This is a genomic window from Pseudomonas sp. B35(2017) (assembly GCF_002113645.1).
Lineage (GTDB): Bacteria > Pseudomonadota > Gammaproteobacteria > Pseudomonadales > Pseudomonadaceae > Aquipseudomonas > Aquipseudomonas ekonensis.
The window spans coordinates 336,810-450,135 of sequence record NZ_NEIZ01000004.1 but is presented as its reverse complement, the minus strand read 5'-3'; the positions used below and the strand labels follow the sequence as shown (position 1 = coordinate 450,135).

The window sequence follows — 113,326 nt, the reverse complement described above, 5'->3', positions numbered from 1 at the left end:
TCAAGCTGCCGATGAAGCAGCGCTACGCCGAAGTCAAACGCCTGCTCGAACGCATCGCCGACGGTTTCAAGGCCCGGGGCGTCAAGGTCGACATCGGCTGCAAGCAGCTGTACCACGACCGCGAGGAAGTCACCTGCCACTTGCGCCGGCACGACACGAAAAAGCCCAAATCCCGTGGATGACGGAAATGAACACGGTGGCGAGGGGCCTTTGCCGCCCGGCGGGGGGCCGCTCGCTCGCCACGCGCCCGGCAATGCGCGACAATGCCGGCCTGCTTCAGGAGTGAACCATGAGTGAAATGATCGATACCCCGGTGGACGGCACCCTCGACGCCACCGGCCTCAATTGCCCGGAACCGGTGATGATGCTGCACCAGCACATCCGCGACCTGGTGCCCGGCGGCCTGCTCAAGGTGATCGCCACGGATCCCTCGACCCGCCGCGACATCCCCAAGTTCTGCACGTTCCTCGACCACGAACTGGTGGCCCAGCACGAAGAGGCCGGCACCTACCTGTACTGGATCCGCAAGAAGCAAGGCTGAACCCGGTAAGGGCTCAAAACCCACTGTGGGAGCCAGCCTGCTGGCGATGAGGCAGTCGGTTCAACATCAAGTTGACTGACTTGCCGCCATCGCCGGCAGGCGGGCTCCCACAGTTTTTTGTTTCGGCTGAACGGGCCTCAGCCCGCCGGATGGCCGGTGCGAATGCGCTTGCGGGCGCTGCGGATCAGCCGCACCGACAGCATCAGCGCCGCGCAGCTCAGGCCGACGATCAGGCCCTGCCACAGGCCGCTCGGGCCACGGGGCTCGCCGAGCCAGTCGGTCAGGCCCAGGGCGTAACCCACCGGCAGGCCGATGCCCCAGTAGGCGAACAGGGTCAGGATCATCGTCACCCGGGTGTCCTGGTAGCCGCGCAGCGCCCCGGCGGCGGTGACCTGGATCGCGTCGGAGAACTGGAACAGCGCCGAATACACGATCAGCATCGCCGCGATGTGGATCACCGTCGGGTCGGCGGTGTAGATCGCCGCGATCGGCTCGCGCAGCAACAGCATCATGCTCGCCGAGAGGCACGCGTAGGCCAGCGCGCTGCCCATGCCGACCCCGGCGGCGAAGCGCGCCTCACGCGGCTCCCCGCGCCCCAGGGCCTGACCGACCCGCACGGTCACGGCCATCCCCAGCGAATACGGGATCATGAACACCAGCGAGCTGACGTTGAGCGCGATCTGGTGCCCGGCCACCACCGTGGCACCCAGGCTGCCGATCAGCAGGGCGATCACGGCGAAGATGCTCGACTCGGCGAACACGGCGATGCCGATCGGCAGGCCGATGGCCAGCAGGCGCTTGATTACGGCCCATTGCGGCCAGTCGAAACGGCTGAACAGTTCGCTGGATTTGTAGGCGGGCGCCCAGCGCTCGTAACCGGCCAGGCCCAGCGCCATCACCCACATCACGATCGCCGTGGCCCAACCGCAGCCGACGCCGCCCATGGCCGGCATGCCGAAATGGCCGTAGATGAACACGTAGTTCAGCGGAATGTTCAGCGCCAGGCCGCACAGGCCCAGCACCATCGCCGGGCGGGTGCGGCCCAGGCCGTCGCTGAAGCAGCGCAGCACATGGTAGAGCGCCACCGCCGGCAGGCCGCTGGCGATGCCGTGCAGGTATTGCATGCAGGGGCCGATCAGCTCCGGATCGACCTTCATCAGGTGCAGGATCGGCTCGGCGCAGACCAGCATCGCGGTCGCCATCAGCCCCACCGCCAGCGCCAGCCACAGCGCCTGGCGCACCAGCGGACCGATTTCGCCGTGGGTGCCGGCGCCGAAGCGCTGGGCGACTTTCGGGGTGGTCGCCAGCAAGGTGCCGGTCATCAGCAGGAACACCGGCACCCAGATCGAGTTGCCCAGGGCCACGGCCGCCAGGTCCCGGGGCCCGACGCGGCCGGCCATCACCGCATCGACGAAGCCCATGGCGGTGGTCGCCAGTTGCGCGATGATGATCGGCAGGGCCAGGCCGAGCAGGCTCTTGAGCTCCAGACGGATCCGGGCGGGGCGGTCGGGGGAAACGGCGGCGGGGCGTTGGGTCACGGAGTTCACAGGCAAAGCGTCCAAGGGTTGATGCGCAGGGCGGCGCATTCTACGCCGCTGACGCATCGGTCAGGAAAAATCCCGTGTTGGGGATTTGTAATTGCGGCATGGGGCGGGAGGGCTCAGGGCGCGCAATGTCCGCTGGCTCATCGCAGTGTCAGCGCCTACACTGCCGATCCGCCCAAGGAGCCCCTGCCATGCTGATTGTCGCCGACGAAAACATCCCGCTGCTCGATGCCTTCTTTGCCGGTTTCGGCGAGATCCGCCGGGTGCCGGGCCGGGCCATCGACCGCGCCACGGTCGAACAGGCCGATGTCCTGCTGGTGCGTTCGGTGACGAACGTCGACCGGGCCCTGCTCGAAGGCAGCCACGTGCGCTTTGTCGGCACGTGCACCATCGGCACCGATCATCTGGATCTCGACTACTTCGCCGAAGCCGGCATCGCCTGGTCCAGCGCCCCCGGCTGCAACGCCCGGGGCGTGGTCGACTACGTGCTCGGCAGCCTGCTGACCCTCGCCGATATCGAAGGCGCGGACCTGAGCCGGCGCACCTATGGCGTGGTGGGCGCCGGCCAAGTCGGCGGGCGTCTGGTCAAGGTGCTCAAGGGCCTGGGCTGGAACGTGAAGGTCTGTGACCCGCCGCGCCAGGCTGCCGAGGGCGGCGACTATGCAAGCCTCGACGAGATCATCGAGCAGTGCGACGTGATCAGCCTGCACACCCCGTTGACCCGCACCGGCGACGGCGCGACCTGGCACCTGTTCGACCGCGGGCGTCTGCAGCGGCTCAAGCCCGGCGCCTGGCTGATCAACGCGGCCCGCGGCCCGGTGATCGACAACGCCGCACTGCGCGAGGTGCTGCTGGCCCGCGAAGACCTTCAAGCGGTGCTCGACGTCTGGGAGGCCGAGCCCGAGGTGGACTTGGCGCTGGCCGACCTCTGCGTGCTGGCGACGCCGCACATCGCCGGCTACAGCCTCGACGGCAAGCAGCGCGGCACCGCGCAGATCTACCAGGCCTACTGCGACGTCATCGGTCATCCGGCCAGCATCCGTCTCGAAGACTTGCTGCCGGCGCCGTGGCTGGCCCAGATGACCCTGCATGCCGACACCGACCCGGCCTGGGCCTTGGCGGCGCTGTGCCGCGGCGTGTACGACCCGCGCCGGGACGATGCGGACTTCCGGCGCAGCCTGGTGGACGATGTCGGCGCGCAGCGGGCGGCGTTCGATGCGTTGCGCAAGGGGTATCCGGTGCGGCGCGAGATCGAAGGGCTCAAGGTCAGGATCGAGGGGGAGTCCCCGGCCCTGCGGCAGATCGTGGCGGCGCTGGGGGCTGTGGCGGTCTGATGAACCGGGGCGGCTTCATCGCCAGCAGGCTGGCTCCCACCGTGTCGGTCTGCGCCGCAACCGATGTGGGAGCCAGGCCGCTGGCGATGGCGTCAGTGAGTGCGTCGCGGCCCTTGGCCGGCAGGCATAAAAAACCCGGCCATCAGGGCCGGGTCAGGAAGACGGTGGCGACATCACTTTTGTTCGGCAGGCTTGACCAATCGCTGATCCAGTTCGCGGCAGGCCTTCTGGATCATCTCTTCGGTGATCGGCACTTCGCGGCCGTCCTCATCGATGATCGAGCAACCCAGAGCTTGACCGGGCTTGGTGCGGATCACTTGAATCTTGTCGTCGCTGCTGTTTTGCAAGGACATGGCCTGTCTCCTCATCAGGTTGTGTGCCTAGGGTAAAACCGTCAGGTGACCAGGCTGTGACAACTCCCTGCGGTCTGTCCGGGACGGCATCTCCACTCAAACAGAAATGGCGGTGTGTCTCAACCGTGAGATTAGACCAATAGCGTCTAGCCTCTAGTCGTGGCGGTCATAATTAACCTGACTCGTTGTGATTCGCACAGTTCCACCCCATTTCAGCGTGTAGGCTGATCCCATTCACCTGCACAAGACGTGAACCCGAATGATCCCGATGCTTTCCCCGCGACACCGCCGGGCCCTGCGCCTGGCCAACCGGTTCCTGGCGCCGTACCGCTGGCAGGCGTTCGGCGCCTTGCTGGCGCTGATCGTCACCGCCGGCATCACCCTGTCGATGGGGCAGGGCATCCGCCTGCTGGTCGATCAAGGGTTCATGACCCAGTCGCCGCACCTGCTCAACCAGTCCATCGGCCTGTTCATGCTGCTGGTGCTCGGGCTGGCCGTGGGCACTTTCGCCCGGTTCTACCTGGTGTCGTGGATCGGCGAGCGCTGCGTGGCCGACATCCGCCGGCAGGTGTTCAACCATCTGGTCTACCTGCACCCGGGCTTCTACGAAAACAACCGCAGCTCGGAGATCCAGTCCCGGCTGACCGCCGACACCACGCTGCTGCAATCGGTGATCGGCTCGTCGCTGTCGCTGTTCCTGCGCAATCTGCTGATGGTGCTGGGCGGGATCGTGCTGTTGTTCATCACCAACCCCAAGCTCACCAGCATCGTGGTGATCGCCTTGCCGCTGGTGATTGCGCCGATCCTGATCTTCGGCCGACGGGTGCGCAACCTGTCGCGCCTGAGCCAGGACCGGATCGCCGACATCGGCAGCTACGTGTCCGAGACCCTGGGCCAGATCAAGACCGTGCAGGCCTACAACCACCAGGTGCAGGACGAACAGCGCTTCGCCGCCACCGTCGAGCAGGCGTTCGACACGGCGCGCAAGCGGATCTTCCAGCGGGCGTGGCTGATCACCCTGGTGATCGTGCTGGTGCTGGGGGCCGTGGCGGTGATGCTGTGGGTGGGCGGCATGGACGTGATCGCCGGGCGCATCTCCGCCGGCGAGCTGGCGGCGTTCGTGTTCTACAGCCTGATCGTCGGCAGCGCCTTCGGCACATTGAGCGAGGTGATCGGTGAGTTGCAGCGGGCGGCCGGTGCCGCCGAGCGCATCGCCGAGCTGCTGCGCTCGGAGAACATCATCCAGCCGCCGGCCAACGGCCTGGTGACGTTGCCGGAGCGGGTCAAGGGTGAACTGGCCTTGCAGGATGTGCGGTTTTCCTACCCCTCGCGTCCCGACAGCTTCGCCGTCGACGGCTTGAGCCTGACGGTCAGGGCGGGGGAGACCTTGGCGCTGGTGGGGCCGTCAGGCGCCGGCAAGTCCACGGTGTATGACCTGCTGCTGCGTTTCTACGACCCTGACGCTGGCCGGATCCTGATCGATGGCGTGCCGCTCACAAGTCTGGATCCCTTGGACCTGCGCCGCTGCTTCGCGCTGGTGTCGCAGAGCCCGGCGCTGTTCTTCGGCAGCGTCGAGGACAACATCCGCTACGGCTGTCCCGACGCGACACCGGAGCAAGTCAGGGAGGCCGCCCGGATCGCCCACGCCCACGACTTCATCGAGCGGATGCCCGAGGGCTACCGCACGCACCTGGGCGACGGCGGGCTGGGCCTGTCCGGTGGCCAGCGCCAACGGCTGGCCATCGCCCGTGCATTGCTGGTGGATGCGCCGATCCTGCTGCTGGATGAAGCTACCAGCGCCCTCGACGCCCAGAGCGAACACCTGATCCAGCAGGCGCTGCCGAGCCTGATGCGCAACCGCACCACACTGGTGATCGCCCACCGGCTGGCCACAGTGAAAAACGCCGACCGGATCGCCGTGCTGGATCAGGGCAAATTGGTCGCGATCGGCACGCACCAGGAACTGATCGCCGGCAATCCGCTGTATGCGCGGTTGGCGGCGCTGCAGTTCAGCGATGGTGTTCTTGATTCGACTGCCCCGGTAACCGACTGACCCAACGGCTCGGTAGGACGCCATGAAAAATGCCCGCATCGGATGCGGGCATTTTCATTTCACGGGATTGCAGCTTCGGCTCACAGATCGTCGAAGTAGCGCTCGTGCCAATCCACCAGCGGTTGCGGCGAATTGAGCTTCTGGCCGTAGATCACCGAATAAGACAGCACGTTCTGCACATACTGACGGGTTTCGTCGAACGGGATGCTTTCGACCCAGACATCGAAGCTCAGGTGGTCGGCACCGCGCAGCCATTGGCGTACGCGGCCGGGGCCGGCGTTGTAGGCGGCGGAGGCGAGCACGCGGTTGCCGTTGAACTGGCTGTGCACCTGGCTGAGGTAGGCGGCGCCGAGCTGGATGTTCTTGTCCGGGTCAAGCACCTGCTGCGGCGAGGCCAGCGGGATGCTGAACTTGCGTGCGGTTTCCTTGGCGGTGCCGGGCATCAGTTGCATCAGGCCGCTGGCGCCGACGCTCGAGCGGGCGTCGTCCATGAAGGCGCTTTCCTGGCGGGTGATGGCGAACACCCAGCTCGAATGCAGGCCGCGCACCTTGGCTTCGCGCACCAGCGTGTTGCGGTGGGCCATCGGGAAACGGATGTCCAGGTCGTCCCAGTATTGGGCCTGGCTGATGGTGCGGATCGCCGGGAAGTACCATTTCAGGTCGTAGGCCAGCTTGGCCTGGGCGACCATTTCGTCGCGGCTGAAATGGCGGCTGACGTGATACCACTCGCGCCGTCCGTCGACGATCTGCCCGCGGGCGTGGAATTCCAGTGCCCGGCGCACGCCCGGGGTATTGCGCACTTTGTTGATGGTCGCCTGGCTCAGCACCAGCGGCTTGTTGACCAGCGAGTAGGGCGACTGGGAACGGTCGGCGGCGAGGAAACCGTAGAAGTCCCGCTCGCGGGCCAGGTTCTTGTACAGGGTCTGGGCTTCCGGGTTCTGCGGTTGCGCCAGTTCCAGGCTACGGGCCTGCCAGTAGCGCCAGCGGTTGGTGGTGGCCAGGTCCTGCGGCAGGCGGCGGGTCAGCTGGTAGGCGTCGTTCCAGCGGGCCAGGCGCAGCAGCAGGCGCAGGCGCCACTCCGACACGGTGTTGTCGCGCAGTTCCGGATCGTACTGGGTCATCACGTCCAGGGCGCGGCTGTCGAAGCGGCGGGCGAGGGTCAGGCCGATTTCCCGGGCGATCGCGACCTTTTCGTCGCGGGAGAAATGCATGCTGCTGGCGTAGCCGTCGAGCAGGGCCATGGCCTTGTCCGGATCCTGGCGGGCGAGGCGGCGCAGGCCGAGGCTGACCACGTCGGACATCGGCTCATCGGCAGGAATGAAGCGCGAAGGCTGGTTGAGCAATTCGGGCTTCTGCGCCACGTCCACCAGCAGGCGGCCGCGCGGGGCGAGGGTGGTCAGGCCGTTGACCAGGCTGTTGGCCAGCGGGTAATTGCGGTGCTGGGCGGCGAGTTTCGCCCGTTCCCAGCGCTTCTGCTCGGTCAACTGGCCTTCGGCGGCCCACATGCCGAACAGCGCGTCGCAGGCGGCGGGCTGGGACTTGCCGGTCAGCCACAGTTTCTCGGCGTTGGCATAGCCCTCGGCCTTCTTGTTGTGGCTGATCTGGTACTGCGCGTTCAGGCAGTCCAGTTCGGTGAAATTGAGTTTCGGGTCGTAGTACTTGACGAAGGTCGCCCAGTCATCGCGTTCGGCCAGCCAGCGCAACCAGCGCAGCTTCATCCAGTTGGCCTGGGGCAGGTCGCCGTGCTCGGCGAGGAATTTCTCGATCTCGGCGTTGCTCGCGGTCTTCAGCCGGGCGGTGAGTTCGTCGTAGGCCAGGTAGGGTTCCAGCGGATAATCGGCCAGGGCCTGGCTGTAGCGGAAGTACGGGCCGGTATCGCCCTTGGCCAAGGCGCGCTTGGCCTCATCGTAGTACTGGCGTTGGGTGGACAGATCCACCGCCTGGGCGGACTGGGCGGCAGCGGCGGAAAGCAGCAAGCAGGACAAGACACTGAAAAGGCGACTGCGCATGAGACATCCGGGCACATGAAAACAGGACAAGCGCCGGCAAGGACCGACGCTGAATTGTCTGTAGCTTAGCCTTTTGCCAGCAGGCGGCGAAAGCTTTGCCGGGCTTGAGCCGCAAGATCGCAACAAATGTTATGCAGAGTGCTTCGACGGTGAAATTGCCGGCCTGCTGGAGCCCCGATTCAGGTAGAATGCGCGCCCGGTTTTTGGAGAAGCTCATGACCCTGCTCAAATTCAGCGATGTGTCCCTTGCGTTCGGCGCCATGCCGTTGTTGGACAAGGTGTCCTGGCAGATCGCCCGTGGTGAGCGGGTCTGCATCATCGGCCGCAACGGCACCGGCAAGTCCAGCATGATGAAACTGGTCAAGGGCGACCAGAAGCCTGACGACGGCGCGGTATGGCGTGCACCCGGTCTGAAGATCGGCGAATTGCCGCAGGAATTGCCGGTGGCCGACGAACGGACGGTGTTCGACGTGGTTGCCGAAGGCCTCGACGGCGTCGGCGCGCTGCTGGCCGAGTATCACCATCTGAGCCAGAACATCGTCACCGACGCCGATCTGGAAAAGCTGATGCACGTTCAGCACGACCTCGAAGCCCGTGACGGCTGGCGCCTGCAGACCCTGGTCGACAGCACCCTGAGCCGTCTGCAGCTGCCGGCTGACAAGACCCTCGCCGAGCTGTCCGGCGGCTGGCGTCGCCGTGTGCTGCTGGCGCAGGCGCTGGTGTCCGAGCCGGACCTGCTGCTGCTCGACGAACCGACCAACCACCTGGACATCGGCGCGATCGCCTGGCTCGAAGAGGCGCTGAAGGACTTCCAGGGCGCGGTGCTGTTCATCACCCACGACCGTTCCTTCCTGCAGAACCTCGCCACCCGCATCCTTGAGCTGGACCGCGGCGGGCTGATCGACTGGAACGGCGACTACGCCAGCTTCCTCGTTCACAAGGAAGCCGTGCTGGCGGCGGAAGAGACCGCCAACGCCTTGTTCGACAAGCGCCTGGCCCAGGAAGAAGTCTGGATCCGCCAAGGCATCAAGGCCCGCCGCACCCGCAACGAAGGCCGCGTACGTGCCCTGAAGGCCTTGCGGGTGGAGCGCAGCGAGCGCCGCGAACGCACCGGCAAGGCCAACATCCAGCTGGAGACCGCCGAGAAGTCCGGCAAGCAGGTGATGGTGCTGGAGAACGTCAGCTTCGCCCACCCGGGCGGCCCGTTCCTGGTCCGCGACTTCTCGATGGTGCTGCAGCGCGGCGACCGCATCGGCCTGCTGGGCGCCAACGGCACCGGCAAGACCACCTTGCTCAAACTGATGCTCGGCGGCCTGCAGCCGAGCAGCGGCACGGTCGAGGAGGGCACCAAGATCGACGTGGCCTATTTCGACCAACTGCGCCATCAGCTGGATCTGGAAAAGACCGTCATCGACAACGTCGCCGAAGGCCGCGACTTCATTGAGATCGACGGCCAGAGCCGCCATGTGCTGAGCTACCTCGGCGACTTCCTGTTCAGCCCGCAGCGTGCGCGCACGCCGGTCAAGGCCTTGTCCGGCGGTGAGCGGGCGCGCCTGCTGCTGGCCAAGCTGTTCAGCAAGCCGGCCAACCTGCTGGTGCTCGACGAACCGACCAACGACCTCGACGTGGAAACCCTCGAACTGCTCGAAGAGGTGCTGCTGACCTTCAGCGGCACCGTGCTGATGGTCAGCCACGACCGGGCGTTCCTCGACAACGTCGTCACCAGCACCCTGGTGTTCGAAGGTGAGGGCAAGGTGCGCGAGTACGTCGGCGGTTACCAGGACTGGATTCGCCAGGGCGGCTCGCCGCGCCTGCTGGGCGTGACCGAGAGCAAGTCGGGCAAGGCCGACCTGAACTCGGCGGTGGTCAAGGCCGAGCCTGCGCCGGTGGCGGCCCCGGTGGCCGAGGCACCGGCCGCGAAGAAGAAACTGAGCTACAAGCTGCAGCGCGAGTTGGAAGCGCTGCCGGGCGACATCGACGCCAAGGAGCAGCAGATCGCCGCCGTGGAGGCCGAAATGGCCGAAGCCGGCTTCTACCAGCGTCCGCCGGCGGAGACAGCTGAAGTGCTGGCGTCGCTGGAGCGCCTGCAGGCGGAGCTGGACGCCCTGGTGGAGCGTTGGGCCGAACTGGAGGCCTGACCGCCCCGCAGACGGAAAAGCCCGGCGTCCAGTGATGGGCGCCGGGCTTTTCGCATCCGGGTTGGACGCTGGAGAGAAACTCAGCGCTTGATCAGGTGCACCGCCAGCACATCGCACGGCGCGCCGTGCAGCACATCGTTGGCGGTCGAACCCAACAGCAGCGCCAGGCCGTGCCGGCCATGGCTGCCGACCACGATCAGGTCGCATTCCTGCTCTTTGGCGAAATGGTGGATTTCCTGGCGCGGCTGGCCGTAGGTCAGGTGGCAGTTGGCGCTTTCCAGCTCGCTGTACTTGTGCTTGAGGCGCTCCAGGCGCTCCTTGGCCTGGTCGAACTGCTGCTGTTGCAGTTGTGACAGATCCATCGGCACGTCACCGCCGAAGGCCATAGCCATCGGCTCGACGATATGCACCAGCGACAGCTTGGCGCCGTTGCTCACCGACAGCTCGCGGGCGCGGTGGATCACGGGGTCGCATTCTTCGGTCAGGTCGACGGCGACCAGGATGTGGTGGTAGGGCATGGTGGCGCCTCCAGAGGATTCGATAGTGTTAAGTATGGCTGGTTTCAAGCGCATTGGTTCCGAACTGAAGCAATGGGCTCATCCAAAAACGGGAGTAGAGATATGACGGTCTGGCTGGTGGTGTCAATCCTGCTGGTGGTGTTGAGTCCGCTGGCATGGTTGCGCCCGTCACGTGTGCAGAGCGGTCGCATGGCCCTGCGCATGGAGGCGCGGCGCCTGGGCCTGGCCATGCAATTGGCGCCCCAGGAATGGCCGCACTGGCTGTCGCAGGAGCCGCCGAGCCCGTGCGCGCAGTACCACCGGCCGCGGCGCGGCAGCCGGCCTGCGTGCTGGGCCTACTGGCAGAAGTCTGCCGGGGTCTGGGTCAATCAGTGGCAGGAGGCCTGCGAAGACCCGGCGCTGCTCGATCATTTCCTGAAGTTGCCGGCCAATGTCTTCAAGGTCGAGGCAGATAAGCAGATGATCGCCCTGTATTGGGGCGAGAAAGGCGAGGCCAGCGTCTTGCAGGACATAGACGCCACGCTGAAAGCGCTGGCGTGATCCAGGGACGTTTCGTGCCGCAACGGTGCGAAACGTCCGGCAGACGCGCAATAAAAAGCCCGACATGATTCATCGGGCGGGGTTGGCCAGGCAGGCCGGAAAATCTTCTGGGGCGTAGCGCGATCCTGTTCGTTCGCCTGGATGCGGCTGTTTTCCTGCGTCCTCCCGAGAGCGTAGCCCGTTGTGCGGGGCTCGCCGGGAATTAGGGCGACTTTTCTAATGATTGATCTTATGAATGTACTCACATGCAACCGTGAGCGGTGGCCTGTGTCCTACGGAAATGACCGTAAGGTCGCGTTTGAACCGGTATTTCGGGCGATTGACAATTGTCGGAAATTCCGTGAATGTGGCGTACCCAAATCAAACGGGCGTATGAATTGAGCGTTTGTATTGCAGACTGCTCCTACAGATTCCCGACTATCGCGTTGGCGGGTGTGCCGGGTGGATTGGCGTCAGCATCGACGAAAAAAACGTCCTGCGAGCCGGTTGCCTGCGTCCGACGTGTACTGTTCAGCTTCCATATCGTGGAGATCAGTTGATGATTTACGAAGGTAAAGCCATCACGGTTAAAGCTCTTGAAAGTGGCATCGTCGAATTGAATTTCGACCTCAAGGGTGAGTCCGTCAACAAGTTCAACCGTCTTACCCTGAACGAACTGCGTCAGGCCGTGGACACCATCAAGGCAGATGCTTCGATCAAGGGCGTGATCGTCAGCAGTGGCAAGGACGTCTTCATCGTCGGCGCCGACATCACCGAATTTGTCGACAACTTCAAGCTGCCGGATGCCGAGCTGGTTGCTGGCAATCTCGAAGCCAACAAGATCTTCAGCGATTTCGAAGACCTCAACGTGCCGACCGTGGCCGCGATCAACGGCATCGCCTTGGGCGGCGGTCTGGAAATGTGCCTGGCGGCCGATTACCGCGTCATGTCCACCAAGGCCAAGATCGGTCTGCCGGAAGTCAAGCTGGGCATTTACCCGGGCTTCGGCGGCACCGTGCGCCTGCCGCGCCTGATCGGTGCCGACAACGCCATCGAGTGGATCGCCGCCGGCAAGGAAAACCGTCCTGAAGACGCGCTGAAGGTCGGCGCCGTCGACGCGGTGGTCGCTCCCGAGAAGCTGCACGACGCCGCTGTGCAACTGATCAAGCGCGCCATCTCCGGCGAGTTCGACTTCAAGGCCAAGCGTCAGCCGAAGCTGGACAAGCTCAAGCTCAACGCCATCGAGCAGATGATGGCTTTCGAAACCGCCAAGGGTTTCGTGGCCGGTCAGGCCGGTCCGAACTACCCGGCCCCGGTCGAAGCGATCAAGACCATCCAGAAAGCCGCGAACTTCGGTCGCGACAAGGCCCTGGAAGTCGAAGCCGCCGGCTTCGTCAAACTGGCCAAGACCTCCGCTGCGCAGAGCCTGATCGGCCTGTTCCTGAACGATCAGGAACTGAAGAAAAAGGCCAAGGCCTACGATGAGATCGCCCAGGACGTGAAGCAGGCCGCCGTATTGGGCGCCGGCATCATGGGTGGCGGCATCGCCTATCAGTCGGCCTCCAAAGGCACGCCGATCCTGATGAAGGACATCAACGAGCACGGCATCGAGCAAGGCCTGGCCGAAGCGGCCAAGCTGCTGGTGAGCCGCGTCGACAAGGGTCGCATGACCGCAGCGAAGATGGCTGAAGTGCTCAACGGCATCCGTCCTACGCTGTCCTACGGCGATTTCGGCCACGTCGATCTGGTGGTCGAAGCGGTCGTCGAGAACCCGAAGGTCAAGCAAGCCGTGCTGGCCGAAGTGGAAGACCAGGTCAAGGAGGACACCATCCTGGCGTCCAACACCTCGACCATTTCCATCAGCCTGCTGGCCAAGGCCCTCAAGCGTCCGGAAAACTTCGTCGGCATGCACTTCTTCAACCCGGTGCACATGATGCCGCTGGTGGAAGTGATCCGTGGCGAGAAGTCCAGTGAGCTGGCCGTCGCCACCACCGTTGCCTACGCCAAGAAAATGGGCAAGAACCCGATCGTCGTCAACGACTGCCCGGGCTTCCTGGTCAACCGCGTGCTGTTCCCGTACTTCGGCGGTTTCGCGAAGCTGGTCAGCGCCGGCGTGGACTTCGTGCGCATCGACAAGGTCATGGAAAAGTTCGGCTGGCCGATGGGCCCGGCCTACCTGATGGACGTGGTCGGCATCGACACCGGCCACCACGGCCGTGACGTGATGGCTGACGGCTTCCCTGACCGCATGAAGGACGACCGTCGTTCGGCCGTGGACGTGCTGTACGAAGCCAAGCGCCTGGGCCAGAAGAACGGCAAGGGCTTCTACGCCTACGAGGCCGACAAGAAAGGCAAGCAGAAGAAGGTCGCCGACCCGTCGGTGCTCGAAGTGCTCAAGCCGATCGTCTACGAGCAGCGCGAAGTCACCGACGAAGACATCATCAACTGGATGATGATCCCGCTGTGCCTGGAAACCGTTCGTTGCCTGGAAGACGGCATCGTCGAAACCGCCGCCGAAGCCGATATGGGCCTGGTCTACGGCATCGGTTTCCCTCCATTCCGTGGCGGTGCGCTGCGCTACATCGATTCGATCGGTGTTGCCGAGTTCGTTGCCCTGGCCGACCAGTACGCTGACTTGGGCGCGCTGTACCACCCGACCGCGAAGCTGCGCGAAATGGCCAAGAACGGCCAGAGCTTCTTCGGTTAAGCGCCCCCAAACTAGAGTGAGAGTGAACGTATGAGCTTGAATCCTAGAGACGTCGTGATCGTCGACTTCGGTCGTACTCCGATGGGCCGCTCCAAGGGCGGCATGCACCGCAACACCCGCGCCGAAGACATGTCGGCGCACCTGATCAGCAAACTGCTGGAACGCAACACCAAGGTCGACCCGGCGGAAGTCGAGGACGTGATCTGGGGCTGCGTGAACCAGACCCTGGAGCAAGGCTGGAACATCGCGCGCATGGCGTCGCTGATGACCCAGATCCCGCACACCTCGGCCGGCCAGACCGTCAGCCGCCTGTGCGGTTCGTCGATGAGCGCCCTGCACACCGCAGCGCAAGCGATCATGACCGGCAACGGTGACGTGTTCGTGGTGGGCGGCGTCGAGCATATGGGTCACGTGAGCATGATGCACGGCGTCGATCCGAACCCGCACATGTCGCTGTACGCGGCCAAGGCTTCGGGCATGATGGGCCTGACGGCCGAAATGCTCGGCAAGATGCACGGCATCACCCGTGAACAGCAGGACGCCTTCGGCCTGCGCTCCCACCAGCTCGCCCACAAGGCGACCGTTGAGGGCAAGTTCAAGGATGAGATCATCCCGATGCAGGGCTACGACGAGAACGGTTTCCTGAAAACCTTCGACTACGACGAAACCATTCGTCCGGAAACCACCCTGGAAAGCCTGGCGACCCTGAAGCCGGCCTTCAACCCGAAGGGCGGCACCGTGACGGCGGGCACTTCGTCGCAGATCACCGACGGTGCCTCGTGCATGATCGTGATGTCGGCGCAGCGCGCACAGGATCTGGGCATCCAGCCGATGGCGGTGATCCGTTCGATGGCGGTGGCGGGCGTGGACCCGGCGATCATGGGCTACGGCCCGGTGCCGGCCACGCAGAAAGCCCTGAAGCGTGCGGGCCTGGGCATCAATGACATCGACTTCTTCGAGCTCAACGAAGCGTTCGCGGCACAGGCCCTGCCAGTGCTCAAAGACCTGAAAGTGCTCGACAAGATGAACGAGAAGGTTAACCTGCACGGCGGCGCGATCGCCCTGGGTCACCCGTTCGGTTGCTCCGGTGCACGGATTTCCGGCACCTTGCTCAACGTGATGAAGCAGAATGGCGGCACCTTCGGGGTGGCCACCATGTGCATTGGTCTTGGCCAAGGCATCTCCACCGTCTTCGAACGCGTTTAAGCGACTCGTCGACGGAAGCCGGGGCCCAGTGCCCCGGTTTTTGTTTTTGCGGTTTTTTTGTTTTTATTTTGAAAAGATTTGAGTGAGGGCCGAAGCATGCCGATACAACCTGGGCTGTACCAGCATTACAAAGGTCCGCAGTACCGCGTATTCAGTGTCGCGCGGCATTCCGAGACCGAAGAGGAAGTGGTCTTTTACCAAGCCCTGTATGGCGATTACGGCTTCTGGGTACGTCCCTTGAGCATGTTTCTGGAGTCCGTCGAGGTTGACGGCGAGCAGGTGCCACGCTTTGCTTTGGTGCAGGCCGAACCGAGCATTTTTACCGGGCCGTGAGGCGAGTGCGCGCAGAACCCTGCGCTTGACCTCACCTTGTAGCCACTATATATAGCGGTGCCGCGTCAGGCGCCAACCGCCTTTCACTTCTAGAATTCAGGAATTTTCCGATCCATGGGCAAATCGCTGGTCATTGTGGAATCCCCGGCTAAGGCCAAGACCATCAACAAGTATCTGGGCAACCAATACGTGGTGAAGTCGAGTATCGGCCATATCCGAGACCTGCCCACCAGCGGTTCGGCTAGCGCCACCAAGGAGCCTGCCGCCAAGCGCGGCAAGGCCGCCGCCGGCGAGGCCCCCGCGCTGTCGCCGAAGGAAAAGGCGCGCAAGCAGCTGGTTTCGCGCATGGGTGTGGATCCCGACCACGGCTGGAAAGCCAAGTACGAGATCCTTCCGGGCAAGGAAAAGGTCATCGAAGAGCTGCGCCGCCTCGCCAAGGACGCCGACACCATCTATCTGGCGACGGACTTGGACCGCGAAGGGGAAGCCATTGCCTGGCACCTGCGCGAAGCCATCGGCGGTGACGACAGCCGCTACAAGCGCGTGGTGTTCAACGAAATCACCAAGAAGGCGATCCAGGACGCCTTCTCGGAGCCGGGCGAGCTCGACATCGACCGCGTCAATGCCCAGCAGGCCCGCCGTTTCCTCGACCGCGTCGTCGGCTACATGGTTTCGCCGCTGCTGTGGGCCAAGATCGCCCGTGGCCTGTCCGCCGGCCGCGTGCAGTCGGTGGCGGTGAAGCTGGTGGTCGAGCGCGAGCGTGAGATCCGTGCCTTCAACCCGGAAGAGTACTGGGAGGTGCACGCTGACCTCGGCACCGCCAAGGGCTCCACCGTGCGCTTCGAAGTGGCCCGCGAAAAGGGTGAAGCCTTCAAGCCGCTGAACGAGGCCCAGACCCTGGCCGCGCTGGAGAAGCTCAAGGCGTCCAGCTACAGCATCGTCAAGCGCGAAGACAAGCCGACCAGCAGCAAGCCGTCGGCGCCGTTCATCACCTCCACCCTGCAGCAGGCCGCGAGCAACCGCCTGGGCTTCGGCGTGAAGAAGACCATGATGATGGCTCAGCGCTTGTATGAGGCCGGCTACATCACCTATATGCGTACCGACTCCACCAACCTGTCGGCCGATGCCGTGGCGATGGCGCGCACCTACATCGAAAGCGAGTTCGGCAAGAAGTACCTGCCGGAGTCGCCGAACGTCTACAGCAGCAAGGAAGGCGCCCAGGAGGCTCACGAAGCGATCCGTCCGTCCGATGCCAACACCGTACCGAGCAAGCTGTCGGGCATGGAGCGCGACGCCGAGCGCCTCTACGAGCTGATCTGGCGCCAGTTCCTGGCCTGCCAGATGCTTCCGGCGCAGTACCTGTCGACCACCGTCAGCGTGGCGGCCGGCGACTTCGAGCTGCGCGCCAAGGGCCGCATCCTCAAGTTCGACGGCTACACCCGGGTCCTGCCGCAGATCGCCAAGCCCGGCGATGACGACGTGCTGCCGGACATGGCTCAAGGCGACGCGATGAAGCTGATCAAGCTCGATCCGTCCCAGCACTTCACCAAGCCGCCGGCCCGCTATTCGGAAGCCAGCCTGGTCAAGGAAATGGAAAAGCGCGGCATCGGCCGTCCGTCGACTTATGCGGCGATCATTTCGACCATTCAGGATCGCGGTTACGTGACCCTGCATAACCGTCGTTTCTATTCGGAAAAGATGGGCGACATCGTCACCGAACGTCTCTCGGAGAGCTTCTCGAACCTCATGGACTACGGTTTCACCGCCGGCATGGAAGAGAACCTCGACGACGTGGCCGAAGGTGAGCGCGACTGGAAGAACGTGCTGGACGAGTTCTACGGCGACTTCAAGAAGAAGCTTGAGGTGGCAGAGAACCCGGACAGCGGCATGCGCGCCAACCAGCCCGTGATGACCGACATTCCGTGCCAGACCTGCGGCCGTCCGATGCAGATCCGTACTGCGTCCACGGGTGTGTTCCTCGGCTGCTCGGGCTACAGCCTGCCGCCGAAGGAACGCTGCAAGGCCACCGTCAACCTGGTGCCGGGCGACGAAATCGCGGCGGACGACGAGGGCGAATCGGAGTCCCTGGTGCTGCGCGGCAAGCATCGCTGCCCGATCTGCAGCACAGCGATGGACGCCTACCTGCTCGACGAGAAGCGCAAGCTGCACATCTGCGGCAACAACCCGGATTGCGCCGGCTACGAGATCGAAGAGGGCAGCTACCGCATCAAGGGCTATGAAGGCCCGAGCCTGGAATGCGACAAGTGCGGCAGCGAGATGCAGCTCAAGACCGGTCGTTTCGGCAAGTTCTTCGGTTGCACCAATGCGACCTGCAAGAACACCCGCAAGCTGCTCAAGAGCGGTGACGCGGCGCCGCCGAAGATGGACCCGGTGAAGATGCCTGAGCTCAAGTGCGAAAAGGTCGATGATACCTACATCCTGCGCGACGGTGCTTCCGGTCTGTTCCTGGCCGCCAGCCAGTTCCCGAAGAACCGCGAGACGCGCGCGCCGCTGGTGCTTGAGATCCTGCCGCACAAGGACGAGATCGATCCGAAGTACCACTTCCTGTGCGAAGCGCCGCAGAAAGACCCTGACGGCCTGCCGACGGTGATCCGTTACAGCCGCAAGACCAAGGAGCAGTACGTGCAGTCCGAAGTGGACAGCAAGCCGACCGGCTGGAAGGCGTACTACGACGGCGGCAAGTGGACGGTCGAAGACAAGCGCCCGGCGAAAGCCAAGGCTTGATCGGGCAATAGCCCGGCATTGTCGCGATCTGAACGCGAAGGCCGGATGGAACCCAAGGTTTCATCCGGCCTTTCTGTTTTGTGCTTGCGGACGCATCGGATGATCCATGACACTGTCCGACCTGTGTGACGCAATCATTTCGATGTGGGGACTGCCGGCATGGCACATGAGCTCTATACCCGTACCAACCAGAAAATCTATTTTGCCGGTTTGTCGCTGGAGGCCTTGGCCAGGGCCGAAGAAGGGCGGGCCATGAACGCGTTGGCGTTGATCCAGGCCGGGCGCGAGTCGGCGCTGTTTCACCTGTACGGTGCGTTGCTGGGGCTCTGCCATGAGATCGCCGGTTTCTACCGGCTGCCGCAGGCAGGTGCGTCACGGGCGGAAGCGTTGCTGAACCGCGATGTGCTGGAGTCGATCGCGATTCCGGAACTGGCCGAGATGATCGAGCTGGCGGGCAATCCGGAAACCTGGCTGGCGAAGCTGCTGGCTGCGCATTCGGCCATGTTCCAGCCGCCTCGGGTGCCGCACAAGCCCAAGGGGGATGTGACGCAGCCGTTGATTCAGGCGGTTAACCTGGATGAGGAAGAGGCGCCTGCAGAGCTGGGCCGGGAAGAGTTGGAAGCCTGGCGGCAGAATCTCAAGGAATTGGCGATTCGCTTCCGCGAAGGACTGAACGAGTGCTGACGGGCTGCGGGGCACGGGTGGCAGCCAACATGCTGCTGGTCAAGATCCCGAGCGAAGCCTTGACGATCTCTATATAATCGCTGCCTTTCGTGGAGAACAGACCCATATGCCAACGTCCTTTCTAGAGATTGTCGAGTTACCAGACGGCCGAATCGAACTGCGCAGGGCCGAAGATGAAGGCTCCCTGGTGACTCTGGATTTCTCCGAGGATGCCAAGGCGTTCCTTCAGGGTCAGCACGTGGAAATCGCCAAGGCGATGCTCAGCGTCGGTGTCCAGATGGCAGGTCGCATGGTCGAAGGCGAGTTCGACAAAGAGGAAGGGCCACGGGTTCTGCATTGATCCCGTCGGTCGGGCTTCTCTGTCCCTGGAGAGGCCCGGAGCTTGAAACAGAGCGTTCCTCGCTCAGTCAACCCAATCGAATGTTCAGGCTTTGAGCGTCCCCGGCACGGGCGGCGCCGATAAGCTGTTGTCGTGAGCCAGGGCTGAGAGGGTTGAGCCAGGTGACCACGGTGTGGCTGCGCCCCAGGCGCAATGCCTCACAGGCCAGTTGCTGAGCGCTTTGGGCGCCGCGTGGTTGCAGCAGCAGGATCCGTTCGCGGTTCAGGCCGGCATCCCGCAGCCAGGCCTGGGTCAGGCTTGCGGGTGGCGCGATCAAGGTCAGCCAGCGGGCGTCCTGCTCTTCGCTCAGGTCACGAAGAATGGGGGCCAGCAGGTTCAGGCAGTTCCCGGCAGCGCCTCGCAGTGACAGTTCGCTGAAGGCTTCGGGGGCGGCATTCCAGGGACGCTCGACGATGTCCTTCAGGACTGGCGCCATCGGTTGCGCCAAAAAAGCTTCGAACAATGGCAGTTGGGTTTGCTGAGGTGTGTGAGGGAACTGCATACAGCCTCCTTTAGCGGCGGATCACGCCGACACTCAAACCTTCGATGACCAGTTCCTGGTCCTGGAGGTTGACTTCGATAGGGGCGAACTCAGGGTTTTCGGCGATCAGCCAGACCTTGCTGCCGTCGCGCTTGAAACGCTTGACGGTCACTTCGTCACCGATCCGGGCCACGACGATCTGGCCGTTGCGGGCCTCCCGGGTGGTGTGAACCGCCAGCAGGTCACCGTCGAAAATGCCGATGTCCTTCATGCTCATGCCGTGCACGCGCAGCAGATAGTCGGCGCGCGGATGGAAGAAGGCAGGATTGATGTTGCAGGACTCTTCGATATGTTGCTGGGCCAGGATGGGGGCGCCGGCAGCCACGCGGCCGATGATCGGCAGTGTGGATTCGTCGACCTTGGCTTCGAAATCGGGAATGCGGATGCCGCGGGAAGCGCCGGGCGTCATCTCGATCGCGCCCTTGCGGGCCAGGGCCTTGAGGTGTTCCTCGGCGGCGTTGGGGGACTTGAAGCCCAGTTCCTGAGCGATTTCCGCGCGGGTCGGCGGGTAGCCGTTGTCTTCGAGGCAGCGTTTGATAAAGGCCAGAATCTCGGCTTGGCGTGGCGTCAGCTTAAGCATATTGATCGCTCTGTCTTTTTATACAGTGACTGGGATTATATACAGTGGGAGAGGCTTGGCAATGCTCGTTTTTCGGCAGCCCGCCGGACGGTCGGCGACGGCGCCCGTCAAAGGCGCGGCCTTGTGTGGTTAAATACCTGACCGACCGTTCTCAAAACGAACCGGCAGGCTTGACAAGGCATGGGCTGAAACGTATGTTTCAAACAAGTGTTTGTCAGGCGGAGTAGCCATGGCCCAGTCGGAAACCGTTGAACGCATTCTCGATGCTGCCGAGCAATTGTTCGCGGAGAAAGGTTTCGCCGAAACCTCGTTGCGTTTGATCACCAGCAAGGCCGGGGTCAACCTGGCGGCGGTGAATTACCATTTCGGTTCCAAGAAGGCGCTCATCCAGGCGGTCTTCTCCCGGTTCCTCGGGCCGTTCTGCATCAGCCTCGACAAGGAGCTGGAGCGCCGCCAGGCCAAGCCGGAGCACAAGGCATCCCTTGAGGAACTGCTGGAGATCCTGGTCGAGCAGGCCCTGGTGGTCCAGCCCCGCAGCGGCAACGACCTGTCGATCTTCATGCGCTTGCTGGGCCTGGCCTTCAGCCAGAGCCAGGGGCACCTGCGCCGTTACCTCGAAGACATGTACGGCAAGGTGTTCCGCCGCTACATGCTGCTGGTCAACGAGGCCGCTCCGCGCATTCCGCCCATCGAGCTGTTCTGGCGCGTGCATTTCATGCTCGGTGCCGCCGCGTTCAGCATGTCCGGGATCAAGGCGTTGCGCGCCATCGCCGAAACCGATTTCGGCATCAACACGTCCATCGAGCAGGTGATGCGTCTGATGGTGCCGTTCCTCGCCGCCGGCATGCGCGCCGAAAGCGGCGTCACCGATGACGCCATGGCCGCCGCGCAACTGCGCCCCCGCAGCAAAACCGCCCCGGTGGCCGCCAAGGCCTGACCAAACGGGTGGGCGCGGCGGCGGACATCCGCTAAGCTAGCCGCCCATGCCGACTCTCGTTCTGAACCCGTTCCCCGATGAAATCGCCGACCCGCCGGGCAATGCCCCGGGCGGCGGTTGTCCGTGGAGCGAGTTTTTCGTTATCAAGGAATTCCTATGACTGCTGGCCTGCAAGGCTCGTTGATGGTGGACGTCGCCGGTACCTGGCTGACGGCCGAAGATCGCCAACTGTTGCGTCAGCCCGAAGTGGGCGGCCTGATCATTTTCGCCCGCAACATCGAACACCCGCGTCAGGTGCGGGAGCTGAGCGCGGCGATCCGCGCGGTGCGTCCCGACCTGTTGCTGGCGGTGGACCAGGAGGGCGGCCGGGTGCAGCGTCTGCGTCAGGGCTTCGTGCGGCTGCCGGCCATGCGGGCGATCGCCGATAACCCGAACGCCGAATACCTGGCCGAACAGTGCGGCTGGGTCATGGCCACCGAAGTGCTGGCGGTGGGGCTCGACCTGAGCTTCGCGCCGGTGCTCGACCTGGATCACCAGCGTAGCGCCGTGGTGGGCACCCGTTCCTTCGAAGGGGATCCCGAGCGTGCCGCGCTGCTGGCCGGCGCCTTCATCCGCGGCATGAACAGCGCCGGGATGGCGGCCACCGGCAAGCACTTTCCCGGCCATGGCTGGGCTGAGGCGGACTCCCACGTGGCGATTCCGAACGATGAGCGCAGCCTCGACGAGATCCGCGCCAAGGATCTGGTGCCTTTCGCCAAGCTGATCAAACAGTTGGCCGCCGTAATGCCGGCCCACGTCATTTACCCACAGGTCGACGCGCAGCCGGCCGGGTTCTCCCGTCGCTGGCTGCAGGACATCCTGCGCGGCGAGCTGCAGTTCGACGGCGTGATCTTCAGCGACGACCTGTCAATGGCCGGCGCCCATGTGGTGGGCGATGCCGCCAGCCGAATCGAGGCGGCGCTCAGCGCGGGTTGCGACATGGGCCTGGTGTGCAACGACCGCGCCGCCGCCGAGCTCGCCCTGAGCGCGGCGCAGCGCCTGAAGGTCAAGCCGTCCGCACGCATTGCCAGGATGCGCGGGCAGGCGTTCGCCAGCACCGACTACCGTCAGGATCCGCGCTGGCTCACCGCCCTCGGCGCGCTCAAAGACGCTCAACTGATTGATTAAGGATTCTTCGCTATGACGGTTTACGCGATTATCGGCGGCACCGGGCTGACCCAGCTGGAAGGCTTGAGCATCCGCCGCTCGCTGGCGCTGGACACGCCCTATGGAGCGCCCTCGGCCGAGGTGCAGATCGGTGAGTACGCCGGCAAGGAAGTGCTGTTCCTGGCCCGCCACGGCCACCCGCACCGTTTCCCGCCGCACAAGGTCAACTACCGCGCCAACCTGTGGGCGCTGAAGCAGGCCGGCGCCGAAGCGATCATCGCGGTCAACGCCGTGGGCGGGATCCATCCGGCAATGGGCACCGGGCATTTCTGCGTGCCGCACCAGATCGTGGATTACACCAGCGGCCGGGAGCACACCTTCTTCGCCGATGACCTGGAGCATGTCACCCACATCGACTTCAGCTTTCCCTACAGCGAGCCGCTGCGCCAGCAGTTGATTGCCGCGCTGGCGGCCGAGGGCTGCGAATACAGCGACCAAGGCGTCTATGCCTGCACGCAGGGCCCGCGCCTGGAAACCGTGGCGGAAATCGTGCGCCTGGAGCGTGACGGCTGCGACATCGTCGGCATGACCGGCATGCCGGAAGCCGCGCTGGCCCGTGAGCTGGAACTGGACTACGCCTGTCTGTCGCTGGTGGTGAACCCGGCGGCGGGCAAGACCACGGCGGTCATCACCATGGCCGAGATCGAGCAGGCGCTGCACGACGGCATGGGCAAGGTGAAATCGACACTGGCGCGGGTGCTCAAGGGCTGAATCCGGCCCTGCGCCGCGTTGCAGTTCATGGATCCCGTGGGCAGCCGAAATCCCTGTGGGAGCCAGCCTGCTGGCGATGGCGTCAGTGAGGACACCGCCGGTGCCGGCCTCATCGCTTGCAGGCAAACGCCCACAGGGGTTGCCCGCAAGCGTTCAAGGCCCTAGCGCTTGTCGAACTTGTCCGGCAACGGCGCAAACAACGCTTCGATGTCATCGTTCTGCAGCTTCCAGTCTCCGGCCTTGCGCCCATCCAGCACGCCGGCCGCCAGGTCGGACTTTTCTTTCTGCAGGTGCTGAATCTTCTCTTCGACGGTGCCCCGGGCAATCATCTTGTAGACGAACACCGGCTTTTCCTGGCCGATCCGGTAGGCGCGGTCGGTGGCCTGGTTTTCCGTTGCCGGGTTCCACCACGGGTCGTAGTGAATCACCGTGTCCGCTTCGGTCAGGTTCAACCCGACGCCCCCAGCCTTCAGGCTGATCAGAAAGATCTGACGCTTGCCGCTCTGGAATTCCTTCACCGGCGTGCGCCGGTCCCGGGTCTGGCCGGTCAGCAGCGCGTAATCCACCTTGCGTTTCTTCAGTTCGTCTTCGATCAGCGACAGCATCGAGGTGAACTGCGAGAACAGCAGGATCCGCCGGCCCTCGTCGAGCAGTTCCTCCAGCATCTCCATCAGGCTGTCCAGCTTGCCCGACGTGCTGCCTCGGGCGGGCGGGGCGGCGTCGCTGACCAGGCGCAGGTCGCAGCAGACCTGACGCAGCTTGAGCAGGGCTTCGAGGATGATGATCTGGCTGCGCGCCACGCCTTTGCGGGTGATCTCGTCGCGGACTTTCTTGTCCATCGCCAGGCGCATGGTTTCGTACACGTCGCGCTGGGCTTCGTTGAGTTCGACCCAGTGGATGATCTCGGTCTTGGGCGGCAGCTCGGTCGCCACCTGTTCTTTGGTGCGGCGCAGCAGGAACGGCTTTATCCGACCGTTGAGGTGCGAAAGCCTGACTTCGCTGGCGCGCTTTTCGATCGGCACCCGGTAATCGGCATTGAAGCTTTTGACGTCGCCGAGCCAGCCGGGCAGCAGGAAGTGGAACAGCGACCACAGTTCGCCCAGATGGTTTTCCAGCGGCGTGCCGCTCAGGCACAGGCGCTGGCGGGCGTTCAGCTCACGGGCGGCCTGGGCAGCCTTGCTGCCGGGGTTCTTGATGTATTGCGCCTCGTCCAGCACCAGCACATGCAGCGGTTGCCGGACGAGGTGCTCGATGTCCTTGGGCAGCAGCGCGTAGGTGGTGAGGATCAGATCGTAATCCTCCAGGTGCCCGAAGTGCTTTTTGCGGCCGGCGCCGTACAGCGCGAGCACCTTGAGCTGCGGAGTGAAGTGCGCCGCCTCGTCGAGCCAGTTCGGGATCAGGCTGGTGGGCATCACCACCATGCTCGGGCGATCCAGGCGTCCGGCGTTCTTTTCGCAGAGGATGTGCGCCAGTGTCTGCAGGGTCTTGCCCAGGCCCATGTCGTCCGCGAGGATCCCGCCGACCTCCAACTGACGCAGCGACTGCATCCAGCTCAGGCCTTCGAGCTGATAGGGACGCAGCGTCGCGTTCAGGCCTTTGGGCGCCTTGGCGGAGTAGTCGCGGATGTCGCGCAGGCGCTGGGCGAAACTGCGGATCTGCTCGCCGCCTTCCCACAGCAGCGGCAGGCCTTCCAGCGAATTGAGCCGGGTGGCGTCGGCCTTGCTCAGGCGCAGGGCGGTTTCGCCCGGTTCCTGCAGATAGAACTCGCCGAGCGTCGCCAGCACCGGTTTCAGTCGGCCCAGGGGCAGGGCCACTTGCAGGGGGCCATGCTCGCTGTTGCGCTGGGGGATGTTCACCAGGATCAATTCGTCGTCGCGCCGGCGGGCGAGACGTTCCGGGTTGAGAATCTCCGTGTGCGAGCGCATCAGGTTGAGCAGGATCGGCAGCAGGCTCAGGCGTTCGCCGTTGACGATGATCCCCAGTTCCAGGTCGAACCAGTCGCGCTCGGGCGTCTGTTCGACGGTGGCGTACCAATCGTCGACGGCGGTGAGGTCGAAGCCGAATTCGTCGTCGATCTGCAGCTCCCAGCCTTGGGTGCGCAGTTTCGGCAGGTCGTTGAGGGTGAAGGTCAGCCAGGCGCTGTCGTTGACCATCTCGTAGAGTTCGCCGGCGCTTTCGGGCAGGGCCTTGCTCTGCCGGGTGGCGATGCGGAACCCGAGGATGCGCAGTTGCTCGCGGTAGGTCTGCTCGATGTCCGGGTGGCGTTTGATCCGCAGCGTCTGCGCTTCCTGGCGGATCAGGATGTCGCTGTTCTTCTGCCCGCTGACGTACTCGTCCAGATAGCTGAACGACAGCGCCGCGCGGTGCTGAATGTAGCGCTGCATCTTGCCGTTGCGCGGCTCGAACGCGCTGAACTCGACGCTGGCCAGCCACAGGCGCGGCACCGGCTGGACATTGTCCACCAGCACTTGGGGCGGTGCCTTGGGGCTGCGGCTTTCGAGGACGGCCTGGAGTTTTTCCAGCAGTTCGGCGTCCTTCGCCGCCGCCGGGTACTCAAGGGTTTCCTGCACCTGCAAAAGGACCGCCGCGCAGTGTTTGCAGTTGCTGTGGACCGGGCAGGTGCACGTGGCGTCGACCATCAGCAGCGTGCCCTTTGCCGACTCGCGCAGGCGAATGATCTGACGGTAGACGTTGCCGCCGGAGCCTTCGCAGCTGGCGGTGATGGTGGCGTCGCCGGCCTCGACGATCCGCACCCGGTTTTCCAGCGCGTAGCGGCGGCCGCGTTCCAGGCTCTGTTCCTTGAACCGGCCGACCCAGGAGGGTGCCAGCGGTTTGCTCAGGGGCGATGGCATGACGACGTCGATCAGTCCGGCACGACTTCAGGCGCTTCGCGAGGCGCAGGCGCCGTCAGTGAAGTGATCTTGATCAGCAGGGCCAGGTGGCCGTTGTCGAGGTAGTTGAGCTGGCCGTTCTTGGTGTGGCTGTCCTGCTTCAGCCGTTCGCTGGCCGTGACCATGCCGTTGCCGTCGATCTGGTTGACCCAGAAATCGGCATTCACGTCGGTGAAGCGCCCCAGTTTCATTTCCAGCGTCCCTTCGATGGGGAACTGGCCGAACTGCTCCTGGCCTTCGCTGACCGCCACTTTCGCCGGCGCTTCGCCCAGGGTCTGCTGCCAGGCCTTGTGCATCAGCACGCTGTACTCGCCGCTGGCGGTGAGCTTGGCGGCGACGTCGCCCAGGGCCGGGGTGCGCCGGCTGTCGTCGCCCAGGCGCTGGGCGCCGGCGGCCCAGTCTTCCGGTGCGGCGCGGCTGACGATCGCCGGCACGGCGTTCTGGCGCACCAGGATCATTTCGACCTGATACAGGTCATCGGCAAACGCGGTGGGGGCGACCAGGGTCATCAACAAGGTCAGTGAGCGGAACAGGCGCATGCGGCGTCCTTCAAGCAGTTGTCGGGATGAGGCGCTCGAACAGCGCCTCCACAGTATTGAAGCGCTCTTCCGGGCGCTCCATCGGCACCATGAACTTGAACATCGTGGCGCCTTCGAATTTGTAGCGTTTGGGCTGGCCCTGGATCAGTTTGATCAGGGTCAGCGGGTCGACCGGCGTCTGGGCGGCGAACTCGATGCGCCCGCCCTGCGGGCCGCCGTCGACTTTCTTGATGCCCAGCTGTTCGGCCTTAAGCTTCAGCGCGGTGAGGCGCATCAGGTTCTTGGTCGGCTCCGGCAGCAGGCCGAAGCGGTCGATCATCTCCACCTGCAGGTCCTTCAGGCCTTCCTCGTCGGTGGCCGACGCGATGCGCTTGTACAGGATCAGGCGGGCGTGGACGTCCGGCAGATAGTCCTCGGGAATCAGCGCAGGCACCCGCAGGTTCACTTCCGGGCCGCCGCCGAGCGGCTGCTCCAGGTTCGGTTGCTCGCCCTTGCGGATCGATTTCACCGCGCGTTCGAGCATCTCCATGTACAGGGTGAAGCCCACGGCCTGGATCTGCCCGCTCTGGCCGTCGCCGAGCAATTCGCCGGCGCCGCGGATCTCCAGGTCGTTGGTGGCCAGCACGAAACCGGCGCCCAGGTCCTGGGTGTTGGCGATCGCCTCCAGGCGCTTCTCCGCGTCGGCGGTGATCTGCTGGCGCGGCGGCGTCAGCAGGTAGGCGTAGGCCTGGTGGTGGCTGCGTCCGACTCGGCCGCGCAGTTGGTGCAGTTGGGCCAGGCCGAACTTGTCGGCGCGCTCGATGATGATCGTGTTGGCGCTCGGCACGTCGATGCCGGTCTCGATGATGGTCGAGGCGATCAGCACGTTGAAGCGCTTGTGGTAGAAGTCGCTCATCACCTGTTCGAGCTCGCGCTCGCGCATCTGTCCGTGGCCGATGCCGATCCGCGCTTCCGGCACCAGTTCGGCCAGGTCGGCGGCGCACTTCTCGATGGTTTTCACGTCGTTGTGCAGGTAATAGACTTGGCCGCCGCGCAGTAGCTCACGCAGCAGCGCCTCTTTGACCGTGCTCTTGTTCTGCTCCATGACGAAGGTGCGCACCGACAGGCGCCGGGCCGGCGGCGTGGCGATGATCGACAGGTCGCGCATGCCCGACACCGCCATGTTCAGCGTGCGCGGGATCGGCGTGGCGGTCAGGGTCAGGATGTCGACTTCGCTGCGCAGGGCCTTGAGCTGTTCCTTTTGGCGGACGCCGAAGCGGTGCTCTTCGTCGATGATCACCAGCCCCAGGTTCTTGATCTTGACGTCGTCCTGCAGCAGCTTGTGGGTGCCGATGACGATGTCGATCTTGCCTTCGGCCAGGTCGGCCACGGCGGCGTTGACTTCCTTGGCCGACTTGAAGCGGCTCATCACTTCCACGGTCACCGGCCAGTCGGCGAAGCGGTCGCGGAAACTGTTGTAGTGCTGCTGGGCGAGCAGGGTGGTCGGCACCAGGATCGCCACCTGCCGGCCGCCGTGCACCGCGATGAACGCGGCGCGCATCGCCACTTCGGTCTTGCCGAAGCCGACGTCGCCGCAGACCAGACGATCCATCGGCTTGGGCGCGAGCATGTCCTCGCGCACGGCTTCGATGGTGGCCTGTTGGTCCGGGGTTTCCTCGAACGGGAAGCCGGCGCTGAACGTGGCGTAGTCGGCCTTCGGGTCGGCGAAGGCATAGCCTTCGCGGGCGGCGCGGCGGGCATAGATGTCGAGCAGTTCGGCGGCGACGTCGCGCACCTGTTCGGCGGCCTTGCGCTTGGCTTTCTGCCAGGTCTCGGAGCCGAGGCGGTGCAGCGGCGCGAGTTCGTCGTCGCTGCCGGTGTAGCGGGCGATCAGGTGCAGGTTCGCCACCGGCACGTACAGCTTGGCGCCCTCGGCGTATTCCAGGGTGAGGAACTCGGCGGCCTGGTTGTCGATCTCCAGGATCGACAGGCCCAGGTAACGGCCGACGCCGTGGTCGATGTGCACCACCGGCGCGCCTTCGCGCAGTTCCGTGAGGTTCTTGATCACCGCGTCGTTGTTGGCGTCGGCGCGTTTTTCGCGGCGCCGGCGCTGCATCACCCGTTGACCGAACAGCGGGCTTTCGGCGATCAGCGCCAGCGACGGCTCGTCCAGCATCAGGCCTTCGTCGAGCGGGGCGATGGTGATCGCCAGGCGCTCCTTGCCGGCGACGAAGTCCGGCCAGCTGTCGACGGTCTTGGGGCGCAGCTTCAGGCGTTCGAGCAGTTCCAGCAGCACTTCGCGGCGGCCTGCGGATTCGGCGGTGAACAGCACGCGCCCGGGGAACGCGTCGAGGAAGGCGGAGAGGGCCGCCAGCGGCTGGCTGGCCTTGGCTTCGATGGCCAGGTTCGGCAATGCCTGAGCGGGGAAACGTTCGCGGCCGACGCCGGTGTCCGTCTCCTGCTGGCTGGCGGTGACGCGGGGCCAGCTCTTGAGGCGGGCGAAGCAGTCTTCCACCGGCAGGAACAGTTCGGCCGGCGGCAACAGAGGACGTGACGGATCGACGCGGCGTTCCTCATAGCGGTTGCGCACGTCGTTCCAGAAGTTTTCCGCCGCCTGCTCGATGCCCGGCAACGAGAACACCTGGGTGTCCTGGGGCAGGTAGTCGAACAGGGTCGAGGTCTCTTCGAAGAACAGAGGCAGGTAGTACTCGATGCCGGCCGGGGTGATGCCGCTGCTCAGGTCCTGGAAGATCGGGCAGCGACGGAAATCGACATCGAAACGTTCACGGAAGCGCGCCTTGAAGCGGGTCACCGCTTCCTTCTGCAGCGGGAATTCCTTGGCCGGCAGCAGCTTGACCGAGTCGACCTTGTCGATAGAGCGCTGGTTCTCCGGGTCGAAGGTGCGCAGGGTCTCGATTTCGTCGTCGAACAGGTCGATGCGGTAGGGCAGTTTGCTGCCCATCGGGAACAGGTCGATCAGCGCGCCGCGCACGGTGAATTCGCCATGCTCGTAGACCGTGTCCACATAACGGTAGCCGCTGGCTTCGAGCCGGGTGCGCATGAGTTCGACGTCGAGCTTCTGGCCGACGTCCAGCACCAGGCTGCTGCCGAGCAGGAACTGGGTCGGCGCCAGGCGGTGCAGGGCGGTGGTGATCGGCACCACCAGCACGCCGTGCGCAAGTTCCGGCAGGCGGTACAGGCTGGCGATGCGCTGGGAAATGATGTCCTGGTGCGGCGAGAACAGGTCGTAAGGCAGGGTTTCCCAGTCCGGGAAATGCAGCACGGGCAGATCCGGGGCGAAGAAGCTCAGCTCCTGCTCCAGCCGCTCGGCGCTTTGGCTGTCGGCGGTCAGCAGCAGCGTAAAGCGCTTGGCTGCGCTGGCAGCCTCGGCGATCACCAGGCTCAGGGCGGCACCGGGCAGGTTGCCCCAATGCTGTTTACCTGCCGCGGCAGGGAGTGGCGGTAGACGCAGAACGGGCACGGAAGGTCGGGCTCCAGGCGGTGCGACAAAGTCGGTAATTGTAGCGGCGTCGGGTGCCGCCTGTCAGTTGCAGACTGCGTCTATCTGCGCGGTTTGGGCAAAATGTAGTGGTAAAGACAAAAACGGGCGGTTTTTTGGTGGAAATGTAGTGCCGAAAACCAGGGGTGTTACGGAGGGTTACAGACATGGCTGTTTGGGTGTCGAAAAATTGACAGCGCTGGAGGCCCCGGTTTTGCTGGGCTGGCGAGGGGCGCATTTTTTTCGGCCGGTCATTTGTTACCGATTGCGCGACAGGCGCGCATTGCTACGCGAGGGACTCGGCGGCATAATGTAGCCCCTTTTTTCTGCCCCTACATGTGGAAGGTTCCCGTGACTCAGAAGCCCGACCAGTGTCTTGGTGAATGGATCGACCGTGAAGCACTCGCAGAAGCGATGATTCCGCTTATCGGTCAGCTCTACCGCAACAACAACGTGGTGAGCTCGATCTATGGCCGCAGCCTGATCAACCAGTCTGTCATCGCGATTCTCAAAGCCCACCGCTTTGCCCGCCATCGCGCTGCCGACGACAGCGAACTCTCCGTCCACGAAACATTCCCGCTGCTCAAGGCCATGAGCGAGCTCAAGCTCGGCGCGGCTTCGGTAGACCTGGGCAAGCTGGCGTTCAAGTTCCGCAACGAAGCCAACGGCCGCACCGCCGAGCAATTCGTGCGTGAAGAGATGGCCGAAGTGGTCGGTCAGCAGAACGCTTCGGCCCGCAAGGGCACCGACGTCGTCCTGTACGGTTTCGGCCGCATCGGCCGTCTGCTGGCGCGCATCCTGATCGAGAAGACCGGTGGCGGCGACGGCCTGCGCCTGCGGGCCATCGTGGTGCGCAAGGGCGCCGAGAACGACCTGACCAAGCGCGCCAGCCTGCTGCGCCGCGACTCGGTGCACGGTTCGTTCAACGGCACCATCACCATCGATGAAGCCAACAACACCATCACCGCCAACGGCAACCTGATCCAGGTGATCTACGCGAAGAACCCGACCGAGGTGGACTACACCCAGTACGGCATCAAAGACGCGCTGCTGGTGGACAACACCGGTGTGTGGCGCGACGCCGACGGCCTGGGTCAGCACCTGCAGTGCCCGGGCATCGACCGTGTCGTTCTGACCGCGCCTGGCAAGGGCAAGCTGAAGAACATCGTTCACGGCATCAACCACAACGAAATCACCGCTGACGACAAGATCGTCTCCGCCGCTTCCTGCACCACCAACGCCATCGTGCCGGTGCTGAAGGCTGTGAACGACAAGTTCGGCATCGTCAACGGCCACGTCGAGACCGTTCACTCGTACACCAACGACCAGAACCTGATCGACAACTTCCACAAGGGCGACCGCCGTGGCCGCAGCGCTGCGCTGAACATGGTGATCACCGAGACCGGCGCCGCCACCGCTGCCGCCAAGGCCCTGCCTGAGCTGGCCGGCAAGCTGACCGGCAACGCGATCCGCGTTCCGACGCCGAACGTGTCCATGGCCATCCTCAACCTGAACCTTGAGAAGGCCGCCACCCGCGAAGAGATGAACGAGTACCTGCGCTACATGGCGCTGCACTCGGACCTGCACAAGCAGATCGACTTCGTCAATTCGCAGGAAGTGGTTTCCACCGACTTCGTGGGCTCGCGCCACGCAGGCGTGGTGGACGCCGAGGCGACCATCACCCAGGACAACCGCGTCGTTCTGTACGTCTGGTACGACAACGAGTTCGGCTACAGCTGCCAGGTGATCCGCGTGATGGAAGACATGGCCGGCGTGAACCCGCCAGCGTTCCCGCGCTAAGCCTTAGCGGTACATGAAAACGCCCCGACCTTGGTCGGGGCGTTTTTGTTTGTGTGCCTGTCGCAATTGGGCTGGCCCCATCGCTAGCGGCGCGGGCTCCCACAGGGGCTGTGGCGATGCAAAATCCCTGTGGGAGCCAGCCCTGCTGGCGATGGCGGCCGGTCAGGCACCGCCGCCCACGGCCGCCTGCGCCGCGCGCTGTTCGTGCCGGTTGCCGCGGAACAGCACCAGCGTGGCAATCAGCCCCAGCACCGCCGCGCCGCTGAGCCAGATGCCCGGCGCCGCCTTGTTGTCCAGCACATGGATCAGGTAAGTGCACGCCGCCGGGGTGAAGCCGCCGAACGTGGCGGTCGCCAGGCTGTAGGCCAGCGAGAAGCCGGTCGTGCGCACCTCCACCGGCATGATCTCGGTCAGCGCCACCACCATGGCGCCGTTGTACGAGCCGTACAGGAACGACAGCCACAACTCGACGATCAGCAGATGGCTGAAGCTCGGGTTCGCCACCAGCCACGACAGTGCCGGGTAGGCCGTGACGATGGCCAGGATCGTCGCCGCCAGCAGCAGCGGTTTGCGTCCGATCCGGTCCGACACCGACCCCATCACCGGCAGCCAGAAAAAGTTCGACAGGCCGATGCACACCGTCACCAGCAAGGCATCGAAGTCAGACAGATGCAGCTCGGCCTTGCCGAAGGTCGGCGTGTAGGCGGTGATCAGATAGAACGACACGGTGGTCATCACCACCAGCGCCATGCCGGCGATGACGATGCCGAAGTTCTGGCTGATGGAGCGGACAATGTCCGACAGGGTAGGGCGATGCTTGCGCGCCTGGAACTCCGGGGTTTCCTCCAGCGAGCGGCGGATGATGAAGATCGCCGGGACGATCATGCAGCCGACCAGGAACGGCGCGCGCCATCCCCAGTCGCCCATTTGCTCGGGGCTCAGCCAGTGGTTGAGGCCGACGCCGAGCAGGCCGGCGAAGACCACGGCCGCCTGTTGGCTGGCGGACTGCCAACTGACGAAAAAGCCCTTGCGCCCCGGCGTGGAGATTTCCGCCAGGTACACCGAAACCCCGCCCAGCTCGACACCGGCGGAGAAGCCTTGCAGCAGGCGTCCGAGCAGCACCAGCAGCGGTGCGGCGACGCCGAGGGTCGCGTAGCCGGGCACGCAGGCGATCAGCACGGTGCCGGCGGCCATCAGGGCCAGTGTGATGATCAGGCCCTGGCGGCGGCCGTGGCGGTCGATGTAGGCGCCGAGGAAGATCGCCCCCAGAGGGCGCATCAGGAAGCCGGCGCCGAAGGTCGCCAGCGAAAGCATCAGGGAGGCGAAGGCGCTGTCGGCCGGAAAGAAGGCTTTGGCGATGGCCGTGGCATAGAAGCCGTAGACCATGAAGTCGAACATTTCGAGGAAGTTGCCGCTGACAACGCGAAAGATCGCCTTGCCTTTGCCCGGGGAGGAGGACATATCCAGATACTCGCTGTTGGATTTTGTATGAGGGCGTTGCGTACGTGCGGAGCGCGCGGGCGCTTTGATTCATAATGGCCGGCGGGGTTTTGCGGGGAGATGAAGAATTGTTAACTGGACGGTGGCTTGGGCTTGTGATCCTGGCGGGTGCGCTGTGCGCCTGTGGCGCCGGCGACACCCTGGAAACCCTGGGCGGGCCGACCATGGGCAGCACCTGGTCGGTCAAGTACGTGCGGCACCCGGGGCTGCCCGATCCTGCGCAGGTGCGCGGCGAAGTCGAGGGCATCCTGGCCGGCGTCGACCGGCAGATGTCCACCTACCGCAGCGACTCCGACATCTCGCGCTTCAACGGCTTGCCCGCCGGTGGCTGTCAGGCCATGCCGGCGCCGGTGCTTGAGTTGGTTCGGGTCGGCGAGCGTCTGTCGCAGCAGAGCGAAGGTTCCTACGACCTGACGGTGGAACCGCTGATGAACCTGTGGGGCTTCGGTCCGCAAGGCCGTGAGGAAAAGGTGCCGGATGACGCGGCGCTGGCGCAGGCCCGGCAGCGTGTCGGCCATCAGCATCTGCGCATCGAGGGCGAGCGCCTGTGCAAGGACGCCGCCGTCGAAGTCGACTTCGACAGCATCGCGGCCGGTTACGCGGTCGATGCGATCGCCGCCAGGCTCGAAGCCCTGGGCATCCACGATTACCTCGCCGAGGCCACCGGCGAACTCAAGGCCAGCGGCAAGAAGCCTGACGGGGCTGCGTGGCGCATCGCCCTGGAGGAGCCCCGTGACGACCGACAGGTGACGGAACGCGTCATCGAGGTCGACGGCTACGGCGTTTCCACCTCCGGCGACTACCGCAACTATTTCCGGCAGGACGGCCAGCGTTATTCCCACACGTTCGATGCCCGCACCGGCAGGCCCGTCCTGCACGATCTGGCGTCCGTGACGGTGATTGATCCTTCGGCGCTGATGGCCGACGGGCTCTCGACGCTGTTGCTGATCCTCGGCCCAGAGCGGGGTTGGGACTATGCCGAACGTCACGGCGTCGGTGCATTCTTCGTGATTCGTGCCGATACAGGTTTCGTCACGCGCGCAAGCCCTGCTTTCGAGCGGCTCAGTCGCGGGAAACCTGACTGAGGACAATGCGAAAACTGGCGTTGTAGTGCAGGCAGAAGTAGCCTACGACGCGACCAAGGGTTAATGTGCGCGGCGTTGACGCTTCTATAGACTGTGTCCGGGTTTTTTCACTGGCCCCCAATTGTTCCTTCGCGCCGCCATCCGGCGTGATTTAGCCGCCGGTGCCGTTGGCGCCGCGGCCTGTTCTGAGGAGTACGCATGGCTGTCTACAACTACGACGTGGTGGTGCTGGGTTCCGGCCCGGCGGGAGAAGGCGCGGCAATGAACGCCGCCAAGGCGGGGCGCAAGGTGGCGATGGTCGACAGCCGCCGTCAGGTCGGCGGCAACTGCACCCACCTGGGCACCATCCCGTCCAAGGCCTTGCGTCACTCCGTGCGGCAGATCATGCAGTTCAACACCAACCCGATGTTCCGGGCCATCGGCGAGCCGCGCTGGTTCTCCTTCCCGGACGTGCTGAAAAGCGCCGAGAAGGTCATCTCCAAGCAAGTCGCCTCGCGCACCGGCTATTACGCCCGCAACCGCGTCGATGTGTTCTTCGGCACCGGCAGCTTCGCCGACGAGCAGACCATCGAAGTGGTCTGCGCCAACGGCGTGGTCGAGAAGCTGGTGGCCAAGCACATCATCATCGCCACCGGTTCGCGTCCGTACCGTCCGGCGGATATCGACTTCCACCACCCGCGCATCTACGACAGCGACACCATCCTCAGCCTCGGCCACACCCCGCGCAAACTGATCGTCTACGGCGCCGGCGTGATCGGCTGCGAATACGCCTCGATCTTCAGCGGCCTGGGCGTGCTGGTGGAGCTGGTGGACAACCGCGGCCAACTGCTGAGCTTCCTCGACTCGGAAATCTCCCAGGCGCTGAGCTACCACTTCAGCAACAACAACATCACCGTGCGCCACAACGAAGACTACGACCGGGTCGAAGGCGTGGACAACGGCGTGATCCTGCACCTGAAGTCCGGCAAGAAGATCAAGGCCGACGCCTTGCTCTGGTGCAACGGACGCACCGGCAACACCGACCAGTTGGGTCTGGAGAACATCGGGATCAAGGTCAACAGCCGCGGCCAGATCGAAGTCGACGAAAACTACCGCACCTGCGTGCAGAACATCTATGGCGCCGGTGACGTGATCGGCTGGCCGAGCCTGGCCAGTGCCGCCCACGACCAGGGCCGTTCGGCCGCCGGCAGCATCGTCGACAACGGCAGCTGGCGTTTCGTGAATGACGTGCCGACCGGCATCTACACCATTCCGGAGATCAGTTCGATCGGCAAGAACGAGCAGGAGCTGACCCAGGCCAAGGTGCCGTACGAAGTGGGCAAGGCGTTCTTCAAGAGCATGGCGCGGGCGCAGATCGCCGGCGAGCCTCAAGGCATGCTGAAGATCCTGTTCCACCGCGAGACGCTGGAAGTGCTGGGCGTTCACTGCTTCGGCTATCAGGCCTCGGAGATCGTGCACATCGGCCAGGCGATCATGAACCAGCCGGGCGAGCTCAACACCCTGAAGTACTTCGTCAACACCACGTTCAACTACCCGACCATGGCCGAAGCCTATCGGGTAGCGGCGTACGACGGCCTCAACCGGCTTTTTTGAGCGGCTCCGGCCGGTGGCCTGAGCCGGCCGGGGAGACCGATTTCAGCAATTCTCGAGGGTGGCAGTGGCCAAACCGGGAAAGTCTGTAATCAGGCTGTCAACGCCGAAGTCGGCGAGCCTGCGCATCAGCGCGGGCTCGTTGACGGTCCACACCGAGACGTGCAGCCCTTGGCGCTGCGCCTTCTGCAGGCGCTCCGGCGTGCACAGCGTCCAGTTCAGGGCCAGGATCTCGCAACCGTAGTTCTGCGCGACCTTCAGCGGGTCCAGCCAGGCGTACTCGGCCACCAGGCCGCGGGACACGTCCGGCACCAGGTCCTGCGCTGCCTTCAACACTTCCCGTGAGCTCGAGGTGATCGTCACCTTGTCGAGCAGGCCATGCCTGACCGCCATTTCGCGGATCGCCAGCACCGTGGTCGCGGCGCGGGTGCGCGAGGCGCTCTTGACCTCCAGTTGCCAGTGCTCGAAGTCGCATTTCTCGAACAGCTCTTCCAGCGTCGGGATCGGGCAGGGCTTGATCCAGCCCGGGCCGCCCTTGCGCGCATCGTAGGTCACCAGTTCGGCGGCCGTGTGCTCGACGACCTTGCCGCGCCGCTCGGTGGTGCGCTTGAGGGTCGGGTCGTGGATGACCATCAGTTCGCCGTCCTTGGACAGGTGCAGGTCCAGTTCGCAGCGGCGCACGCCGTGCTTGAGGCATTCCTGAAAGCTGGTCAGGGTGTTTTCCGGTGCTTCGCCCTTGGCGCCGCGGTGGCCGTAGATGAGGGTCACGGTTCTTCCTTAATTCAAATGCCTGATTCGTTCTGTTCGCGGGCCAGGCGTCGTTCCTGGGCCTGCTTCTGCAGGATGTAGCGGGCGAGCAATTGGCGCTGGGCGTCGGTCAGGTGCTCGAACTCGGTGCCGACGTCATAGCCGTCGCCCTTGCGGTCGCAATGGGTCACGCGGGCGCGCAGCAGCAGGCCGAGGGCCTGGGGCATCAGCACCAGCTTGACCGACAGCCGCGCGCCGACGGCCACGGGCGTCGGGTGCTGGAAGTCGATGCCGCCTTCGGAGATGATCACCGGCTGCGGCTCGCCGATGTGGCCGAGCACGGTCAGGGCGACCACCTGGCTGAGCAGGTCGATGCGTTTGTTCTGGGTCTTCAGGAACGCGGCGATGGCGCGGTCGCGCTCGCTGATCTGGCGCAGCAGGTGCTGCGACTCGAATTCGCTCAGGTGCAGTTCGCTGAGCAGGTTGAAGAGGGGGGAAGCATCCTGCAACACTTCCTCGCCCGCCGCTTCGGGAGCGGACAGGGGCCTAATTTCCAGTGCGATCATGTCCTCGATACGGTAGTATTCGCGGCGATCTTCTTCATCTAATGTCGACATGGCGAACCCATGGTAGCGGCGGTGGTCTGAGTGTAAAGCTGGTTATCGACCCCCGCCACAAGGACGTTCCTTTTCCCTCCGAACAAGCCCCGACATGTTCAGACCTCTCTTCGTATTCATCGGCACGCGTTACACCCGTGCAAAGCGTCGCAATCATTTTGTCTCCTTCATTTCCCTGACTTCGATGATCGGGCTCGCCCTTGGCGTGGTCGTGATGATCGTGGTGCTGTCGGTGATGAACGGCTTCGACCATGAGATGCGCACCCGCGTGCTGGGCATGGTGCCCCACGCCACCGTCGAGTCCGGCGAAGCCATCAGCGACTGGCAGGGCCTGGCCGACAAGGTCAGGCAGAACCCTCAGGTGACGGCCGTCGCGCCGTTCACCCAGATGCAGGGGCTGCTGACCAACAACGGTCAGGTGTCCAAGGTGCTGCTCAACGCCATCGACCCGGCGCTGGAGCGCAACGTGTCGATCATCGACAACTTCATGCGGCAGGGCAAACTCGACGACCTGACCCCGGGCAGCTTCGGCATCGTCATCGGCGACAAGGCCGCGGCCAAGCTCGGCGTGGGCCTGGGCGACAAGATCACGTTCGTGGCGCCGGAGGTCAGCGTGACCCCGGCCGGCATGTTCCCGCGCATGAAACGCTTCACGGTGGTCGGCATCTTCCACGTCGGCGCCGGCGAGATCGACGGCTACCTGGGCGTCACCAACCTGCAGGACCTGGCGAAGCTGCACCGCTGGAAGCCGGATCAGGTGCAGGGTTTGCGCCTGAAGTTCGACGACCTGTTCCAGGCCCCGCGCGAGGCGTGGAACATCGCCCGGCAGCTGGGCGAAGACCGTTACTACGCCCGCGACTGGACCCGCACCCACGGCAACCTGTACCAGGCGATCCGCATGGAGAAAGCCATGATCGGCCTGCTGTTGCTGCTGATCGTCGCCGTGGCGGCCTTCAACATCATTTCCACGCTGGTGATGGTGGTCAACGACAAGAAGGGCGACATCGCGATCCTGCGCACCCTGGGCGCCACGCCCGGGACGATCATGCGCATCTTCATGGTGCAGGGCACTGTGATCGGCGTGGTCGGCACCGCCATCGGCGCGGTGGTCGGGATCTTCGCCGCGCTCAACGTCAGCGCCGCGATCTCGGCCCTCGAAGGCCTGATCGGTCACAAGTTCCTCAACGCGGACGTGTACTTCATCGATTACCTGCCGTCGCAGGTGCAGAGCCAGGATGTGGTGATGGTCTGCTCCGCCGCGTTGGTCCTGAGTTTCCTCGCCACCCTGTATCCCGCCTGGCGTGCCGCACGCACCCAGCCGGCGGAGGCGCTACGTTATGAGTGAGTCGGGCATGAGTCAAAAAGCGATCTTGAGCTGCCGCAGCCTGGGCAAATCCTACGAGGAAGGCCCGGAGTCGGTGGAAGTGTTGGCCAATCTGCAGCTGGAGTTGTTCCCCGGCGAGCGGGTGGCCATCGTCGGTACGTCGGGTTCGGGCAAGAGTACCTTGCTCAACCTGCTGGGCGGCCTCGACACGCCGACCAAGGGCAGCGTCTGGCTCGCCGGCGAAGAGCTCTCGGCACTGAGCGAGAAGGGCCGCGGCCAGCTGCGCAACCGCGCGCTGGGTTTCGTGTACCAGTTCCACCACCTGCTGCCGGAGTTCACCGCGCTGGAGAACGTCTGCATGCCGCTGCTGATCGGCAAGACGCCGATCCCGGAAGCCCGTCAGCGTGCGACGGCGCTGCTGGAGCGGGTCGGCCTGGCCCATCGTCTGGAGCACAAGCCGGCCGAGCTGTCCGGCGGTGAGCGTCAGCGTGTGGCGATCGCCCGCGCGCTGGTGAACAAGCCAGGGCTGGTGATGCTCGACGAGCCGACCGGCAACCTCGACTCCCACACCGCCCAGGGCATTCAGGACCTGATGCTCGAACTCAGCACTTCGATGCGCACGGCGTTCCTGGTGGTGACCCACGACATGAACCTGGCCCGCCAGATGGATCGCGTCCTGCACCTGCAGGAAGGTTGCCTGACCCCCATCTGACGCCCGCAGCCCGATGCCGGTGAAGGCGTCGGGCCTTTTATTCCCAAACGGTGCCCCAGCGAATGTTCAGACCGTTATCGATCTTCATCGGCGCGCGCTACACCCGCGCCAAGCGCCGCAACCGCTTTGTTTCGTTCATCTCGATGACTTCGATGATCGGGCTCGCCCTCGGCGTGCTGGCGATGATCGTGGTGCTGTCGGTGATGAACGGCTTCCAGCGCGAAATGAGCTCGCGCATCCTCGGCATGGTGCCCCATGCGACCATCGTCGGCGTCAACCCCATCGACGACTGGCAACCGGTGGCCGCCGCCGCGCTGAAGAACCCTGAAGTCACCGCCGCCGTGCCGTTCACCGAAATGGAAGGCATGCTCTCCTACAAGGGGATGATGCAGCCGATCCAGATCAGCGGCGTCGACCCGGCCCAGGAAGGCAAGGTGTCGATCGTCGCGCAGCACATCGTGCAGGGCCGTCTCGATGCCTTGAAGCCGGGCGAATACGGCGTGGTGCTCGGCGAGATCACCGCGCGGCGCTTCCGCCTGAACGTGGGCGACAAGATCACCCTGATCGTGCCTGAAGTCAGCACCGCACCCGGTGGCATCACCCCGAGGATGCAGCGCCTGAACGTGGTGGGCGTGTTCAAGGTCGGCGCCGAGCTCGACGGCTCCATGGGCCTGATCCATGTGGCCGACGCCGCGCAGATGCAGCACTGGGAACCGAACCAGGTGCAGAGCGTGCGCCTGGCGGTGAAGGACCTGTACGCCGCGCCGAAGGTTTCCTCCGACATCGCGACGGGCCTGGGCGCCGGCTACAAGGCCGACGACTGGACCCACACCCAGGGCAGCCTGTTCAGCGCGATGAAAATGGAAAAGACCATGATTGGCCTGCTGTTGCTGATGATCGTCGCGGTGGCGGCGTTCAACATCATCGCGACCCTGATCATGGTGGTGAACGACAAGGGTGCGGACATCGCGATCCTGCGCACCATCGGCGCCACGCCCCGGCAGATCATGGCGATCTTCATGGTGCAGGGCACGGTGATCGGGATCGTCGGCACGCTGATCGGCGGCGTGCTCGGCGTGATCGCCGCGCTGAACGTCAGCGAGATGGTGGGCTGGATCGAACGGGTCACCGGGCAGCACATCTTCAGTTCGGACGTGTATTTCGTCAGCAACCTGCCGTCGGAGCTGCAAGGCGGCGACGTGCTGCTGATCTGCTCGGCGGGCTTCATCATGAGCTTCCTGGCCACCGTGTACCCGGCGTGGCGGGCGGCGAAGGTCGAGCCGGCGCAGGCCTTGAGATACTCCTGAGCCTCAGGATCGCCATCACCAGCAGGCTGGCTGGTTCCCACAGGGATGGATGACACAGATCCCATGTGGGAGCCAGCCTGCTGGCGATGAGGCCGCAACGGCCGGCCTCAATCCCCCTTCGGCAACTCGATCACAAACCGCGTCCACCCTTGGGCCGATTCGCAATGAATCTGCCCGCCATGGGCGCGGACGATGGATTGGGTGATCGCCAACCCCAGCCCGGCGTGTTCCTGGCTGCCTTCCTGGCGGGCCGGATCGGCCCGGTAGAAACGGTCGAACAGGCGCGGCAGCAGCTGCGCCGAAATCCCCTCGCCGGTGTTTTCCACGCTCACCCTCAATGACGTCGGCTGCTCGGCGATCAGCAAGCGCACCTGGCCCTCGGCCGGGGTGAAGCGCAACGCGTTGTCCAGCAGGTTCGACAAGGCCCGGCGCAGCATGCCGCGGTCGCCGTCCAGGCGCCCGTGGCCTTCGCGGCTGAGCGTCACGCCGGCGTCTTCGGCCAGCGGCGCGAAGAATTCCAGCAGCGTGTCGGTCTCGTCGGCCAGTTCCAGCGGCTCGCGCGTGGGCATCAGCAAACCGTGGTCGGCCTTGGCCAGGTACAGCATGTCGTTGACCAGTTGCGCCATCCATTGCAGCTCTTCGAGGTTGCTGTGCAGGGCTTCGCGGTAGTCCTCCATGGAGCGCGGTCGGGTGAGGGTGACCTGGGTGTGGGTCAGCAGGTTCGACAGCGGTGTGCGCAGTTCATGGGCGATGTCGGCGGAGAACGCCGAGAGCCGCTGAAAGGCGTCGTCCAGGCGGCCGAGCATGGCGTTGAAGCTTTGCGCCAGTTCCGAAAGTTCCGGCGGCATCTGCTCCTGGGGCAGCCGTGCGTTGAGTGATTGCGCCGAGACGCCGCGCGCCACCGCACTCATGCGCCGCAGCGGACGCAGGCCGCTGCGCGCGGCCCAGGCGCCGAGCAGCGCGGTGGCCAGCGCCGACAGACCGACGGTCAGCCAGATCAGGTGCTGCATGCGTTGCAGGAAGTGTTGGTGATGGGTGATGTCCAGCAGCAAGGTCAGCTGTGGTGAGTCGGCCTTGTCCGGATAGAGTGCCGCGTTCAGCACCCGGTAATCGGTGCCGTCGTCGCTGACCGTGGCCAGGCCGCTCGCCCGGGGCAGCGTTTCGGGCAACCGGTCCGAACTGTCGTACCAACGCTGGCCATCGCTGCCGCTGATGCGCAGCGACAGGTCGGCCTGTCGGCTCAGTTCGTCGGCCAGCCGCGCCTGGCGCTGATGGTCCGGCACGTCCTGCAGGGCCCGGCGCAGGCCGATGAGCTTGCTGTCGAGCAACTGCTGATCCAGTTCAATGAAATGCGCCTCGCTGGCGCGGCTGAACAGCACCCCGGCCACCAGCGACACAGCGGCGGTGCAGGCGGCGAACAGCAAGGCCAAGCGCCCGCTCAAGGAAAGCCTGCGCATCAGTCGGCCCGCTCTTCGAGGACGTAACCCATGCCGCGCACGGTGTGGATCAGCTTGTTGGGGAAATCGTCGTCGATCTTCAGGCGCAGCCGCCGGATCGCCACTTCGATCACGTTGGTGTCGCTGTCGAAGTTCATGTCCCAGACCTGCGAGGCGATCAGGGATTTGGGCAGCACTTCGCCCTGGCGGCGCAGGAGCATTTCCAGCAGGGCGAATTCCTTGGCCGTGAGGTCGATGCGCTGGCCGCTGCGCTCGACCCGGCGGCGGATCAGGTCCAGGCGCAGGTCCGCCAGTTGCAGGCTGGTCTCCTGGGGCGTGGCGCTGCCGCGCCGCAGCAGGCTGCGCACCCGGGCCAGCAGTTCGGAGAAGGCGAACGGCTTGACGAGGTAGTCGTCGGCGCCCAGCTCCAGGCCGTGCACCCGGTCTTCCACCGCATCCTTGGCGGTCAGGAACAGCACCGGCGTATCCAGGCCGGCGCCGCGCACGGCCTGCAGGATCTGCCAGCCGTCCCGGCCGGGCAGCATCACGTCGAGGATCAGCAAGGCATAGTCGCCGCTCAGCGCCAGTTGCTGGCCGCTGTTGCCGTCGGCCACAAGTTCGGTGTTGAACCCCGCTTCGGTCAGGCCCTGGCGCAGGTAATGACCGGTTTTCGGTTGGTCTTCGACGATCAGCAGTTTCATGGGCGGCTCGGGTGAGGTTTCGGGGCGTTATACCGTGGACGGTCGCCACGCAGGCCAACCTGACAAAGTTGTAATCTGCCTGTCAGGTTCGCGCCAGCGCAGACGGGCTAGAGTTTCCCACAGGCTGAACCTTTCTTTGTTGGAGTACGACCATGTTTTTGCGCAACCGTCTGACCGTCGCCGCCTGTCTGCTGGCGCTGAGTTCGCCTGTGTGGGCGGCCGGGGCGCACACCTACGATTTCGGCCAGCCGGCCCCGGCGGCCAAGGCCAGCCGCAGCATCGAAGTGGTGATGGGCGACATGTCGTTCGATCCCAAGGCCATCGAGGTCAAGGCCGGTGAGACCGTTCGTTTCGTGCTGGTGAACAAGGGGCAACTGCTGCACGAATTCAACCTGGGCGATGCGGCGATGCATGCCAGCCATCAGCAGGAAATGCTCAAGATGCAGCAAAGCGGCATGCTCACGCCTACGGGCATGAAAGAAATGTCCCACGACATGGCCGGCATGGACCACAGCGCGATGGGCCACGACGCCATGGCGATGGGCGCGATGAAGCAGGGCATGAAGCACGACGACCCCAACAGCGTGCTGGTGGAGCCCGGCAAAACCGCCGAGTTGACCTGGACGTTCAGCAAGGCCGTCAATCTTGAGTTTGCCTGCAACATCCCCGGCCATTATCAGGCCGGCATGGTCGGCAAACTGACGGTCAGTCAGTAAGCACTCAAAGGCGGGGGCAAAGGCTGGTAGAATCCGCTGATTCTTCAGTCAGGTTTCCGCCATGCATCCCGCAGCCGAACATTCGCCGCTGGGCAAATCCAGCGAATACATCGCCACCTACACGCCGTCCCTGCTGTTTCCGATCCCGCGTACCGCCAAATGGGCGGAGCTGGGGCTGACCGCAGACACCCTGCCGTACAAGGGCGTGGATTTCTGGAACTGCTTCGAGCTGTCGTGGCTGCTGCCGTCGGGCAAGCCGGTGGTGGCGATCGGCGAGTTCAGCATCCCGGCGGATTCACCGAACATCATCGAGTCCAAGTCGTTCAAGCTGTACCTGAACTCGCTGAACCAGACGCCGTTCGCCGACACCGCCAGCCTGGAGGCGACGCTGGTCAAGGACCTGTCCGCCGCCGCCGGCAAGCCGGTGGGCGTGCGGATCCGCAGCCTGAAGGACGTCGAGGCCGAAGGCGTCACCGCGCTGCCGGGCGTGTGCATCGACGACCTGGACATCCGTGTCAGCAACTATGAGCATCCGCGCCCCGAACTGCTGCGTTGCGACGATTCGCGAGTGGTGGAGGAGAGCGTGCACAGCCACCTGCTCAAGTCCAACTGCCCGGTGACCAGCCAGCCGGACTGGGGCAGCGTGGTGGTGGAGTACCGCGGCGCGGCGCTGGACCATGCCAGCCTGCTGGAGTACATCGTCAGCTTCCGCCAGCATTCGGACTTCCACGAGCAGTGCGTGGAGCGGATCTTCCTCGACCTGCAACGGTTGCTCAAGCCAGAGAAACTGACCGTCTATGCCCGCTACGTGCGCCGCGGCGGCCTGGACATCAACCCGTACCGCAGCACCGAAAGCACGCAGTTTCCGAACCTGCGTCTGGTTCGCCAGTAAAGACTTTCGCCACAGGCGGTGTTCGCGCGGGCCTCATCGCCAGCAGGCTGGCTCCCACAGGGTTCTGCGGTGAATCCAGAATCTGTGTTCACCGCCAAACAGGGTGGGAGCCAGCCTGCTGACGAAGGCGCCCGTGAAGGCACCGCACATGAAAAAGCCCTGCCGGCGACGGCAGGGCTTTTTTTGTGCTGGGGCTCAGATGCCCATGCTGACCAGTGAGTTCATGATGTTGCGCAAGGTGCCGGCGATGGCAGGGTGTTCGACCTCGAAGCGTTCGACCGCCAGGTTCACGCCATCGGCAATGTTGGTGTCCTGAGTGGATTTCTCCAGATCGAGCTTGGATTTGATCTGCTCCATGAGCTGGTGCAGATGTTCGCGCTCGGCATCGGACAGCGGCGGATTCTGTTCCAGTTGCTCGCGCAGGGTGTTGAGCTGTTCTTGCAGTTCGCGGGCGGGCATGGCGGTTTCCTTTTGTCGAGAGGCACTGGCATAGACAGCAGCCGGGCGCCAAAGGTCTATGGCTCCCCTTAAGACTAATCCACTCTCGAGGCGCGTGCATGATCCCGGTCAGGGCTTCTCGCCTTTGAGCCTGCGCAGGCTGATGTCGGCCAGGCACGTGTCGAGCTCGCCCAGATGGTCGATCACCGAGTGCACGCCCAAGCCGTACAGCTGCAGGGTCGCCTTGCCGCGCAACTGTTCGCGTTCCTTCTGCTCCAGGGCGTGCCATTGCTCCGGCGACAGGCCGCAGAGCGGGCCGCAGGAAGCCAGCCCGATGGTCCACAGCCCGGCGTTCAGGCCCGATTGCAGCAGGCGCGGTTCGCCGCTGACCAGCACGCAGCCGTCGAGACGTTCGACGTTCAGGGACATCAGCGCTTGCCAGCAGGCGCCCGGGGCCGGCCATGGATTGATTGTTGCCGAATATTGCGACGGCTGGATCCACGACGGCAACGCGGCGGTCAGGGGGTGGGCGAGGGCGGGCGGCAGTTCGTCGAGCCAGGCGCAGGGAATCCGCTGGCGCTGCAGGCTGTCGAGGCTGTCCAGGGCGCCGGGGGTGGCCTGGGTGTGTTCCTGCAGGACTTCGCCGTGGCGGGCGCGGGCGCCGAAATCCACCAGGCAGCCGCTGAGCCCGAACAGCACGGCGGTCAGGTTGGAGGCGCAGTGGGGCAAGGTTTCGGCGTGCGGCATGAAAACGTCCCTGAAATAGCCAAAGGCTAGGGGAGGCCGGTGACAGTTGGATGACACATTGGTGAAAGCGGCCGTAGGAGATGTCGCACGTTGTCAGCGCGACGGCCTGCCCAAAGCGGCTTTTGCGCTTATACTAGCGCCCATATCGCCGGGGCGGATTCGTCCTGCGCCATCCCCATCCAAGGAGTTTCCTTTTATGCGCTGGAGCAATCCTCTCGCTCAGATCTGTGTATGTGCCGGTGTGTTGCTGGCCCCGTTCGCCGCCCAGGCCGCGACGGAAGAAGACCCTTGGGAAAGCGTCAACCGTCCGATCTTCCAGTTCAACGATTTCGTCGACACCTACGCGCTGAAGCCGCTGGCGCAGGGCTATGAATATGTGACGCCGCAATTCCTCGAAGACGGCATCCACAACATGTTCCGCAACGTCGGCGACGTCACCAACTTCGCCAACAACGTCCTGCAGGCCAAGCCGGCCGCCGCCGGCGTCGATGCGGCGCGCCTGATCTTCAACACCACCTTCGGCCTGCTCGGTTTCTTCGACGTCGGCACCAAGATGGGCCTGCAGCGCAGCGACGAAGACTTCGGCCAGACCCTCGGCTACTGGGGCGTGGGCAGCGGCCCCTACGTGATGCTGCCGCTGCTGGGCCCGAGCACCCTGCGCGATGCGCCGTCGAAGTACGTCGACAGCTACACCGGCCCTTACCGCTACATCAACGACGTGCCGGTGCGTAACTCGATCTTCGGCCTGAACATCGTCGACACCCGCGCCAGCCTGCTCTCCAGCGAGAAGCTGATCAGCGGCGACAAGTACACCTTCATCCGCAACGCCTACCTGCAGAACCGCGAGTTCAAGGTCAAGGACGGCCAGGTCGAAGACGATTTCTGATCGTCTGCGTCGATCGCCGGACATCGAAGGCGGCCGTCAGGCCGCCTTTTTTCATGGCGACGACCTTCCAACGGGTTACGGATGGATGGGTTCTTATAACTCTCTGTGATTTGACAAACAAAGTCGTCAGGTGGCGATCGGCGCATGCTTGAAACGCCCCGCGGATGGGAGTACCGTCTGCGCCTTAGAAGGGCACCTCTGGTGTGATCGCGTTCGGGACCGTTGTCCGAAAGCGCTGCAACAGAGAGGCTAGAAAGCGAATCCAGTAGTCTGCGCCGGGCCTGTCGCCCTGCCTGCTACGCCAACCCCATTCTGGCGCCGTTTGCCCACATGCCAAAAACCAGTGCCACGCTGCTGATAATCGATGATGACGAAGTAGTGCGCGCGAGCCTCGCGGCCTATTTGGAAGACAGTGGTTTCAGCGTCCTGCAGGCCGGCAACGGTCAGCAGGGACTTCAGGTATTCGAGCAAGACAAGCCCGATCTGGTCATCTGCGATCTGCGCATGCCGCAGATGGGCGGTCTCGAACTCATCCGTCAAGTCACCGAACGCTCGCCGCAGACGCCGGTGATCGTGGTATCGGGTGCCGGCGTGATGAACGATGCGGTGGAGGCCCTGCGCCTGGGCGCCGCCGATTACCTGATCAAGCCCCTCGAAGACCTGGCCGTGCTCGAGCACTCCGTGCGCCGGGCCTTGGATCGTGCGCGGCTGCTGCTGGAGAACCAGCGCTACCGCGAGAAGCTCGAAAAGGCCAACCGTGAGCTCGAAGCCAGCCTGAACCTGCTGCAGGAAGACCAGAACGCCGGGCGCCAGGTGCAGATGAACATGCTCCCGGTCAGTCCCTGGAGCGTCGACGGACTGCGCTTCGAACACCAGATCATCCCGTCCCTGTACCTGTCCGGCGATTTCGTCGACTATTTCCGGGTCGATGACCATCGGGTGGCGTTCTACCTGGCGGACGTCTCGGGCCACGGCGCGTCCTCCGCGTTCGTGACCGTGCTGCTGAAGTTCATGACCACGCGGCTGCTGTTCGAGTCCAAGCGCAACGGCACGCTGCCGGAGTTCAAGCCGTCGGAAGTCCTTGGCCATATCAACCGGGGACTGATCAGCTGTAAGCTGGGCAAGCATGTCACGATGGTCGGTGGCGTCATCGACGAGGAGACCGGTTTGTTGACCTATAGCATCGGCGGCCATCTGCCGTTGCCTGTGCTGTACACGCCTGACGGCGTGCGCTACCTCGAGGGCCGCGGGCTGCCCGTGGGGCTCTTCAACGAGGCCACCTACGAGGATCACGTGCTGGAGCTGCCGCCGACGTTCAGCCTGACGCTGATGTCTGATGGCATTCTGGATCTTTTGCCAGAGCCCACACTCAAAGAAAAAGAAGCCGCCTTGCCCCAACGGGTCAAGACGGCGGGCGGCAGCCTGGATGGTCTGCGCCAGGTGTTTGGATTGGCCACGCTCGGGGAGATGCCGGATGATATCGCCCTGTTGGTGTTGAGCAGGAACCTTCAATGAGTACCGGTAGAATCCAGTTCGCCGAGCAGGACGGCACCTTTGTCCTGAAGTTCGTCGGTGAAGTACGCCTGACCCTGTGTTCGGCGTTGGATGCGACTATTGAGAAAATCTTCACCGCGTTGAACTTCAACGCGATCGTGATCGATTTGACCGAAACCCGCAGTATCGACAGCACCACCCTGGGCCTGTTGGCCAAGCTGTCCATCCTGTCGCGGCAGAAGGTCGGCCTGTTGCCGACCGTCGTCACCACCCACGATGACATCACCCGTCTGCTGCAGTCGATGGGCTTCGAGCAGGTGTTCAACATCGTCAACCACCCTGTGCCGTGTCCGGAGTGTCTCGACGACCTGCCGGATCAGGACCAGTCAGAGGAGGTGGTGCGGATCAAGGTGCTAGAGGCGCACAAGATCCTCATGGGGCTGAACGAGTCCAACCGTGAGGCGTTCCATGACCTGGTGAACGCGCTCGAGCGGCATTGACCGTCCCGGCGGCGGGAGCAAGCTTCCTTGCCACACGAATGAAAAAGGGCGAACCCGTGAGGGTTCGCCCTTTTTGCGTTGGCCGTCAGCCGGTCACAGCTTGGCTTTGAGCAGCGCTTCGAGCTTTTCCTGGTCGCGGGCGAACTGGCGGATGCCTTCGGCCAGTTTCTCGGTGGCCATCGCGTCTTCGTTGGACAGCCAGCGGAACTGCGCTTCGTTCAGCGGCAGACGGGCTTCGCCGGTGTGGCCCGGCGCCAGTTTACGCTCCAGCTTGCCGGTGTCCGCGGCCAGCTTGTCGATCAGGTCGGGGCTGATGGTCAGGCGGTCGCAGCCGGCCAGCTGTTCGATCTGGCTCAGGTTGCGGAAGCTGGCGCCCATGACCACGGTCTTGTAGCCGTTGGCCTTGTAGTAGTTGTAGATGCGGGTCACCGACTGCACGCCCGGATCGTCGGCACCGGTGTACTCGTTGCCGTTGGCCTTCTTGTACCAGTCGTAGATGCGGCCCACGAACGGCGAGATCAGGAACACGCCGGCATCGGCGCAGGCGGCGGCCTGGGCGAAGGAGAACAGCAGGGTCAGGTTGGTCTGGATGCCTTCTTTCTCCAGGATCTCGGCGGCGCGGATGCCTTCCCAGGTAGAGGCGATCTTGATCAGCACGCGGTCGCGGCCGATGCCGGCCTTGTCGTACAGCTCGATCAGGCGGTGCGCACGCTTGAGCATGGCGTCCTGGTCGAACGACAGTCGCGCATCCACTTCGGTGGAGATGCGCCCGGGGATCACTTTCAGGATTTCCTGGCCCACCGCGACGCCGAAGCGGTCGCTGGCCAGGCCCACGTCGCCCTTGCAGTCGCTGACGCTGGCGTTCAGCAGCTCGGCGTAGGCCGGAATGGCGGCCGCCTTGAGCAGCAGGGAAGGGTTGGTGGTCGCATCGACCGGCTTGACCCGGGCGATGGCTTCGAAGTCGCCGGTGTCGGCAACGACGGTGGTGAATTGTTTCAGTTGTTCCAGCTTGGAAGTCATGAGCGTGCTCTGTCCTAGGGGTCTGATGACATTACCCGAGCGCTGACAGCCGCTCAAGGGCATGAACGCGGATCGGCGGCCCCCGGGGCAACAACCTGAAAACGGCTGTTTGAAAGGCGGGGGCGCGGTGTCGATGGATTCGATGGCGAAACCGCCCGCAGGTTCAAAGCGACAGATGGGTGGAGGGCGGCTATTGCGCGTTCAGTTGCGTGCGGGCCGTCAGTTGCGCCGGTTTCGGCTGGCCGTCGGAGGTCAGCAGGCCGAAGTTGCGTTCCCGGTCGTTGCTGCCCGAATCGCTGTTTTTCCATTCATAGATCGAGGTCAACGGGATGTTGAGCCGTTTAACGTCGCCGATGAACGCCCCGATCTTGCTGGCCTGGCCTTCGGGGCCGCCGTTGGAGCCGAGCGCCGAGATGCCCCATTCGCTGATGACCCCCGGCAGGTGGAAGTTCTGCTGGATGAACGCCTGGGCATTGCCGATCTGCGCGGCGGTCATGCCGTAGGGGTGATAGGACACCGCGTCCAGGCAGTCGGGGTAGGCGCTGACGATGCTGTTCAGCGCAACGGTCGAGGCCGACCCTGCGCTCGGCGGTCGGGCGAAGCCGAAGCCGATCACGGGTGTGGATGTGATTTTGCCTTGCAGCGACTGGCACATGGCTTTCATGAACGGCGCGAACGTCGTGTCGAAGTTGCCGGTCGGCCAGTACGTGGCCAGATCCGGTTCGTTCCAGATCTCGATCGCCACCAATTGCGTGCGGTAGGACGCTTCCAGGCTCGTCACCGCGCCGGCGAACGCGCCGCCCGCCGCTGCGGGCTCTGCGCTCAGGGGGCGGGTGGCGCGCACGGTCATCAGCACTGGCAACCCGGCTGCCCGGGCGACGGCGAAGGCGTCGCCGATCTGCCGCTGATAGGCCGGATCACCCAGGCTGTCGCTCCAGACGCCCAAGCGCACGAAGCTGAAGCCCGCCGCCTTGATCTGGGCGGCGTCGGCGGAAGAGAAGTTCTGGATCTTGACCTGGACGCCGATGGTGCGGGTGCCGGTCAGGGCCGGAAACAGTTCGCTGGCGTGGGCCTGGGCGCTGGCGCCGAGCAGCAAGAAGGCGAGGGCGCCGAGCCGTTTGAGATGTGCTGAATACATGTCTGCTCTCCTGATGAGAAATGACACTAGCAATCGTTGTTTGCGTTATCTGATTCGATAGGCGCAAGTGCGCGAAGTGCACGAATGTTATTTTTTGTCAGGAATCAACTTGTGAAAATCACAGTTATTTTTGGTCCGGCAATTCTGGTTGGGGGACTTTCCGGCGGCATGGTACTTAATGCACTCAATTAACAGGGCGAATCTATTTCTGAACGCAGAAATGTCTCGTGGGTTCATTAAGACCGCGAGCAGTATTGGCAGAATGATATTACACAGGAAAGTAAACCTTGTTCAAAAAGATCCTTGTCGTCTGCGTGGGCAACATCTGCCGAAGTCCGACAGCCGAACTGTTGTTGCGTGATGCACTGGCGCCGGCCGGCGTCACGGTCGCGTCCGCCGGGCTGTCCGCCCGGGTCGGCGAAGCCATGGAAGCGTCCGCGCGCCAGGTGGTGGAAGAACACGGCCACAGCGCCGAAGGTTTCCGGGCGCGGCAGATCACGTCGGACATCGTCAATGACGCCGACTTGGTCCTGGTCATGGAAAAAGAACATGTAAAACAAGTATTGAAGATCGCGTCCCACGCCAGGGGCAAAGTGTTTCTGCTCGGCAAGTGGCAAAGCGAGCGGGAAATACCGGATCCGTACCGTCAGGGAAAGGCCGCTTTTATTCATGCGCATGCATTGATTGAAGATGCTGTTTGCTCTTGGGCGCAACGCCTCGGGCGTTGATGAATATTCTTCAGTTCAGTGAATGGTAAGAACAGACTTATGCAGTTACCGTCAGTAGTCGGCACCCGGGACAATGATCAAGACAGCATTGATATCCTCGGCATCTTTGGTTCGTTGATCGACCGCAAATGGTTGATCGGCGCCTTCACCGGCGCCTTCATGATGACCGGCGTGGCCTACGCCGTGCTGTCGACGCCGGTGTACCTGGCGAACGCGCTGGTCCAGGTCGAACCGAAAAAGAACGATATGCTCGGGTTCTCCGACCTGAGCAGCATGCTGGGCGGGCAGTCGCCGTCGGTGACCGAGATCGGCATCATCAAGTCCCGGGCAGTGATCGGCCGCACCGTCGACGACCTGCGCCTGGACATCGACGTCACGCCCAACACCTTCCCGGTGATCGGCGGCTTCCTGGCCCGGCGCTATCGGGGCGACAGCGAAGACAGCGTCTCGCGCCCGCGCTTCGGCCTCAACAGCTACGCCTGGGGCGGCGAGCGCCTGGACATCGAGCGCCTTGACCTGCCCAAGGAACTGCTGGGCAAGAAACTCACCCTGATCGCGGGCGAGCAGCACCGCTTCCAGCTGTTGGACGACAACGACAACCTGCTGGCCGAAGGCGTGGCCGGCAGCGCCTTCGACCAGGACGGCGTCGCCGGGCTGATCGGACGGCTGCAAGCCAACCCCGGCACCCGTTTCGAGGTGGTGCGCAACCCACGCATCGTCACGATCCAGAGCTACCAGGACGCCCTGGACATCGCCGAGCAAGGCAAGGAATCGGGGATCATCCGCCTGGCCCTGGCCAGCAGCGATGCGCCCGAGGCGGTGCGGATCCTCAACAAGATCTCGGCGCTGTACGTGCAGCAGAACGTGCAGCGCACCTCGGCCGAAGCGGCGCAGAGCCTGAACTTCCTCCAGGGCCAACTGCCCCAGGTCAAGCGCGACCTGGCCAAGGCCAGCGAAGCGCTCAACGCCTACCAGACCCGCGGCAAGACCGTGAACATCTCCCTGGAGACCCAGTCGGTGCTGGGCCAGGCCGTCGGCCTGGACACCAAGCTCTCCGAGCTGAAGATGCAGCAGGCGGAGATGGACCGCAAGTTCACCAAGCAGCACCCGGCCTACCGCGCCCTGATGACCCAGATCGGTGAGCTGACCCAGCAGCAGCGCTCGCTGGAGAGCAAGGTGCAGGACCTGCCGGCCACCCAGCAGGAACTGCTGAACCTGACCCGCGACGTGGAAGTGGCCTCGCAGATCTACACCCAATTGCTGAACAAGGCCCAGGAGCTGGACATCGTCCGCGCCGGAGCGGTGGGCAACGTGCGGCTGGTGGATCCGGCGGATGTGGACATGACCAACCCGATCAAGCCGCGCAAGGCCTTGATCGTGCTGATCGCGACGTTCTTCGGTGCCTTTGTCGGCGTGGCGCTGGTGCTGGTGCGCAAGTCGATGAGCCGCGGGCTGGAAGGCCCGGAGGCCATCGAGCAGCTCGGCCTGCCGGTGTACGCGTCGATTCCCTACAGTGCCCTGCAGAAGGAAGAGGACAGCAAGAAGGTCCGGGCCAAGCAGGCCGAGACCCAACCCGCTTACCTGCTGGCCCTGCGCAACCCGACGGACCTGTCCATCGAATCGATCCGCAGCCTGCGCACCTGTCTGCATTTCGCCGGGCTGGACTCGACCAACAACCGGATCATGATCTCCGGCCCCAGCCCGCAGGTCGGCAAGACGTTCGTGTCTTCGAACCTGGCGGCGGTCATGGCGCAAAGCGGCCAGCGGGTGGTGCTGATCGACGCGGACATGCGCAAGGGGCATCTGCACAAGACGCTGAACACGCCCATCGCCAATGGCCTGTCGGACCTTTTGGTCAAGCGCTGCAGCCTTGAGCAGGCGATCCACAAGGTCGAGGTCGACAACCTGCACTTCATCAGCCGCGGGCAGGTGCCGCCCAATCCGTCGGAACTGCTGATGCACGCCAACTTCCGCGATCTTCTGGCCGAGCTCAGCGAGCGCTACGACGTGGTGATCATCGATACGCCGCCGCTGCTGGCCGTGACGGACGCGGCCATCGTCGGCCGCGAAGCGGGGATCAGCCTGATCGTCACCCGGTTCGCGGTGAACCCCGCCAAGGAAATCGAACTGACGATCCGCCGGTTCGCCCAGAACGGCATCGAACTCAAAGGCGCGGTGTTCAACGGCGTCGAGAAGCGCGCGGCCAGTTACTACGGCAACGGCGGCTACGGTTACTACAGCTACGAATACGCGTCCGACAAGTCCTGAGTCGGGCGACGGTTCCATTTGGCAAGGAAGTGGGTGGGTTGTGAAAAAAATTCTGCACGTGGCTGAAACGATAAAAGGCGGCGTCGCGACGGTGATCCGCACGATATCGGCGTCGCCCGACGACGAAACCTCGAACTACGAACTGATCTATCTGGTGCCCAAGGATCAGAAACAGGAGCTGCATGGCATCGACGGAGGGCAGATCCGCACCTTCGAAAGGAGTGGGCGCAATGCGCTGTCGATGCTGCGCTTCGCCTGGCGGCTGATGCAGGTAATGCTCAAGGAAAAGCCCGATGTGGTGCACCTGCACAGTACTTTTTCCGGGGTGATCGGTCGTTGCGTGTGCCTGCTTCTGCGGCCCTGGCGGTCGCCGAAGATCGTCTATTGCCCCCATGCCTTTTCGTTCCTGATGGAAGGCTCGCCGGCCAAGCGCAAGCTCTATTCGCTGATCGAGCGGCTGCTGCAGAACGTCACCGACACAATCATCTGCGTCAGCCGCTACGAGCTGGACAAAGCCGCCGCGTTCGGCATCGACCGCAAGCGCATGACCCTGATCTACAACGGCATACCGCCCAAGGACGAGGTGCCCAAGGCCGCCGGCGCGGAGCCGATCCGCCTGTTGTTCGTGGGCCGTCTCGACTACCAGAAGGGCTTCGATGTGCTGCTCAAGGCCTTTGCCGAAGTGCGCCGCACCGACCTCAAGCTCACGGTGGTGGGCAGCGCGGTCAACGAAGACGCGGTCGCGCCCCCGCCGATGGACGGGGTCGAGTACCTGCCGTGGGTGACCCCGGCCGAAGTCCACGCCTTGTACCGCCAGGCCGATGCGCTGATCGTGCCCAGCCGCTGGGAAGGGTTCGCGATGGTGCCGCTGGAGGGCATGTCCATGGGCGTGCCGGTGATCGCCAGCGACTGCACGTCCCTGCCGGAACTGGTCACCCACGGGGTGTCCGGCTACATCTTCCCCGCCGGCGACCACCAGGCGCTGGCCGACCGCCTGATGCGGATCCACAAGCCGGGGCTGACCGCCCTGGGCCTTGAAAGCCGCCGGATCGTGCGCGAGCGCTTCAGCGCCGAGCTGATGATCCGCCAGACCTATGACGTGTATTGCGCCCCCACTTGTTAAGTAGAAATCAGCTTATGAACGTAACGATCTTGCATGGCTACAGTGCGTCCAACTCCGGTGACGGCCTCTTGGTGGACCTGGCCATCGCCCTGGTGCAGCGAAACTTCGGCGCCGACACGTCGATCAACGTTGTGGCGTCCGACCCGCAGTCCTTCAGCTACCTGCCGTACAAACGCTTCGATGCGCCGGTGATGGCGGCCAAGGGCCTGGGGCGGGTCAAGGAGGCGGTGTTCCTCAACCGCTCCTACGCCGCGCTGGCGGACCTTTTGAAGAACACGGATCTGATCGTCGGCGTCGGCGGCGGCTACATGCGTTCCAAGAGCGCCTTCGAACACATCAAGCTGAAGCTGGGGCACGCCAAGCAACTGGAAACGGCGATCCTCAGCAAGGTGCCGTCGGTGTACCTGCCGCAGAGCATCGGGCCGTTCCACGGCGAAAGCAGCAAGATCGTCGAGCACTACGCCAGCGCCGATGCGGTGTTCGTGCGCGACAACCGCTCTTCGGCGATGTTCGAAGCCTGCGAGAACGTCTACCGGGCACCGGACCTGGCGGTGCAGGCCCTGGCCGGCAAGATCCTCATGCAGCCCAAGTTCACCCGCTGCGCGTCGACGCCGGCCACGGTGTGCGTGGTGCTGCGCAAGCCGCCGGCGTGGAGCCCGGAAAAGAAGGCCGCCTACGTCGCCAACCTCAAGGTGCTGCTGCAACGCCTGAAGGACAAGAGCAAGGTGGTGTGCGCGGTGCAGAGCGCCGTGCGCGGCAACGACGACGGTGCGTTCTACCGCGAGCTGGGCATCACCGAAGACCTGCTGCCGCTGAAGGCGACCCTGGCCAAGCACCAGCCGGACCTGGTGATCTCCGTGCGTTTGCACGGCGCCATCGAGTCGCTGCTGTCGGGCGTTCCGGCCTACCACATCAGCTACGAGCGCAAGGGCTTCGGCGCCTACCAGGACATGGGCGTGGAGGACTGGGTGATCAACGGCGGCGACATCGACGTCGACACCATCATCGACACGGTCTACGCGCCGGACGCCCTGAGCCGCTTCGGCAAGCGCCTGACCGACACCTGCCGCGAGATCGAAGCCAAGACGGTGATGATGGACGAGATCATCAAAGGCGTCGTTCGATGATCTTCAGGCTCCTGCTGCGGGGCGGATCGCTGGGCGCCAAGTTCCTGCTGGTGCTGGCCGTCACCCATTACCTGGGCTATGAAGCCTTGGGCTTCTACGGGGTGGTGGTCGCGGCGTCGCTGATTGCGTCGAAGTTCTACAGCGCGGGCTTCAGCTCCGAGATCAACCGGCTGATCAGCGTCGGCGGCAGTTCGCGCCGGGTCATCGACAAGGTGCTGTGGCTGTACCTGGCCGTGGGCCTGGTGCTGTCGCTGGCGACGGTGGCGGTCTACTCGCTGTTCCAGTCGATGCCGGCGACGCCCGCGCTGATCGCCTGCGTGACCCTGGTGCTGCTCACCGAACACCTGTCCTTCGAGATCAACTCTTTTGTGTTTTCCGCCCAGAAGGCCACGTGGGGGGCGCTGCTGTTCTTCATCAAGACCGGCCTCTGGGCGCTGCTGGCGGTGGCCGGGCTGATGCTCGGCCAGGTCGCGGACATCACGAGCGTCCTATGGCTGTGGGTGGTGGCCAACGTCGTGGTGATCGTCGCCGGGTACGCCATCGTGGCCAAGGTGCACCGGGGGCGGACGGAAGGGACGCTGGCGGCCGCGACCGTGTGGAAGGCCGGTTTGCCGTTCTATCTGGGCACCGGGCTGATCGCGTTGAGTCAGTACGCCGAGCGCTTTCTGATCGCCGACCTTGAGCCCTACGCCAACCTGGGCGTTTACGTGTACGCCTGGTCGGCGGCCAACACCTTGCAGGCGCTGTCCTACGCGGTGGTGGCGGTGGTGGGCATTCCGGTGCTGGCCAAGCGGTTTCAGGCCGACGGGCAGCCTTTCACGGTCGGGCAACTGTTCGTGAACAAATGGGTGATGCGTTCGCTGGCGGTGTCGGCCGTGGTGGCGGTGCTGATCTACCTGTTCTTCAACGTCGTGCTCGACTATGTCGGCGCGCCGGTGCCGCGTCCGGACAACGGGATCCTCGGCGTGCTGATCGTGTCCTTTGCCTTGCGCGGGGTCGGCGACATCGTCTGGGGCGGGTTGATCGCCTCGAAAAACAGTCGGGCGTCGCTCGCCGGAGCGGCCATCTGCCTGCTGGTGTCGGTGCCGGTCAGCTACGGCCTGATCAAGCACTATTCGATCGAGGGCGCCGCTTGGGGCAACGTCTTCGCCATTGTCGTGCAGTTGGGCGCGATTGCGCTGCTGACCCGTGCGGGTCAGGCGAAAAGGGCGCTGGCATGGGGCTGAAGTTGCCATGCATCGAGTTTCGCGGGGTGAAGCTCGATTCGTCGATGTCGTTCCTGATCCTGTTCAGCGGCCTGTTCCTGTCGGTGGCCATGCCGCTGCTGGTGCCCCGGGCGCCGGGGCCGGACGCCATGACCCTGTGGATGTCCTACGCCCGGGCCGACAACTGCAACTTCTGGAACCCGTTCTCGCCGGACCGCTCGTCCTACGAGTGCTCGGCATTCCTGCTGCGGCCCACCGGCATCGACCTGACCAATGCCTGGGCCTACGGCATGTTCTGCAATTTCTTCCTGACGGCCATCCCCGTGGTCGTCTTCCGGCGCATGCCGCTGGCGATCTTCGGCACCCTGTGCCTGTGGGGCATCGTCCGTTCGTTTTTCCTGGAGAACCTGACCAAGGAAATCATCGTGTCGGTGGCGGTGCTGAGCATTCTCCTGAGCTCGCTGACGCGCAAGTACCGCGGCGGATTCTTCCTGTCGGCGGTGATCTACGGCGTGCTGATCCGGCCCTACTGGATTCTGTTTTCGCTGTCGTGGGTCGGCGTCTGCGTGATGAAGAAGTATGTGTCGCGCGTCACGTTCTTCCTGATGCTGTTCCTGTTCTACCTGGCGGTCGCCATGGCGATCCAGGTGGCGCTCGGTTTTCCGGTGTCGTCGATCCGCGCCAGCAACAACGAGCTGCGCACGGCGGGCGAGGAGGGCTCCAAGTCGCTGATCGTGTCGTGGCTCAGCGGCAGCGACTTCGTCTCCCAGGCGCTGGACTCGATGATCATCTTCTTCCGGCTGTCGTTTCCCGCCGAGCTGATCCTGCTGTCCGGGCCGGGGCAGGTGATCTTCGTGGCGTTGATGATCATGACCGCGCTGCTGCTGTTCAAGGTCATCACGTCCAAGGACTACAAGGGCATCCCCATTCAGACCAAGGCCAAGGAACTGATCGCGATCCCCCTCGCGTTCCTGCTGGTCCAGGGGCTGTTCGAGCCGGACTTCGGCTCCTTCGCCCGGCACTTCTCCATGGTGGTGCCGGTGCTGTTCGTCGGGCTGGGGCTGATGCTGCAAGGCAAGAAGCCCGTGCGGGCCGAATCAACCAATCGCGAGATGAGGCGGGTGCCGTAATGTCGAGCAAGAGAAAGTCGCTGGAGATCGAGACCCTGCGCGGTCTGGCCTGCCTGCTGTTGGTGCTGTATCACGTCATCGGCCCGCTGGGCGGCGGCCTGAAGATCGACCTGGGCTCGCCGTTCCGGGTCATCGCCGATTCCATGGTGTACGTGCGCATGCCGCTGTTCACCTTCATTTCGGGCTACATCTATTCGCTCTACAAGATCCGCGGCAATGACTTCGGGGCGTTCTTTCGCGGCAAGGTGCGGCGGCTGATCGTGCCGCTGTTCTGCGTCGGCGTGCCGTTCTCCGTGCTGCAGGCGGTGGGGCCCGGGGTGAACAAGGACGTGGGCGTGATTGATGCGCTGCTGTCGTTCTACATTCCGGTGAACCACTTCTGGTTCCTGCAGGCGGTGTTCATCATTTTCATGTTCGTCGGCCTGCTGGAATGGCGCGGCCTGCTGCGCACGGCGACGCGCCTGTACCTGCTGCTGGCGTTCGCGGCGGCGGTGTTCCTGCTGCCGACCTTCAAGGTCGATGCGTTCGGCATCAACGGCGCGACCTACCTGCTGCCGTTCTTCGTGGCGGGGATGATCGGCCAGGAAAAGGTCGACACCTTCCGGCATTTCTTCAAGGTGATCGGGCCTTGGGTGTTCGTGATGATTTCGCTGGCGCTGCTGTATGTGGCCGCGACGGACCGCGAGCTGATCGTCGACCGTCGCAGCCTGATCGGGCTAACGGTGGGCTGCGTGTCGTGCTTCGCGCTGCTGTCGAGCGAGATGCGCTCGAAGTGGCTGACCTGGCTGGGCGGCTATTCCTACGCGATCTTCCTGTTCCATGTGCTGTTCGCCGCCACGTCGCGGGCGTTGCTGGGGCGTCTGGGCGTGAAGGACGAAAGCGTGCTGGTGGTCTGCGGCCTGACCCTCGGCCTGTTCGGGCCGGTGCTGCTGTCGACGGTGTTCAGCCGCTTCAACTTCACCTCCGTGCTGTTCCTGGGGGAGCGGGCCACGGTCAAGAAGCCTGTCGGGCAAGCGGCCTCGGTGCCGCAAACCTGATGGTTGCGCACAAGGAAAAGCGCCATGTTCGCAGTCGATGACGTCAGCCCGGTCGCGGCCTCGGTGGTTCAGGTCGGCGACGCCCGCGAGCGATTCGGCCAGTGGCGCGAAGGGAAGGCGGGGCCGGTGCTGTCTATCTCGGTGATCGGCGACAGCTACAGCGCCGGGCAGGATTTCTATCTGAACCGCTTGGTGCAGCGGCTGGCGTCGGAAGCGGGGTTCGCAGGCCCCGGCTACATTGGCTTCAACCACGGCGCGGCCCTCGGCGGCACGCATTTCAAGTACACCCGCAGCAGCGAAAAACACTTCGGTGGCGGCTGGCAGGTGTCCGGCCTCGGCCAGGCCAGCCCCGACAGCCGCACCGTCACCGGGCGCCCGGGCGCATGGCTGCAGATCGATGCCCATCCTTCGGCGGCCATCGACACGACGGTCACGGAGGCGAAACTGCTTTACCTCGGCACCGGCGAACCCAGCGACGTGCGTTACCGCTGGGCGCCTTCTCAGGCCTGGCACCCGCTGAGGCTCGACGGCGAAGGCGTCCGCGAAGCGCCGTTGGCGGATCCGCCGGCGGCGCCGGACTGGGCGTTGCGGCTGGAGGTGGCGAGCGGTGCGCCGACGCTGTTCGGCGTGTGGATGAGCAATGGCCAACGTGGTGTGCGGGTGTCGAAGCTGGCGGCGTCCGGCGCGGCCTCGGCGGACTTCTACCATGACGATGCCGGTTGGCAGGCGCAGTGGAAAGCGGCGGTGGCGAAGATCCCGGCGGACATCTACCTGATCATGCTCGGCGGCAACGATCAGGGCTTCGGGGTCAAGCCCGCGCAGTACCTGAAGAACATCCAAGGCCTGGTGGCGATGCTGCGCGAGATCCAGCCGACGGCGAGCATCAACCTGATCCTGCGCCAGGACACCTCGCGCTCCAGCGCCTACCCGATGTCGGCGTATGCGCAGGTGCTGCAGCCCTGGGCCCGAGAGGCCCACCTGGGCTACGCCGACATGCAGTGTGCATTCGGCGCCGACGTCAGGCGCTATGCGGCCGGCGGGCCGATGCCGATGATCGGGCCGGACAGGATTCATCCGGACCCGGCCACGGGAGGGAAGGTGATCGCCGGGTTTTTCCATCGCCTGATGGTCGGCGGCCGTGAAGCGGTGTCGCCCCAGGATCGCTGCGGCGACGTTCAGCGCTAGGCGTTCAGCCTGGGGCGCGTTCGAAGGCGTCCAGATGGCCGAGCAGCTCGGCGGTCCTGCGCGGCATCCCGTGCGTGTCGCAGCGGGTTTCCACCGTGACGATGACCGCCGGCTCGTTGCAGCACAGGCGCACCCGGAACCGCCAGTCGCTGAAGATCACCTTCAGGCCGTCGCGGTCGTCGATTTCCAGCGCCTGTTCAGCATACAGCCGTTTCAGGTGGGCCAGCAGGGGATAGGGATCGCCCAGCGGCCGGCGGATGTCGCCGGACGAGGGAAACATGCCGATGCGCTCCACCAGCAAGATCGTGCCCAGCCAAGACTCGTTGGCGCTGGGCAGCGGCTGATGGCGGGACAACCAACTCATCACGCCGAGGTTGTCCACCGACCGTTCGAGGTCCGCCGCGTGTTGTGCAATGTTCATAGGGGTTTGCCTGAATGAGGGGTGGACGTTACGGGTGCGCCGGTGCGGGGCTCAGCGCCCCTTCAGGTAGACGTTGTCGTAGCAGAAGTTGGTCGCCTGGAGGTAACCCTCGGCGTCGCCGCAGTCGAAGCGCAGGCCCTTGAACTTGTAGGCCAGCACGCAGCCGTTCTGCGCCTGTTTCATCAGCGCGTCGGTGATCTGGATTTCCCCGCCCTTGCCCGGTTGGGTGTCGGCGATCAGGTCGAAGATGTCCGGGGTGAGGATGTAGCGGCCGATGATCGCCAGGTTGGACGGGGCGTCCTGCGGGGCGGGTTTCTCCACCATGTTGTCGACCCGGTAGAGGCCGTCGCTGATCGGCTCGCCGGCGATCACGCCGTACTTGTGGGTCTGGTCGCGGGGCACTTCCTGGATGGCCACGATGGAGCAGCGGAAGCGCTTGTACAGCTGGATCATCTGGGCGAGTACGCCGTCGCCTTCCAGGTTCAGGCACAGGTCGTCGGCCAGCACCACGGCGAAGGGTTCGTCGCCGATCAGCGGACGGCCGCTGAGGATCGCGTGGCCCAGGCCTTTCATCTCCACCTGACGGGTGTAGGAGAAGGTGCAGGTGTCGATCAGCTCGCGGGTGCCGGCCAGGAACTTCTCCTTGTCGGTGCCGCGGATCTGGTGTTCGAGTTCATAGCTGATGTCGAAGTGGTCTTCCAGCGCGCGCTTGCCCCGTCCGGTGACGATCGCCATGTGTTGCAGGCCGGCGTCCCGGGCTTCTTCGACGGCGTATTCGATCAACGGTTTGTTGACGATCGGCAGCATTTCCTTGGGCATGGCTTTGGTGGCCGGCAAGAAACGCGTGCCATAGCCGGCCGCGGGGAACAAGCATTTACGAATCATAGAAATATCCTGGACATTCATGGCGCACAGCCAATGGCGTGCAATAACGAAAGGTTGCAAGTTTCAATGTTGATTGAACGCTTACTTTAATACCCGAGTCAGGTAATTGATGGCAAATGGCAATGTGCGCGGAAGGCGACAATGTTATTAGATGTCGGCCTTATTGTTGTTGGTTATTTTTAGTCGGTATCTGCCGATAGTGGCAAGAGTGCGGTGATGTTAATAAGTAGCAGGCAATACAGTTTGGGCTGGAAAAATATTTTTCGCCAGTCGTTGAACTTGTTTTGTTTAAGGTTGTTGTCGGCCTAGTTTGTGTGAATTGCGACACATATTCAACAGGCCAGGCTTGACGCGCTACTGGGAAGTTTCCCGACTAAGGACCGCGCTATGAAGATTCTGGTAACCGGTGGCGCCGGCTATATCGGCTCGCACACCACACTTGCGCTGCTTGAGGCAGGCTATGAAGTTGTTGTCCTGGACAATCTCTGCAACAGCAGCGATGCGGCCCTGCACGCGGTGGAGGCCATCTGCGGCAGAAGTGCGCAGATGATCCGCGGCGATGTCTGCGACAGGGCGCTGCTGGACCGGATCTTCCGGGAACACGCGATCGACGCGGTGCTGCACTTCGCCGGGCTCAAGGCCGTGGGCGAGAGCGTGCGCAAGCCGCTGGAATACTACGAGAACAACGTCGGCGGCAGCGTGACGCTGTGCCAGGCGATGGCGGCGGCCGGGGTGTTCCGCCTGGTGTTCAGCTCCTCGGCCACGGTGTACGGCGCGCCGGAGCGGATGCCGATCCGCGAGGACTTCCCCACCGGCCAGCCCACCAGCCCCTACGGCCAGTCCAAGCTGATCGTGGAGAACGTGCTGCGTGACCTGTGCCAGGCCGAGCCGCGCTGGAGCATCGCCCTGCTGCGCTACTTCAACCCCATCGGCGCGCACCACAGCGGCCGGATGGGCGAAGACCCCAACGGCATCCCCAACAACCTGGTGCCGTACATCAGCCAGGTGGCCGTCGGCAGCCTTCAGGAATTGTCTATCTTCGGCAACGACTACCCCACGGCCGACGGCACTGGCGTGCGCGACTACATCCACGTCGTGGATCTGGCCGACGGGCACCTGAAGGCCCTGGAAACCATCGCCGGCCGCACCGGCATCCACACCTGGAACCTGGGCACCGGCGACGGCTACAGCGTGTTGCAGGTGCTCCAGGCCTTCGAGCAGGCCTGCGGCCAGCCGGTGCCGTACAAGGTCATGCCGCGCCGCTCCGGAGACGTGGCCGAGAGCTGGGCCGACCCCTCCAAGGCCGCCGCGGAACTGGGCTGGAAAGCCACACGCAGCCTGCAGGACATGGTGACCGACACCTGGCGCTGGCAATCGAGCCACCCGCAGGGCTACCGCGGATGATGTCAATTTGGACCGATGTTAGTTTCGGTCAGGCTGTTAGATAACGTCGGGAAATTACGCTGGAATTGCCCGGTTCAAGTCCGTAGATATAAACGTGCCGTTCGACATTTATAAGTCGGGATTGATTGTGAATGAACGACGGCTCATGTTCGCGCAGTTTGCGACGTGATCCCTAACATCCAGCGGACGGCCTGATGTTATTAAAGTCGAATGCCGGAAAGGAGTGGGTATGAAAAAAGTGATGGCGATCGCCTTGTTGTCGTTGTTCGGCAACTTGGCCATTGCAGCCGAAGCGCCGCTCACGGCGGTGACCAATGTGTCGGGCAACGTGGCGGCTTCCCAAGCGCCCGCCGCCAGTACCGCAATGGTTGCCAGTGCCGTAGCGGCATCCAACAGCGGAGGAAGTGCGAACGGCGGTACAACCGGTACCACAGGTACGACGGGTACAACCGGCACGCACAACTAACGGTAACAACTGTTGGTGCAGTACAAGGTCGCCCGACGCAAGTCGGGTGACTTTGTTTTTGGATTCGCCCTTGAATAGCGTAGTGCCATTATGACTCGTAGTGTTTATCTTTTAATGTTGGCAAGTCTCGCTCTGCAAGGTTGCATGTTTTCCCCCGGCCAGCACCTGAACACCTTCGGCATCACCCGCCAGGGCGCCAGCGAAAGCAGCCGGGTCGAACTGATCCCGATCACCCCCAAGCTGATCTCCATGAACCGGGCCACCCAGAAGCGCGAAACGCTGCCGCCCGAGTTGCTGGAGGCGCCGGCCGAGTACCGCATCGGCCGCAACGACGTGCTCTACATCACCGTGTGGGATCACCCCGAACTGACGGCCCCGTCCGGCGCGCAGCAACAGATCGACGCCAACGGCCGACTGGTGCGCTCCGACGGCACGCTCTATTACCCGTTCATCAAGGAAGTGCAGGCGGCCGGCCGCACCATCCAGCAACTGCGCTCGGACATCGAGCAGCGCCTGTCGGCGTTCATCGCCGAGCCGCAGGTGGATGTCGCCGTGCTGCGTTTCGCCAGCCAAAAGGTCGTGGTGTCCGGCGCCGTCGCCAAGGCCGGTCCGCAAGCCATTTCCACCAACCCGCTGAGCGTGGTCGAAGCCCTGGGCTCGGCCGGCATCGACACCAACAACGCGGACTTGTCCGGCCTGCTGCTGACGCGCAACGGGCGGGTGTACCCGCTGAATCTCGACAGCCTCAACCAGCAGGACTCCGAGCTGCAGAACGTTTACCTGCGGGGCGGCGATCAGCTGTACCTGCCGTACAACGACAACAAGCGCATCTACGTCATGGGCGAGGTCAACCAGCCCCGTGCGCTGAGCTTCAAGACCGCCACCATGAACCTCTCCGACGTGCTCGGCTCGGTCGGCGGACTGAGCCAGACCACCGCCAACGGCAACGCCGTGTACGTCATCCGCGGGGTCGAGAACCTCGATGTCGAGCCGGCGAAGATCTACCAGCTCGAAGCCGAATCGCCCACCGCCATGGTGCTGGCCACGCACTTCGAGGTGCGTCCCCAGGATGTCGTCTATGTCGGGCCTGCCAACGTGACTCGCTGGAACCGTCTCATCAGTCAATTGGTGCCATCGGCGTCGATTGTCGGTACGGGCGCTTCCGCTGCGAAGAACTGGAGCGAATACAGCAACAACAGCAAATAAGGCCGGGCCCGACAGTGAATACGTTGAAAGCAGGCATTGGCCTGAGCGCGGTCCTGTGGCTGTGCGGCTGCAACCCGTTGATGGTCGCTTCGTTGACCAACCTCAAGTCGGCGGCCATCGGCCCGGATGAGCTGGACGTGACGGCGGCCCAGGTGGCCGAGGTGCGCTATCCGCAACTCAAGCTGACCACGCCTTCCGGCTCCGGTGTGCTGGCGCTGGTGCGTGAGCGCGGCGACCTGCAGTTCTGGGTCGCTTCCGGCAAGCAGGTGCTGCTGATGCGCGACGGCCTGGCGGTGCGCAGCATCGGCCTGGGCCTGGAAGGCGATCTGGACGGCACGCGGCTGTCAGACGCCGCGCCTTTTAAACAAGGCCTTCAGCACGTCGCCGACGGCTACACCAGCCAACGCTGGATCGACCTCTACAAGGGCCAGGAAGTCGGGCTGCAGGTCAACAGCCGCTTCGCACGCAAATCCATGGAAACCCTCGACATCCTCGACAAGGCATACGCCGTGCTGCGCATCGACGAGCGGATCGACGTCCCGGCCATCGGCCTGCGCGCGACCAACCGCTATTGGGTCGATCCCAAGGACGGCTTCATCGTGCAGAGCGAGCAGCAACTGACCTCTCAGTTGCGGGTGAAGATCGTGCACCTGACCCCTGACCGCAGGCATGTGCCATGAAGCGGCTGAGGATGTTGTCCGCCGGCCTGCTGCTGGCGGCAGGGGCAGGGCAGGCGGCGGTGCTGGTGTCCGGCGATGTGGCCAACCCGGGGCCGGTGGAGTTGCCGGCGGGCGGGCGTTTGACCGACGTGATCAGCGTCGCGGTGCCCAACGCCGAAGGCTACTGGCTGGCGGGGGTGCTGCTGCGTCAGTCCTTGCTGGAGCAGCAGACCCGGCTCAAGGCCGGGGTGCTGTTCGACCTGGACGTGCTGCGGCGCATGGCCGTGCTGTTCGACCGCCCGAGCCGCGAAGCGCTGGCGCTGCGCACGGCCGAGGCAGTGCGGCAGATGCCGGTCACCGGGCGTCAGGTCGCGAACCTGGATCCGGTGGCGCTGGAAGTCGGCTTCGCCCTCAACCTGCGGCTGGACGACGGCGACCGGCTGATCTACCCGGCGCGGGTCGATGAGGTCGAGGTGCTGGGCGCCGTCGCCGAGCCGTGCCGCTTGCCCTATCAGCCGTTGCAGGAGGCCAGTGACTACCTGCAAGGCTGCGCGCTGCTCGAAGACGACGCGGACGCCGATTACCTGTGGCTGATCCAGCCGGACGGCGCGGTGCGGCGGATCGGCATCGCGCACTGGAACCGCGAGAGCGGGCACTTGCCGGTGGCGGGCAGCCGGATCCTGGTGCCGTTGAAGAATGACGACCTGGATCCGCCCATTCCTGAACTGAATCAGCAGTTGGCCGAGTTCATTGCCACGCAGTTGGCTGAGGTGGTTCGTTGAAGTTACGTTTTGCAGCCGTGTTGCTATTGCCGTGCGGGTTGGCCCAGGCCGAGCCGCGCATCACCCAGAACGATTTCGGCGGCGCGGGCCTGTTGCAGACCCCGACCGCTCGCATGTCGCCCGCCGGCGAATTGAGCGTGAACGCCAACCGCACCAGCCCCTACAGCCGCTACAGCGTGTCGCTGCAGCCGCTGGACTGGCTGGAAGGCTCGTTCCGCTACACCGCCATCACCAACCGGCCCTACGGCCCGTCGTCGATGAGCGGTGACCAGAGTTACAAGGACAAGGCGGTCGACGTGAAGGCCCGCCTGTGGGAGGAAACCCACTGGGCGCCCGAAGTGGCCCTGGGCTTCCGGGACGTCGGCGGTACGGGCCTGTTCGCCAGTGAATTCGTGGTGGCCAACAAGCGTTTCGACAACTTCGATTTCAGCGCCGGCCTCGCCTGGGGCTACATCGGCAACCGCGGCGACATCGACAACCCGTTCAGCGTGCTGGGCGACCGGTTCAAGACCCGGCCGGCCATGGAAGGCACCGGTGACGTCAACGCCGGCTCGTACTTTCGCGGCAGCCCTTCGTTCTTCGGCGGCGTCAGCTACCAGACGCCCTGGGACCGGCTCAGCCTGAAGCTCGAATACGAAGGCAACGACTACAAGCACGAACCCAAGGACAACGTGATCAAGCAGGATTCGCCGATTAACCTCGGCGCGGTGTTCAAGGTCACGGACTCGGTCGACGTCAGCGCGGCGTGGGAGCGGGGCAACACGGCGATGTTCGGCATCACCTTCCACACCAACTTCGTCAGCCGCAAGGCCCCGGCCAAGACCTTCGACCCGCCGGCCGAGCCGCTGCCGGCCAAGGCGCCGGTCAAGCCGATGGAGCAGGTCGACTGGGCCGACGTGTCCCAGCGCCTGCAACAGAACGCCGGCTACAAGGTCGAGCGCATCAGCCAGCGCGGCTCCGAACTGCTGGTCTACGGCGAGCAGCAGCGGTACTTCCACTCGGCCAAGGCGGTCGGGCGGGCGAGCCGGATCCTGGACAACAGCGTCAACGACGAGATCGACTGGTTCACCGTGGTCAACAAGCGCTACGACTTGGCGCTGGAAGAGACCAGCGTGCCCCGGCAGACCTTCCGCGAAGTGATCAACAACGAAGAGCCGCTGCAGTCGCTGCACCGCACCACCGAGGTCAACCCGGCGATGCCGCACAACGAGAAGACCCTCTACACCCAGCCGCTGCAGCGCTTCAGCTACGGCATGGGCCTGGGCTTCAAGCAGAACGTCGGCGGCCCGGACGGCTTGCTCTACCAATTCAGCGCGGACGCGGACGCCGAGTTCCGCTTCACCCGCAACACCTGGTGGAGCGGCATGCTCAGCCAAAACCTGGTGAACAACTTCGACAAGTTCACCTACGACGCGCCCAGCGGCCTGCCGCGCGTGCGCACGGACCTGCGCCAGTACCTGACCACCTCCGACACCACCATGCCGCTGTTCCAGCTCAGCCACGCCGAGCAGTTGGACAAGGATCTGTACGGCATGGTCTACGGCGGCTATCTGGAATCGATGTTCGCCGGGGTCGGGGCCGAGGTGCTGTTCCGCCCGACCGGCGAGCGCTGGTCGGTCGGCGCGGACCTGAACTACGTGCGTCAGCGCGAGTTCGACCAGGGCTTCGGCCTGCGCGACTATTCGGTGCTGACCGGCCATATCACCGGCTACACCGACTTGCCCTACGAAACCCTCGCTGCCATCAGCGTCGGCCGCTACCTGGCCGGCGATTGGGGCGTGACCTTCGACATCTCGCGGGAGTTCTCCAACGGCGTACGCTTCGGCGGTTGGGCGACGATGACCACCGCCAGCGGGGCGGAGTACGGCGAGGGTAGCTTCGACAAGGGCATCTACCTGTCCATCCCATTCGACGAGATGATGAGCATGTCGACCATGCGCCGCGCCAACCTCGTCTGGGCCCCCCTGACCCGCGACGGCGGCGCACGGCTCAACCGCAGCTTCCAGCTGCACTCGATGACCGACAGCCGCGACGACGACATGTTCTACCGCAACTTCGAGAAGATCACCGAGTGACCTGAAGGCCTGTGGGAGCTCGCCCGCAAGCGATGAGGCCGGCATTGCCGGCATCTCTGTTGCCTGACCCACAGTCATCGCCAGCAGGCTGGCTCCCACAGGTATCTCTGGTGCCCGCAGGATTCATGTGCACCACAAAACCTGTAGGAGCTTGCCTGCAAGCGATGAGGCCGGCACTGCCGACATCTTTGTTGACTGACCCACCGCCATCGCCAGCAGGCTGGCTCCCACAGGTATCTCCGGTGCCCGCAGAATCCATGCGCACCACAAAACCCTGTGGGAGCTGGCTTGCCAGCGATGAGGCCGGCACAGCCAACATCTCTATTGCCTGACCCACCGCCATCGCTGGCAAGCCAGCTCCCACAGGTATCTCCGGTGCCCGCAGAATCGATGTGCACCACAAAACCTGTAGGAGCTTGCCTGCAAGCGATGAGGCCGGCGCTGCCGGCATCTCTGTTGCCTGACCCACCGCCATCGCCAGCAGGCTGGCTCCTACCAGGGATCTCGGCTGTCCGCGACATCCCGGCACACCACAGAACCCTGTGGGAGCTGCGGTGCGACGACTCGACCTGCCAGCGATGGCGCCCTTGCAGGCACCGCAGCTAAAAGCACCCTCCACACAAAAACACCACCCACAAAAAAGGGGACTTTCGTCCCCTTGCGCCTTCTACTGCCCGGCCCTCAATAGATGTCCTTCGACAACAACGTGAACGGCGTCTTCACCAGGATCTTCACATCCAGCCACAACGACCAGTTGTTGATGTACTGAAGGTCGATCTCCACGCGCTTCTGCATCTTGTCGAGGGTGTCGGTCTCGCCCCGGCAGCCGCTGATCTGCGCAAGCCCGGTGATGCCCGGTTTGATTCGGTGGCGCGCCATGTACGCGAGAATCTTGCCCGAGTAGTAGTTGTTGTGCGCCACGGCATGCGGACGCGGGCCCACCAGCGCCATGTGCCCTTGCAGCACGTTGAACAGCTGCGGCAACTCATCCAGCGAGGTGCGGCGGATGAAGCGGCCGACCGCCGTGATGCGCGAATCGTTGCGGCTGGCCTGCTTGACCTCACGGTCGTCGTGCACGCGCATCGAGCGGAATTTCCACACCTGGATCACCTTGCCGTTCCAGCCGTGGCGGTCCTGCTTGAAGAACACCGGGCCCGGGGAGCTGAGCTTCACGGCCAGCGCGATCAGCAGCAGCACCGGGCTCAGCAGGAGGATGGCCACCAGCGCCACGGCTTTCTCCACCAGGCTTTTGCTCAGCGCCGCGGTCGGTCGGCTGGTCAGCGGGCTTTCGTTCAGGTAGATCGCCGGCAGGCCGTCCACGACTTTCACCGAGTGGTTGAGCAGCGTCAGGCTGTTCAGGTCCGGCACCCACACCACGTCGACGTTGGCGTCCAGCAGATCGACGTACATGGCTTCGATCTTCGCCGCTTCGCTCAGGGGCAGGGTGATGTACAGGCGACGGATGCCATGGCGGCGGATCAGCTCCAGCAACTCCTCCTGGGCGCCGACGACGCGCGGTGCGCCCGCTTCCAGCGCGGGAACGGTGCCGTTGCTCACCAGCCCCACCAGCGGCAGGTTTTCGCTCTGGTTCAGCTTCTTCGCCAGGCCCAGGGCCAGTTCGCCGGTGCCGACGATCAGGGTCTTGTGCTCGCTCTTGCGGGTGCGCTGGTAGTACTTGGAGAACGCATGCAGCGGCGCGTACAGCAACGCCTGGCCGAGGAAGCCGTACACGGCCCAGTCCAGGATCACCGGCGGCGAGAACAGCTCATCGGCCTTGCACACGAACGCAATGAACGCCAGGGCGCCCATGGTCATGGACCAGCCCGCCAGCAGGCGACCGAGCCCGGTCAGGTAATTGTCCCGCTTTCGGTAAGCGCCGCTGAACGTGTAGGCCGGCACCGAGGCCAGCACCGCCAGCATGGTGCACATCCGGTAATAGAACTCGACCTTGCCGGTGTGCTGCTCGGCCAATATGAACAGCAGTGAAACAATAAAGCACTGCGCCAATGCCCATTGGCCCCAGAAGGTAAGTCCCTTGAGGCCGGTGTTTCTGTTGATACGAAGAGTAAGATCCATACGATATCCCCAAAAGACGTCCATTCAGGTTTCGACAGTTGAAAACCGAGTTGTTAAATAGACTTGTTGTTTTTGTTGGAGCCAGTGTCCTGAGGTAACAGCGTCGATATGCCGAACTGTCGTCATTGAATAGACTAAGTTATTGCCGGGGATGGTGTCTGACGAGTTCTAACAAGATGGCATAGTGCCAACTATTGAGTGGCAAGAAGTTCCGGACGTTAGAAAAGGTCAAAAGCGGAGGGGTGAATAAATGATGTTGTGTTTGATACTGTAGGAGGCGTGGGAGGCGGGATCGTTCGGAAAAGGGAGGAGGTCAAACAGGAGTGCTTTTTTATTTTTGTTTTTGCACTGTTTCCGTTTGTTTTACATATTCAAAGCCGTGGTTACGCGACGACTTCCTGAATCAGGCAGTAGCCTCGGTTGCGCACGGCACGAAACAGTCGCTCACCGTTGCTGGCGCTCTTGAACTTGTCCTGCAGGCGGCTCAGGCACATCTCCAGTCCGCGGTAGTGCTCAGGCTCCCGGCCGATGCTGAGGATCAATTCGTCACGGCTGACGACGCGCTCCTCATGGTGCAGCATCTTGCGTACCAGGGCCGTCTCAAGGCCGGTGAGGCTGATCTCCACACCCTGCTTGACCAATACGCCATGATCGTCGTCCAGGTGCCAGGCCTCGGAGCCGCCGGCGTCGACGTCGATCGTTCGGGCAATGCCGCCGGTGTCCGCCGTCGCGGGCGGATGACTGTGGAACGGGTTGGCCGATTGGGCCGCCAGCCACTCGGATTCGAGGGTGGCCAATATCTTTTGCGTGTCGTGTTCGATACTGCGCGCGACATTCTTCCTTGTGACGCTCGGGTAGGTGAACTCCATCAGCATGGGGGCGGAAGAGGGCGACGCAACACCTTCGATGAACATTTGTGCCTGGGACGTGCCGAACGAGTTGAACCGCTCACTGGACAGGATCGATTCAAGTTCACGTTGCGACGAAGTGCTGTGTGTCACGACGACAAAATATTTTCGGTGGAGGGTGGTACTGGTTTCCATGTCTCTCTCCTAAAACTGCACGCCAAAATTTGGCTAAAAGATATTCGGCAGGCGAGTAATAACCACCTTGGCAATAACCATAAGGCAGGGTCTGGGCTCGAAAGTGGCCCTCGAATAGACTTCACTCGATCTGCTGCGTGAAACAGGGCTTTATTGTTATGGTTCGGTGTTGCCACCGCGCTCATGCAATCGACAACTTATTATTGAATTTGAAACATGAATGAAACGACGAGATCCAGGATCTTTATATGGTTGCATCAGACGCTCCTTCGTATGCATGCAAAAAAACGGCTTATCCTTGGTTCAGGCGGTTGAGATCAACCCCCTCATCAGACGGTATCCGTATCCACGGATACTCTGAATGGCGTTTGTACCATACATGTCTTTGATTTTTCCACGTAGACGGCTGATCGACTTCTCCAGCGCCCGGGGGTCGTAGAAATTGGTGTTGAGCCCCATGATGTTGGCGATTTCATCATGGCTGAGTATGTGATTGCCGGTCTGCGCAAACGCTTCCAGGATCTTCATTTCAGCGAAGGAGATGTCCAGCTTCTTGCTGGTGTCGGACAGGCAGATGCGCGTGGGATCGAGCACCAGGTCGATATCCCGTTGCCATTCTTCGCTGTTGAAGAACTCGGCCAGCAGTTCTGCGCCTTCGTCGGCGAGGGTATTGAGCTTGATGCAGAAGTCGGCGCCGGCCAGGTAGTACTTGATCTTGTTGAAGGCGCCGCGGCCGGTGAGCACGGCGCAAATGATCGGCTTGAGATTGTCGCTGCGCAGCGCTTCCACCAGCGCCAGGCTTTCTTCGAGCGCCTGGGGGCTGTCGATCACGATGAAGATGGCCCGATACGAACCGCAATGTTCATGTTGCTTAAATGAACGGCCGTACGAGTTGGCCTCGATCTCCATGTCGGCCCGCACGTGCCTGGCGACCAGCGCACTGAAATGTTCAGCCACGCCACGGGTGCGGGCCAGGGTGAGGACACCTGGCTCGTCGTTTGTCCGGCGTTGGCTTCTAGTGGTCGCCAAGTTCCCTGTAAGCATCATGCATTGACTCGAAAAAGTGCTGACATCGGGATGTTAAAGCACAGTTTCTCATCTGTGACTGACAATTGGTAACATTTGCGCGGATTTTAGACGTGGCTCCCGAGTTTTCTAACAATAACTAAGCTTTTCAAGCTTTTAGTTGATTTTCTCGGAGGGGTGAACTAGTGGAAGAGGGGGCGTTAGATGATGGCGATGTGGAATTGTGCCATCATTTTGTATCTGTGGCGATTTGTTTTTTATGCCCTTTTGCCACTATCTGCCTGCGCATCGATCATTGTTCAAGTGAATGGATAATGTGAGGCGGGTCACATTTTATTGGGCCAAAGCCGATTTTTCCACCCGGGCCCTAAATTTATTTCGATGAATTCGTATCCGGACGATTAATAACATGGCTTGAGTGCGTCTTTTGATAAGGCCTATTCTCCGTCGCCGAGTAGAACAGTCGGGTATGGATACACGAACTGTTTAACATCATAGACGCAATTTCTGAATGCAATGGACGAAGTGCTCTTCAAGAGCGATCTGACGGAGGATTAATGGATTTCTGGACCTTATTCCAGGTGTTGATACTAGGGGCTGTAGAAGGTCTGACCGAGTTCTTGCCCATTTCCAGCACAGGCCACCAGATCATTGTCGCGGATCTGTTGGAGTTCGGCGGCGAACGCGCCATGGCGTTCAACATCATCATTCAACTCGGCGCGATCCTGGCCGTGGTCTGGGCGTTCCGGCCCAAGATCTTCGAAGTCGTCAAAGGCCTGCCGACCCAGCGCAATGCCCAGCGTTTCACCGCGAACCTGCTGATCGCCTTTCTGCCGGCCGTGGTGCTGGGCGTGCTGTTTGCTGACCAAATCCATCACTACTTGTTTAACCCGATCACCGTCGCCGTCGCGTTGGTGGTGGGCGGGGTGGTGATGCTGTGGGCGGAACGGCGGGAACACGTGGTGAGCGTCGACCATGTCGACGACATGCGTTGGTCTGACGCGCTGAAGGTGGGTTTCGTACAGTGCCTGGCGATGATTCCGGGCACTTCCCGCTCCGGGTCGACCATCATCGGTGGCTTGCTGTTCGGCCTGTCGCGCAAGGCCGCCACCGAGTTCTCGTTCTTTCTGGCGATGCCCACCATGGTCGGTGCAGCGGTGTACTCGGGTTACAAGTACCGTGAGCTGTTCCAGGCCGTCGACCTGCCGGTGTTCGCCCTGGGCTTCGTGATCGCCTTCATCTTCGCGATGATCGCCGTGCGCGGGCTGCTGAAGTTCATTGCGAACCACAGCTACGCGGCGTTCGCCTGGTATCGGATCGCCTTCGGGCTGCTGATCCTGGCGACCTGGCTGTTCGGCTGGGTGAACTGGACCGCTGCGGCGTCCTGACGCCTGTTTGGCCAGGCGGAGCGATCCGCCTGGCCAAACAGTTTTCAACGTCCTTCGAGCAGCCCGGCGGCCTGATCCAGCAGCGCCAGCGGATCCTTGGCCTTGTGGATGTCCACCGACAGCAACTGACGAAACTTGCGCGCCCCCGGAAACCCGGTGCCCAGCCCCAGCACGTGGCGGGTGATGTGGTGCATCGCGCCGCCGGCCAGCAGATGCTCGGCGATGTACGGCCGCAGTTGCGCCAGCGCCTCGGCCCGGCTGATCACCGGCGCCTGGCTGCCGAACAGTTGTTGGTCCACCTCGGCCAGCAGGTAAGGGTTGTGGTACGCCTCGCGGCCCAGCATCACGCCGTCGAAGGTCTGCAGATGCTCGTGGCAGGCCTCCATCGTCTTGATCCCGCCGTTGAGGATGATCTCCAGCTCCGGAAAATCCGCCTTCAACCGCGCCGCCACGTCATAGCGCAGCGGGGGAATGTCCCGGTTCTCCTTCGGAGACAGCCCCTCCAGGATCGCGATCCGCGCATGCACCGTGAAACTGGTGCAGCCGGCATCGCGCACCGTGCCGACGAACTCGCACAGCTCTTCATAACTGTCCCGCCCGTTGATCCCGATCCGGTGCTTCACCGTCACCGGAATCGACACCGCATCACGCATCGCCTTCACGCAATCGGCCACCAACTGCGGATGCCCCATCAGGCACGCGCCGATCATGTTGTTCTGCACCCTGTCGCTCGGGCAACCGACGTTCAGGTTCACCTCGTCATACCCATGCGCCTGCGCCATGCGCGCGCACGCCGCCAGATCCAGCGGCACACTGCCGCCCAACTGCAACGCCAACGGATGCTCCGCCTCGTTGTGCCGCAGGAAACGCTCGTGATCGCCGTTGAGCAACGCCCCGGTGGTGACCATTTCGGTGTAGAGCAGGGCATTCTTCGACAGCAGGCGTAGGAAGAACCGGCAATGACGATCGGTCCAGTCCATCATCGGCGCGACGGAAAAACGACGGGAGAGCGGGGCGGGTGCGGCGGTAATCGGGGACATGGGCGGTTCTGGAGTGGGTGGGGCTGGGAGGTGGGGGAGTTTATCAGGAAAGGTTGGAATGGGCTTTCCGTGTGGGACATTCGATAACTCAACAGGCGGTAGATGCGTCTAGCTGCAGTAGTGAAATAGCTCAGTCTTCTTACCGAAATTTTCCGGTAAGCAAAGAAAACAATGGGCGAAATGCACTCATGGGAGAGTTGGCGACCGATCGCCCTCTGGTGCCAGATAGCAGGGGGAGGCAGTTGTCGCTGATGCCAAAAGGCTGGCATGATCTACTCCTATTGGAAACGTAAAGGAATACCGGATGCTGTCAATAAGAAACCTTCGCTTCCAATCTCATCTGGATAGTCACTGGGCTACTCAAAAAAACGAGGCGTACGACCTAACTCATGCAGGCCTCGCTGCAAATCTCAGTACCGATTCGGTAAGAGTCAAAACCACCAAAGCCGCTAGCCTGTACCCACAAGGTGTATTCAGTTCGCTGCAAAGTTTCTATCGAGTTCGATTTAGTGTCATTCAAGGATGGGGGAAGCAATGGGTTTGAGAAAAACAATTTCCATCAACAGTATTTTGCTCGACTCCGAGAATGCGAGGCATGGAGAAAAACAGTCTCAGCGAGAAATTTATAGGTGGATGACCTCTGGAGCTGTCGCTCAGAAGGTTATTAAACTAGCGACCGATATTGCTGCAAAGGGGTTGAGCCCTTTTGACAGTATGGGGGTAATGCCTTCAAGAGAAACGGACAAAGAACCGTGGATCGTAGTTGAGGGTAATCGGCGAGTTGCAGCGCTTAAGTTTTTGAATAATCCAAAGCTTTGTCCTGATTTGAAGTTGCGCAAGCAATATGAACAACTAAAGAAAAAAGCGTCGGTGCAAATACCACTGCGTGTTGAGTTTGCGGTATTTAAAGATTTTTCAGAAGGGGCCTACTGGATACAGTTACGGCACGGGGGAGAGCACGGGGGAGTGGGCGTATCCTCTTGGGGAACCAAAGAATATGATAGCTTCCTTGCCAGACTAGGACGCAGGAGCACAAACCGCCCTGCAGTTAACTTGCTTTCATATGCGCTTTCTAAGGGGCTAATTACACCCGCCCAATATGATCAAATACCTACTACTACATTGTTTAGGATGTTAAGCACACCTTCGGTGCGTAAGGAGTTGGGCTGTCATGTGTCGAAGGGCGAAGTATACCGCATTGCAGATGTAGGGTATTTTGATCGTGCGGTGGCTACGATGTTGATCGCAATGGCTAGTGGTGAAGCATCAGTAACTAAGCTCAAGAGTCGCCCTCAGCGCGAAAATTTTATAAGAGTAATGAAGGTTGCTGGTGAGTGGGAGGATTATGATGAGCAATCACCTCAGTTGATTTCAAATGAAATCAGTGAAAAAACTAGTTCTGATTCAGATGATGATATTTTTGGCGATGCCGAAGTTTCTGGTGGTCAAGCAAAATTAGGTAGTTCTGCAAAACCTCGTTCAGGAACACGTGACAGATTGTTCGCACTGAAAGGTCATGGATTGGACTTGCCACCAGATCAAACAAAAGTTCAAGATATTCTACGTGAACTGGCAACTCTAAAACACTCTGGCGCCAAAGGGACTCCGATTTCTGTATCTTTTCTTTTGAGGGCTTTGCTAGAGTTAAGCTCAAACAACTATTTAGAGAATAATCAAGGAGCTATAAGGAGGCTAGAGACCAATACACCTCTGAGGGAGAAAGTAAAGTGCTCGGCCAGGCATATGCATGCAAACGGAAGGTTAAGCCAAGATAGCTTGGATATAGTGACTCGGCATTGCGCGGAGGATGGAGGGATGTTAACTATCAGTACTCTCCAGAAATATCTTCACTCCACAGCTCATTTTCCAAGTGGGGAAACTTTGAATTCGATGTGGAGTGAGTTGAAGGACTACATTATAGGGTGTTGGTGAATTATCTTCTGAGTGTTGGTGGGGTGTGTAGCTTTATATTTCCATAGAACATGGCTTCAGTGGCCTTAGGTCTTAGCATATGAGTTGAGTAGTGAAGCGAAAATTCGACACCTTGTGCTTGTTGATATAATGCATTAATTTCAGTGCAGTTGTCGTATGTGACTAGCCAAGGTGTGTTGATTGTCATTACCGTGTTTGCTATTTGCTGATGGTCATTGGGTTGGTAATGGTTGCGATATAGTTGGCTACCCTTTTCATAGTATGGAGGGTCGAGGTAGATTAAAGAGTTTTGTCCAATTTCCAGATCGGAATGGGTGAGTAGTGCCATTGCGTCAATATTAAACAGTTGGATACGATCTTTCAGGTTGGAAATTTTAATTATGCGTTCGATTAATCTGTCCTTTTTGAATCGCGCGTCAATTAGATATTTTCCTGTTTGATTGATACCTCCGATTACTCCACCTTTTATCATTCCTGAGCGATTCGTACGATTAAGAAAAAAAGTAGCAAAGCCTAGAGTGGTACGATCTACTGTATCGGAAATCTCGATAATCGCGCGCTGCGCGTGCCACGACTCCATGGTGACAGGCGTTTCCCTGATCAGCTCTATAAGTTTTTCAGAGTCATTAACTACGGCCCACCAGAATGCGTGGATCACCGGATCGAGATCATTAATGACAACACGTTCAACATGATTATTGGTAAGCAGGTACATGGCTGCACCTGCTCCCCCCGCGTAGGGTTCGACGTAAAGTCCGCCATCCAAGCTATTGTGCTTAAGTAGCTGAGCTAGCCAGGCCCCTAAGCGGCCTTTTCCGCCAGGATAGCGCAGGGGAGTAACAAATGAGGGGGCGGTAGACATTTCAGTTCCAGTAACGCGAATGGCGCGTAGCCTATCCGAAATCGAGCGTAGATGCGCATCTATAATTCTGCCGATCCGCGATCCGCGATCCAGTTTTCGCTTGATTCTTGCTTTCTAATGGGATCAGTGAACATTTCAACGCTGGTAGTCATTCTTGTTTAAGAGGATTGCTGGGCAGTAATCCCACCCCTACACAACCTTGCACCACCCCCTACACCTAAGCCAGAATCCGCCGACTTGTGCGTCTAGGGCACGGGTTTTATCGTTCCAGGGTCACTGAAAACCAGTGATCGGGTTTGGTAGCCCGTTTCGTTTCTAGATGTGCAGTGCCCCCATGTGCAGCCGCTTTTTCAGGGCTCGGTTTCATGGTGGTCATGCGTGGGGCCCATCCGTGGGCGCCGGGTTCTAGTGCGACCGGTCTACCAACCCGCGTATGGCCGCCACCCTCGTTTGGTAGCGAGGTTGATGGCTTCCCCAATGTTCGCGCTAGAGGTTCCATCCATGATCAAACCAACACCCAACCCACCCCTCACCGACCCCGCGTCCCCCTACGAATCCATCGATTCCCGAAAACTCAACGAAGCCGCCGAGCGCGCCCTCGACCATTACCTCAACCCTACCGCGCAGATCATGGGCACTCCCCATGAATCCGAACCCATGTACCTGGCCAACCCGGTGTACGACACCGAATCCCTGCTGGCCAACGCCAGCGAGAACCTCGGTTCGGCGTCGGAGATGCTCAATAACTTCGCTGCGGTGCTGGGCGCCGGGCAGCGGCGGATGGCGTTGGGCATTGCGCAGTTGGTGATGTTGAGCGAGGTGGCGGTGAATCAGGCGCTGGATAACGTCGAGCCGAAGACGTAAGCCACGGCCCGGCGAATGGCCTGTCGCTGATAGGGCAGGACAGGGCGGCGATGCTGAACCCCGGCTGTCGAGCCGTGAAGTTTCATGTTGCCGCCCGCCCCGGGCGCCTAGGATGGGAGCGACAAGACCGCACCCCAAGGGAGCCCAGCCATGCAAGCCCGACTTATTCGCGCGCTGTTGATCGTCGCCGCCGTTTCAGCCTTGAGCGCCTGTTCGGGCGGCGGCATGACCACCACCACGTGCTTCTCCGCCGACTGCCAGTCGCTGGACGGCCGTAACGCCAACACCCTGAAGTTCGGCGGGAGCAGCATCGGCAACAACTTCAACCAGTACAGCTCGGGCCTGTTGCACGACGATTGAGGTCACGGCGCCGTGGGCGCGGCGATCCATTCGCCCAGCACTTTCTGGTACTTGCCGGTCACCTTGCTCAGGTGCAGCCACTGGTCGACGTAGAGTTTCCAGCTGATGTCGTCGCGGGGCAGCAGGTAGGCCTTTTCGCCGTACTGCATGTACTTGTCCGGGTTGACGGCGCACAGGCCCGGTTTGAGTTTCTGCTGGTAACGCGCTTCGGATGCGTCGGTGATCATCACGTCGGCCTTGTTGTCGAGCAGTTGCTGGAAGATCGTCACGTTGTCGTGCAGCGCCAGTTGCGCCTTGGGCAGGAAGGCGTGGACGAAGGCTTCGTTGGTGCCGCCGGCGGGTTCCACCAGGCGCACGCCGGGCTGGTTGATCTGTTCGACGGTCTGGTACTTGGCCTGGTCGGCGCAGCGTACCAGCGGGATCTTGCCGTCGACGTCGAGGGTGTTGCTGAAGAAGGCCTTTTTCTGCCGCTCCAACGTCACCGAGATGCCGCCCATGGCGATGTCGCATTTGCCCGCCAGCATGTCCGGCATCAGGGTTTTCCAGGTGGTCGGCACCCATTCGGCCTTGACCCCGAGGCTGTCGGCCAGGGTGCGGGCCATGGCGATGTCGATGCCTTCGTAATCGCCGTCTTCGCGCTTGAAGGTGTAGGGCTTGTAGTCGCCGGTGGTGCAGACGCGCAGCCGGCCTTGTTGCTGGACGCTGTCCAGGTGCGAAGGGGTGGGCTCTGCTTGGGCGACGCCGGCCAGGGTCAGCAGGCCGCAGAAGATCATCCGGGTGGTTGGGGTGGTCATGGGTGAGGGGCTTCTGTGGGAAGTGGAAGTGGACGCAGTGTAGTGCCAGGGCGTTCCGGAAGGGGCGGGCATCCATGAAAAAGGGCGATCTTGCGGATCGCCCTTTGGTTTTGCGGCCGGTGGATTACGTCGGGTTGTTCGAGGTCATCTGCTGGACGACGTAGGCCTGGAAATCCTGCTCGGACAACTGCGGCGCCAGTTGCGCGTCCGGGAAGTTGTGCCAGTTGGAGCCTTCCTTGCGGGCGAACGTGCGGTGCCACTTGAGGATGTTCGTGCCTTCGCGCACGGAGCGCGAGGACGAGTTCTCGGAGTTGTCGCGGTTCTTGATCTGGAGGATTTTCCAGTCGCCCGAGCCGTCGTCCGCGCGCTTGATGAAGTCGGCCTTTTTGGTGGTGTAGCCGGAGCACTGCACCCAGCCGGTGGGTTCGGCTTTGCTGGCGATGTAGTCTTCGAGCAGGTCGCCGGTGAGGTTTTCGGCGGCCATGGCGATGGCATGGGCGGTCTGCATCTTTTGCAGCTCTTCGGGCGCGAAGTTGCCGTGCGCGCCCATGATCACCGGGATGATCGGATCTTGGACGGTTCTGGGCAGTATCAGCTGTTTGGCGGCGCGGCCGTTGGAGAACTTTTGCGCCAGCCGGCCGATGTAGGCCTCGCTGCCCAGCGGCGCCGCTTTGGTGGCCTTGGGGGCGAACTCGGGGTTGGCGCTGAGGAACTCGACGACCGTGGCGAACGGGTCGACCAGGTCCGGGTTGACGTCTTCCATGGCCGCACGGGCGGCGGCTTGGGCATTGGCTGGGAACGGCATGCGGTGTCCATACATCGTGGAGGTGCGAGGTTGATATCACTTTGATGTTGTTTTGTACAACACCTGGATCCAATCACTGTCCCTCCATCTCGGGACTCAACGTCCCCAACCACGCCACCAACCCCACGATCACCAGCGCAATCCCCAACTCCACCGCCACGCTGCGGCGCAGCGCGTTCGCCGCCACCCGGTGCTGACCGTCGCGCAACGACCGCTCCAGCAACGGCCCGAGGTGAAAGCGGTTCAGCGCCGCCAGCACCAGCATCCCGGCAAACAGGAACACCTTGACCGCCAGCAGGATGCCGTAGGCGCCGAGCAGGATCTCGCCCAGCGTCGGGCCGACGATGAACAGGTAGTTCGCCACGCCGGTGACCGTGAGCGTCACCACAATCATCGCGCCCACCCATTCGAAGCGTTTGACGGCAAAGGCCAAAAGCCTAAGCCGCGCTTCGTCGAACTTGGCGTCGGTTCGCGCCATCAGCACCAAGGCGAGCAGGGCGCCCAGCCATGCGCCGGCGGCGAGCAGGTGCAGGATGTCGCTGAGCAGGTGCCACACGCGGCGTGACCCTTCGTCCATCGCGCCGTGGCCGCTCCAGGCCAGCGAGGCGAGGGCGACGGCGCCGGCCAGCGAGGCGATCCACAGGCTCAGGCCGGGCCTGCGCGGATGGATCGTCAATGCCAGCCCCACCAGCGCTAGCGCGCCGACCCGCACCGCCCACGCCATTCCCACATCGGTTTCGCGCAACATCATTTGCAGGTGCGGCCACAGGGCGGCGAGGTCGGTTTCGCCACTCATGCTGCGAGTCATCATCACCAGGCCGGCCACCGACAGCAGCGCGCCCAATGCGGCCAATAAGGCCAGCATCGGGCGCAGCGCCAGCACCGCGCCGGAGCGCCGCTGTTCGCCGCGAAGGCTGTACACGCCGAACGACGCCACGCCGAACACCAGCAGCAGGTCCCCATACAACGCCAGGCGCAGCAGGCCGTTGATCAGCGCATCCATCGGTCACTTCACCTTGAACGTGACGTTGCCGGTGATCGGGTGGGTGTCCGACGACACCGCGCGCCACTGCACCTGATAGGTGCCGGCCGGCAACGGCGCCAGCGGGGTGACCAGCATGGTCTTAGGGTCGCTGCCGGCGCTGATCCGGGCCTTCATCGGCATGGGCGAGTGGGCCATGCCGGGCATTTCGGTCATCACCAGTTTGGCGCCGGAGAACTGGGTCGTGAGCGGCTCGGAGAAGCGCAGTTCGATCTTCTCGGGGGCGGCGCCGTCCGCGCCTTCGGCGGGGGTGGACGACAGCAGTTTCGGGTGGGCCAGGACCTGGGCGCTCAGCAGCAGTCCGGTGGCGAGTACGACGGCGGTTTTGATGGTGCGCATGCAAGGCCTCTTTCCGCTCGGGGGCGGTGTTTTTTTGGGATGGGTGAAGGGGTCAGAACCACAGCCGCACGCCGAGCACCAGGCGCGTTTCGCTGCGGTCTTCGCCTTCCTCCCGTGCGAAATCGGCGGTGTTGCCGTAGGTGCGGTTCCAGGTGACGCCGATGTACGGCGCGAATTCGCGGCGGATCTCGTAGCGCAGGCGCAGGCCTGCCTCGGTGTTGGCGAGCCCGGCGCCGATGCCGCGCTGCGGGTCGTTCTGCCCGTAGACGTTGAGTTCGGCGGTCGGCTGCAGGATCAGGCGGTTGGTCAGCAAGATGTCGTAGTCGCCCTCCAGCCGGATGGCGCTCTGGCCGCCCTCGCCGAGGAACGCCGTGGCTTCGGCCTCGAAGTTGTACAGCGCCATGCCTTGCAGGCCGAACGCGGCCCAGGTCTGCGGGGCGCCGGGCTTGAAGTCCTGGCGCACGCCGCTGACCACGTCCCACCACGGCGAGATCGCGTGGCCCCAGAGGGCCTGGAGCTCGGCGTCTTCGGTGCGGCCGTTGCTGCGCTCGCCCTCGGAACGCAGCCACAGCCGATCGGTGTCGCCGCCGATCCAGCCGGATACGTCCCAGGCCAGCACGCTGGCGTCGTCGGCGTCCTGCCATTCGAGCTTGTCGGCGAGGAAATAGCTGTGGACGGCGCTGTCATGCACCTTGTGGCCGCCGGGGCTGTTGAACACAGCGGCGCGGTCGGCGTCGGTCAGGGCCGGGATCGGCGTGCGGCTTTCGGTCGGCGCGGCGGGTTGCATGCCGCCGTCATCCATCGCCTGCAGGGCGGATGCGTCCATGCCGGGCATCTGGCTGTGGTCCATGCCGGCCATGTCGCTGGCGGCCATGGCCGTGGACAGGGTGCCGGTGAGCAAAACGGGTAACGCTGCGAATCGGATCATGGTCGGCCCCTCATTCTTCCACGCGGACTTCACGGAACATGCCCATTTCCATGTGGTACAGGAGATGGCAGTGGTAGGCCCAACGGCCGAGCGCGTCGGCGGTCACCCGGTAGCTGCGGCGGGTGCCGGGGGGCATGTCGATGGTGTGCTTGCGCACCTGGAAGTCGCCGTTCTCGTCCTCTAGGTCGCTCCACAGACCGTGCAGGTGGATGGGGTGAGTCATCATGGTGTCGTTGACCAGCACCAGGCGGATGCGCTCGCCGTACTTCAGGCGCAGGGGCTCGGCGTCGGAGAACTTCACGCCGTTGAACGACCAGACGAACTTCTCCATGTGCCCGGTCAGGTGCAGCTCGATGGTGCGGCCGGGGTCGCGGCCGTCGGGGTCTTCGAAGGCGCTGCGCAGGTCGGCGTAGGTCAGCACCTTGCGCCCGTTTTTGCGCAGGCCCAGGCCCGGGTCGTCGAGTTTCGGGGCGGTGGTCATGGCTTGCATGTCCACCAGCGGGTTGTCCTTTTCGCTGGCGGGGTGGGCCTGCATCGGGCCCATACCCATGGCCGAATGATCCATGCCGGCCATGTCGTCCATGTTCATGCTGCCGTGGTCCATGCCGCCCATGCCCATGTCGTCCATGGTCACCAGCGGCCGCGGATCCAGCGCCGGCACCGCCGCCGACAGGCCGGCGCGGGCGGCGAGGGTGCCGCGGGCGTAGCCGGTGCGGTCCATGGCCTGGGCGAACAGGGTGTAGGCCTCGGCGGCGGGCTCGACGATGACGTCGTAGGTTTCCGCCACGGCGATGCGCAGCTCATCCACCGTGACCGGTTTGACGTGCAGCCCGTCGGCGGCGACCACGGTCATCTTCAGCCCCGGAATGCGCACGTCGAAGTAAGTCATGGCCGAGCCGTTGATCAGGCGCAGGCGCAGCTTTTCGCCGGGGCGGAACAGGCCGGTCCAGTTGGCGTCGGGCGCCTGGCCGTTCATCAGGAAGGTGTAGGTGGCGCCGCTGACGTCGGCGATGTCGGTGGGGTTCATGTTCATCTGCGCCCACATCGTGCGGTCGGCGACGGTGGCGCCCCAGCCCTTGTCGCTGACGTCGTGGATGAAGTCGGCGACGGTGCGTTTGTGGAAGTTGTAGTAGTCGGACTGCTTCTTCAGGGTCTTCATCAGGCTGTCCGGGTCTTCGTCGGTCCAGTCGCTGAGCATCACCACGAAGTCGCGGTCGTAGCGGAACGGCTCCGGTTCCTTGGCGTCGATGATCAGCGGGCCGTAGACGCCGGACTGTTCCTGGAACCCGGAATGGCTGTGATACCAGTAGGTGCCGTTCTGCCGCAGCTTGAACCGGTAGACGTACACGCCGCCGGGCTCGATGCCGTGAAAGCTCAGCCCCGGCACACCGTCCATGTCGGCCGGCAGCAGGATGCCGTGCCAGTGGATCGAGGTGCTGTCCTTGAGCCGGTTGCGCACGCGCAGCGTCACGGTGTCGCCCTCGCGCCAGCGCAGCAGCGGGCCGGGCAGGCCGCCGTTGATGGTCATGGCGGTGCGGGGAGAACCGGTGAAATTGACCGGGGTCTCGCCGATGAACAAATCGAATTCGCTGCCGCTCAAGGCGTTGGGCAGGCCCGCGTCGCCCTGGGCCCAGACCGGCGTGCGCCACAGCCCAAGGCCGCCGAGCAGCCCGCCGGCGGCCAGTCCCTTTACGAAAGTGCGTCTGGAGGTGTTGGAATGCATGCGCGGAAATCCCCGTCGAGCCGTCTGGTCTGGCAATGACGGGGAGGCTAGCGACCGGCAGCTTTCAGTTGGCTGAGGGGCGGATTACAGTTTTGACAGCTTCACCGGTTGAGCACGTCCGCCAGCGCACGGGCCTGTTGCGCCGCCACCGAACGCGAGGCGCGGTCGACGTCTTCGCCCAGGATCGTCTTCTCGACGGTCAATCCGTGCACGTCAGTGACACCGATGAAGTTCAGCCAGGCTTCCACGTAGGGCTTCTGAAAGTCGAATGTTTCGGCGGGCGTAAGCGAACCGGCGGAGAAGTCCATGCCGCGCGCATAGGCCACCACGGCGGTCTTGCCCTCCAGCAAACCCTGCAAGCCGTGCTCGGGGTCGAAGCTGAAGAGGATGTCCTTCTGCGACACCAGATCGATGAAATGCTTGAGCTTGTACGGGATGCTGAAATTCCACAGCGGCACCGACAGCACCAGCACGTCGGCGCGGTGCAGTTGGGCGGCGAGCGCCTTCAGACCGTCCCAGGCGGTTTGCTGCGCCGGCGTCAGGGGCGTGCCGCTGAGGCCGGCGTACTTGGCGTTCATTGCCTCTTCGTCGAATTCCGGCAGCGGCAGGCTCCACAGATCCAGGGTTTCGACTTCCGTCTGCGGCCGGTGCTGCTGGAAGCGGTGGATGAAGTGGCGGGCGGTTTCCAGCGATGCGGAACGTTGTTTGCGGGGCGAGCATTCGATGTGCAGAAGGGTGGTCACGGTAGGCCTCGAAATCCGGGTGGGAGAACTCGAGCCATTGCAACATAGCTGGATTGAAACTATAAATCGCGAATATTCAGCCAATTGATCACAAAGCAAACTATGTTCGATGCCTTGCTGTTGAAGACCTTCGTCACCGTGGTCGATGAGGACGGCTTCAGCCGTGCCGCCGAAAAACTGCATTTGACCCAGTCCGCCGTCAGCGGCCATTTGCGCCGCCTGGAAGAGCAGCTCGGCAAGCCGTTGCTGGTCCGTACCACCCGTTCCCAGCGCCTGACGGCGGACGGCGAACGCCTGATCGCCTATGCGCGCACGATTCTGGCGTTGAACCGCGATGCCTGGGCGCAGCTCACGCGCACGCCGTTCCGGGGGCGGGTGCGGATCGGTGTTTCGGAGGATTTCGTCGAGCCCCGGCTGCTGCGTGCGTTGCAGGACTGCGCCGCGCAGCATCCGGGCATGGTGATCGATATGCAGGTGAACATTCCCGGCACGCTGCTGGGCCAGATGAAGCGAGGCGAGTTGGAGTTGGTGATCGGTTCGCTGTGCGAGTCCCGCGAGCCGGGTTTGCTGCTGTGGCAGGAGCCGTTGGTGTGGGCCTGGTCGGCGCAGGCGGTCGTTGAGTTGCCGACGCCGTTGCCGCTGGCGCTGTTTCCCGAACCTTGCCCCTACCGCGAAGCGGCGTTGACCCGCCTGGCCCAGGCCGGCATCGCCCAGCGCACCGCCATGCTCTGCACCAGCACCGCCGGGCTGCGCGCCGCCGCGTTGGCCGGGTTTGCCGTGGCGCCCATGGCCGCCAGCCAGTTGGGGCCGGGGCTGGAGGCGCTGGATGCCAGGTTAGGGTTGCCGCCGCTGCCGGATGCGGAGTTTCGCCTGTACACCGCGGATCATGCCGACCCGCAGATGATCGAGGCGGTTTCCCGGGTGATCGTCGAACACTGTTCGTCGCGGCGGCGTTGAGGTTTCCTACAGCCCCAGCCCTTCCTGAACCACCAGCAGCAGGTTGTTTTCCGTTAGGGCGATGGCGTCCAATTGCTGTCCGGTTTCAAGGGTCTGCAGCCACCAATGGCTTTCGCCGTGCTCATCGACGGTGCGCAGCAGCGAGGTCTCCTTGCCCGGCAGGTTGATCTGCACGCGGCCGGCGCCGTCTTCGGTGAACCGCGCGATCGGGTCGAACGTCAGGCTGTGCTGGTTGGCTTCGATCACCAGTTGGTCGATGGCGTAGTCGTGGGTTTCGCCGTCGGGCGAGGTTTCGCAGACATGGGTGGGGTTGCGCCGGATCTTCAGGCCGACTTCCGCCACCGGTTGCAGCCAGCCTTCGATGCGGTGGTAAAGGGCATAGACTTGCGCGGGCCAGCAGTCGATCTCCAGTTCGGCGCAGGTGATTTCGTCTGCATGGGTGTGCCGGGTCTGTTTGAGTTTCGCGGCCAGTTCGTCTGCTTTACTCATGTCGGTTCCCTGTGGTGATGACAGCTCAATCGTAGTCCTTTCAAAGTAATGCACGTTTTGCCCTGCGTCATGCGCTTGCAACACAAGCGTGCCCCAATCGACTCCTGGCCCGAACCGGGTCAGCTCACCAAAACCACGGACGCAGACGTCCCAAGGAGCGGGAACATGAAAAAGCTTTTTACAATTCTGGCGCTGATCGCGCTGACGGCCGGTGGCCTGCAGACGGCTTCGGCGCGCCAGAGCCATGCCAGCAAGCAGGCGGCCACGGAGTCGGTGGCGGGGGTGTTCGACTACTACCTGCTGACGCTGTCGTGGTCGCCGACCTTCTGCCTGACCCACAAGGACGATGCGCAATGCTCCGGCAAGGGCTACGGCTTCGTCCTGCATGGCTTGTGGCCGCAGTACGCCGGGGGTGGCTGGCCGGAGTCATGCCCGCCGGTGACGACACTGTCGGCGGCGGAAACCGCCAAGGGCATGACCCTGTTCCCGACGCCCAAGCTGCTCAACCACGAATGGGCCAAGCACGGCACCTGCAGCGGCCTCGGCGCGATGGGCTATCTGGATGCGGCGGACAAGGCTGTGGCCGCGGTGAAGATTCCTGAAGAGCTGCAGCCGTTCAGCAAGTCGTATTACTTCGAGGCGCAGGAGATCGCCGACCTGTTCCGCAAGAGCAACCCGGGCATCCCGGCGAACGGCATCGCCGTGATCTGCAGCGGCCCGGAGCTGTCGGAAGTACGGGTGTGCATGGGCAAGGACCTGCAGTTCGGCGCCTGCGGCAAGGGCGTGAAGACCCAGTGCCGCTCCGGTGACATCCGCGTGCCGCCGTCGCGCTGATCCGGGCGCCAGACAGACCGCCATCGCCAGCAGGCTGGCTCCTACAGAGAATTTGGGTGAATGCAGAATCTGCGGCCACCGCAACGCCATGTGGGAGCCAGCCTGCTGGCGATGGCGGAGTGTCAGGCAGCAGAGATGTCGGCAGTGTCGGCCTCATCGCGGGCAAGCTCGCTCCCACAGTGGTTTTCGGTGATCCACGATACCTGTGGGAGCTGCGGTGCGACGACTCGACTTGCCAGCGATGGCGTCAGCCCATCCAGCCTAGATGCGTCAGACATTCCACCACCGCCGGCAGGCCGGTTCCTACAGTTCCCTTCGCATCGCCGCTCAAGAAAAATAAATCGACGCGCAACGGTTATCCAAAACCGTTATGTGCCGATATCCATCGGGCCGGGATTGTGCCGGTAGCACCCGGTTGCCCCTTACAATCGGGTGGACTACGCTCACGGAAACCAAGGGTTTCGGGCCCGCGCCCTTGCAGTACCTGCCCAGGACACGTTTTTGCCAATCCCAATCCACGACCCGCACCAGCCGCCCGGCGGCACGTTGAAACGCCTGCCGCTGCGCAAAGCGGCGGTGCTGTTCATCGTCGCGGTGTGCCTGTGCCTGTTCGGCCTGCTGTACCTGCAACTGGAGCAGTCGCGGCGCCAGGACCTGGCGATCGCGCAGATGGCCTCGGCCAACCTGACGCGGGCGATGGCCCAGCAGGCCGAAGACACCTTCCAGGCGGCGGACCTGGTGCTGACCAGCCTGGTGGACTGGATCCAGGATGACGGCTACGGCGCGGCCCAGCGGCCGAGACTGCAGAAGACCCTCGCCCGGCGGGTGCAGCAACTGGAGCAACTGCACGGGCTGTTTCTGTTCGACCGCCAGGGGCAGTGGGTCATCACCTCGTTCCCCGACTTGCCCCGGGGCAATGGCGTGGCGGACCGCGAGTACTTCAAGTTTCACCTGCAGAACGAGTCGACGGTGGCGCACATCGGCCCGGCGATCCGCAGCCGGGAGAACGGCGAGTGGATCATCCCGATCTCCAAGCGGGTGAACGACCGGCTCGGCAACTTCCAGGGCGTGCTGCTGGCCGGGATCAAGATGTCGTACTTCGACCGCTTTTTCAAAAGCTTCAGCCTCGACGACAACGGCACCATGTTCCTCGGCCTGACCGACGGCACCTTGCTCGCCCGCCGGCCGTTCGATGACGCCTTGATCGGCACGTCGCTGGCCCAGGGCGAAATCTATCAGCGGCTGCTGCCCAACGCGCCGGCGGGCACCGCGATGATCGATTCGGTGATCGACGGCGTGACGCGGCTCTACGGCTATCGGCAGTTGCAGGCCTTTCCGCTGGTGGTCGCGGCGTCGTCCTCGCGGGACACGATCCTGGAGGGCTGGCACGCCCGGGCCTTTCAGTCCAGCGTGATCGTCGCGCTGGTGATACTCGGCGTCGGCCTGTTCGGCTGGGTGTTCATCCATCAGGTGCGCGACGGCGAGCGGATCGAGAAGAACCTGCGCAAGGCACAGCGTGCGCTGGAGCAGATCGCCACCCATGACAGCCTGACCGGGCTGGCCAACCGGCGCCTGTTCGAGCAATCGTTGGCGGTGGAGTTCGCCCGGGGCGCGCGGCAGTCGAGCCCGGTCAGCCTGATCATGCTCGATATCGACTTCTTCAAGCGCTACAACGATGCCTATGGCCATGTGGCGGGCGATCATTGCCTGGCGCAGGTCGCCCAGGCGGTGAAGGGCTGCTGCCAGCGCAAATCTGATCTGGCGGTGCGCTACGGCGGCGAGGAATTCGCGGTGCTGTTGCCGGACACCGACATCAACGGGGCGTTGGCGATTGCCGGACAGATCCGGCGCGCCGTCATGGACCGGAACATTTCCCACAGCGGTTCGCCCACCGGCTACCTGACGGTGAGCCTGGGCTGCTACGCCTTCATCCCCAATGGCCGGGACAGCATCGAAACGTTCATCCAGCGCGCCGATGCCGCTCTCTACCAGGCCAAGAACGCCGGGCGCAACCGTGCGGCGGTGTTCTCCTACGACGGCGGCATCGGCGAGCTGATGCGCTCGGACCGCTGATCGCGTGCAGGGGCCGGTTCAGTCGCCGACGGCGTAGCCGGCCAGTCTTTTTTCCAGGTTCAGGCGCACCTGCGGCCATTCGTCGTCGATGATGCTGAAGCGCACCGAGTTGCGCTTTCGGCCATCGGGCATGATCCGCTCGTGGCGCACGATGCCTTCTTGCTGTGCGCCGAGGCGCAGAATGGCGTTGCGCGACTTTTGGTTGGTCTCGTCGGTGGTGAACTGCACCCGCACGCAGCCGAGCACGTCGAAGGCGTGGCGCAGCATCAGGTATTTGGCTTCGGTGTTGACGAAGGTCTTCTGCCAGGTTGCGGCGATCCAGCTGCTGCCGATCTCCAGCTTGCGGTTGAGCGGGTCGATCTTCCAGAAGCGGGTCGAGCCGATCACCTGGCCGGTGGCCTTGAGCACGATCGCAAAGGGCATCACGGTGCCGGCGTCGCGCCCGTCCAGGGCCTTCTTCAGGTAGCCGTCGACGGTGAGCGCCGAAGGCACCACGGTGACGGTCAGGTTCCACAGTTCGCCGTCGGCGGCGGCCTGGAGCAGGGCGTCGGCGTCGGCGTATTGGAGAGGGCGCAGGACGATGCCCCGGCCTTCCAGGGTGGTTTGCATGGCGGGTGGCTCTCGGCGGTTCGGGCGGGCGACCATTACGCCGCACCGGGCAGGCCCCACGCAAGCGGGGGAGGTGGATCGAACAAGGAAAGAGCGCCCCAAGCGATTGGCGAAATCAATTGTCGATTCCCGGTCGGGACCCCGTATACATGTCGGCCATCGGCGGAATGATCCGCGGCCCCATGCATAAGGACCCAGCAATGACCGAGCCACGCCTGAGCGATTCGACCCTGTATCTGCGGCGCCTGGGCTTCGAGGCGCCCCCGGCGCCGACCCTCGAGACCCTGCGCCAGTTGCAGTTGCGCCATACCGGCGCCTTTCCCTTCGAGAACCTGTCGACGATCGCCGGCCGACCGGTGCCGATCGACCTGGCGTCGGTGGAGCGCAAGGTTCTGCATGAAGGGCGCGGCGGCTACTGCTATGAACTCAACAACCTGTTCCTGGCCTTGCTGCTGGAGCTGGGCTTCGACGCCCGCGGCATCAGCGGCCGGGTGGTGATGAACCAACCCGAGGGCAGTTGGACGGCGCGGACCCACCGCCTGAGCCTGGTGACCCTCGACGGTGTGCGCTACATCACGGACGTCGGCTTCGGCGGCATGGTGCCCACCGCGCCGTTGGCGCTCGACACCGAAGCGCAGCAGCGCACGCCCCACGAACCCTACCGCATCGAGGTGCAGGCCGACGGCTACATGCTGCAAGCCAATGTCGCCGGCGAGTGGCGGCCGATGTACCTGTTCGACCTGCAGCGCCAGGAAGACATCGATTACACCCTCGGCAACTGGTACGTCTCGACCCACCCCGACTCGCCGTTCGCCCAGCGGCTGATGGTTGCGCGCACCGGGGACGGCTGGCGGCGCACGTTGAACAACGGCAGCTTCGCCATCCACCGCATCGGTGCCGAAAGCGAGCGCCGCGAGGTGACGGACGTCGATGAGTTGATCGGGCTGCTGGAGCGCGAGTTCGGCCTGCGGGTGCCCATGCACGAGCAACTGCGCCCGGCGCTCGAAAGGCTGATCCGGCCGTCGTGAGCCCTAGGGCTTGGCGTCCGGCTCCAGGACCCGGCGGATCTCGCCTGCGGCCGCCGCCAGTTTCTTTTCCAGGGCCTTGAGGTCGGCGGCACTGATGCCTGGCTTCAGGCGCCCGCCGTCACCGGCCTGGGCGGATGTGCCGCTGCCGTCGAGCAAGCTGTGGCGCAGGGTGTTGTTGATCACCGTCTGGTAGCCGTAGCCCTCGCGCTCGGCCACCGTGCGGGCGGCGTCGATGACGGCGTCGTCGAGCATGATGGTGATGCGCGTCTTGCCTTTGGAGGCGGCGACGGATCCCCGTTTGGCCTCGCTGAAGTCGTATTCGTCTTTCATGGTTCAAGTCTCCCAAAAGTACTGGCGCCGCTCGCTCGGCGTTGCGGTGCGCGCAGAAATGATTCGAACGACATTCGGTTCCCGGTAGCTGTACGCGACCGCCAGCAGCCGGCCCGTGCCATCGAGGCCGAGGGTGATCCAGCGCGGTTCGTCATGGTCGTTGTCTTCCAGCGTCAGTGCGCGTTCGTCGTGAAACACCGGTTCCGTCTCGGCAAGGCTGATGCCCTTGTGCTTGAGTTTGTTGGCGGCGTTCTTGGCTTTGTCGTATTGAATCTCGAATGAACTCATTATGCATACTTTATATGTATATAGAAGTGAACGGCGCTACCGCCGGTCGCCCTGAACACTTCAGCCTAGAGTGATAACGAGAGGAGCCCGGCGCGGATGTATTGCCGGATTTGTGGGGGGTGAAAGCACCGGGCCACAAGGTCGGGTGGCTGCCGAACCATTTTGTGACCGGCAAGTTGTATACAAGTCTATGGACATTTGTCACGACTCTTGAATACAGTGTGCGCACAACAAAAACCAGGGAATCCCCCCACCATGAAAACGCCCCATGTCTCACACCCACGGCCCGAGGACGAAAATCTCGGGGTCGGCGCGAATATGGCTTACGGCCTGCAACATGTTTTGACCATGTATGGCGGTATCGTCGCGGTGCCTCTGATCATCGGCCAGGCGGCCGGGCTCTCGCCGGCGGACATCGGTTTGTTGATTGCTGCGTCGTTGTTTGCGGGGGGATTGGCCACGTTGCTGCAAACCCTGGGGCTGCCGTTCTTCGGCTGCCAGTTGCCGTTGGTGCAGGGCGTGTCGTTCTCCGGCGTCGCGACCATGGTGGCAATCGTCAGCAGCGGCGGGGAGGGCGGCTTTCAGTCGGTGCTCGGCGCCGTGATCGCGGCGTCGCTGATCGGCTTGCTGATCACCCCGGTGTTCTCACGCATCACCAAGTTCTTTCCGCCACTGGTCACCGGCATCGTCATCACCACCATCGGCCTGACGCTGATGCCGGTGGCGGCGCGCTGGGCGATGGGCGGCAACAGCCATGCGGAGAACTTCGGCAGCATGGAGAACATCGGCCTGGCGGCGGTGACGCTGGTGCTGGTGCTGCTGTTGAGCAAGATCGGCAGTGCGACCATTTCGCGCCTGTCGATCCTGCTGGCGATGGTGATCGGCACGGTGCTGGCGGTGTTCCTCGGCATGGCGGACTTTTCCGGCGTCAGCCAGGGGCCGATGTTCGGCTTCCCGACGCCGTTCCATTTCGGCATGCCGACGTTCCATTTCGCCGCGATCCTGTCGATGTGCATCGTGGTCATGGTGACGCTGGTGGAGACCTCGGCGGACATTCTGGCGGTCGGTGAGATCATCGACACCAAGGTCGACTCCAAGCGCCTGGGCAACGGCCTGCGGGCGGACATGCTGTCGAGCGTGCTCGCGCCGATCTTCGGCTCCTTCACCCAGAGCGCGTTCGCCCAGAACGTCGGGCTGGTGGCGGTCACCGGCATCAAGAGCCGCTACGTGGTGGCCACCGGCGGCCTGTTCCTGGTGATCCTGGGCCTGCTGCCGTTCATGGGCCGGGTGATCGCAGCGGTGCCGACCTCGGTGCTGGGCGGCGCCGGCATCGTGCTGTTCGGCACCGTGGCGGCCAGCGGCATCCGTACCTTGTCCAAGGTCGATTACCGCAACAACGTCAACCTGATCATCGTCGCCACCTCGATCGGCTTCGGCATGATCCCGATCGCTGCGCCGAACTTCTACGATCACTTCCCGAGCTGGTTCGCGACCATTTTCCATTCCGGCATCAGTTCCTCGGCGATCATGGCGATCGTGCTGAACCTGACCTTCAACCACTTCACGGTCGGCAACTCGGATCAGCAGTCGGTGTTCGCGGCGGCGGCCGAGCGGGTGCTGCGCTATCAGGACCTGGCGGCGCTGCGTGAAGGGGACTACTTCAGCGACGGCAAGCTGCATGACTGCGACGGCAATGAAGTGCCGGTGGTCGAAGCGGATCATGACCATGGGCACGGTGCCCCGAAGGCGCACAGCAAAAGCGGTGAGCACGTCTGACCGGCGCCTGAAATGAACAACGCCGCGCTGTCGAAAGGACGGCGCGGCGTTTTGCTTGGCGGAGCTTTTCCGTCGGCCACAAAAAAGCCCCTGAACCTTTCGATTCAGGGGCTTTGCTATTTGGCTCCACAACCTGGACTCGAACCAGGGACCCAGTGATTAACAGTCACTTGCTCTACCAACTGAGCTATTGCGGAATTGGTGCGTATCTTACTGATTTAATTGGACTAGTCAAGCATCCGCATGAAACTTTTTGGCCAGGGCGCATCAGCCGCCGAAGGTCAGGGTGCCCATCAGCAGTTTGGCGTACAGCGCCGTGGCCCCCAACTGCACCAGCCACAGGGCCAGGCCGCCGAGAAACACCCCGGCCGCCACTTGCAGCACCAGGCTGCGCTCGCGCTTGCCGGAAGCACGTGGAGGATAGTAGTCGAGCTCGTCGCGGTCGGCGCGCAGGTCGTCGTTTTTCATGTCGGTTCTCGCTGGGATTCAAGAAATGCGCAGGGCTCCGAGGGAGCGGGCGATATGTGCAGTCTAGAGGGTGTGGAGGATTATTCCGCGCCAACAAAAAACGGGAAGCCCGAAGGCTTCCCGTTCTTCAGCGCAAGGCCGGATCAGATGACCTGGACAATGGCGTCCGTCACGACCTTGATGTTGTTCTGGTTCAGCGCCGCTACGCAGATGCGGCCGGTGTCCAGGGCGTAGATGCCGAACTCGTTGCGCAGGCGGTGAACCTGTTCGACGCTCAGGCCCGAGTAGGAGAACATGCCGCGCTGACGGCCGACGAAGCTGAAGTCGTGCTGCGGCGCCTTCTGCGCCAGCAGGTCGACCATCTGGTCGCGCATGCCGCGGATGCGCAGACGCATTTCCGCCAGTTCGGCTTCCCACTGGGCGCGCAGTTCCGGGCTGTTCAGCACGGCGGCCACGATGCTTGCGCCGTGGGTCGGCGGGTTGGAGTAGTTGGTGCGGATCACGCGCTTGACCTGCGACAGCACGTGCGCGCTTTCTTCCTTGGACTCGCTGACGATCGACAGGGCACCGACGCGCTCGCCGTACAGCGAGAACGACTTGGAGAACGAGCTCGACACGAAGAAGGTCAGGCCGGACTCGGCGAACAGACGCACCGCGGCGGCGTCTTCGGCGATGCCGTCGCCGAAGCCCTGGTAGGCCATGTCGAGGAACGGAATGTGGCCCTTGGCGCGGACGGCTTCCAGGACGTTCTTCCAGTCTTGCGGGTTCAGGTCAACGCCGGTCGGGTTGTGGCAGCAGGCGTGCAGCACAATGATCGAGCCGTTCGGCAGGGCGTTGAGGTCTTCGAGCATGCCGGCACGGTTCACGTCGTGGGTGGCGGCGTCGTAGTAACGGTAGTTCTGCACCGGGAAGCCGGCGGTCTCGAACAGCGCGCGGTGGTTTTCCCAGCTCGGGTCGCTGATCGCCACGACGGCGTTCGGCAGCAGTTGCTTGAGGAAGTCGGCGCCGATCTTCAGGGCGCCGGTGCCGCCGACGGCCTGGGTGGTGACCACACGGCCGGCCGCCAGCAGCGGCGAGTCGTTGCCGAACAGCAGTTTTTGCACGGCCTGGTCGTAGGCGGCGATGCCGTCGATCGGAAGGTAGCCACGGGAAGCGTGCTGAGCGGCGCGAATGGTTTCGGCTTCGATGACGGCGCGCAGGAGTGGAATTCGCCCCTCTTCGTTGCAGTAGACACCTACACCCAGGTTGACCTTGTCGGTGCGGGTATCGGCGTTGAATGCTTCGTTGAGGCCCAGGATTGGATCGCGGGGTGCCATTTCGACAGCGGAGAACAGGCTCATTATTACGGCGGCTCTGAATGGAGTATGGAGGGACGTGTCACGCTCCAGCCGAATGCACTAGAGCGGTGCACAAACGGGGAGCTAGTATAGAGGCCATCGGCGACCCGTGGCGACAGGCGAATCGGCATTTCGCTTAAGTTTTTCCGATTATTTCTCGACCGGCAGTCGAACGGTCATGGCCGGGGCTGCGCGGGATGTAGGACGTTTGCCTTGAAACGTGAAGAATTAGCCTTCACATTGGGTACATTCTCCGTTTTTCCTTGAACGACACCGGTCGTTGACGGTCTTCCCCGTGAGGCTCCGGTTTGCCCGGAACGCCGCGCTGCCAGAGGTGTGTATGTCCGAATTCCAGCTTGTCACCCGTTTCGCGCCGGCCGGCGACCAGCCGGAGGCCATCCGCCAGATGGTCGAAGGCATCGAAGCCGGGCTCGCGCACCAGACGCTGCTCGGTGTGACCGGTTCGGGCAAGACGTTCAGCATCGCCAACGTGATCGCCCAGGTGCAGCGCCCGACGCTGGTGCTGGCGCCGAACAAGACCCTGGCCGCGCAGCTGTACGGGGAGTTCAAGTCGTTCTTCCCGAACAACGCCGTGGAGTATTTCGTTTCCTACTACGACTACTACCAGCCCGAAGCCTATGTGCCGTCGTCCGACACCTTCATCGAGAAGGACGCGTCGATCAACGACCACATCGAGCAGATGCGCCTGTCCGCCACCAAGGCGCTGCTGGAGCGCAAGGACGCGATCATCGTCACCACGGTGTCGTGCATCTACGGCCTGGGCAGCCCGGAAACCTACCTGAAGATGGTGCTGCACGTGGACCGCGGCGACAAGCTCGACCAGCGCGCGCTGGTGCGGCGCCTGGCGGACCTGCAGTACACCCGCAACGACATGGACTTCGCCCGGGCGACCTTCCGGGTGCGCGGCGACGTTATCGACATCTACCCGGCGGAATCGGACCTTGAGGCGATCCGCATCGAGCTGTTCGACGACGAGGTGGAGAGCATCAGCGCGTTCGACCCGCTGACCGGCGAAGTCATCCGCAAGCTGCCGCGCTTCACGTTCTATCCCAAGAGCCACTATGTGACGCCGCGCGAGACCCTGCTCGATGCCGTCGAGGGCATCAAGGTCGAGCTGCAGGAGCGTCTGGAATACCTGCGCAACAGCAACAAACTGGTCGAGGCCCAGCGCCTGGAGCAGCGCACCCGCTTCGACCTGGAAATGATCCTGGAGCTGGGCTACTGCAACGGCATCGAAAACTACTCGCGCTACCTGTCCGGCCGGCCCGCCGGGGCGCCGCCGCCGACCCTCTACGATTACCTGCCGGCCGACGCCTTGCTGGTGATCGACGAATCCCACGTCAGCGTGCCGCAGGTCGGGGCGATGTATAAGGGCGACCGCTCGCGCAAGGAAACCCTGGTGGAGTACGGCTTCCGCCTGCCGTCGGCGCTGGACAACAGGCCGATGCGTTTCGACGAGTGGGAAGGGGTGAGCCCGCAGACGATCTTCGTCTCCGCGACACCCGGCAACTACGAGGCCGAGCACGCCGGACGGGTGATCGAGCAGGTGGTGCGGCCCACCGGCCTGGTGGATCCGCAGGTCGAGGTGCGGCCGGCGCTGACCCAGGTCGACGACCTGCTCTCGGAAATCACCAAACGGGTGGCACTGGAGGAGCGCGTGCTGGTCACCACCCTGACCAAGCGCATGGCCGAGGACCTCACCGATTACCTGGCCGACCACGGCATCCGCGTGCGCTACCTGCACTCGGACATCGACACCGTGGAGCGGGTCGAGATCATCCGCGACCTGCGCCTGGGCACGTTCGATGTGCTGGTGGGGATCAACCTGCTGCGCGAAGGGCTGGACATGCCGGAAGTGTCGCTGGTGGCGATTCTCGATGCCGACAAGGAAGGTTTCCTGCGCTCCGAGCGCTCGCTGATCCAGACCATCGGCCGGGCGGCGCGCAACCTCAACGGCCGGGCGATCCTGTACGCGGATCAGATCACCGGTTCGATGGAGCGCGCCATCGGCGAGACAGAACGGCGCCGCGACAAGCAGATCGCGTTCAACGCGGCCAACGGCATCGTGCCCAAAGGCGTCGTCAAGGACATCACCGACATCATGGAAGGCGCCAACGTGCCCGGCTCGCGCAGCAAGAAGCGCAAGGGCATGGCCAAGGCCGCCGAGGAAAACGCCAAGTACGAGGCCGAACTGCGCTCGCCGAGCGAGATCACCAAGCGCATCCGTGCGCTGGAAGAGAAGATGTACCAGTTGGCCCGGGACCTGGAGTTCGAAGCGGCGGCGCAGATGCGCGACGAAATCGCCAAACTGCGCGAGCGCTTGCTGAACGTCTGAGCCCGCAGCGGCACGGCATGCATCGGTCCATTGTGGGAACTGGCTTGCCGGCGATGAGGCCGGCACTGCTGGCATCTCTGTTGCCTGATCCACCGCCATCGCCAGCAGGCTGGCTCCCACAGGTTCCAAGTCGTTCTCAGATGCGGGGTTGAACCCAAACCGTGTAGGAGCTTGCCTGCAAGCGATGAGGCCGGCACTGCCGATATCGCTGTTGCCTGATCCACCGCCATTGCCAGCAGGCTGGCTCCCACAGGGAAGGATGTTGGCTAGTGCGCCTCTCCGGCCTTCAGCCCCGCCGGCAGTTTCTTGGTCAGCAGGATCGCCAGCATGCTGATCCCCAACGCAATCCCGACAAAATGGAACGCATCGTTGTAGGCCATGATCAAGGCCTGTTGGTGGGCGATCTCATTCAGTTTGCCCAGCGCCGCCGTATCGCTGCCGAACCGGTCGGCCATCGACGCCAGCCGCTCGGCCACCTGCGGGTTGGTGGGCACGATGGATTCGCGCAGGTAATCGAAATAGGTCTTGGTGCGCGCATCGAGCAGGGTGGCGAGCAGGGCGATGCCGATGGCGCCGCCGAGGTTGCGCAGGATGTTGAACAGGCTCGACGCCGACCCCGCATCCTGCGGCAGGATGTAGGCCGTGGCGATCAGCGAGATGGTGACCATGATCAACGGCTGGCCGAGGGCGCGGATGATCTGGATCTGGTTGAACTGCGGCCCGGCGAAATCCGGGTTGAGCACGCCGGACGAAAAGCTCGCGAACCCGAACAGGCCGAAGCCGAGGGTGCACAGCCATTTCGGCGAGACGAACTTCATCAGCTTCGGCACCAGCGGAATCAGGAACAGCTGCGGCACGCCCATCCACATGATCACATTGCCGATCTGCAGGGCGTTGTAGTTCTGGATCTGCGCCAGGTACAGCGGCAGCAGGTAGATCGAGCCGTACAGCCCGACGCCCATGCCGAGGCTGGAAATGCTAGACAGGCCAAAGTTGCGGTTGCGCAGGATGCCCAGGTTGATCAGCGGATGGGGCTTGGAGACTTGCACGATCACGAAGGTGATCAGGCTCAGCAGGGCGATGCTGCCGAGGGTGACGATCAGGCTCGATTCCAGCCAGTCCTTGCGGTGGCCTTCCTCCAGGAACACCTGCAGGCAGCCGAGGCCGACGCCGAGGGTGAGGATGCCGGCGTAGTCGGTGCTTTTGAGCAGCTCCCAATGCGCTTCCTTCTTCTCCAGCCCGTACATCAGCCCGGCGATCATGATCAGCCCCGGCGGGATGTTGATGTAGAAGATGTACTCCCACCCCCAGTTCTCCGTGAGCCAGCCGCCCAGGCTCGGCCCGATGGACGGGGCGAACGTGGCCGTCATGGCGAACATCGCCATGCCCTTGGCGCGGTGGTGCTCGGGGAGCTTGATCAGGGTCAGGGTGAACGCCAGCGGGATCAGCGCGCCGCCGGTGAAGCCCTGCATGGCCCGGAACACGATCATGCTCTCCAGGCTCCAGGCCATCGAGCACAGCAGCGACGACACCAGAAAGCCCAGCGACACCCACACCGCCAGCCGCCGCGCCGAGAGCAGCTGCACCAGCCAGGCGGTCAGCGGAATCATGATGATTTCCGCCACCAGATAGGAGGTGGAGATCCACGAGCCTTCCTCCAGGGTCGCCGACAGCGCGCCCTGGATGTCCTTGAGCGAAGAGTTGGTGATCTGGATGTCGAGCACGGCCATGAACGCGCCCAGCATCACGCTCATCACCGCGATCCAGTCCCGCCGGGTCGGTTCGCCGACCGGGCGGATCAGCGGGTCACCGGCCATTGTCCGGGGCGTCTTTGATGTTCACGGTGGCGGTGACCGACATGCCCGGCCGGATCTTGCCGCGCAGCGGATTGTCGGCCTTGAACGTCAGCTTCACCGGAATCCGTTGCACGACCTTGGTGAAGTTGCCGGTGGCGTTGTCCGGCGGCAACAGGCTGAACTGCGCGCCGGAGGCGGCGAACAGGCTGTCGACCCGCGCCTCGATGGGCGTGTCGCTGTAGGCGTCGAACGTCAGCTCGGCCTTCTGGCCCGGCTGCATGCGACCGATCTGGGTTTCCTTGAAGTTGGCCTGCACCCAGATGTCCTCGTCCGGCACGATCGACAGCAGGTAGGCGCCGGCCTGGACGACCTGGCCGTTGCGTGCGGCGCGCTGGCCGATCAGCCCGCTGATCGGGGCGTGGATTTCGCTGCGGGTGAGGTTCAGCTGGGCCTGGGCCAGGTCGGCCCGGGCGTTGGCGATCTGGGCGTCGAGGCGCTTGACCTCCGCCGTCAGCGCGTTGACCTGCTGGCGCTGGCTCTGGGCATCAGCCTGGGCCTTGGCCACTTGCGAGCGGGCGATGTGGGCGTCGGCGGAGAGGGTGGTCACCCGTTCCTCGGAAATGAAGCCTGGCTTGCGCAGGGCCTGGGCGCGGTTCAGGTCGATCTGCGAGCGGCCCAGGGTGGCTTCAGTGGTGGCGACCTGCGCTTCGCTGGCGGCGATCAGGCTGGATTGCTGGGTCAGCTTGCTCTGGGCCTGCTGGCGTTCGGCTTCGCGGGTGGCGAGGGCGGCATTGGCGCGGTCCACCGCCAGGCGGAAATCGTCGCCTTCGAGGCGCACCAGCAGTTGGCCCTTTTCCACGTGCTGGTTGTCCTGCACCAGGACTTCGTCGACACGCGCGCTCAACTGACTGGAGATGCGCGTGATTTCGCCCTGCACGTAGGCGTTGTCGGTGCTCTCGTAGAAGCGCCCCTTGAAGAACCAGTGGGCGAACAGTCCGCCGGCGATCAGCAGGACCAGCAGCAGGAACAGGGACAGGCGACGCTTGAGTTGGGCAGGCATGGGCAAACTGTAGTCGAGGAATTGTAAGGAAAATTATCAGGGGTCGAATCTGGCAGATAGCCGACAAGCGGTAAATGCCATCGGCTGATAGGCGGTCATTCAGGCGGGGCAAAAGGCGTTATAGGCGCAACCTTGGCTTAAATGCCCTGCCTGCTGGAGCGGGGCGGGTGTCGCCTGTTACCATTCGCCGCTTGATTGTTCTTTGCTTTTCATTCTTTTCGAGACATGCCATGACCACCGTCCGCACTCGCATCGCGCCATCGCCTACCGGGGATCCCCACGTCGGCACTGCCTACATCGCACTGTTCAACTACTGCTTCGCCAAGCAGCACGGCGGTGAGTTCATCCTGCGGATCGAAGACACCGACCAGTTGCGTTCGACCCGCGAGTCCGAACAGCAGATCTTCGACGCCCTGCGCTGGCTCGGCATTGACTGGAGCGAAGGCCCGGACGTCGGCGGCCCGCACGGCCCGTACCGGCAGAGCGAGCGCGGCGACATCTATAAGCAGTACTGCCAGCAACTGGTCGACATGGGCCACGCGTTCCCGTGCTTCTGCACCGCCGAGGAGCTGGACCAGATGCGCGCCGAGCAGATGGCCCGCGGCGAAACCCCGCGCTACGACGGCCGTGCGCTGCTGCTGTCCAAGGAAGAGGTCGCGCGTCGCCTGGCCGCCGGCGAGCCTCACGTGATCCGCATGAAGGTGCCGACCGAAGGCGTCTGCGTGGTGCCGGACATGCTGCGCGGCGATGTCGAGATCCCGTGGGACCGCATGGACATGCAAGTGCTGATGAAGACCGACGGCCTGCCGACGTACTTCCTGGCCAACGTGGTCGACGATCACCTGATGGGCATCACCCACGTGCTGCGCGGCGAAGAGTGGCTGCCGTCGGCGCCGAAACTGATCCTGCTGTACGAATACTTCGGTTGGGAAAAGCCGACCCTGTGCTACATGCCGCTGCTGCGCAACCCGGACAAGAGCAAGCTGTCCAAGCGCAAGAACCCGACCTCGGTGACCTTCTACGAGCGCATGGGCTTCATGCCTGAGGCGATGCTCAACTACTTGGGCCGCATGGGCTGGTCGATGCCGGACGAGCGCGAGAAGTTCTCGCTGCAGGAGATGGTCGACAACTTCGACCTGTCGCGCGTATCGCTGGGCGGGCCGATCTTCGACATCGAGAAGCTGTCGTGGCTCAACGGCCAATGGCTGCGCGACCTGCCGGTGGAAGAGTTCGCCGCGCGCATCCAGAAATGGGCATTCAATGCCGACTACATGATGAAGATCGCGCCGCACGTCCAGGGCCGCGTCGAAACCTTCAGCCAGGTCGCACCGCTGGCCGGGTTCTTCTTTGCCGGCGGCGTGAGTCCGGATGCCAAGCTGTTCGAATCCAAGAAGCTGTCGGGCGACCAGGTCCGGCAACTGATGCAACTGATCCTTTGGAAGCTGGAAAGCCTGCGTCAGTGGGAGAAGGACACCATCACCGCGACGATCCAGGCGGTGGTCGAATCCCTTGAGCTGAAGCTGCGTGACGCGATGCCGCTGATGTTCGCGGCGATCACCGGCCAGGCCAGTTCGGTGTCGGTGCTCGATGCGATGGAAATCCTCGGGCCGGACCTGACCCGCTTCCGGTTGCGCCAAGCCATTGATTTGCTGGGCGGTGTCTCGAAGAAAGAAAACAAAGAGTGGGAAAAACTGCTGGGCGCCATCGCTTAATCGCGGTTGGCGTTCGGTGGAGCCGCCGGGGGTTGCGATCTTTTGATCCTGCCCTGCGGCGGTTTCCCCCCGTATTTTCGGGGGGAGGGCGGTAAGTGATTGTTATGCCGACAAAAAATTTTAAAATTTTTGAAAAATAAGTTTGACAGGCTTCCGATACGCCCTTAAGATTCGCCCCGTCCTCAACGACGAAGCAACAACGAAGCGACATTGAGGGGCTATAGCTCAGCTGGGAGAGCGCTTGCATGGCATGCAAGAGGTCGACGGTTCGATCCCGTCTAGCTCCACCAAATTTACACTTCAAGGTCTGGCCAATTGGGCCTTGAAGCGATCAACACTCAGCGTTGATCAGATGTACAGAAGGGTTTGCGTCCCCTTCGTCTAGTGGCCTAGGACACCGCCCTTTCACGGCGGTAACAGGGGTTCGAGTCCCCTAGGGGACGCCAGTTTCACAGAAGCGATGTCGCAAGATGCCGCTCCGCCGCGAGGCGAAAAATCTGGGGCTATAGCTCAGCTGGGAGAGCGCTTGCATGGCATGCAAGAGGTCGACGGTTCGATCCCGTCTAGCTCCACCAATTTACACTTCAAGGTCTGGCCACTCCGGCCTTGAAGCGATCAGCACTCAGCACTGATCAGTTGTAGAAGGGTTTGCGTCCCCTTCGTCTAGTGGCCTAGGACACCGCCCTTTCACGGCGGTAACAGGGGTTCGAGTCCCCTAGGGGACGCCACGATTACCCGCCTTGCGGGATTTTTAAGGGTCATTCAATCATTGAATGGCCCTTTTGTTTGTCTGGCGTTTGGCCATTTCTCCTTTTTCCTTACACTGTGCTTCAGACCAGCGGTCATATCTGTGACTTGCAGAATATTATTATGAGAATAATATTCTAATCGTAATATTCGGAGGCGACGATGAACGACAAGAAAGCTCAAACCCGCGAACGCATCCTCAAGGCTGCCAGCGCCGCACTGATCCAGCGCGGCCCGGCGGAACCGAGCGTGGGTGAAGTGATGGGCGCGGCCGGCCTGACCGTCGGTGGCTTCTACGCCCACTTCGAAAGCAAGGACGCCATGATGCTCGAAGCGTTCAAGCAACTGCTGGGGCGGCGCCGTGACCTGATCGACGACATGGACGCCGAGTTGACCGGCGAAGAACGCCGCGCCCTGGTCGCCGCCTTCTATCTGTCGCGCAAGCACCGCGATTCCAGCGAGGCAGCGTGCCCGATCCCGGCCTCCATCGGCGAGTTGGGACGGTTGCCGGAGGCTTTCCGGATCGCACTGAACGAACACATGGAGTTGATGGTGGCGCAGTTGGCCTCAAGCCCTGAAGACACCGACAAGGCCTTGGCCGACATGGCCCTGATGGTCGGCGGCCTCGCGCTGGCGAGGGCCTTGGGGCCGGGGGACTTATCCGATCGATTGCTGCGCGCCGCCAAGTCGGCGGTGCGTTGACCTGAAGGCGACAGGCCTGAGGAGAGAGCGATGAACGCGTTGAAGTGGGTTCGCGGCGTTAACGGCACCTTGGGCTGGTTCGCACCGAAACTGGTGGCGAACAAAATGCGTCTGGCGTTCATGACGCCACGGGAACATCCGCCGCGGGACTGGGAATTGCCGCTGCTGGCGAAGTCCGAACGGATCACGCTGCGCTTCGGCCTGTCGGCCTTGCGCTGGGGCCAAGGCCCGACCGTGCTGCTGATGCACGGTTGGGAAGGGCGGCCGACTCAGTTCGCGTCATTGATCAACGCGCTGGTCGATGCCGGCTACACGGTGGTCGCGCTGGACGGCCCGGCCCACGGCCGTTCGCCGGGGCGTGAAGCTAACGTCGTGCTGTTCGCCCGGGCCATGCTCGAAGCCGCCGCCGAACTGCCGCCGCTGCAGGCCGTCATCGGCCACTCGATGGGCGGCGCCAGCGCCATGCTCGCGGTGCAGTTGGGCCTGCGCACCGAGACGCTGGTGAGCATCGCCGCCCCGGCGCGGATCCTGGGGGTGCTGCGCGGCTTCGCCCGTTACGTCGGCATGCCGCCCAGGGCCCGCTCGGCGTTCATCCGTCAGGTCGAGCGGGACGTCGGCATGCGCGCCGCCACCCTCGATGTCGCCCACTATCAACTGGACATGCCGGGCCTGATCGTCCATGCCGAGGACGACACGTTTGTCCCGGTCAAGGAATCGCAGCTGATCCACGAAGCCTGGTTCGACAGCCGCCTGTTGCGCCTTACGGACGGCGGCCATCAGCGCGTGCTGGCCGACCCCCGGGTGATTGATGGGGTGCTATCACTGCTGGCCGGGCGCAGCCTTCAGGCGCGGCAATCGGCCTAGGCATCCGTTACACTGCCCCGGTCGAACACATCTGACCAGGAGAGGGGCATGGGCTGGGATCGGGCAACGCCGTTTACGATTGATCTGCAAGTGGGCGCCGAGGACATCGACGGGCTGGGGCACGCAAACAACGCGGTGTACGTGACCTGGCTCGAACGTTGCGCCTGGCGCCACTCGCAGCGGCTGGGGCTGGATCTGGTCGAGTACCGGCGCCTGGATCGGGCGATGGCGGTGGTGCGGCATGAGATCGATTACCTGGCCGCCGCCTACGAAGGCGACGAACTGCAATTGGCGACCTGGATCGTCGATTGGGACCAGCGCCTGAGGATGACCCGGCAGTTCCAGTTGATCCGCCCCAGCGACAACACCACGCTGCTGCGGGCCCGCACCACGTTCGCCTGCATCGAACTGTCCACCGGTCGGCCCAAGCGCATGCCGGCGGAGTTCATCGAAGGCTACGGCCCGGCGATCCAGGCGTCGGAAAGCCTGCAAAGCTGATGCTTTGCGGGAGCGAGCGTGCTCCCGCACCTGCAGAACCCTTCGATAATCCAGTAAACTGCCGCACGTTTTTCCTTGAGTGTGTTTTTCCATGCAAATTGCCCTGGCGCCGATGGAAGGGTTGGTCGACGACATCCTGCGCGATGTGTTGACCCGTGTCGGCGGTATCGACTGGTGCGTGACCGAGTTCATCCGGGTCAACGACCAACTGCTCACACCGGCCTATTTCCACAAGTTCGGCCCTGAACTGCTCAACGGCGCGCGCACCGCGGCCGGTGTGCCGCTGCGCGTCCAGCTGCTGGGTTCCGACCCGGTGTGCCTGGCGGAAAACGCCGCGCTGGCCTGTGAGCTGGGCTCGGAGGTGATCGACCTCAACTTCGGCTGCCCGGCCAAGACCGTCAACAAGTCCCGGGGCGGGGCGGTGCTGCTCAAGGAGCCGGAACTGCTCAACCAGATCGTCGAGCATGTCCGCCGCGCGGTGCCGGCGCACATTCCGGTCACCGCCAAGATGCGCCTGGGCTTCGACAGCCCGGACGGTTCGCTGGTGTGCGCCACGGCGCTGGCCGAAGGCGGCGCCGAACACATCGTCGTCCACGCCCGCACCAAGACCGACGGCTACAAGCCGCCGGCCCACTGGGAGTGGATCCCCCGCGTGCAGGACGTGGTCAAGGTGCCGGTGTTCGCCAACGGCGACATCTGGAGCGTCGAGGACTGGCGCCGTTGCCGCGAAATCAGCGGCGTGGAAGACATCATGCTCGGCCGCGGCCTGGTCTCGCGCCCGGACCTGGCCAAGCAGATCGCCGCCGCCCGGGCTGGTGAGGAGGTCGTCGAGATGACCTGGGCCGAGCTGATGCCGCTGATCCAGGACTTCTGGCTGCAGGCCAAGGCGCAGATGACGCCCCGCCAGTCGCCGGGCCGGCTCAAGCAGTGGCTGGCCATGCTCACGCGCAATTACCCCGAGGCGGTGGAGCTGTTTTCCGTCCTGCGCCGCGAGACCGACGTGGACCAGGTCTCGCGCCTGCTGGGTCTGCCGGTGGCCGAGGCGGCCTGAAAAAATCTTCGCAAGTTCTCTTGAAATGCAAACGGCGGTCCCTATCTAAGGGTTACGCGATGCCGAATTCGGGTCGCGGAGTCAAAAAACTTGCTGATTGTTTTCAGGAGATTTGAACCATGAGTACTGCATTTTCCCTTGCCCCGCTGTTCCGTTCCTCGGTGGGTTTCGACCGTTTCAACGACCTGTTCGAAACCGCCCTGCGCAACGAGCCCGGCAGCACCTACCCGCCCTACAACGTCGAAAAGCACGGTGACGACCAATACCGCATCGTCGTGGCCGCCGCCGGCTTCCAGGAAGAAGACCTGGACCTGCAGGTCGAGAAGGGCGTGCTGACCATCAGCGGCGGCAAGCGTGACGCCAACGAAGGCGTCACCTTCCTGCACCAGGGCATCGCCCAGCGTGCGTTCAAGCTGTCGTTCCGGTTGGCCGACCACATCGAGATCAAGGCCGCCGGCCTGAGCAACGGTCTGCTGAGCATCGACCTGCTGCGCGTGATCCCGGAAGAGGCGAAAGCCAAGCGCATCCCGATCAACGGCGCGCAGAAGCCGGCCCTGCAGCACTGATTCATGTGCTGACACACATTCGTCCAGACGGACGATAAGCCGTGCGATGAAGGCCCCGACACTGTCGGGGCCTTTTTGCATGCGCACGAAAGATCTGCGCATGCTTTGCCGCCTCCCGGCGGTTTCTCTACAATCCGCGCAGTTTTGCCGACCCCATTCCTTACGGTCGGTCTGGAGCCTCTTTTCATGGACGAGATTCAACAGCGCTGGCTGTTCGCCCTTTCTGCGCCGATGGCGGCACTCAACCCCGGTGCCGGGTACGCGGATCCCGCGTTCTGCGACGATCAATACATCGACCTGCAACGCAGTTGGAGGATCAACGACCGCGCACAATTGCTGGACATGCTCGATGGCATGACCGACGGCGGCCATGCGCGGCATCTCGCCCCGGCCTACCGTGCCTGGCAACGTTGCCTGCCGAGCGAATGGCAGGCGCTGCTCGACACCCTTGAGCCCCGTGAACGCATTCTTCACGAGTTCGCCAGCCGCACGTTCGGCAGTTGCGGGCCGGGCGGGATCCTGTCCTGGGATTACGGGCGCATGGGCTTCCTGCTGCGCTGCGGCGTGCGCAACCTCTGGATCGACGAGGCCGAGAGCCTCTGGCTGCACAGTCGGCTGGCGGTGCGGGCGCAGTTTCACTACGGCAGCTGGTTGGCCTATTTCAACGGTTTCATGGTCGGGCGCTCGTTCTGGGGCTGCCTCGACAACCCTGACGATGAACTGGCCCACGAGCTGGACCGGCAGGGGCAGAACGCCAATACCGCATTGATCGCCAAGGGCCTGGGGCAAAACATGCCGGTCTTCCTCGCGGATTTGCCCTGGCACCTGGATCTGGACTTGCCGCCACGCCCGGCATCGCTTGAGGCATTCGACTGGTCATGAGTTGCTGGATACGTTTGGGCATCGATCCCACCACCGATGAAACGCTGATTCGCAATGCGTACCGGGCACGCCTGCCGGCCCATCATCCGGAAACCGATCCGGAGGGTTTCCAGGCCCTGCGCCAGGCCTACGAAAGCGCGATCCGGCTGGCCCGCGACGATGGGCCGGAAGATGTCGAGGACACGACACCGGACACGACGCCGGATTCGTCACTCGTACGGCAGGTGTTCATCGACTTCGACGGGTTGCTCAAGGATCCGGCCCGACGCTTCAACGCCGATGCCTGGCAAGCCTTTGTCCAAAGCCTGGACCGGTTGCCGCTGGGCGAACTGGACGACCTGCGTTGGGGCCTGTTCCGCAAGCTGAGGGAAAACGGTCCGTTCTCCGCCTCCGGCGCAGGACTGTTGGCCCGGCGCATGGCCTGGGACCGGCATTTGCTGGAGCTGGGCTTCGATCATGCCCGGGACGTCGAGGATTACCTGGCGCGGCTCGACGATCCCGCGCCGTTCGATACCACAGTCATGGACACCTGGTCGGCGCCCGCGCAGATCGAAAGCCTCTGGTACGCGCGCACCCTCGACTTCATTTTCAACCAGCGTCCGCTCCATGAGTTCGAGTATTTCGCCCGTCTGCACACCTGCCTGCCGCTGCCCAACGACCCTGGGTTCATCCGGCGCCTGCTGGTGCAGTTCACCCAGGCGGGCATCGGCGGCGCGGATTTGCTGCAGATGTGCCTCGAACACTGGCGCGAAGCGCCGGATGACGTGGACGGGCTGTATCTGCTCGCCTGCCAGCACACCCTGCTGGGGCAGGACGATCAGGCGCTGCCCCATTGGGTGCGGCTGTGGCGGGAACATCGTCATCCCAAGGCGGAGAGCCAGTTGCTGGCGCTGTGCGCCAAGCGCCAGCCGGATGTCTTGCCGCTGTTGATCCAGGGCTTTGACCGGCTGGGGGATTTCAGCGCATGGTCGGCCGACCTCGGTCACGTCAGCCAGGAATACGGCAGCCCGTCCCAACGCCCCGAAACCCTGGCGCGCTGGATGGGCGCGGGTCGGCTGCCGCTGCAAGGGTTGGCCCAGTGCTTCGTCGACTGGCGCACGGGCGGCGATGAGTGGCCGCTGCTGGCGCTGTTGCTCGGCCATCAAGACGACGCCCGGCTGCAACGCCTGTACCGGCACGCCTGGGCGCTGCACCGGGGTGACGTTGCGTTGCTGCGCCAGGTGCTGGATGAACCGGAACCCATCGATGCCCTTGAAGGGCTGGTGCTGAACGGGTTGCAGCATCAGGCCGAACAGCACGTGCGCTGGCTGACCCGGGCGCCCGTGCCGTTGGCGATGGAACGCTTCGTCGATGGGAGCGGGGCGCCCGGCCCGTTGCCGGCCGCGCTCGAAAAAGGCGAAGCGCACAAGATCTGCCGGGTGTGGCTGCGGCGTTGGCGTCCGTACAGCCGCGTCGGCCTGGAGTGCATCGCCCAGGCGTTCAAGTTCAATGACCCGAAGGCCGACGGCGATCTGTCGACCTTGAGCCTGTTGCTGGAACTGAGCGAGAGCGATGTCCTGTTGCCGGCGTCGGGGCAGGGCGAGGCCGTGTGGCAGTGGCACGCCCAAACGGCGTTCCTGTTGGCGCTGCTGGAGCAGCCGGAGCGTTGGCTGGGCATGGTCGATGCGCCGTGCCTGGACCGCCTGGCGTTCGACCCCGCCCACCCGGTCAGCCGGGTGCAGCCGTTGCTGAGCCGCCTGAAGCGCGAGCACGGCGACCTGAGCGCGCTGTTCGCCTGGCTGCAGCCGTCGGATCCGGTGCACGCCGCGCTCGCCCGGCGGTTGCTGGGTGTCCGGCAGGCGCTGGGCAGCCCCCGGTTGCTGGGCAACGACCGTTTGCTCGAATGCCTGCGCAGTGACATCCATGCTTTCGACGATGACTTGCTCGGGCGCATGCTGCTCACCGCCGTGCTGTACCACGACCCGTTGTTCGATGCGCAGCAGCGCCGGTTCCTGCTCGACAGGATCACCGAAGTGGTGAACCCCCAGGACTGGTTCGACGAATTCCGCCACGGCCTGATCAAGGGCGAGCCGCCGCGTCCGCCACGTCAGGCGCTGGAAGACGAAGGGGTCGCCAGCGACGCGTTCTATCTGGCGCTCGATGCGCTCAAGGGATTGGTGCGATACGGCGGCGCGGGCGTGCCGCGCCAGAAAACCCTGCTGCGCCTGCAACAGGCCAAGGACAACCCGGCGCTCGGGCTCGGCCTGCGGTTTGCCTTCAGTGCGTTGCTGTCCCGGTGCGAATGCCTGCTGCTGGCCAAGGCCGACAGCCGTCCGGTGCCCGCCGGCGCCTTCTGGCGGTTGGGTACCCGGTTGGGGCGTGGGGCGTTCATCGGGCAGGTGATCGGTACGCTGCTGGTCACGCCGTTGGCCGCGCTGTTCAGCGGTGTGGCGCTGACCGGGATCGTCGTGTCGCTGCTGGGCCTGGCCTTTCTGGTCGGCGCCGTGCTCCGGCGCCTGCACGACATCGGGCGTGGCATTCCGACATTGCTGGTGCTCGCCTGCCTGTCGCCGTTCTTTCCGTTTCTGCCGCTGATCCTGTTTGCCTTCCCCGGCGACAAGTTGCCCAACCGTTACGGCGTTGCGCCGGACAGCGCGGGTGACGACGCACTGGCCGGCGGTCTGCAGGCCGCGTTACGGCAGCTGGGCGGTCAGAGGCACAACTGATCCAGCGCTTGGTTGAGCCGGTTGCGCTGGCTGGCGATCTCTGACGGTCGCTGGCCGGCGAGCACGGTGGTGAAGGCGTCCAGCCAATCGGCGATCCGTTGGCGCTCGTCCCCCAGGCTTTGCGCCCAGGCCCGCTCCAGGCGGGCCAGCAGCGTCCGGTTGGGCAGCGTGTCGCGGGGGTGAGTCTTGAGGGCGGTCAACCGTTCATGGCTGGCCTGTCTGGCCTGTTCGTCGAGCCCGGTGGGGCTGCGGTCGATGCTGTGGCTGTGGCGCTCGCCGGTGGCGAGCAGGGTCACGTCCACTTCCAGCAGGCCGTTGATGTCGTAGCTGAAGCGCACATCCAGTTCCTGGCTCTGTTCGCTGGGTGCCAGTTCCACATCGAAGGTGTCGATGAAAATGTTGTCGCGCACCCATGGCCGTTCCCCTTGGTACACCTCGATGCGGATCGCGCTCTGATACGCATGGGTGGTGTGGAACCTCTGCACCCGGGACGTCGGGATCACCGTGTTGCGCTCGATGATCGGCGCGAAGGCGCCGGTGATTTCGTCACTGCGGCGGGTGGAGATGCCTAACGTGTAGGGGCAGACGTCGGTCAGGATCAGCTCTTCGATGGCGCCGTCGCGGGCCTTGCAGGCCGCCTGCGTGGCGGCGCCCAGGGCGACGATGGTGTCCGGGTCCAGGTGGCGGTGGGGCAGGCGGCCGAACAGCGTCGCCACCATCTGCTGCACCGACGGCATGCGCGTCGCGCCGCCCACCAGCACCAGGCTGTCGAGGTCGCGGGGCTTGAGGCGGGCGTCGCGCAGGGCCTGTTCGATGGGGGCGCGCAAGCGGGCCAGCAGCGGCTCCCAGATTTTCAGCGCGCCGGCTTCGTCCAGCGTCCATTCGTACGGTGTGTCGCCGTGGCGCCAGCTCAGTGACTGCGGGCCGTCGGCGAGTTTGCGCTTGAGCTGTTCCAGGGCGTCGCCGAGGCTGGCCATGGCCTGGGCGTCGATCTGCGCCGGCGTGAGTTGCCAGTCCTTGAGGCAGGCCTGCCGCAACGCTTCGGTGAAGTCTTCGCCGCCCAGGAAGTTGTCGCCGGTGGAGGCGTGGACTTCGATCAGCGGCAGCGCGTATTCCAGCACCGTCACGTCGAACGTGCCGCCGCCCAGGTCGAAGATCAGCGTGCGCTCGAACGCCTGCTCATGCAGGCCGTAGGCCATGGCGGCGGCGGTGGGTTCGTTGATCAACCGCGACACTTTCAGGCCGGCCAGTTCGGCGGCAAACAGCGTGCGTTTGCGTTGTTCGTCGCTGAAGTACGCCGGCACCGAAATCACCGCTTCGTCAACGGGATGGCCGAGCCAGGCTTCGGCGTCCTGCTTGAGCGCGCCGATCACCAGGGCCGAGAGCTCCTCGGGGCTGAACGAGCGGTCGCCCAATTCGAGGCGCTTTTCGCTGCCCATGAAGCGCTTGAAGGCCGCCGCCGTGCGCTGCGGATGGGTGGTCAGGCGGGCGCGGGCGGCCTTGCCCACCAGGACGCTGTCGTCCTCGTCGAGGCTGACCACCGACGGGGTCAGCACATCGCCCAGGGCATTGGGGATCAGCTTGGCCTGGCCGTCCTGCCAGACGGCGATGAGGCTGTTGGTGGTGCCAAGGTCAATGCCCAGCATGGCCGGGCGGGGGAGGGTTGCATCCTGCATGATCGATCTCGTTGGAGCCGGGTGAAAGACCGCGACCCTACAGGTTGCGGCAGGCACTGGCAAATGCCGGCCCGGCGCAGACGCAGGCGGTTACAAAACGCCGCCGGGCCTCACTTGAGCAACGTCTTCAGCGCCTCCAGCGGCAACGGCCGGCTGTACAGGTAACCCTGATACAGGTGGCAACCCAAGCCTTGCAGGAACTCCAGCTGTTCCGGGGTCTCGACGCCCTCGGCGATGATCTCCAGCGCCAGGCTGCGGGCCATGGCGACGATGGCGCGGATGATCTCGGCGTCGTTGGGGTCGCTGGTGGCGTCGCGGATGAACGACTGGTCGATCTTCAGCGTGTCCACCGGCAGGCGCTTGAGGTAGGTCAGGGACGAATAGCCGGTGCCGAAGTCGTCCATGGCGAAGGTCACGCCGAGCTTCTTGAGGCGGCGCATCTTGCTGATGGTGTCTTCCAGGTTCTGGATCACGATGCCTTCGGTGATCTCCAGCTTCAGCAGCGAGCAGGGCAGGCCGTGGCCGGTCATGCTCTGTTCGATGCGTTCGACGAAGTCGTTCTGGCGGAACTGGCGCGGGCTGATGTTCACGCACAGGGTGAAATTGAGCGGGTCGATCAGGTTTTCGGCGATCAGTTGCTTGAAGGCGTCGCAGGCCTCGTCGAGGATCCAGGTGCCGACCTCAAGGATCAGCCCGCTGTCCTCCAGCACCTTGATGAATTCGGCGGGGGACTGCGCGCCGAGCTCCGGGTGGTTCCAGCGCACCAGGGCCTCGGCGCCGATGATGCGGTTGTCCTTGGCGTCGATCTGCGGCTGGTAGTGCATGGTGAATTCGTTGCGCGACAGCGCCAGGCGCAGGTCGGTTTCCATGCGCTGGCGCTCGCTGGCCGCCTTCTGCATGGTGTTGTGGTACATCTGCGTGGTGTTGCGGCCGGAGTCCTTGGCCCGGTACAGCGCGATGTCGGCACGCTTGAGCAGGTCGGTCGGGGTCGAGCCGTGGTCGGGGATCAGCGCCACGCCGATGCTCGGCGTCACTTGCAGGCGCTGGCCGTCGAGGAACATGGGCTCCGACAGCAGCTCGCGGATGGTGTCGGACAGCTCCCGCACCTGGCTGCTGACTTCGTTGCGCGTGCCTTCCAGGCCGCTGAGCAGCACCACGAACTCGTCGCCGCCCAGGCGCGCGACAGTGTCTTCCATGCGCACGCTGGCCTCCAGGCGTGCGGTGATGATCTTGAGCACCGTGTCGCCGACCGGGTGCCCG

At 63.6% G+C, this 113,326-nt stretch carries 100 protein-coding genes and 5 tRNA genes (2 of these 105 only partly in view); 62 read left to right on the top strand and 43 right to left on the bottom strand.

Annotation, left to right across the window (positions count from 1 at the left end; translation table 11 throughout):
• Positions 1-182: the final stretch of a 23S rRNA (cytidine(2498)-2'-O)-methyltransferase RlmM gene (gene rlmM, locus CAG41_RS11060; RefSeq protein WP_085706989.1), read on the top strand. It extends 895 nt beyond the left edge of the window; the window shows 182 of its 1,077 coding nt (coding positions 896-1,077); the start codon falls outside the window, past its left edge; the stop codon is at positions 180-182.
• A 107-nt stretch (positions 183-289) separates the two neighbouring features.
• Entirely contained in the window at positions 290-541 is a 252-nt protein-coding gene (gene tusA, locus CAG41_RS11055; protein ID WP_085584583.1) for a sulfurtransferase TusA, read from the top strand.
• Positions 542-678: 137 nt separating this feature from the next.
• Here tusA and CAG41_RS11050 read toward each other — a convergent pair whose 3' ends face one another.
• Positions 679-2,088 carry an MATE family efflux transporter gene (locus CAG41_RS11050; RefSeq protein ID WP_085584581.1) on the bottom strand — a complete coding sequence of 470 codons (1,410 nt, stop codon included), beginning with the start codon at positions 2,086-2,088 and terminating at the stop codon, positions 679-681.
• A 188-nt stretch (positions 2,089-2,276) separates the two neighbouring features.
• Between CAG41_RS11050 and pdxB the strand changes: the two genes are divergently transcribed.
• Positions 2,277-3,419: a 4-phosphoerythronate dehydrogenase PdxB gene (pdxB, locus tag CAG41_RS11045; protein ID WP_085706988.1), complete on the top strand. Its 1,143-nt coding sequence runs from the start codon at positions 2,277-2,279 to the stop codon at positions 3,417-3,419.
• 173 nt (positions 3,420-3,592) lie between these two features.
• Here pdxB and CAG41_RS11040 read toward each other — a convergent pair whose 3' ends face one another.
• Positions 3,593-3,772, bottom strand: coding sequence for a PA1571 family protein (locus CAG41_RS11040; protein ID WP_085584577.1), 180 nt, complete (start codon positions 3,770-3,772; stop codon positions 3,593-3,595).
• A gap of 259 nt (positions 3,773-4,031) precedes the next feature.
• Between CAG41_RS11040 and CAG41_RS11035 the strand changes: the two genes are divergently transcribed.
• Positions 4,032-5,825, top strand: a complete 1,794-nt coding sequence (locus CAG41_RS11035) for an ABC transporter transmembrane domain-containing protein (RefSeq protein WP_170930276.1) — start codon at positions 4,032-4,034, stop codon at positions 5,823-5,825.
• 80 nt (positions 5,826-5,905) lie between these two features.
• Here the strand turns inward: CAG41_RS11035 and CAG41_RS11030 are convergent, their stop codons facing one another.
• Entirely contained in the window at positions 5,906-7,834 is a 1,929-nt protein-coding gene (locus tag CAG41_RS11030; protein ID WP_085584575.1) for a transglycosylase SLT domain-containing protein, read from the bottom strand.
• Positions 7,835-8,049: 215 nt separating this feature from the next.
• Here CAG41_RS11030 and CAG41_RS11025 point away from each other — a divergent pair, with 215 nt between their 5' ends.
• Positions 8,050-9,972, top strand: coding sequence for an ATP-binding cassette domain-containing protein (locus CAG41_RS11025; RefSeq protein ID WP_085584644.1), 1,923 nt, complete (start codon positions 8,050-8,052; stop codon positions 9,970-9,972).
• A gap of 80 nt (positions 9,973-10,052) precedes the next feature.
• Here the strand turns inward: CAG41_RS11025 and CAG41_RS11020 are convergent, their stop codons facing one another.
• Positions 10,053-10,490 carry a universal stress protein gene (locus CAG41_RS11020; protein WP_085584573.1) on the bottom strand — a complete coding sequence of 146 codons (438 nt, stop codon included), beginning with the start codon at positions 10,488-10,490 and terminating at the stop codon, positions 10,053-10,055.
• Positions 10,491-10,592: 102 nt separating this feature from the next.
• On the opposite strand from CAG41_RS11020, the gene CAG41_RS11015 reads away from it, so the two are divergent.
• The 7 genes from CAG41_RS11015 to CAG41_RS10980 all read left to right on the top strand — a co-directional run bounded on the left by CAG41_RS11015 (position 10,593) and on the right by CAG41_RS10980 (position 19,024).
• Positions 10,593-11,030, top strand: coding sequence for a hypothetical protein (locus CAG41_RS11015; RefSeq protein WP_085630804.1), 438 nt, complete (start codon positions 10,593-10,595; stop codon positions 11,028-11,030).
• Between the two features lie 538 nt (positions 11,031-11,568).
• The gene (gene fadB / locus CAG41_RS11005) at positions 11,569-13,716 is read left to right on the top strand and encodes a fatty acid oxidation complex subunit alpha FadB (RefSeq protein WP_085584569.1); all 2,148 of its coding nucleotides are present in this window, start codon (positions 11,569-11,571) and stop codon (positions 13,714-13,716) included.
• Between the two features lie 30 nt (positions 13,717-13,746).
• Entirely contained in the window at positions 13,747-14,922 is a 1,176-nt protein-coding gene (gene fadA, locus CAG41_RS11000) for an acetyl-CoA C-acyltransferase FadA (protein WP_085584567.1), read from the top strand.
• A gap of 96 nt (positions 14,923-15,018) precedes the next feature.
• Positions 15,019-15,255, top strand: a complete 237-nt coding sequence (locus CAG41_RS10995; RefSeq protein ID WP_085584565.1) for a DUF1653 domain-containing protein — start codon at positions 15,019-15,021, stop codon at positions 15,253-15,255.
• Positions 15,256-15,369: 114 nt separating this feature from the next.
• Positions 15,370-18,000: a type I DNA topoisomerase gene (topA, locus tag CAG41_RS10990; RefSeq protein ID WP_085584563.1), complete on the top strand. Its 2,631-nt coding sequence runs from the start codon at positions 15,370-15,372 to the stop codon at positions 17,998-18,000.
• Positions 18,001-18,159: 159 nt separating this feature from the next.
• On the top strand, positions 18,160-18,684 hold the full coding sequence (locus tag CAG41_RS10985) for a DUF6586 family protein (RefSeq protein ID WP_085584561.1): 525 nt from the start codon (positions 18,160-18,162) through the stop codon (positions 18,682-18,684).
• Positions 18,685-18,790: 106 nt separating this feature from the next.
• A complete protein-coding gene (locus CAG41_RS10980; RefSeq protein WP_003226592.1) occupies positions 18,791-19,024 on the top strand; it encodes a hypothetical protein in 234 nt (77 codons plus the stop codon).
• A gap of 67 nt (positions 19,025-19,091) precedes the next feature.
• Here the strand turns inward: CAG41_RS10980 and sulA are convergent, their stop codons facing one another.
• Both sulA and lexA read right to left on the bottom strand, forming a co-directional pair.
• Complete coding sequence (gene sulA, locus CAG41_RS10975; protein WP_085640673.1) at positions 19,092-19,565, bottom strand: SOS-induced cell division inhibitor SulA; 474 nt, start codon at positions 19,563-19,565, stop codon at positions 19,092-19,094.
• A 10-nt stretch (positions 19,566-19,575) separates the two neighbouring features.
• On the bottom strand, positions 19,576-20,184 hold the full coding sequence (lexA, locus tag CAG41_RS10970; RefSeq protein ID WP_085584557.1) for a transcriptional repressor LexA: 609 nt from the start codon (positions 20,182-20,184) through the stop codon (positions 19,576-19,578).
• A 229-nt stretch (positions 20,185-20,413) separates the two neighbouring features.
• Here lexA and CAG41_RS10965 point away from each other — a divergent pair, with 229 nt between their 5' ends.
• The 3 genes from CAG41_RS10965 (at position 20,414) to CAG41_RS10955 (ending at position 23,038) form a co-directional block, all read left to right on the top strand.
• The gene (locus tag CAG41_RS10965) at positions 20,414-21,121 is read left to right on the top strand and encodes a TetR/AcrR family transcriptional regulator (RefSeq protein ID WP_085584555.1); all 708 of its coding nucleotides are present in this window, start codon (positions 20,414-20,416) and stop codon (positions 21,119-21,121) included.
• Between the two features lie 168 nt (positions 21,122-21,289).
• Positions 21,290-22,288, top strand: a complete 999-nt coding sequence (nagZ, locus tag CAG41_RS10960) for a beta-N-acetylhexosaminidase (RefSeq protein ID WP_170930279.1) — start codon at positions 21,290-21,292, stop codon at positions 22,286-22,288.
• A 12-nt stretch (positions 22,289-22,300) separates the two neighbouring features.
• A complete protein-coding gene (locus CAG41_RS10955) occupies positions 22,301-23,038 on the top strand; it encodes an S-methyl-5'-thioinosine phosphorylase (protein ID WP_085584551.1) in 738 nt (245 codons plus the stop codon).
• A 161-nt stretch (positions 23,039-23,199) separates the two neighbouring features.
• On the opposite strand, the gene CAG41_RS10950 is transcribed toward CAG41_RS10955, so the two are convergent.
• Genes CAG41_RS10950 through mfd form a run of 3 tightly spaced genes read right to left on the bottom strand, consistent with a single transcriptional unit; the run spans position 23,200 to position 29,928 of the window.
• Complete coding sequence (locus CAG41_RS10950) at positions 23,200-25,890, bottom strand: DEAD/DEAH box helicase (protein ID WP_085584549.1); 2,691 nt, start codon at positions 25,888-25,890, stop codon at positions 23,200-23,202.
• Between the two features lie 11 nt (positions 25,891-25,901).
• Positions 25,902-26,468 carry a CsiV family protein gene (locus tag CAG41_RS10945; protein ID WP_085584547.1) on the bottom strand — a complete coding sequence of 189 codons (567 nt, stop codon included), beginning with the start codon at positions 26,466-26,468 and terminating at the stop codon, positions 25,902-25,904.
• 10 nt (positions 26,469-26,478) lie between these two features.
• Complete coding sequence (gene mfd, locus CAG41_RS10940; RefSeq protein WP_085630802.1) at positions 26,479-29,928, bottom strand: transcription-repair coupling factor; 3,450 nt, start codon at positions 29,926-29,928, stop codon at positions 26,479-26,481.
• A gap of 354 nt (positions 29,929-30,282) precedes the next feature.
• Here mfd and CAG41_RS10935 point away from each other — a divergent pair, with 354 nt between their 5' ends.
• Positions 30,283-31,746: a glyceraldehyde-3-phosphate dehydrogenase gene (locus CAG41_RS10935; RefSeq protein WP_085630799.1), complete on the top strand. Its 1,464-nt coding sequence runs from the start codon at positions 30,283-30,285 to the stop codon at positions 31,744-31,746.
• Between the two features lie 162 nt (positions 31,747-31,908).
• Here the strand turns inward: CAG41_RS10935 and CAG41_RS10930 are convergent, their stop codons facing one another.
• Entirely contained in the window at positions 31,909-33,207 is a 1,299-nt protein-coding gene (locus CAG41_RS10930; RefSeq protein ID WP_085706986.1) for an MFS transporter, read from the bottom strand.
• Between the two features lie 74 nt (positions 33,208-33,281).
• Between CAG41_RS10930 and CAG41_RS10925 the strand changes: the two genes are divergently transcribed.
• Both CAG41_RS10925 and sthA read left to right on the top strand, forming a co-directional pair.
• The gene (locus tag CAG41_RS10925; protein ID WP_085706985.1) at positions 33,282-34,331 is read left to right on the top strand and encodes an FAD:protein FMN transferase; all 1,050 of its coding nucleotides are present in this window, start codon (positions 33,282-33,284) and stop codon (positions 34,329-34,331) included.
• Positions 34,332-34,529: 198 nt separating this feature from the next.
• Positions 34,530-35,924 (top strand): Si-specific NAD(P)(+) transhydrogenase, encoded by a 1,395-nt coding sequence (sthA, locus tag CAG41_RS10920; RefSeq protein ID WP_085584537.1) that lies wholly within the window; start codon positions 34,530-34,532, stop codon positions 35,922-35,924.
• Positions 35,925-35,966: 42 nt separating this feature from the next.
• Here sthA and CAG41_RS10915 read toward each other — a convergent pair whose 3' ends face one another.
• Positions 35,967-36,689, bottom strand: coding sequence for a glycerophosphodiester phosphodiesterase (locus CAG41_RS10915; protein WP_085584535.1), 723 nt, complete (start codon positions 36,687-36,689; stop codon positions 35,967-35,969).
• 14 nt (positions 36,690-36,703) lie between these two features.
• On the bottom strand, positions 36,704-37,285 hold the full coding sequence (locus CAG41_RS10910) for a PilZ domain-containing protein (RefSeq protein ID WP_085630795.1): 582 nt from the start codon (positions 37,283-37,285) through the stop codon (positions 36,704-36,706).
• A gap of 94 nt (positions 37,286-37,379) precedes the next feature.
• Between CAG41_RS10910 and CAG41_RS10905 the strand changes: the two genes are divergently transcribed.
• The 3 genes from CAG41_RS10905 (at position 37,380) to CAG41_RS10895 (ending at position 40,628) form a co-directional block, all read left to right on the top strand.
• Positions 37,380-38,630, top strand: coding sequence for a lipoprotein-releasing ABC transporter permease subunit (locus tag CAG41_RS10905; RefSeq protein WP_085584531.1), 1,251 nt, complete (start codon positions 37,380-37,382; stop codon positions 38,628-38,630).
• 7 nt (positions 38,631-38,637) lie between these two features.
• Positions 38,638-39,321: a lipoprotein-releasing ABC transporter ATP-binding protein LolD gene (gene lolD / locus CAG41_RS10900; protein ID WP_170930074.1), complete on the top strand. Its 684-nt coding sequence runs from the start codon at positions 38,638-38,640 to the stop codon at positions 39,319-39,321.
• Between the two features lie 62 nt (positions 39,322-39,383).
• Entirely contained in the window at positions 39,384-40,628 is a 1,245-nt protein-coding gene (locus tag CAG41_RS10895; RefSeq protein ID WP_085584527.1) for a lipoprotein-releasing ABC transporter permease subunit, read from the top strand.
• A 107-nt stretch (positions 40,629-40,735) separates the two neighbouring features.
• On the opposite strand, the gene CAG41_RS10890 is transcribed toward CAG41_RS10895, so the two are convergent.
• Together CAG41_RS10890 and CAG41_RS10885 are read right to left on the bottom strand one after the other, a co-directional pair.
• On the bottom strand, positions 40,736-42,085 hold the full coding sequence (locus CAG41_RS10890; protein WP_085584525.1) for a heavy metal sensor histidine kinase: 1,350 nt from the start codon (positions 42,083-42,085) through the stop codon (positions 40,736-40,738).
• Positions 42,085-42,765, bottom strand: coding sequence for a heavy metal response regulator transcription factor (locus CAG41_RS10885; RefSeq protein ID WP_085584523.1), 681 nt, complete (start codon positions 42,763-42,765; stop codon positions 42,085-42,087). Before CAG41_RS10885 ends, CAG41_RS10890 begins: the two co-directional genes overlap by 1 nt.
• Before the next feature lie 152 nt (positions 42,766-42,917).
• Between CAG41_RS10885 and CAG41_RS10880 the strand changes: the two genes are divergently transcribed.
• A complete protein-coding gene (locus CAG41_RS10880; protein WP_085584521.1) occupies positions 42,918-43,481 on the top strand; it encodes a plastocyanin/azurin family copper-binding protein in 564 nt (187 codons plus the stop codon).
• A 61-nt stretch (positions 43,482-43,542) separates the two neighbouring features.
• Positions 43,543-44,373, top strand: a complete 831-nt coding sequence (gene queF, locus CAG41_RS10875; RefSeq protein ID WP_085706984.1) for an NADPH-dependent 7-cyano-7-deazaguanine reductase QueF — start codon at positions 43,543-43,545, stop codon at positions 44,371-44,373.
• Positions 44,374-44,568: 195 nt separating this feature from the next.
• Here queF and CAG41_RS10870 read toward each other — a convergent pair whose 3' ends face one another.
• Entirely contained in the window at positions 44,569-44,832 is a 264-nt protein-coding gene (locus CAG41_RS10870) for a DUF4404 family protein (protein ID WP_085584517.1), read from the bottom strand.
• 108 nt (positions 44,833-44,940) lie between these two features.
• Positions 44,941-45,558 carry a phosphatase gene (locus CAG41_RS10865; RefSeq protein WP_085584515.1) on the bottom strand — a complete coding sequence of 206 codons (618 nt, stop codon included), beginning with the start codon at positions 45,556-45,558 and terminating at the stop codon, positions 44,941-44,943.
• Between the two features lie 196 nt (positions 45,559-45,754).
• Here CAG41_RS10865 and CAG41_RS10860 point away from each other — a divergent pair, with 196 nt between their 5' ends.
• From CAG41_RS10860 to rssC, 3 genes are all read left to right on the top strand, one after another.
• Entirely contained in the window at positions 45,755-46,444 is a 690-nt protein-coding gene (locus tag CAG41_RS10860; RefSeq protein ID WP_085584512.1) for a VacJ family lipoprotein, read from the top strand.
• 330 nt (positions 46,445-46,774) lie between these two features.
• Positions 46,775-47,959, top strand: a complete 1,185-nt coding sequence (gene rssB, locus CAG41_RS10855) for a two-component system response regulator RssB (protein WP_085706983.1) — start codon at positions 46,775-46,777, stop codon at positions 47,957-47,959.
• Positions 47,956-48,438, top strand: coding sequence for an anti-sigma factor antagonist RssC (gene rssC / locus CAG41_RS10850; protein ID WP_085584507.1), 483 nt, complete (start codon positions 47,956-47,958; stop codon positions 48,436-48,438). The genes rssB and rssC overlap by 4 nt, the downstream gene beginning before the upstream one ends.
• A 93-nt stretch (positions 48,439-48,531) precedes the next feature.
• Here the strand turns inward: rssC and tal are convergent, their stop codons facing one another.
• On the bottom strand, positions 48,532-49,458 hold the full coding sequence (gene tal / locus CAG41_RS10845) for a transaldolase (protein WP_085584505.1): 927 nt from the start codon (positions 49,456-49,458) through the stop codon (positions 48,532-48,534).
• 190 nt (positions 49,459-49,648) lie between these two features.
• Complete coding sequence (locus CAG41_RS10840) at positions 49,649-50,596, bottom strand: glycosyl hydrolase family 5 (protein ID WP_085584503.1); 948 nt, start codon at positions 50,594-50,596, stop codon at positions 49,649-49,651.
• Positions 50,597-50,883: 287 nt separating this feature from the next.
• Between CAG41_RS10840 and CAG41_RS10835 the strand changes: the two genes are divergently transcribed.
• From CAG41_RS10835 to CAG41_RS10800, 8 genes are read left to right on the top strand one after another with little or no spacing between them, the layout of a single operon-like run.
• Positions 50,884-51,324 carry a low molecular weight protein-tyrosine-phosphatase gene (locus tag CAG41_RS10835; RefSeq protein WP_085584501.1) on the top strand — a complete coding sequence of 147 codons (441 nt, stop codon included), beginning with the start codon at positions 50,884-50,886 and terminating at the stop codon, positions 51,322-51,324.
• A gap of 39 nt (positions 51,325-51,363) precedes the next feature.
• The gene (locus CAG41_RS10830; protein WP_085584499.1) at positions 51,364-53,592 is read left to right on the top strand and encodes a polysaccharide biosynthesis tyrosine autokinase; all 2,229 of its coding nucleotides are present in this window, start codon (positions 51,364-51,366) and stop codon (positions 53,590-53,592) included.
• A 40-nt stretch (positions 53,593-53,632) separates the two neighbouring features.
• Positions 53,633-54,715: a glycosyltransferase gene (locus tag CAG41_RS10825; RefSeq protein WP_085695291.1), complete on the top strand. Its 1,083-nt coding sequence runs from the start codon at positions 53,633-53,635 to the stop codon at positions 54,713-54,715.
• A 14-nt stretch (positions 54,716-54,729) separates the two neighbouring features.
• Positions 54,730-55,842 carry a polysaccharide pyruvyl transferase family protein gene (locus tag CAG41_RS10820; RefSeq protein WP_085706982.1) on the top strand — a complete coding sequence of 371 codons (1,113 nt, stop codon included), beginning with the start codon at positions 54,730-54,732 and terminating at the stop codon, positions 55,840-55,842.
• Complete coding sequence (locus CAG41_RS10815) at positions 55,839-57,068, top strand: phosphoribosylaminoimidazole carboxylase (protein WP_085706981.1); 1,230 nt, start codon at positions 55,839-55,841, stop codon at positions 57,066-57,068. The genes CAG41_RS10820 and CAG41_RS10815 overlap by 4 nt, the downstream gene beginning before the upstream one ends.
• Positions 57,059-58,177 (top strand): hypothetical protein, encoded by a 1,119-nt coding sequence (locus CAG41_RS10810; protein WP_085640698.1) that lies wholly within the window; start codon positions 57,059-57,061, stop codon positions 58,175-58,177. The genes CAG41_RS10815 and CAG41_RS10810 overlap by 10 nt, the downstream gene beginning before the upstream one ends.
• Positions 58,177-59,214 (top strand): acyltransferase family protein, encoded by a 1,038-nt coding sequence (locus CAG41_RS10805; protein WP_085695293.1) that lies wholly within the window; start codon positions 58,177-58,179, stop codon positions 59,212-59,214. Before CAG41_RS10810 ends, CAG41_RS10805 begins: the two co-directional genes overlap by 1 nt.
• 24 nt (positions 59,215-59,238) lie before the next feature.
• Positions 59,239-60,399, top strand: a complete 1,161-nt coding sequence (locus CAG41_RS10800) for an SGNH/GDSL hydrolase family protein (RefSeq protein WP_085706980.1) — start codon at positions 59,239-59,241, stop codon at positions 60,397-60,399.
• A gap of 4 nt (positions 60,400-60,403) precedes the next feature.
• Here CAG41_RS10800 and CAG41_RS10795 read toward each other — a convergent pair whose 3' ends face one another.
• Entirely contained in the window at positions 60,404-60,820 is a 417-nt protein-coding gene (locus CAG41_RS10795; protein ID WP_085630776.1) for a mannose-1-phosphate guanylyltransferase, read from the bottom strand.
• A 51-nt stretch (positions 60,821-60,871) separates the two neighbouring features.
• A complete protein-coding gene (galU, locus tag CAG41_RS10790) occupies positions 60,872-61,705 on the bottom strand; it encodes a UTP--glucose-1-phosphate uridylyltransferase GalU (protein ID WP_085640704.1) in 834 nt (277 codons plus the stop codon).
• A gap of 387 nt (positions 61,706-62,092) precedes the next feature.
• Between galU and galE the strand changes: the two genes are divergently transcribed.
• The 6 genes from galE to CAG41_RS10760 all read left to right on the top strand — a co-directional run bounded on the left by galE (position 62,093) and on the right by CAG41_RS10760 (position 68,297).
• On the top strand, positions 62,093-63,109 hold the full coding sequence (gene galE / locus CAG41_RS10785) for a UDP-glucose 4-epimerase GalE (RefSeq protein ID WP_085584480.1): 1,017 nt from the start codon (positions 62,093-62,095) through the stop codon (positions 63,107-63,109).
• 229 nt (positions 63,110-63,338) lie between these two features.
• Positions 63,339-63,575: a hypothetical protein gene (locus CAG41_RS10780; RefSeq protein WP_085584478.1), complete on the top strand. Its 237-nt coding sequence runs from the start codon at positions 63,339-63,341 to the stop codon at positions 63,573-63,575.
• A 144-nt stretch (positions 63,576-63,719) separates the two neighbouring features.
• Positions 63,720-64,781: a polysaccharide biosynthesis/export family protein gene (locus tag CAG41_RS10775; protein WP_085584476.1), complete on the top strand. Its 1,062-nt coding sequence runs from the start codon at positions 63,720-63,722 to the stop codon at positions 64,779-64,781.
• A 14-nt stretch (positions 64,782-64,795) separates the two neighbouring features.
• Entirely contained in the window at positions 64,796-65,461 is a 666-nt protein-coding gene (locus CAG41_RS10770; RefSeq protein ID WP_085584474.1) for a YjbF family lipoprotein, read from the top strand.
• On the top strand, positions 65,458-66,222 hold the full coding sequence (locus CAG41_RS10765) for a capsule biosynthesis GfcC family protein (RefSeq protein WP_085656917.1): 765 nt from the start codon (positions 65,458-65,460) through the stop codon (positions 66,220-66,222). Before CAG41_RS10770 ends, CAG41_RS10765 begins: the two co-directional genes overlap by 4 nt.
• Positions 66,219-68,297 (top strand): YjbH domain-containing protein, encoded by a 2,079-nt coding sequence (locus tag CAG41_RS10760; RefSeq protein WP_085584469.1) that lies wholly within the window; start codon positions 66,219-66,221, stop codon positions 68,295-68,297. Before CAG41_RS10765 ends, CAG41_RS10760 begins: the two co-directional genes overlap by 4 nt.
• Positions 68,298-68,978: 681 nt before the next feature.
• On the opposite strand, the gene CAG41_RS10755 is transcribed toward CAG41_RS10760, so the two are convergent.
• The 3 genes from CAG41_RS10755 to CAG41_RS10745 all read right to left on the bottom strand — a co-directional run bounded on the left by CAG41_RS10755 (position 68,979) and on the right by CAG41_RS10745 (position 72,463).
• Positions 68,979-70,373 carry an undecaprenyl-phosphate glucose phosphotransferase gene (locus tag CAG41_RS10755; RefSeq protein ID WP_085584467.1) on the bottom strand — a complete coding sequence of 465 codons (1,395 nt, stop codon included), beginning with the start codon at positions 70,371-70,373 and terminating at the stop codon, positions 68,979-68,981.
• 383 nt (positions 70,374-70,756) lie between these two features.
• Complete coding sequence (locus CAG41_RS10750) at positions 70,757-71,416, bottom strand: helix-turn-helix domain-containing protein (protein ID WP_085584465.1); 660 nt, start codon at positions 71,414-71,416, stop codon at positions 70,757-70,759.
• Positions 71,417-71,719: 303 nt separating this feature from the next.
• On the bottom strand, positions 71,720-72,463 hold the full coding sequence (locus tag CAG41_RS10745; RefSeq protein ID WP_085584463.1) for a winged helix-turn-helix domain-containing protein: 744 nt from the start codon (positions 72,461-72,463) through the stop codon (positions 71,720-71,722).
• 536 nt (positions 72,464-72,999) lie between these two features.
• Between CAG41_RS10745 and CAG41_RS10740 the strand changes: the two genes are divergently transcribed.
• Positions 73,000-73,830, top strand: coding sequence for an undecaprenyl-diphosphate phosphatase (locus tag CAG41_RS10740; RefSeq protein WP_085706979.1), 831 nt, complete (start codon positions 73,000-73,002; stop codon positions 73,828-73,830).
• Between the two features lie 44 nt (positions 73,831-73,874).
• Here the strand turns inward: CAG41_RS10740 and dusA are convergent, their stop codons facing one another.
• Positions 73,875-74,870: a tRNA dihydrouridine(20/20a) synthase DusA gene (gene dusA, locus CAG41_RS10735; protein WP_085640712.1), complete on the bottom strand. Its 996-nt coding sequence runs from the start codon at positions 74,868-74,870 to the stop codon at positions 73,875-73,877.
• 534 nt (positions 74,871-75,404) lie between these two features.
• On the opposite strand from dusA, the gene CAG41_RS28280 reads away from it, so the two are divergent.
• Positions 75,405-76,802: a hypothetical protein gene (locus CAG41_RS28280; protein ID WP_139834966.1), complete on the top strand. Its 1,398-nt coding sequence runs from the start codon at positions 75,405-75,407 to the stop codon at positions 76,800-76,802.
• A gap of 1 nt (position 76,803) precedes the next feature.
• Here the strand turns inward: CAG41_RS28280 and CAG41_RS10730 are convergent, their stop codons facing one another.
• Positions 76,804-77,664: a DNA adenine methylase gene (locus CAG41_RS10730; RefSeq protein ID WP_085706978.1), complete on the bottom strand. Its 861-nt coding sequence runs from the start codon at positions 77,662-77,664 to the stop codon at positions 76,804-76,806.
• Between the two features lie 501 nt (positions 77,665-78,165).
• Between CAG41_RS10730 and CAG41_RS10725 the strand changes: the two genes are divergently transcribed.
• Complete coding sequence (locus tag CAG41_RS10725; protein WP_085695388.1) at positions 78,166-78,528, top strand: DUF6124 family protein; 363 nt, start codon at positions 78,166-78,168, stop codon at positions 78,526-78,528.
• Between the two features lie 150 nt (positions 78,529-78,678).
• Positions 78,679-78,888 carry a hypothetical protein gene (locus CAG41_RS10720; protein ID WP_085706977.1) on the top strand — a complete coding sequence of 70 codons (210 nt, stop codon included), beginning with the start codon at positions 78,679-78,681 and terminating at the stop codon, positions 78,886-78,888.
• A 2-nt stretch (positions 78,889-78,890) separates the two neighbouring features.
• Here CAG41_RS10720 and CAG41_RS10715 read toward each other — a convergent pair whose 3' ends face one another.
• The 7 genes from CAG41_RS10715 to CAG41_RS10685 all read right to left on the bottom strand — a co-directional run bounded on the left by CAG41_RS10715 (position 78,891) and on the right by CAG41_RS10685 (position 85,262).
• Positions 78,891-79,682, bottom strand: coding sequence for a transporter substrate-binding domain-containing protein (locus CAG41_RS10715; protein ID WP_085630692.1), 792 nt, complete (start codon positions 79,680-79,682; stop codon positions 78,891-78,893).
• A gap of 124 nt (positions 79,683-79,806) precedes the next feature.
• Complete coding sequence (locus CAG41_RS10710; protein WP_170929995.1) at positions 79,807-80,487, bottom strand: SinI family restriction endonuclease; 681 nt, start codon at positions 80,485-80,487, stop codon at positions 79,807-79,809.
• A gap of 73 nt (positions 80,488-80,560) precedes the next feature.
• Positions 80,561-81,490, bottom strand: a complete 930-nt coding sequence (copD, locus tag CAG41_RS10705; RefSeq protein ID WP_085706976.1) for a copper homeostasis membrane protein CopD — start codon at positions 81,488-81,490, stop codon at positions 80,561-80,563.
• A gap of 3 nt (positions 81,491-81,493) precedes the next feature.
• Entirely contained in the window at positions 81,494-81,868 is a 375-nt protein-coding gene (gene copC, locus CAG41_RS10700) for a copper homeostasis periplasmic binding protein CopC (protein WP_085584356.1), read from the bottom strand.
• Between the two features lie 52 nt (positions 81,869-81,920).
• Positions 81,921-82,796, bottom strand: coding sequence for a copper resistance protein B (locus tag CAG41_RS10695; protein ID WP_085630686.1), 876 nt, complete (start codon positions 82,794-82,796; stop codon positions 81,921-81,923).
• Between the two features lie 10 nt (positions 82,797-82,806).
• Positions 82,807-84,519: a copper resistance system multicopper oxidase gene (locus CAG41_RS10690; RefSeq protein ID WP_085706975.1), complete on the bottom strand. Its 1,713-nt coding sequence runs from the start codon at positions 84,517-84,519 to the stop codon at positions 82,807-82,809.
• 101 nt (positions 84,520-84,620) lie between these two features.
• Positions 84,621-85,262: an FMN-dependent NADH-azoreductase gene (locus CAG41_RS10685; RefSeq protein WP_085706974.1), complete on the bottom strand. Its 642-nt coding sequence runs from the start codon at positions 85,260-85,262 to the stop codon at positions 84,621-84,623.
• A 102-nt stretch (positions 85,263-85,364) separates the two neighbouring features.
• On the opposite strand from CAG41_RS10685, the gene CAG41_RS10680 reads away from it, so the two are divergent.
• On the top strand, positions 85,365-86,219 hold the full coding sequence (locus CAG41_RS10680; RefSeq protein WP_085584348.1) for a LysR family transcriptional regulator: 855 nt from the start codon (positions 85,365-85,367) through the stop codon (positions 86,217-86,219).
• Positions 86,220-86,225: 6 nt separating this feature from the next.
• Here the strand turns inward: CAG41_RS10680 and CAG41_RS10675 are convergent, their stop codons facing one another.
• A complete protein-coding gene (locus CAG41_RS10675; protein ID WP_085706973.1) occupies positions 86,226-86,708 on the bottom strand; it encodes a hypothetical protein in 483 nt (160 codons plus the stop codon).
• 165 nt (positions 86,709-86,873) lie between these two features.
• On the opposite strand from CAG41_RS10675, the gene CAG41_RS10670 reads away from it, so the two are divergent.
• Positions 86,874-87,542 (top strand): ribonuclease T2, encoded by a 669-nt coding sequence (locus CAG41_RS10670; RefSeq protein WP_085584344.1) that lies wholly within the window; start codon positions 86,874-86,876, stop codon positions 87,540-87,542.
• 501 nt (positions 87,543-88,043) lie between these two features.
• On the top strand, positions 88,044-89,615 hold the full coding sequence (locus CAG41_RS10665) for a sensor domain-containing diguanylate cyclase (protein WP_085706972.1): 1,572 nt from the start codon (positions 88,044-88,046) through the stop codon (positions 89,613-89,615).
• An 18-nt stretch (positions 89,616-89,633) separates the two neighbouring features.
• Here CAG41_RS10665 and CAG41_RS10660 read toward each other — a convergent pair whose 3' ends face one another.
• Entirely contained in the window at positions 89,634-90,224 is a 591-nt protein-coding gene (locus CAG41_RS10660) for a GNAT family N-acetyltransferase (protein ID WP_085584340.1), read from the bottom strand.
• A gap of 200 nt (positions 90,225-90,424) precedes the next feature.
• On the opposite strand from CAG41_RS10660, the gene CAG41_RS10655 reads away from it, so the two are divergent.
• The gene (locus CAG41_RS10655; protein ID WP_085657060.1) at positions 90,425-91,252 is read left to right on the top strand and encodes an arylamine N-acetyltransferase; all 828 of its coding nucleotides are present in this window, start codon (positions 90,425-90,427) and stop codon (positions 91,250-91,252) included.
• A 3-nt stretch (positions 91,253-91,255) separates the two neighbouring features.
• Here CAG41_RS10655 and CAG41_RS10650 read toward each other — a convergent pair whose 3' ends face one another.
• Positions 91,256-91,582 (bottom strand): BrnA antitoxin family protein, encoded by a 327-nt coding sequence (locus CAG41_RS10650; protein WP_085706971.1) that lies wholly within the window; start codon positions 91,580-91,582, stop codon positions 91,256-91,258.
• A 3-nt stretch (positions 91,583-91,585) separates the two neighbouring features.
• A complete protein-coding gene (locus tag CAG41_RS10645; RefSeq protein ID WP_085637795.1) occupies positions 91,586-91,870 on the bottom strand; it encodes a BrnT family toxin in 285 nt (94 codons plus the stop codon).
• A 255-nt stretch (positions 91,871-92,125) separates the two neighbouring features.
• Here CAG41_RS10645 and CAG41_RS10640 point away from each other — a divergent pair, with 255 nt between their 5' ends.
• Positions 92,126-93,646 (top strand): nucleobase:cation symporter-2 family protein, encoded by a 1,521-nt coding sequence (locus CAG41_RS10640; RefSeq protein WP_085584331.1) that lies wholly within the window; start codon positions 92,126-92,128, stop codon positions 93,644-93,646.
• 121 nt (positions 93,647-93,767) lie between these two features.
• Here the strand turns inward: CAG41_RS10640 and CAG41_RS10635 are convergent.
• The 3 genes from CAG41_RS10635 to CAG41_RS10625 form a co-directional block, all read right to left on the bottom strand.
• Positions 93,768-93,843: transfer RNA gene (locus CAG41_RS10635), tRNA-Asn, on the bottom strand.
• A gap of 70 nt (positions 93,844-93,913) precedes the next feature.
• Positions 93,914-94,114: a hypothetical protein gene (locus CAG41_RS10630; protein ID WP_085584329.1), complete on the bottom strand. Its 201-nt coding sequence runs from the start codon at positions 94,112-94,114 to the stop codon at positions 93,914-93,916.
• Positions 94,115-94,257: 143 nt separating this feature from the next.
• A complete protein-coding gene (locus tag CAG41_RS10625) occupies positions 94,258-95,454 on the bottom strand; it encodes an amino acid aminotransferase (protein WP_085706970.1) in 1,197 nt (398 codons plus the stop codon).
• 337 nt (positions 95,455-95,791) lie between these two features.
• On the opposite strand from CAG41_RS10625, the gene uvrB reads away from it, so the two are divergent.
• Positions 95,792-97,807 (top strand): excinuclease ABC subunit UvrB, encoded by a 2,016-nt coding sequence (uvrB, locus tag CAG41_RS10620; protein WP_085584325.1) that lies wholly within the window; start codon positions 95,792-95,794, stop codon positions 97,805-97,807.
• A gap of 266 nt (positions 97,808-98,073) precedes the next feature.
• Here the strand turns inward: uvrB and CAG41_RS10615 are convergent, their stop codons facing one another.
• Both CAG41_RS10615 and CAG41_RS10610 read right to left on the bottom strand, forming a co-directional pair.
• Positions 98,074-99,564 (bottom strand): MDR family MFS transporter, encoded by a 1,491-nt coding sequence (locus CAG41_RS10615; protein ID WP_170929998.1) that lies wholly within the window; start codon positions 99,562-99,564, stop codon positions 98,074-98,076.
• A 49-nt stretch (positions 99,565-99,613) separates the two neighbouring features.
• Positions 99,614-100,663, bottom strand: coding sequence for an HlyD family secretion protein (locus tag CAG41_RS10610; RefSeq protein ID WP_085584321.1), 1,050 nt, complete (start codon positions 100,661-100,663; stop codon positions 99,614-99,616).
• Positions 100,664-100,893: 230 nt separating this feature from the next.
• Here CAG41_RS10610 and gltX point away from each other — a divergent pair, with 230 nt between their 5' ends.
• The 12 genes from gltX (at position 100,894) to CAG41_RS10550 (ending at position 110,390) form a co-directional block, all read left to right on the top strand.
• On the top strand, positions 100,894-102,375 hold the full coding sequence (gene gltX / locus CAG41_RS10605) for a glutamate--tRNA ligase (protein WP_085584319.1): 1,482 nt from the start codon (positions 100,894-100,896) through the stop codon (positions 102,373-102,375).
• Positions 102,376-102,589: 214 nt separating this feature from the next.
• A tRNA-Ala gene (locus CAG41_RS10600) sits at positions 102,590-102,665 on the top strand.
• Between the two features lie 80 nt (positions 102,666-102,745).
• A tRNA-Glu gene (locus CAG41_RS10595) sits at positions 102,746-102,821 on the top strand.
• Between the two features lie 53 nt (positions 102,822-102,874).
• Positions 102,875-102,950, top strand: a tRNA-Ala gene (locus CAG41_RS10590).
• Positions 102,951-103,027: 77 nt separating this feature from the next.
• A tRNA-Glu gene (locus CAG41_RS10585) sits at positions 103,028-103,103 on the top strand.
• 181 nt (positions 103,104-103,284) lie between these two features.
• The gene (locus CAG41_RS10580; protein ID WP_085579529.1) at positions 103,285-103,824 is read left to right on the top strand and encodes a TetR/AcrR family transcriptional regulator; all 540 of its coding nucleotides are present in this window, start codon (positions 103,285-103,287) and stop codon (positions 103,822-103,824) included.
• Between the two features lie 30 nt (positions 103,825-103,854).
• On the top strand, positions 103,855-104,688 hold the full coding sequence (locus tag CAG41_RS10575; protein ID WP_085630671.1) for an alpha/beta fold hydrolase: 834 nt from the start codon (positions 103,855-103,857) through the stop codon (positions 104,686-104,688).
• A 48-nt stretch (positions 104,689-104,736) separates the two neighbouring features.
• The gene (locus tag CAG41_RS10570) at positions 104,737-105,186 is read left to right on the top strand and encodes a thioesterase family protein (protein ID WP_085579533.1); all 450 of its coding nucleotides are present in this window, start codon (positions 104,737-104,739) and stop codon (positions 105,184-105,186) included.
• 91 nt (positions 105,187-105,277) lie between these two features.
• The gene (locus tag CAG41_RS10565) at positions 105,278-106,237 is read left to right on the top strand and encodes a tRNA-dihydrouridine synthase (protein WP_085579535.1); all 960 of its coding nucleotides are present in this window, start codon (positions 105,278-105,280) and stop codon (positions 106,235-106,237) included.
• Between the two features lie 119 nt (positions 106,238-106,356).
• Entirely contained in the window at positions 106,357-106,803 is a 447-nt protein-coding gene (locus tag CAG41_RS10560; protein WP_085579537.1) for an Hsp20 family protein, read from the top strand.
• A 186-nt stretch (positions 106,804-106,989) separates the two neighbouring features.
• Entirely contained in the window at positions 106,990-107,685 is a 696-nt protein-coding gene (locus tag CAG41_RS10555) for a DUF1266 domain-containing protein (RefSeq protein ID WP_085579539.1), read from the top strand.
• Positions 107,682-110,390 (top strand): DUF805 domain-containing protein, encoded by a 2,709-nt coding sequence (locus CAG41_RS10550; RefSeq protein WP_085706969.1) that lies wholly within the window; start codon positions 107,682-107,684, stop codon positions 110,388-110,390. Before CAG41_RS10555 ends, CAG41_RS10550 begins: the two co-directional genes overlap by 4 nt.
• Here the strand turns inward: CAG41_RS10550 and CAG41_RS10545 are convergent.
• Entirely contained in the window at positions 110,375-112,066 is a 1,692-nt protein-coding gene (locus CAG41_RS10545) for a molecular chaperone HscC (RefSeq protein ID WP_085706968.1), read from the bottom strand. The genes CAG41_RS10550 and CAG41_RS10545 overlap by 16 nt on opposite strands.
• A gap of 110 nt (positions 112,067-112,176) precedes the next feature.
• A protein-coding gene (locus CAG41_RS10540; protein WP_085637783.1) for a PAS domain S-box protein crosses the window boundary here: on the bottom strand, positions 112,177-113,326 show its end. Its footprint extends 2,129 nt past the window's final position; 1,150 of the gene's 3,279 nt are visible here — the last part of the coding sequence; its start codon lies off the right edge, out of view; its stop codon occupies positions 112,177-112,179.

Excerpts from the sequence above, each read along its gene's own strand:
- tusA (WP_085584583.1), top strand. The coding sequence starts at position 290 with ATGAGTGAAATGATCGATACCCCGGTGGACGGCACCCTCGACGCCACC.
- pdxB (WP_085706988.1), top strand. The coding sequence starts at position 2,277 with ATGCTGATTGTCGCCGACGAAAACATCCCGCTGCTCGATGCCTTCTTT.
- CAG41_RS11040 (WP_085584577.1), bottom strand. The coding sequence starts at position 3,772 with ATGTCCTTGCAAAACAGCAGCGACGACAAGATTCAAGTGATCCGCACC.
- CAG41_RS11035 (WP_170930276.1), top strand. The coding sequence starts at position 4,032 with ATGATCCCGATGCTTTCCCCGCGACACCGCCGGGCCCTGCGCCTGGCC.
- CAG41_RS11030 (WP_085584575.1), bottom strand. The coding sequence starts at position 7,834 with ATGCGCAGTCGCCTTTTCAGTGTCTTGTCCTGCTTGCTGCTTTCCGCC.
- CAG41_RS11025 (WP_085584644.1), top strand. The coding sequence starts at position 8,050 with ATGACCCTGCTCAAATTCAGCGATGTGTCCCTTGCGTTCGGCGCCATG.
- CAG41_RS11020 (WP_085584573.1), bottom strand. The coding sequence starts at position 10,490 with ATGCCCTACCACCACATCCTGGTCGCCGTCGACCTGACCGAAGAATGC.
- CAG41_RS11015 (WP_085630804.1), top strand. The coding sequence starts at position 10,593 with ATGACGGTCTGGCTGGTGGTGTCAATCCTGCTGGTGGTGTTGAGTCCG.
- fadB (WP_085584569.1), top strand. The coding sequence starts at position 11,569 with ATGATTTACGAAGGTAAAGCCATCACGGTTAAAGCTCTTGAAAGTGGC.
- fadA (WP_085584567.1), top strand. The coding sequence starts at position 13,747 with ATGAGCTTGAATCCTAGAGACGTCGTGATCGTCGACTTCGGTCGTACT.
- CAG41_RS10995 (WP_085584565.1), top strand. The coding sequence starts at position 15,019 with ATGCCGATACAACCTGGGCTGTACCAGCATTACAAAGGTCCGCAGTAC.
- topA (WP_085584563.1), top strand. The coding sequence starts at position 15,370 with ATGGGCAAATCGCTGGTCATTGTGGAATCCCCGGCTAAGGCCAAGACC.
- CAG41_RS10985 (WP_085584561.1), top strand. The coding sequence starts at position 18,160 with ATGGCACATGAGCTCTATACCCGTACCAACCAGAAAATCTATTTTGCC.
- CAG41_RS10980 (WP_003226592.1), top strand. The coding sequence starts at position 18,791 with ATGCCAACGTCCTTTCTAGAGATTGTCGAGTTACCAGACGGCCGAATC.
- sulA (WP_085640673.1), bottom strand. The coding sequence starts at position 19,565 with ATGCAGTTCCCTCACACACCTCAGCAAACCCAACTGCCATTGTTCGAA.
- lexA (WP_085584557.1), bottom strand. The coding sequence starts at position 20,184 with ATGCTTAAGCTGACGCCACGCCAAGCCGAGATTCTGGCCTTTATCAAA.
- CAG41_RS10965 (WP_085584555.1), top strand. The coding sequence starts at position 20,414 with ATGGCCCAGTCGGAAACCGTTGAACGCATTCTCGATGCTGCCGAGCAA.
- CAG41_RS10955 (WP_085584551.1), top strand. The coding sequence starts at position 22,301 with ATGACGGTTTACGCGATTATCGGCGGCACCGGGCTGACCCAGCTGGAA.
- CAG41_RS10950 (WP_085584549.1), bottom strand. The coding sequence starts at position 25,890 with ATGCCATCGCCCCTGAGCAAACCGCTGGCACCCTCCTGGGTCGGCCGG.
- CAG41_RS10945 (WP_085584547.1), bottom strand. The coding sequence starts at position 26,468 with ATGCGCCTGTTCCGCTCACTGACCTTGTTGATGACCCTGGTCGCCCCC.
- CAG41_RS10935 (WP_085630799.1), top strand. The coding sequence starts at position 30,283 with ATGTGGAAGGTTCCCGTGACTCAGAAGCCCGACCAGTGTCTTGGTGAA.
- CAG41_RS10930 (WP_085706986.1), bottom strand. The coding sequence starts at position 33,207 with ATGTCCTCCTCCCCGGGCAAAGGCAAGGCGATCTTTCGCGTTGTCAGC.
- CAG41_RS10925 (WP_085706985.1), top strand. The coding sequence starts at position 33,282 with ATGGCCGGCGGGGTTTTGCGGGGAGATGAAGAATTGTTAACTGGACGG.
- sthA (WP_085584537.1), top strand. The coding sequence starts at position 34,530 with ATGGCTGTCTACAACTACGACGTGGTGGTGCTGGGTTCCGGCCCGGCG.
- CAG41_RS10910 (WP_085630795.1), bottom strand. The coding sequence starts at position 37,285 with ATGTCGACATTAGATGAAGAAGATCGCCGCGAATACTACCGTATCGAG.
- CAG41_RS10905 (WP_085584531.1), top strand. The coding sequence starts at position 37,380 with ATGTTCAGACCTCTCTTCGTATTCATCGGCACGCGTTACACCCGTGCA.
- lolD (WP_170930074.1), top strand. The coding sequence starts at position 38,638 with ATGAGTCAAAAAGCGATCTTGAGCTGCCGCAGCCTGGGCAAATCCTAC.
- CAG41_RS10895 (WP_085584527.1), top strand. The coding sequence starts at position 39,384 with ATGTTCAGACCGTTATCGATCTTCATCGGCGCGCGCTACACCCGCGCC.
- CAG41_RS10890 (WP_085584525.1), bottom strand. The coding sequence starts at position 42,085 with ATGCGCAGGCTTTCCTTGAGCGGGCGCTTGGCCTTGCTGTTCGCCGCC.
- CAG41_RS10885 (WP_085584523.1), bottom strand. The coding sequence starts at position 42,765 with ATGAAACTGCTGATCGTCGAAGACCAACCGAAAACCGGTCATTACCTG.
- CAG41_RS10880 (WP_085584521.1), top strand. The coding sequence starts at position 42,918 with ATGTTTTTGCGCAACCGTCTGACCGTCGCCGCCTGTCTGCTGGCGCTG.
- queF (WP_085706984.1), top strand. The coding sequence starts at position 43,543 with ATGCATCCCGCAGCCGAACATTCGCCGCTGGGCAAATCCAGCGAATAC.
- CAG41_RS10870 (WP_085584517.1), bottom strand. The coding sequence starts at position 44,832 with ATGCCCGCCCGCGAACTGCAAGAACAGCTCAACACCCTGCGCGAGCAA.
- CAG41_RS10865 (WP_085584515.1), bottom strand. The coding sequence starts at position 45,558 with ATGCCGCACGCCGAAACCTTGCCCCACTGCGCCTCCAACCTGACCGCC.
- CAG41_RS10860 (WP_085584512.1), top strand. The coding sequence starts at position 45,755 with ATGCGCTGGAGCAATCCTCTCGCTCAGATCTGTGTATGTGCCGGTGTG.
- rssB (WP_085706983.1), top strand. The coding sequence starts at position 46,775 with ATGCCAAAAACCAGTGCCACGCTGCTGATAATCGATGATGACGAAGTA.
- rssC (WP_085584507.1), top strand. The coding sequence starts at position 47,956 with ATGAGTACCGGTAGAATCCAGTTCGCCGAGCAGGACGGCACCTTTGTC.
- tal (WP_085584505.1), bottom strand. The coding sequence starts at position 49,458 with ATGACTTCCAAGCTGGAACAACTGAAACAATTCACCACCGTCGTTGCC.
- CAG41_RS10840 (WP_085584503.1), bottom strand. The coding sequence starts at position 50,596 with ATGTATTCAGCACATCTCAAACGGCTCGGCGCCCTCGCCTTCTTGCTG.
- CAG41_RS10830 (WP_085584499.1), top strand. The coding sequence starts at position 51,364 with ATGCAGTTACCGTCAGTAGTCGGCACCCGGGACAATGATCAAGACAGC.
- CAG41_RS10820 (WP_085706982.1), top strand. The coding sequence starts at position 54,730 with ATGAACGTAACGATCTTGCATGGCTACAGTGCGTCCAACTCCGGTGAC.
- CAG41_RS10815 (WP_085706981.1), top strand. The coding sequence starts at position 55,839 with ATGATCTTCAGGCTCCTGCTGCGGGGCGGATCGCTGGGCGCCAAGTTC.
- CAG41_RS10810 (WP_085640698.1), top strand. The coding sequence starts at position 57,059 with ATGGGGCTGAAGTTGCCATGCATCGAGTTTCGCGGGGTGAAGCTCGAT.
- CAG41_RS10805 (WP_085695293.1), top strand. The coding sequence starts at position 58,177 with ATGTCGAGCAAGAGAAAGTCGCTGGAGATCGAGACCCTGCGCGGTCTG.
- CAG41_RS10800 (WP_085706980.1), top strand. The coding sequence starts at position 59,239 with ATGTTCGCAGTCGATGACGTCAGCCCGGTCGCGGCCTCGGTGGTTCAG.
- CAG41_RS10795 (WP_085630776.1), bottom strand. The coding sequence starts at position 60,820 with ATGAACATTGCACAACACGCGGCGGACCTCGAACGGTCGGTGGACAAC.
- galU (WP_085640704.1), bottom strand. The coding sequence starts at position 61,705 with ATGATTCGTAAATGCTTGTTCCCCGCGGCCGGCTATGGCACGCGTTTC.
- galE (WP_085584480.1), top strand. The coding sequence starts at position 62,093 with ATGAAGATTCTGGTAACCGGTGGCGCCGGCTATATCGGCTCGCACACC.
- CAG41_RS10780 (WP_085584478.1), top strand. The coding sequence starts at position 63,339 with ATGAAAAAAGTGATGGCGATCGCCTTGTTGTCGTTGTTCGGCAACTTG.
- CAG41_RS10775 (WP_085584476.1), top strand. The coding sequence starts at position 63,720 with ATGTTTTCCCCCGGCCAGCACCTGAACACCTTCGGCATCACCCGCCAG.
- CAG41_RS10765 (WP_085656917.1), top strand. The coding sequence starts at position 65,458 with ATGAAGCGGCTGAGGATGTTGTCCGCCGGCCTGCTGCTGGCGGCAGGG.
- CAG41_RS10755 (WP_085584467.1), bottom strand. The coding sequence starts at position 70,373 with ATGGATCTTACTCTTCGTATCAACAGAAACACCGGCCTCAAGGGACTT.
- CAG41_RS10750 (WP_085584465.1), bottom strand. The coding sequence starts at position 71,416 with ATGGAAACCAGTACCACCCTCCACCGAAAATATTTTGTCGTCGTGACA.
- CAG41_RS10745 (WP_085584463.1), bottom strand. The coding sequence starts at position 72,463 with ATGATGCTTACAGGGAACTTGGCGACCACTAGAAGCCAACGCCGGACA.
- CAG41_RS10740 (WP_085706979.1), top strand. The coding sequence starts at position 73,000 with ATGGATTTCTGGACCTTATTCCAGGTGTTGATACTAGGGGCTGTAGAA.
- dusA (WP_085640712.1), bottom strand. The coding sequence starts at position 74,870 with ATGTCCCCGATTACCGCCGCACCCGCCCCGCTCTCCCGTCGTTTTTCC.
- CAG41_RS28280 (WP_139834966.1), top strand. The coding sequence starts at position 75,405 with ATGGGTTTGAGAAAAACAATTTCCATCAACAGTATTTTGCTCGACTCC.
- CAG41_RS10730 (WP_085706978.1), bottom strand. The coding sequence starts at position 77,664 with ATGTCTACCGCCCCCTCATTTGTTACTCCCCTGCGCTATCCTGGCGGA.
- CAG41_RS10725 (WP_085695388.1), top strand. The coding sequence starts at position 78,166 with ATGATCAAACCAACACCCAACCCACCCCTCACCGACCCCGCGTCCCCC.
- CAG41_RS10720 (WP_085706977.1), top strand. The coding sequence starts at position 78,679 with ATGCAAGCCCGACTTATTCGCGCGCTGTTGATCGTCGCCGCCGTTTCA.
- CAG41_RS10715 (WP_085630692.1), bottom strand. The coding sequence starts at position 79,682 with ATGACCACCCCAACCACCCGGATGATCTTCTGCGGCCTGCTGACCCTG.
- CAG41_RS10710 (WP_170929995.1), bottom strand. The coding sequence starts at position 80,487 with ATGCCGTTCCCAGCCAATGCCCAAGCCGCCGCCCGTGCGGCCATGGAA.
- copD (WP_085706976.1), bottom strand. The coding sequence starts at position 81,490 with ATGGATGCGCTGATCAACGGCCTGCTGCGCCTGGCGTTGTATGGGGAC.
- copC (WP_085584356.1), bottom strand. The coding sequence starts at position 81,868 with ATGCGCACCATCAAAACCGCCGTCGTACTCGCCACCGGACTGCTGCTG.
- CAG41_RS10695 (WP_085630686.1), bottom strand. The coding sequence starts at position 82,796 with ATGATCCGATTCGCAGCGTTACCCGTTTTGCTCACCGGCACCCTGTCC.
- CAG41_RS10690 (WP_085706975.1), bottom strand. The coding sequence starts at position 84,519 with ATGCATTCCAACACCTCCAGACGCACTTTCGTAAAGGGACTGGCCGCC.
- CAG41_RS10680 (WP_085584348.1), top strand. The coding sequence starts at position 85,365 with ATGTTCGATGCCTTGCTGTTGAAGACCTTCGTCACCGTGGTCGATGAG.
- CAG41_RS10675 (WP_085706973.1), bottom strand. The coding sequence starts at position 86,708 with ATGAGTAAAGCAGACGAACTGGCCGCGAAACTCAAACAGACCCGGCAC.
- CAG41_RS10670 (WP_085584344.1), top strand. The coding sequence starts at position 86,874 with ATGAAAAAGCTTTTTACAATTCTGGCGCTGATCGCGCTGACGGCCGGT.
- CAG41_RS10660 (WP_085584340.1), bottom strand. The coding sequence starts at position 90,224 with ATGCAAACCACCCTGGAAGGCCGGGGCATCGTCCTGCGCCCTCTCCAA.
- CAG41_RS10655 (WP_085657060.1), top strand. The coding sequence starts at position 90,425 with ATGACCGAGCCACGCCTGAGCGATTCGACCCTGTATCTGCGGCGCCTG.
- CAG41_RS10650 (WP_085706971.1), bottom strand. The coding sequence starts at position 91,582 with ATGAAAGACGAATACGACTTCAGCGAGGCCAAACGGGGATCCGTCGCC.
- CAG41_RS10645 (WP_085637795.1), bottom strand. The coding sequence starts at position 91,870 with ATGAGTTCATTCGAGATTCAATACGACAAAGCCAAGAACGCCGCCAAC.
- CAG41_RS10640 (WP_085584331.1), top strand. The coding sequence starts at position 92,126 with ATGAAAACGCCCCATGTCTCACACCCACGGCCCGAGGACGAAAATCTC.
- CAG41_RS10630 (WP_085584329.1), bottom strand. The coding sequence starts at position 94,114 with ATGAAAAACGACGACCTGCGCGCCGACCGCGACGAGCTCGACTACTAT.
- CAG41_RS10625 (WP_085706970.1), bottom strand. The coding sequence starts at position 95,454 with ATGAGCCTGTTCTCCGCTGTCGAAATGGCACCCCGCGATCCAATCCTG.
- uvrB (WP_085584325.1), top strand. The coding sequence starts at position 95,792 with ATGTCCGAATTCCAGCTTGTCACCCGTTTCGCGCCGGCCGGCGACCAG.
- CAG41_RS10610 (WP_085584321.1), bottom strand. The coding sequence starts at position 100,663 with ATGCCTGCCCAACTCAAGCGTCGCCTGTCCCTGTTCCTGCTGCTGGTC.
- gltX (WP_085584319.1), top strand. The coding sequence starts at position 100,894 with ATGACCACCGTCCGCACTCGCATCGCGCCATCGCCTACCGGGGATCCC.
- CAG41_RS10580 (WP_085579529.1), top strand. The coding sequence starts at position 103,285 with ATGAACGACAAGAAAGCTCAAACCCGCGAACGCATCCTCAAGGCTGCC.
- CAG41_RS10575 (WP_085630671.1), top strand. The coding sequence starts at position 103,855 with ATGAACGCGTTGAAGTGGGTTCGCGGCGTTAACGGCACCTTGGGCTGG.
- CAG41_RS10570 (WP_085579533.1), top strand. The coding sequence starts at position 104,737 with ATGGGCTGGGATCGGGCAACGCCGTTTACGATTGATCTGCAAGTGGGC.
- CAG41_RS10565 (WP_085579535.1), top strand. The coding sequence starts at position 105,278 with ATGCAAATTGCCCTGGCGCCGATGGAAGGGTTGGTCGACGACATCCTG.
- CAG41_RS10560 (WP_085579537.1), top strand. The coding sequence starts at position 106,357 with ATGAGTACTGCATTTTCCCTTGCCCCGCTGTTCCGTTCCTCGGTGGGT.
- CAG41_RS10555 (WP_085579539.1), top strand. The coding sequence starts at position 106,990 with ATGGACGAGATTCAACAGCGCTGGCTGTTCGCCCTTTCTGCGCCGATG.
- CAG41_RS10550 (WP_085706969.1), top strand. The coding sequence starts at position 107,682 with ATGAGTTGCTGGATACGTTTGGGCATCGATCCCACCACCGATGAAACG.
- CAG41_RS10545 (WP_085706968.1), bottom strand. The coding sequence starts at position 112,066 with ATGCAGGATGCAACCCTCCCCCGCCCGGCCATGCTGGGCATTGACCTT.